The 103,138-nt window shown below is 68.4% G+C and carries 62 protein-coding genes, 1 tRNA gene and 1 pseudogene; 21 read left to right on the top strand and 43 right to left on the bottom strand.

Annotated elements, in window-relative coordinates:
* Positions 1-17,946, top strand: a 17,946-nt coding sequence (locus G4D83_RS42515; RefSeq protein WP_163870673.1) for a non-ribosomal peptide synthase/polyketide synthase, incomplete at its 5' end; no start/stop codon positions are given.
* 185 nt (positions 17,947-18,131) lie between these two features.
* Positions 18,132-18,353, top strand: coding sequence for an MbtH family protein (locus tag G4D83_RS42510; protein WP_141648541.1), 222 nt, complete (start codon positions 18,132-18,134; stop codon positions 18,351-18,353).
* A gap of 72 nt (positions 18,354-18,425) precedes the next feature.
* On the opposite strand, the gene fruA is transcribed toward G4D83_RS42510, so the two are convergent.
* Positions 18,426-19,115: a response regulator transcription factor FruA gene (gene fruA, locus G4D83_RS42505; RefSeq protein WP_163870672.1), complete on the bottom strand. Its 690-nt coding sequence runs from the start codon at positions 19,113-19,115 to the stop codon at positions 18,426-18,428.
* A gap of 520 nt (positions 19,116-19,635) precedes the next feature.
* Here fruA and G4D83_RS42500 point away from each other — a divergent pair.
* Positions 19,636-20,397: an RDD family protein gene (locus tag G4D83_RS42500; protein WP_163870671.1), complete on the top strand. Its 762-nt coding sequence runs from the start codon at positions 19,636-19,638 to the stop codon at positions 20,395-20,397.
* Between the two features lies 1 nt (position 20,398).
* A complete protein-coding gene (locus tag G4D83_RS42495; RefSeq protein WP_163870670.1) occupies positions 20,399-21,385 on the top strand; it encodes a stage II sporulation protein M in 987 nt (328 codons plus the stop codon).
* Here G4D83_RS42495 and G4D83_RS42490 read toward each other — a convergent pair.
* A complete protein-coding gene (locus tag G4D83_RS42490) occupies positions 21,325-21,828 on the bottom strand; it encodes a DnaJ domain-containing protein (RefSeq protein WP_163870669.1) in 504 nt (167 codons plus the stop codon). The two genes, G4D83_RS42495 and G4D83_RS42490, sit on opposite strands and share 61 nt — an antisense overlap.
* 133 nt (positions 21,829-21,961) lie before the next feature.
* Between G4D83_RS42490 and G4D83_RS42485 the strand changes: the two genes are divergently transcribed.
* From G4D83_RS42485 to G4D83_RS42465, 5 genes are all read left to right on the top strand, one after another.
* Complete coding sequence (locus tag G4D83_RS42485; protein WP_163870668.1) at positions 21,962-22,510, top strand: HEAT repeat domain-containing protein; 549 nt, start codon at positions 21,962-21,964, stop codon at positions 22,508-22,510.
* A gap of 114 nt (positions 22,511-22,624) precedes the next feature.
* Positions 22,625-23,152 (top strand): DivIVA domain-containing protein, encoded by a 528-nt coding sequence (locus G4D83_RS42480; RefSeq protein ID WP_163870667.1) that lies wholly within the window; start codon positions 22,625-22,627, stop codon positions 23,150-23,152.
* Between the two features lie 3 nt (positions 23,153-23,155).
* Positions 23,156-23,452, top strand: a complete 297-nt coding sequence (locus tag G4D83_RS42475; RefSeq protein ID WP_163870666.1) for a DUF167 domain-containing protein — start codon at positions 23,156-23,158, stop codon at positions 23,450-23,452.
* Positions 23,453-23,464: 12 nt separating this feature from the next.
* Entirely contained in the window at positions 23,465-24,703 is a 1,239-nt protein-coding gene (locus tag G4D83_RS42470; protein ID WP_163870665.1) for a peptidase MA family metallohydrolase, read from the top strand.
* Between the two features lie 186 nt (positions 24,704-24,889).
* Positions 24,890-25,435 (top strand): hypothetical protein, encoded by a 546-nt coding sequence (locus G4D83_RS42465; protein WP_163870664.1) that lies wholly within the window; start codon positions 24,890-24,892, stop codon positions 25,433-25,435.
* 294 nt (positions 25,436-25,729) lie between these two features.
* Here the strand turns inward: G4D83_RS42465 and polA are convergent, their stop codons facing one another.
* The 11 genes from polA to G4D83_RS42410 form a co-directional block, all read right to left on the bottom strand.
* Positions 25,730-28,459, bottom strand: coding sequence for a DNA polymerase I (polA, locus tag G4D83_RS42460; protein WP_163870663.1), 2,730 nt, complete (start codon positions 28,457-28,459; stop codon positions 25,730-25,732).
* A 45-nt stretch (positions 28,460-28,504) separates the two neighbouring features.
* Entirely contained in the window at positions 28,505-30,745 is a 2,241-nt protein-coding gene (locus G4D83_RS42455; protein ID WP_163870662.1) for an FHA domain-containing protein, read from the bottom strand.
* A 6-nt stretch (positions 30,746-30,751) separates the two neighbouring features.
* Entirely contained in the window at positions 30,752-32,542 is a 1,791-nt protein-coding gene (locus G4D83_RS42450; protein WP_163870661.1) for a TadA family conjugal transfer-associated ATPase, read from the bottom strand.
* A 164-nt stretch (positions 32,543-32,706) separates the two neighbouring features.
* On the bottom strand, positions 32,707-34,155 hold the full coding sequence (locus G4D83_RS42445; RefSeq protein ID WP_163870660.1) for a type II and III secretion system protein family protein: 1,449 nt from the start codon (positions 34,153-34,155) through the stop codon (positions 32,707-32,709).
* A gap of 30 nt (positions 34,156-34,185) precedes the next feature.
* The gene (locus G4D83_RS42440; protein WP_163870659.1) at positions 34,186-34,722 is read right to left on the bottom strand and encodes an A24 family peptidase; all 537 of its coding nucleotides are present in this window, start codon (positions 34,720-34,722) and stop codon (positions 34,186-34,188) included.
* Positions 34,723-34,825: 103 nt separating this feature from the next.
* The gene (locus G4D83_RS42435) at positions 34,826-35,698 is read right to left on the bottom strand and encodes an FHA domain-containing protein (protein WP_163870658.1); all 873 of its coding nucleotides are present in this window, start codon (positions 35,696-35,698) and stop codon (positions 34,826-34,828) included.
* A 63-nt stretch (positions 35,699-35,761) separates the two neighbouring features.
* The gene (locus G4D83_RS42430; RefSeq protein WP_240357126.1) at positions 35,762-37,933 is read right to left on the bottom strand and encodes a hypothetical protein; all 2,172 of its coding nucleotides are present in this window, start codon (positions 37,931-37,933) and stop codon (positions 35,762-35,764) included.
* Complete coding sequence (locus G4D83_RS42425; protein WP_176435630.1) at positions 37,930-39,396, bottom strand: YncE family protein; 1,467 nt, start codon at positions 39,394-39,396, stop codon at positions 37,930-37,932. The genes G4D83_RS42430 and G4D83_RS42425 overlap by 4 nt, the downstream gene beginning before the upstream one ends.
* A 145-nt stretch (positions 39,397-39,541) precedes the next feature.
* On the bottom strand, positions 39,542-41,647 hold the full coding sequence (glyS, locus tag G4D83_RS42420) for a glycine--tRNA ligase subunit beta (protein WP_163870656.1): 2,106 nt from the start codon (positions 41,645-41,647) through the stop codon (positions 39,542-39,544).
* Complete coding sequence (glyQ, locus tag G4D83_RS42415) at positions 41,637-42,629, bottom strand: glycine--tRNA ligase subunit alpha (protein WP_163870655.1); 993 nt, start codon at positions 42,627-42,629, stop codon at positions 41,637-41,639. Before glyQ ends, glyS begins: the two co-directional genes overlap by 11 nt.
* 84 nt (positions 42,630-42,713) lie before the next feature.
* Positions 42,714-45,119, bottom strand: coding sequence for a protein kinase domain-containing protein (locus G4D83_RS42410; RefSeq protein ID WP_240357125.1), 2,406 nt, complete (start codon positions 45,117-45,119; stop codon positions 42,714-42,716).
* A gap of 171 nt (positions 45,120-45,290) precedes the next feature.
* On the opposite strand from G4D83_RS42410, the gene G4D83_RS42405 reads away from it, so the two are divergent.
* The gene (locus G4D83_RS42405; RefSeq protein ID WP_163870654.1) at positions 45,291-45,707 is read left to right on the top strand and encodes a hypothetical protein; all 417 of its coding nucleotides are present in this window, start codon (positions 45,291-45,293) and stop codon (positions 45,705-45,707) included.
* 18 nt (positions 45,708-45,725) lie between these two features.
* Here the strand turns inward: G4D83_RS42405 and G4D83_RS42400 are convergent, their stop codons facing one another.
* The gene (locus G4D83_RS42400; protein WP_163870653.1) at positions 45,726-46,925 is read right to left on the bottom strand and encodes a cyclic nucleotide-binding domain-containing protein; all 1,200 of its coding nucleotides are present in this window, start codon (positions 46,923-46,925) and stop codon (positions 45,726-45,728) included.
* Between the two features lie 138 nt (positions 46,926-47,063).
* On the opposite strand from G4D83_RS42400, the pseudogene G4D83_RS47350 reads away from it, so the two are divergent.
* Both G4D83_RS47350 and G4D83_RS42390 read left to right on the top strand, forming a co-directional pair.
* Positions 47,064-47,498: pseudogene (locus tag G4D83_RS47350) on the top strand (AraC family ligand binding domain-containing protein); the annotation flags it as partial.
* Positions 47,499-47,625: 127 nt separating this feature from the next.
* Entirely contained in the window at positions 47,626-48,375 is a 750-nt protein-coding gene (locus tag G4D83_RS42390) for a metal-dependent hydrolase (protein ID WP_163870651.1), read from the top strand.
* Here G4D83_RS42390 and G4D83_RS42385 read toward each other — a convergent pair.
* Positions 48,312-49,046, bottom strand: a complete 735-nt coding sequence (locus G4D83_RS42385) for a TetR/AcrR family transcriptional regulator (RefSeq protein WP_163870650.1) — start codon at positions 49,044-49,046, stop codon at positions 48,312-48,314. The two genes, G4D83_RS42390 and G4D83_RS42385, sit on opposite strands and share 64 nt — an antisense overlap.
* A gap of 135 nt (positions 49,047-49,181) precedes the next feature.
* Between G4D83_RS42385 and G4D83_RS42380 the strand changes: the two genes are divergently transcribed.
* From G4D83_RS42380 to G4D83_RS42365, 4 genes are all read left to right on the top strand, one after another.
* The gene (locus G4D83_RS42380; protein ID WP_163870649.1) at positions 49,182-49,814 is read left to right on the top strand and encodes a hypothetical protein; all 633 of its coding nucleotides are present in this window, start codon (positions 49,182-49,184) and stop codon (positions 49,812-49,814) included.
* A 166-nt stretch (positions 49,815-49,980) separates the two neighbouring features.
* Positions 49,981-51,108, top strand: a complete 1,128-nt coding sequence (locus tag G4D83_RS42375; protein WP_163870648.1) for an efflux RND transporter periplasmic adaptor subunit — start codon at positions 49,981-49,983, stop codon at positions 51,106-51,108.
* Positions 51,105-54,758 (top strand): efflux RND transporter permease subunit, encoded by a 3,654-nt coding sequence (locus G4D83_RS42370; protein ID WP_163870647.1) that lies wholly within the window; start codon positions 51,105-51,107, stop codon positions 54,756-54,758. The genes G4D83_RS42375 and G4D83_RS42370 overlap by 4 nt, the downstream gene beginning before the upstream one ends.
* 78 nt (positions 54,759-54,836) lie before the next feature.
* Positions 54,837-57,740, top strand: coding sequence for a PAS domain-containing sensor histidine kinase (locus G4D83_RS42365; protein WP_163870646.1), 2,904 nt, complete (start codon positions 54,837-54,839; stop codon positions 57,738-57,740).
* A 9-nt stretch (positions 57,741-57,749) separates the two neighbouring features.
* Here the strand turns inward: G4D83_RS42365 and G4D83_RS42360 are convergent, their stop codons facing one another.
* The 3 genes from G4D83_RS42360 to G4D83_RS42350 form a co-directional block, all read right to left on the bottom strand.
* A complete protein-coding gene (locus tag G4D83_RS42360) occupies positions 57,750-58,103 on the bottom strand; it encodes a DUF3969 family protein (protein WP_240357123.1) in 354 nt (117 codons plus the stop codon).
* Positions 58,104-58,123: 20 nt separating this feature from the next.
* Positions 58,124-63,073: an ATP-binding protein gene (locus tag G4D83_RS42355; RefSeq protein WP_163870644.1), complete on the bottom strand. Its 4,950-nt coding sequence runs from the start codon at positions 63,071-63,073 to the stop codon at positions 58,124-58,126.
* Positions 63,074-63,657: 584 nt separating this feature from the next.
* A complete protein-coding gene (locus G4D83_RS42350) occupies positions 63,658-66,471 on the bottom strand; it encodes an aminotransferase class I/II-fold pyridoxal phosphate-dependent enzyme (protein ID WP_205522851.1) in 2,814 nt (937 codons plus the stop codon).
* Between the two features lie 261 nt (positions 66,472-66,732).
* On the opposite strand from G4D83_RS42350, the gene glsA reads away from it, so the two are divergent.
* The 3 genes from glsA to G4D83_RS42335 all read left to right on the top strand — a co-directional run bounded on the left by glsA (position 66,733) and on the right by G4D83_RS42335 (position 70,547).
* Complete coding sequence (gene glsA / locus G4D83_RS42345; protein WP_163870643.1) at positions 66,733-67,902, top strand: glutaminase A; 1,170 nt, start codon at positions 66,733-66,735, stop codon at positions 67,900-67,902.
* A gap of 279 nt (positions 67,903-68,181) precedes the next feature.
* Positions 68,182-69,417 carry a porin gene (locus tag G4D83_RS42340; protein WP_163870642.1) on the top strand — a complete coding sequence of 412 codons (1,236 nt, stop codon included), beginning with the start codon at positions 68,182-68,184 and terminating at the stop codon, positions 69,415-69,417.
* A 68-nt stretch (positions 69,418-69,485) separates the two neighbouring features.
* Entirely contained in the window at positions 69,486-70,547 is a 1,062-nt protein-coding gene (locus tag G4D83_RS42335; protein WP_163870641.1) for a LysR family transcriptional regulator, read from the top strand.
* Here G4D83_RS42335 and G4D83_RS42330 read toward each other — a convergent pair.
* Positions 70,466-71,473: a cyclase family protein gene (locus G4D83_RS42330; RefSeq protein WP_163870640.1), complete on the bottom strand. Its 1,008-nt coding sequence runs from the start codon at positions 71,471-71,473 to the stop codon at positions 70,466-70,468. The genes G4D83_RS42335 and G4D83_RS42330 overlap by 82 nt on opposite strands.
* A 476-nt stretch (positions 71,474-71,949) precedes the next feature.
* On the opposite strand from G4D83_RS42330, the gene G4D83_RS42325 reads away from it, so the two are divergent.
* The gene (locus tag G4D83_RS42325) at positions 71,950-73,371 is read left to right on the top strand and encodes a sigma 54-interacting transcriptional regulator (protein ID WP_163870639.1); all 1,422 of its coding nucleotides are present in this window, start codon (positions 71,950-71,952) and stop codon (positions 73,369-73,371) included.
* A gap of 3 nt (positions 73,372-73,374) precedes the next feature.
* Here G4D83_RS42325 and G4D83_RS42320 read toward each other — a convergent pair whose 3' ends face one another.
* From G4D83_RS42320 to G4D83_RS42305, 4 genes are all read right to left on the bottom strand, one after another.
* Positions 73,375-74,763, bottom strand: a complete 1,389-nt coding sequence (locus tag G4D83_RS42320; protein WP_163870638.1) for a serine/threonine-protein kinase — start codon at positions 74,761-74,763, stop codon at positions 73,375-73,377.
* Positions 74,764-74,766: 3 nt separating this feature from the next.
* Positions 74,767-76,290, bottom strand: coding sequence for a hypothetical protein (locus tag G4D83_RS42315; protein ID WP_176437660.1), 1,524 nt, complete (start codon positions 76,288-76,290; stop codon positions 74,767-74,769).
* 168 nt (positions 76,291-76,458) lie between these two features.
* Positions 76,459-80,337, bottom strand: coding sequence for a serine/threonine-protein kinase (locus G4D83_RS42310; protein ID WP_163870637.1), 3,879 nt, complete (start codon positions 80,335-80,337; stop codon positions 76,459-76,461).
* Between the two features lie 15 nt (positions 80,338-80,352).
* Complete coding sequence (locus tag G4D83_RS42305) at positions 80,353-82,224, bottom strand: OPT family oligopeptide transporter (protein WP_163870636.1); 1,872 nt, start codon at positions 82,222-82,224, stop codon at positions 80,353-80,355.
* A 114-nt stretch (positions 82,225-82,338) separates the two neighbouring features.
* Here G4D83_RS42305 and G4D83_RS42300 point away from each other — a divergent pair, with 114 nt between their 5' ends.
* Positions 82,339-83,709, top strand: coding sequence for a hypothetical protein (locus G4D83_RS42300; protein WP_163870635.1), 1,371 nt, complete (start codon positions 82,339-82,341; stop codon positions 83,707-83,709).
* Positions 83,710-83,736: 27 nt separating this feature from the next.
* Here the strand turns inward: G4D83_RS42300 and G4D83_RS42295 are convergent, their stop codons facing one another.
* The 20 genes from G4D83_RS42295 to G4D83_RS42200 form a co-directional block, all read right to left on the bottom strand.
* Positions 83,737-84,741, bottom strand: coding sequence for a carbohydrate kinase family protein (locus G4D83_RS42295; protein ID WP_163870634.1), 1,005 nt, complete (start codon positions 84,739-84,741; stop codon positions 83,737-83,739).
* A 41-nt stretch (positions 84,742-84,782) separates the two neighbouring features.
* Positions 84,783-85,517 carry a DNA repair protein RecO gene (recO, locus tag G4D83_RS42290; protein ID WP_163870633.1) on the bottom strand — a complete coding sequence of 245 codons (735 nt, stop codon included), beginning with the start codon at positions 85,515-85,517 and terminating at the stop codon, positions 84,783-84,785.
* Between the two features lie 8 nt (positions 85,518-85,525).
* Positions 85,526-85,912 carry a helix-turn-helix domain-containing protein gene (locus G4D83_RS42285; protein ID WP_163870632.1) on the bottom strand — a complete coding sequence of 129 codons (387 nt, stop codon included), beginning with the start codon at positions 85,910-85,912 and terminating at the stop codon, positions 85,526-85,528.
* Positions 85,913-85,931: 19 nt separating this feature from the next.
* Complete coding sequence (tgl, locus tag G4D83_RS42280) at positions 85,932-86,693, bottom strand: social motility TPR repeat lipoprotein Tgl (RefSeq protein WP_163870631.1); 762 nt, start codon at positions 86,691-86,693, stop codon at positions 85,932-85,934.
* A gap of 43 nt (positions 86,694-86,736) precedes the next feature.
* Positions 86,737-87,201, bottom strand: coding sequence for a social motility and stimulation tgl protein (locus G4D83_RS42275; RefSeq protein WP_163870630.1), 465 nt, complete (start codon positions 87,199-87,201; stop codon positions 86,737-86,739).
* A 28-nt stretch (positions 87,202-87,229) separates the two neighbouring features.
* On the bottom strand, positions 87,230-87,979 hold the full coding sequence (locus G4D83_RS42270; RefSeq protein WP_163870629.1) for a hypothetical protein: 750 nt from the start codon (positions 87,977-87,979) through the stop codon (positions 87,230-87,232).
* Between the two features lie 126 nt (positions 87,980-88,105).
* Entirely contained in the window at positions 88,106-88,849 is a 744-nt protein-coding gene (locus G4D83_RS42265; RefSeq protein WP_163870628.1) for a lytic transglycosylase domain-containing protein, read from the bottom strand.
* Positions 88,846-89,196 carry a phasin family protein gene (locus G4D83_RS42260; RefSeq protein WP_163870627.1) on the bottom strand — a complete coding sequence of 117 codons (351 nt, stop codon included), beginning with the start codon at positions 89,194-89,196 and terminating at the stop codon, positions 88,846-88,848. Before G4D83_RS42260 ends, G4D83_RS42265 begins: the two co-directional genes overlap by 4 nt.
* A gap of 170 nt (positions 89,197-89,366) precedes the next feature.
* Positions 89,367-89,858 carry a hypothetical protein gene (locus G4D83_RS42255; protein WP_163870626.1) on the bottom strand — a complete coding sequence of 164 codons (492 nt, stop codon included), beginning with the start codon at positions 89,856-89,858 and terminating at the stop codon, positions 89,367-89,369.
* A gap of 214 nt (positions 89,859-90,072) precedes the next feature.
* On the bottom strand, positions 90,073-94,287 hold the full coding sequence (rpoC, locus tag G4D83_RS42250) for a DNA-directed RNA polymerase subunit beta' (RefSeq protein ID WP_163870625.1): 4,215 nt from the start codon (positions 94,285-94,287) through the stop codon (positions 90,073-90,075).
* A gap of 130 nt (positions 94,288-94,417) precedes the next feature.
* On the bottom strand, positions 94,418-98,650 hold the full coding sequence (gene rpoB, locus G4D83_RS42245) for a DNA-directed RNA polymerase subunit beta (RefSeq protein ID WP_163870624.1): 4,233 nt from the start codon (positions 98,648-98,650) through the stop codon (positions 94,418-94,420).
* Positions 98,651-98,829: 179 nt separating this feature from the next.
* Positions 98,830-99,201, bottom strand: coding sequence for a 50S ribosomal protein L7/L12 (rplL, locus tag G4D83_RS42240; protein WP_163870623.1), 372 nt, complete (start codon positions 99,199-99,201; stop codon positions 98,830-98,832).
* A gap of 100 nt (positions 99,202-99,301) precedes the next feature.
* Positions 99,302-99,823: a 50S ribosomal protein L10 gene (rplJ, locus tag G4D83_RS42235; protein WP_163870622.1), complete on the bottom strand. Its 522-nt coding sequence runs from the start codon at positions 99,821-99,823 to the stop codon at positions 99,302-99,304.
* A gap of 391 nt (positions 99,824-100,214) precedes the next feature.
* Positions 100,215-100,928: a 50S ribosomal protein L1 gene (rplA, locus tag G4D83_RS42230; protein WP_163870621.1), complete on the bottom strand. Its 714-nt coding sequence runs from the start codon at positions 100,926-100,928 to the stop codon at positions 100,215-100,217.
* Between the two features lie 34 nt (positions 100,929-100,962).
* Positions 100,963-101,409 carry a 50S ribosomal protein L11 gene (rplK, locus tag G4D83_RS42225; RefSeq protein WP_163870620.1) on the bottom strand — a complete coding sequence of 149 codons (447 nt, stop codon included), beginning with the start codon at positions 101,407-101,409 and terminating at the stop codon, positions 100,963-100,965.
* 134 nt (positions 101,410-101,543) lie between these two features.
* Positions 101,544-102,086, bottom strand: coding sequence for a transcription termination/antitermination protein NusG (nusG, locus tag G4D83_RS42220; protein ID WP_011553122.1), 543 nt, complete (start codon positions 102,084-102,086; stop codon positions 101,544-101,546).
* Positions 102,086-102,529 (bottom strand): preprotein translocase subunit SecE, encoded by a 444-nt coding sequence (gene secE / locus G4D83_RS42215; protein WP_163870619.1) that lies wholly within the window; start codon positions 102,527-102,529, stop codon positions 102,086-102,088. The genes nusG and secE overlap by 1 nt, the downstream gene beginning before the upstream one ends.
* A 101-nt stretch (positions 102,530-102,630) precedes the next feature.
* Positions 102,631-102,706 (bottom strand) — tRNA-Trp (locus G4D83_RS42210).
* 23 nt (positions 102,707-102,729) lie between these two features.
* On the bottom strand, positions 102,730-102,894 hold the full coding sequence (rpmG, locus tag G4D83_RS42205) for a 50S ribosomal protein L33 (RefSeq protein ID WP_046713307.1): 165 nt from the start codon (positions 102,892-102,894) through the stop codon (positions 102,730-102,732).
* A 101-nt stretch (positions 102,895-102,995) separates the two neighbouring features.
* A partial coding sequence (locus G4D83_RS42200; RefSeq protein ID WP_476703756.1) for an EF-Tu C-terminal domain-related protein occupies positions 102,996-103,138 on the bottom strand: 143 nt, incomplete at its 5' end.

The following is a 103,138-nucleotide window of genomic DNA, read 5'->3' as shown; positions in this document are numbered from 1 at the left end:
TCCGTCGCCGAAATCTTCGGCGCTCTCCTCGCCGGCTCCACCCTCGTCCTCGCTCCTCGCGAGCGCCTCCTCCCGGGCGCTCCTCTGCGCGACTTGCTCCGCGACGAGTCCATCTCCGCCGTCACCCTCACTCCCTCCGTCCTCGCCCAGATGCGCCCCGAGGACCTCCCCTCTCTCCAAACCCTCATCTCCGCCGGTGAGGCCTGCTCTCCCGAGCTCATCCAGCGCTGGGGCTCCCGCCTCCGTCTCCTCAACGCCTACGGCCCCACCGAAGTCACCGTCTGCGCCTCCATCTCCGAGCCCCTCCTCCCAGGCCAGACTCCCTCCATCGGCAAGCCCTGGGACAACGTCCGCGTCTACGTCCTCGACTCCAATCTGCGCCCGCTGCCCGTCGGCATCCCCGGCCAGCTCTGCGTCGACAGCGTGGGCCTTGCTCGCGGCTACCTCTCCCAGCCCGCCCTCACCGCGGAGCGCTTCGTCCCCAACCCCTTCAGCTCCACTCCCGGCGCCCGCCTCTACCTCACCGGTGACAAGGCTCGCTGGCTGCCCAACGGCACCCTCGAATTCCTCGGTCGCATCGACGACCAGGTGAAGCTGCGTGGCTTCCGCATCGAGCTCGGTGAAGTCGAAGCCGCCCTCCTCCTCAACCCCTCCGTCCATCAGGCCGTCGCCACCGTCCGCACGGAGGCCATGGGCGACAAGCGCCTCGTCGCCTACGTCGTCGCCGACTCCGGCGACACCATCGACGTCCTCGCCCTGCGCGAGTCGCTGAAGCTGCGCCTGCCCGAGCACATGGTGCCGTCCGTCATCGCCGTGCTCGATGCGCTCCCCCTCACGCCCAACGGCAAGGTGGACCGCAACGCGCTGCCTTCGCCCGACGCGTCCCTCTCCACTCCAGTCCGCGAGTACATCGCGCCCAGGACCCGCGCCGAGGTCCAGATCGCCGCCCTCTGGGCCGAGCTGCTCCATGTCGAGCGCGTGGGTATCGACGACGACTTCTTCGAGCTGGGTGGCCACTCCCTGCTCGCCACGCAGTCGGTGTCTCGCCTCCAGGCCGCCTTCGGCGTGGACGTGCCGCTGAGGGAGTTGTTCGAGGCCCCCACGGTGGCGAAGCTGGCCGCGCGGCTCGAAGCGCTCGCTCAGGCGGGCGTGGGTGTGGCACGGGCGCCGGAGCTGGTGCCGGTGCCCCGCACGGGCGAGCTGCCGCTGTCCTTCGCGCAGCGGCGGCTGTGGTTCCTGGATCAGCTCGAGCCGGGCACCGCGCTCTACAACCTGCCCGCCGCCCTCCGGCTGGAAGGCCCGGTGGATGTCTCGGCCCTGGAGCAGTCCCTCGGTGCGCTGATGCGGCGTCACGAGGCCCTCCGGACCACGTTCCCCGCGAACGCCCACGGCAGCCCGAGGCAGGCCATCGCCGACGCGGTGGAGCTGAAGCTCGCGTGGGTGGACCTGTCCTCCCTGCCCAAGGAGCAGCGTGAGGACGAGGCGCGCCGGCTGTCGCTCGTGGAGGCGCAGCGACCCTTCGATCTGGCCCGAGGCCCGCTGCTGCGCGTGACGCTGCTCCATCTGGACGAGCGGCAGCATGTGCTGCTCTTGACGATGCACCACATCGTCTCCGACGGCTGGTCCACCGGGGTATTGGTGCGCGAGGCCGCGGAGCTGTACGCCGCCCTCCGCGAGGGACGTCCCGCGTCCCTGCCGGAGCTGCGCGTGCAGTACGCCGACTTCTCCGTCTGGCAGCATCAGTGGCTGGAGGCCGGTGAGCTGGAGCGTCAGCTCACGTACTGGAAGACCCAGCTCGCGGGCTCGAACCATGTGCTCGCGCTGCCGACGGACCGCCCTGTTCCGGCGATGCAGACCCAGGCCGGTTCGACGTACCCCGTGCGCCTGTCCCCGGCGGTGTCGTCCGCGGTGACGACCTTCGGTCAGCGCATGGGCGCCACGCCGTTCATGGTGCTGCTCGCCGCGTTCGAGGCGCTGATGTACCGCGCCACGGGTCAGGACGACGTGCTCGTCGGCTCGCCGGTGGCCGGTCGCACCCATCCGGAGACCGAGGGCCTCATCGGCGTGTTCATCAACACGCTCGTCCTCCGTGGACGCATGTCCGGGGACATGACGTTCCGCGCGCTCGTCGAGCAGGCGCGTGAGACGGCGCTCGGCGCGCTCACGAACCAGGACGTCTCGTTCGATCAACTGGTGGAGGAGCTGCAGCCCGCACGCAGCCTGAGCCACTCGCCGCTGTTCCAGGTGATGTTCGCGCTGCAGAACACGCCCGTGCCCTCGCTGTCGGTGTCGGAGCTGAGCTTCGCTTCGGCGGACGTGGACGCGGGCATCGCGAAGTACTCCCTGTCCCTCGTCCTCCAGGAGACTCCGGACGGGATCATGGGCGGATTCGAGTACAACACCGACCTGTTCGACCTGGAGACCATCCAGGCCATGACGGGTCACTTCACGCGCCTGCTCGAAGCGGCGGTGACCACGCCGGACCTCACACTCGCCGCGCTGCCCCTGCTCTCCTCCGAGGAGCGGCACCGGCTGGTGGTGGAGTGGAACGACACCCGCTCCGACCCTCCGCGCGACACGTCTGTCTTCGCGTGGTTCCAGTCGCGCGCGGCCCTGGCCCCCGAGGCCGTCGCCCTGGAGTGGAGCGACGGACAGCTCACGTATCGCGAGCTGGAGCGGAAGGCGCTCGCGCTGGCGGAGGTGCTGCGTCAGCGAGGCGTCGGGCCCGAGGTGCGCGTGGGACTGTTCGCGCGCCGCTCACCGGAGCTGGTCGCTGGCGTCCTCGGCATCCTCGCGTCGGGCGGCGTCTGGGTCCCGCTCGATCCTTCCTCGCCGTCCGAGCGACTGGCGATGATGCTCGACGACACCGCTCCCGCCGTCGTGCTGACGCAGCGCTCGCTGAGCGAGGCACTGCCCACGGGGACGACAGGGGTCCTGGTGCTCGAAGAGGTGTTGGCGTCCGAGCCGGTGGCGAGCAGCGCCTTCACTGCGCCGGTCGTGTCCTCCGAGAGCGCGGCGTACATCCTCTTCACGTCCGGCTCGACGGGACGCCCCAAGGGCGTGCTGGTACCGCACCGCGCCCTGGCCCGACACACGGCCTGGTTCAGCACGAACCTGGGCCTGGGCCCGAGTGATTCCGTGCTCCAGAAGACGGCCCCGGGCTTCGACGCCGTGGTGCCGGAGCTCATCTCCACGCTGGTCAGCGGTGCGCGGCTGGTGCTGCCGCCCGCGGCGGCGGACCTGGACATGGACGCGCTGCTGACGGTGCTCGCGCACCGGCGGGTGACGGTGCTCCAGCTCGTCCCCTCGCAGCTCAGCCTCTTCATCGAGGCCGAGCGGCTGGAGCGCGCCTCCGGTCTGCGCGTGCTGGTGTCCGGTGGTGAAGCGCTGTCGGCGGAGCTGGCGCGGCGCCTGCGCGCGCAGTGGCCGGCGACGCGGCTGGCCAACTGCTACGGACCCACGGAGACGGCGGTCGACGCCACGTCCTGGACGGTGAGCGGCCCCATCCACGGAGCCACCGCGCCCATCGGCGGACCGATTGGCGACACGCAGGTGTACGTGCTGGATGCGCATGGGCAGGTGGTGCCCGTGGGTGTCACCGGTGAGCTGTTCATCGGCGGCGAGGGCGTGGCACGCGGCTACGTCGGCCAGCCGGCGATGACGGCCGAGCGCTTCGTCCCGGATGCCTTCTCCTCCGTGCCAGGCGCCCGGCTCTATCGCACGGGTGACCAGGCCCGCTGGCGTCACGACGGCGTGCTGGAGTTCCTCGGCCGCGCGGACGACCAGGTGAAGGTGCGCGGCTACCGCATCGAGCTGGCCGAAATCGAGTCCGCCCTGCTCGCGCACCCCGAGGTGCGTGAGGCCGTGGTGCTCGTCCGCGAGGACCGCCCTGGCGACAAGCGCCTGGTGGGCTACGTCGTGGGTGCGGCTTCGCTGGAGGCCCCCGCGCTGCGAGCGTTCATCGCCCAGCGTCTGCCCGAGTACATGGTCCCGTCCGCGCTGCGGATGATGGACGCGCTGCCCCTCACCGCGAACGGCAAGGTGGACCGCAGGGCCCTGCCCATGCCGGAGCAGTCGTGGCTCACGGATGACGCGTCCCAGGCCACGCCGGGCACGCCCACCGAGGAGCTGCTCGCCGGGCTGTTCGCCCAGGTGCTCGGAGTTCCGAGTGTCAGCACCACCGTCAGCTTCTTCGAGCTGGGCGGACATTCGCTGCTCGCCACGCAGCTCGTCTCGCGCGTGCGGTCGGCGTTCCAGGTCGAGCTGCCGCTGCGCGAGCTGTTCGAGTCGCCGACGGTCCACCTGCTGGCCCAGCGCATCGACGCCGCCCTGAGCGCGGGTGCGAAGCTCCAGAGGCCGCCGCTCATCGCCCTGCCGCGCGAGGGTGATGCGCCCCAGGCGTTCGTGCAGTCCTTCGCGCAGCAGCGACTGTGGTTCCTGGACCAGTTGGAGCCGGGCAGCCCTTCGTACAACATGCCCATCGCGCTGCGGTTGGAAGGCGTGGTGGACACGAGCGCGCTGGAGCGAGCCTTCACCGAAGTGGTCCGTCGCCATGAGGTGCTGCGCACCACGTTCCGCGCGGGACCCAAGCAGCTCGTCCACGCGCCGATGCCCGTGTCGGTGCCCGTGGTGGAGCTGTCCGGACTCGACGAAGCGGAGCTCCAGCGGCGCGTGGATGAAGAGGCGCGTCGGCCCTTCAACCTCGCGCACGGCCCTCTGCTGCGCGTCACCCTGCTGCGGCTGGGTGAGCAGCGGCACGTGTTGCTGCTGACGATGCACCACATCATCTCGGACGGTTGGTCCATCGATGTGCTCGTGCGTGAGACGGCCGCGCTCTACGCGGCGTTCTCCGCGGGCCAGCCGTCGCCGCTGCCCGAGCTGCCCATCCAGTACGCGGACTACGCCACCTGGCAGCGGACCTGGCTCCAGGGCGAAGCGCTCGACACGCAGATCTCCTGGTGGAGGGAGCACCTCGCTGGCGTGGCTCCGCTGCTGGAGTTGCCCACCGACTTCCCGCGTCCGGCGGTGCAGGGATTCCGAGGCGCGAGCGTCTCGCGCATGTTGTCGCGTCAGCTCGTCGACTCACTCCACGCGCTGTGCCGTCGTGAGGGAACCACCCTGTTCATGGCCCTGATGGCGGGCCTCCAGGCCGTCCTGTCCCGCTACTCGGGCCAGGAGGACTTCGTCATCGGCACCGGTATCGCCAACCGGAACCAGGCGGAGACCGAGGGCCTCATCGGCTTCTTCATCAACCAGCTCGCCCTGCGCGCGCGGTTGGGCGGCAACCCGTCCTTCCGCGAGCTGCTCGGACGCGTGAGGAAGGACACGTTGGGCGCCTACGCGCACCAGGACCTGCCGTTCGAGGAGCTGGTCAAGGCGGTCAACCCCGAGCGAAGCCTCGCTCACGCGCCGCTCTTCCAGGTGGCGATGGTGTTCCAGAACCAGCCCGAGGCCGAGCTGAAGGTTCCGGGCCTCACGTTCCACCTCCAGCCGTCCAACACGGGCACGGCGCGGCTCGACCTCACCCTCGGCCTCCAGGAGACGGCGCAGGGCCTGGGTTGCAGCATCGAGTACCGCACCGACCTCTTCACGGCCGAGACTGTCGACAGGCTGCTGCTCCACCTCGGCGCGCTGCTCGAAAACGCGGCGGCTCGGCCCGAGGCTCCGCTCTCCACGCTGTCCCTGCTCTCGGAGGCCGAAGAGCGACAGGTCCTCGTGGAGTGGAACGACACGGCGCGGGACTTCCCTCGCGAGTCCACCGCGCACGCGCTCTTCGAAGCCCAGGCCGCGCGCACTCCGGACGCCACCGCACTGCGCTTCGAGGGCGACTCGCTGACCTACGCGCAGCTCGATGCTCGCGCCAACCGCCTCGCGAACCACCTGCGCTCGCTCGGCGTCAAGGCCGAGGTCCCCGTCGCGCTCTGCCTCGAACGCTCGTTGGACCTCGTCGTCTCCATCCTCGCCATCCTCAAGGCCGGTGGAGCCTGGGTCCCGCTCGATTCGTCGTACCCCGTCGAGCGCCTCTCCTTCATGCTCCGTGACTCCGCCGCTCCCGTGCTCGTCACGACGGCGAAGCTGGTGGAGACGCTGGGCCTGAAGGTCGCCAGCGTGGTCCGGTTGGATTCCGACGCGAGCCTCATCGCGGCGCAGCCCGAGTCCGCTCCGCTCTCCGGCACCTCCGCCGACAACCTCGCCTACGTCATCTACACCTCCGGCTCCACCGGCACTCCCAAGGGCACCCTCCTCCAGCACCGCGGCCTCTCCAACACCGCCCTCACCGCCGGCCGCGCCCACGGCTTCACGCCCTCGTCCCGCGTCCTCCAGTACGCCGCCTTCGGCTTCGACGCTTCCGTCGCCGAAATCTTCGGCGCTCTCCTCGCCGGCTCCACCCTCGTCCTCGCTCCTCGCGAGCGCCTCCTCCCGGGCGCTCCTCTGCGCGACTTGCTCCGCGACGAGTCCATCTCCGCCGTCACCCTCACTCCCTCCGTCCTCGCCCAGATGCGCCCCGAGGACCTCCCCTCTCTCCAAACCCTCATCTCCGCCGGTGAGGCCTGCTCTCCCGAGCTCATCCAGCGCTGGGGCTCCCGCCTCCGTCTCCTCAACGCCTACGGCCCCACCGAAGTCACCGTCTGCGCCTCCATCTCCGAGCCCCTCCTCCCAGGCCAGACTCCCTCCATCGGCAAGCCCTGGGACAACGTCCGCGTCTACGTCCTCGACTCCAATCTGCGCCCGCTGCCCGTCGGCATCCCCGGCCAGCTCTGCGTCGACAGCGTGGGCCTTGCTCGCGGCTACCTCTCCCAGCCCGCCCTCACCGCGGAGCGCTTCGTCCCCAACCCCTTCAGCTCCACTCCTGGCGCCCGCCTCTACCTCACCGGTGACAAGGCTCGCTGGCTGCCCAACGGCACCCTCGAGTTCCTCGGCCGCATCGACGACCAGGTGAAGCTGCGCGGATTCCGCATCGAGTTGGGCGAAGTCGAAGCAGCTCTCCTGCTCAACTCCGCCGTCCGCGAAGCGGTCGCTTCCGTCCGCACCGAGTCCTCTGGTGACAAGCGCCTCGTCGCCTACGTCGTCGCCGACGGGCTCGACGTCGTCGCCCTCCGCGAGTCGCTGAAGCTGCGCCTGCCCGAGCACATGGTGCCGTCCGCCATCGCCGTGCTCGATGCGCTCCCCCTCACACCCAACGGCAAGGTGGACCGCAACGCCCTGCCTTCGCCCGACGCGTCCCTCTCCGCGCCGGCCCGCGAGTACGTCGCGCCCAGGACCCACGTCGAAGTCCAGCTCGCCACCCTCTGGGCCGAGCTGCTCCATGTCGAGCGCATCGGCATGCACGATGACTTCTTCGAGCTGGGTGGCCACTCCCTGCTCGCCACGCAGGTCGTGTCGCGTGTCCGCGCGGCCTTCGGCGTGGAGCTCGCGCTGAGAGACTTGTTCGTGAAGCCCACGGTCGAAGCGCTCGCACAGCGCATCGACGCGGCCATCCTCGCGGGCGAAAGCGTCCAGCTCCCGCCGCTGCTCCCCGTGCCTCGCGACAGCGGCGCGATGCCGTTGTCCTTCGCGCAGCAGCGCCTCTGGTTCCTCGATCGCTTCCAGCCGGACAGCGCCTTCTACAACATCCCCTCCGCGCTCCGGCTCGACACCGCCGTGGATGTCGATGCGCTCACGCGGGCGCTCCAGGAGCTGGTGCGTCGCCACGAGGCGCTGCGCACCAGCTTCCACACCCGCGAGGACGGCGAGCCTTTCCAGCTCATCCACGCGCGAGTGGAGCTGTCCGTCCCCGTGGTGGACCTGAGTCACCTCCCGGAGTCCGAGCGCGAGGCCAAGGCCCTGGAGCTCGCCTCCGCCGAGGCGCAGAAGCCGTTCGACCTGACCCACGTCCCCCTGCTGCGCACCACGCTGCTCCGGCTCTCCGCGGAGCAGCACGTGTTGCTCGTCACGGTGCACCACATCGTCTCGGACGGCTGGTCCAGCGGCATCCTCACCCGCGAAGTCGGCGCGCTTTACACCGCCTTCCGCCAGGGCCTGCCCTCGCCGCTGACGCCGCTGACCCTCCAGTACGCGGACTACGCCGCCTGGCAGCGAGGCTGGCTGCGTGACGACGCGCTCGCCGCGCAGGTGAGCTGGTGGCGCAAGCACCTCGACGGCGTGCCTCACGCGCTGGAGTTGCCCACGGACCGGCCCCGGCCTCCCGTGCAGACCTCGCACGGCGCCAGCCTGCCGGTGAAGCTCGGCACCGAGCTGACGGCGGCGCTCCATGCGCTGTGCAAGCAGGAGGGTGTCACGCCCTTCATGGCCTTGCTGTCCGCCCTCCACATCCTCATGGCCCGCTACTCCGGCCAGGACGACATCGTGGTCGGCTCGCCCATCGCCAACCGCCGACAGTCCGAGCTGGAGAACATCGTCGGCTTCTTCGTCAACACGCTGGCCCTGCGCGCACGCCTCACGCCGGGGCTGACGTTCCGCACGCTGCTCGCCCAGGTGAAGGAGAACACGCTCGGCGCCTACGCCCACCAGGACGTGCCCTTCGAGAAGCTGGTGGAGGAGATGAAGCTGGAGCGCGACCTGAGCCGGTCGCCGCTGTTCCAGGTCATGCTCGCCCTCCAGAACACGCCGCGCCAGGACACGGCCCGGAGCGCTCGCGACGCCAACGCGCTGCACTCGATGGACGTCGACAGCGGAACCTCCAAGTACGACCTGTCCCTGCTGCTGGGGGATGGCGGAGACGAAATCGAGGGCCTGCTCGAGTTCAACACCGACCTGTTCGACACGAGCACGGCGCGGAGGATGGGCGCGCACTGGGTGCGGCTGCTCCAGTCCGCCGTCGCCAACCCGGACCAGTCGCCCTGGAAGCTGTCGCTCCTGAGCCCCGAGGAGGAGCGCCAGCTCCTCGTCGAGTGGAACGACACGTCCCGCAACGCGCACTCGGCCACGACGATGCACGGCCCCGTGGAGGCGCAGGTCTCCCGCACGCCCGACGCCATCGCCATCACCGACGGCCAGCGCGCGCTCACCTACGCGGAGCTGGACGGCCGCGCCAACCAGCTCGCGCACCACCTGGTCGAGCACGGCGTGCCCGCGGGAAGCGCCGTGGGCATCTGCGTGGACAAGAGCCTGGACATGGCCATCGCCGTCCTGGCGACGCTCAAGGTCGGCGCCTTCTACGTGGCGTTGGACCCCACGTATCCAGCGGACCGCCTCGCGTTCATGCTGGAGGACACCGCCGCTCCGGTCATCCTCACGCAGTCACACCTGAGCGGAAGCCTGCCCGCGGACAGCCGCGCGCGTCGCATCCAACTGGACACCGAGGCCGCCGCCGTGGCCCGGCAGCCCACGCGCTCCCTGGGACGCGACGTGTCGCCCGAGGCGAACGCGTACGTCATCTACACGTCCGGCAGCACGGGCATCCCCAAGGGCATCGTCATGCCCCACCGGGCCCTGAGCTTCATGCTGGCGTGGCAGATTCGTCAGTCGCCCCGCCCGCTCGCCACGACGCTCCAGTTCGCCTCGCTCAACTTCGACGTCTCCATCCAGGAGCTGTTCGCTTCGTGGTGGGTCGGCGCGAAGGTGGTGCTGCCCACGGACACGCTGCGGCGCGACATCCCCGCGCTGCTCGACTTCATGGACCGGCACGGCGTGGAGCGGTTGTTCCTGCCCTTCGTCGCGCTCCAGGCCATGGCGGACTCCGTCTCGCACGGCGCCACGCTGCCGCGCGCGCTGAACGAGGTCATCACCGCCGGTGAGCAACTCCAGGTGAACGCCACGCTGGTGTCGTTCTTCGAGAGGCTGCCGGGCTGCACGCTGGAGAACCAGTACGGTCCCTCCGAGGCCCACGTCGTCTCCGCGTACCGCATGCGCGGCGCCCCGACCTCGTGGCCGCGCCTGCCTCCCGTCGGCAGCCCGCTGGGCCACACGCAGCTCTTCGTGCTCGACGCGCTCGGCCAGCCCGTCCCCATCGGCGTGGCCGGCGAGGTCTTCGTCGGCGGCAGCCATCTGGCCCACGGCTACCTGGCCCGTCCCGCGCTCACCGCCGCCGCGTTCGTGCCGAACCCGTTCAGCGGCATTCCGGGTGACCGCCTCTACCGCACCGGCGACTCCGCGCGCTGGACGGCGGACGGCAACCTGGAGTTCCTCGGCCGCATCGACTTCCAGGTGAAGCTGCGAGGCTTCCGCATCGAGCTGGGCGAGGTCGAGTCCGTCCTCCGCGCGGCCCCGGGCGTGAGAGATGCCGCCGCCGCCGTGCGCGAGGATGTCCCGGGCGACAAGCGCCTGGTCGCCTACGTCGTCCCCGCCTCTCCGGACGAGGCTCCCGCTTCCGCCACGACGGCGGAGACGCTCCGCGCCTTCATGCTCAAGCGCGTGCCCGAGTACATGGTGCCCTCGGCGTTCCTCACGCTGGAGGCGCTGCCCCTGACGCCCAGTGGCAAGCTGGCCCGCAAGCTCCTGCCCGCGCCCGACGCGGAGAGCCTGCGCGGCGACACCGCGTTCACCGCGCCTCGCACGCCCGTGGAGGAGAAGCTGGCGGAGCTGTTCTCGACGGTGCTGAAGCTCGGCCGCGTCAGCGTCACCGACAACTTCTTCGAGATGGGCGGCCACTCGCTGCTGGCCACGCAGGTGACGTCGCGCATCCGCTCCAGCTTCTCGGTGGAGCTGCCGGTGAGAGACCTCTTCGAGGCCCCCACCGTCGCCGCGCTGGCCCAGCGGATTGAAACCGCCCTGCGCACCGGCGCGACGACGGCCGCTCCGCCCATCGAGCGCGCGCCGCGCGACGGCAAGCTGCCCCTGTCGTTCTCGCAGCAGCGCGTGTGGTTCCTGGACCAGCTCGAGCCCGGAAGCCCCGCGTTCAACATCCCGTCCTCGATGGTGCTCTCCGGCGAGCTGGACGTGGCGGTGCTGCGTCGCACGCTGGAGGCCGTCGTGCACCGTCACGAGGCCCTGCGCACCACGTTCCGTGCCGAGGCCGACGGCCCCGTGCAGGTCATCCACCCGCCTTCCCCGCTCGAGATGCCCGTCACGGACCTGCGGCACCTCGCGCCCGAGCAGCGGGAGCTGGAAGCCCGACGTCGCGCGGGCGAGCACTCGATGCGCTCGTTCGACCTGAGCACCGGGCCGCTGCTGCGCGCCGAGGTGCTGGTGCTGGAGGACCGGGAGCACCTGCTGCTCATCAACGTCCACCACATCGTCTCCGACGGCTGGTCCATCAGCGTGGTCGTCCGCGAGATGGCGCTCCTGTACGGCGACTTCCGGGCCGGCCGCGCGCCGAGCCTCCCCGAGCTGCCGCTCCAGTACGCGGACTTCTCATCCTGGCAGCGCAAGTGGCTGGATGGCGCGGAGCTGGACCGCCAGCTCGCCTGGTGGCAGCGCCAGTTGGATGGGGCTCCTCAGGACCTGGAGCTGCCCACCGACAGACCGCGCACGCACCTGTCACGGCCTCGCGGCGGCATGGTGCCCCTCGTCATTCCGACCGAGCTGGCGCAGGCCATCGAGACCTTCTGCAACCGTGAAGGCATCACCCCGTTCATGTTCTTCCTGGCGGCGTTCCAGCTCGTGCTGTCGCGCTACTCCGGTCAGGACGACATCTCCGTCGGCTCGCCGGTGGCCGGACGCAACCGCGCGGAGCTGGAGGGCCTGGTCGGCTTCTTCCTCAACACACTGGTCCTCCGCACGCGCCTGGATGGCGACCCGACGGTGCGCGAGCTGATGGCCCGCGTGCGGGAGACCTCGCTCGGCGCCTACTCGCACCAGCACCTGCCCTTCGAGCAGCTCCAGCCCCTGCGGGACCTCCAGCAGTCGCCGCTGTTCCGCGTGATGTTCATCCTCCAGAACACGCCGGAGGCGGCGGCCTCGCTGCCGGGCCTGACGATGCGTCAGGGCCCCGACGAGGGCCACGTCGCCAAGTTCGACATCACGCTCTCCATGGGCCGCACCTCCGCCGGCTTCATGGGTGAGTTCGACTACCAGGCGGACCTCTACGACGCGTCCACCATCGAGCGGATGACCCGGCACTTCCGGGCGCTCGTGGAGCTGCTCGTCGCCGCGCCCGAGCGTCGCCTCTCCTCGCTCACGCTGATGTCCGGCGAGGAGCGGCAGCGGCAGCTCGTGACGTGGAACGACACCCGCGCGGACTTCCCCGAGGCCTGCGTGCACACGCTCTTCGAGGCCCAGGTCCGCCGCGCCCCCGACGCGCTGGCGGCCTCCTTCGAGGGCACCCAGCTCACCTACGCCCAGTTGGACGCGCGGGCCAACCAGCTCGCCCACGTGCTGCGCCGTCACGGCGTCGGACCCGAGGTCCGCGTCGCGCTCAGCGTGGAGCGCTCACTGGATGTCGTGGTGGGCCTGCTCGGCATCCTCAAGGCGGGTGGCGCCTGGGTGCCCGTGGATCCGCTGCTGCCGCGCGAGCGTCTGGCCTTCCTGCTCGACGACAGCGGCGCCGCGCTGCTGCTCACGCAGTCCCCGCTCGTGGACCGGTTCCCCGAGCCGCACCGCGCCCGAGCCCTGTGCCTCGACACCGCGCACGAGGCCCTGTCGAGCGAGAGCACCGAGGCGCCCGTCACTGGCGTCACGCCTGGAAACCTCGCCTACCTGCTCTACACCTCCGGCAGCACGGGGCAGCCCAAGGGCACGGCCGTCGAGCACCGGAGCGTGGCCAACCTCGTCACCCACGAGGCCCCGGCCTACGGCATCGGTCCTGGCGAGCGCGTGCTCCAGTTCGCCAACCTCTCCTTCGACCTGTCGGTGGAGGAGATCTTCACCACGCTGACCTCGGGCGCCACGCTGGTGCTCGCGCCGCTGGAGAAGGTGATGCCGGGCGCGCCGCTGCACACGCTGCTGCGCGAGCAGGCGCTCACCGTCATCAGCCTCACGCCCGCGGCCCTGGCCGCCACGCCCGCCGAGGAGCTGCCCGCGCTGAAGACGGTCATCTCCGGCGGCGAGGCGCTGCCCTCGGATGTCGTCGCGCGGTGGGCCCCGGGTCGCCGGTTCCTCAACACCTACGGCCCCACGGAGGCCACCGTCGTGGCCACGCTCGCGCGGGTCGTCGCCGACGACACCCGGCTGCCCTCCATCGGCCGGCCCCTGGCGAACGTGCGCGCCTACGTGCTCGACGCGCGCGGCGAGCCGGTGCCCGTGGGCGTCAAGGGCGAGCTGTACCTGGGCGGCGTCGGCGTGGCCCGAGGCTACGCGGGCAGGCCCGCGCTCACCGCCGAGCGCTTCCTCCCGGACATGTACTCGGGAGTGCCCGGCGCACGGCTGTACCGCACGGGTGACGTGGTGCGCTTCCGCGACGACGGCACGCTGGAGTTCGTCGGCCGCGTGGACGCACAGGTGAAGGTGCGTGGCTTCCGCATCGAGCTGGGCGAAGTCGAGGCCGCGCTGGCCCGACACCCGGCGGTGCGCGAGGCCGTCGTGGTGGCCCGAGAGGATGGCCCTGGCGGCAAGCGCCTCATCGCCTACGCCGTGGCGCGTGAGGGTGTGCCCACCGATGGCGCCACGTTGCGCGGGGCGCTGAAGGACGCGCTGCCCGAGTACATGGTGCCCACGGTGGTGATGATGCTGGAGGCACTGCCACTGACCTCGAACGGCAAGGTGGACCGCAAGGCCCTGCCCGCGCCGGACATGAGCAACGTCAGCGGGCGGCCCGACTTCGTGGGGCCTCGCACGCCCACGGAGGCGCGGCTGGCGACCATCTGGTGCGCGGTGCTCGAAGTGGAGCGCGTGGGCATCCACGACAACTTCTTCGAGCTGGGCGGACACTCGCTGATGGCGACGCAGGCCATCAGCCGGATGCGCGCGGTGTTCGGCGTGGAGCTGCCGCTTCGCGACTTGTTCGACACGCCAGACCTGGCGGCGCTGGCGCAGCGCGTGGACCTGGCGGTGCAGCAGGGCCAGGGCCTGGAGATTCCGCCGCTCGTCCCCGTGCCGCGCACGGGCGAGCAGCCGGTGTCCTTCGCTCAGCAGCGCCTGTGGTTCCTCGACCAGCTCGAGCCGAACAGCGCCTTCTACAACATCCCCGCCACCGTGCGGCTGGAGGGCGCGCTGAACGTGGATGCGATGGGCCGGGCCGTCAACGAGCTGCTCCGTCGGCACGAGTCCCTGCGCACGTCCATCCTGAGCAACAACGGCCAGCCCATCCAGGTCATCCATCCGCACGAGCCGGCGCCCATCAACATGCTGGACTTGAGCGCGCTGGAGCCCGAGGCCCGCGAGGCCGAGGCCCTCCGCGCCGCCACCGAGGAGACACAGCGCCCGTTCAACCTGACGGACCGCTCGCTGTTGCGCGTCCGCCTGCTGAAGCTCGGCGCCGAGGACCATGTGCTGCTGATGTCCATGCACCACATCGTGTCGGACGGCTGGTCCATGGGCCTGCTCATCAACGAGCTGGCCTCCGCATACACGGCCTTCTCCAAGGGACTCCCGCTCACGCTGCCGGAGCTGCCGCTCCAGTACGCGGACTACTCCGCCTGGCAGCGCAGCTGGCTCAAGGGCGACGTGCTCGACAGGCAGGTGGCCTGGTGGCGCAAGCACCTGCAGGGCGCGCCCCCAGCACTGGAGCTGCCCACGGACTTCGCCCGTCCGGCCGTCAGCAGCTTCAAGGGCGACATGGTGGGCTTCACCATGCCGCGCGCGCTCCAGGACGCGGTCCAGACACTGGCGCGCCGCGAAGGCGCCACGACGTTCATGGTGCTGCTCGCCGCCTTCCAGACGATGCTGTCGCGCTACTCCGGTCAGGACGACATCAGCATCGGCTCGCCCATCGCCGGCCGTCGCCACTCCGACTTGGAGAAGCTCATCGGCTTCTTCGCCAACACGCTCGTGCTGCGCACGCAGCTGTCCGAGCACCAGACGTTCCGCGAGCTGCTCGGGCGCGTGCGTGAGGCGACGCTGGATGCGTACGCGCACCAGGACGTGCCGTTCGAGAAGCTGGTGGAGGAGCTGCAGCCCGAGCGCAGCCTGAACCGCACGCCGCTGTTCCAGGTCCTGTTCGTCCTCCAGAACGTCTACAAGGAGACCTACGAGACGTCGGACCTGCGCATGTCGCCGGTGGAGGCCACCAGCGGCACGGCCAAGTTCGACCTGACGCTCTCCGTGTTCGAGTCGTCGCACGGCCTCACCGGCTACCTGGAGTACGCCTCCGACCTCTTCTCCCGCCAGACGGCGGAGCGGATGGTGGGTGCGCTCCAGCGCCTGCTGGAAGGCGCCGTCGCCCAGCCGGACCAGACGTTGGGCCGGCTGCCGCTGCTGTCCGACGGCGAGCGTCAGCAGGTCGTCGAAGGCTTCAACTCCGCGGTGGACCCGACCTACGTGCCGGGGTTGATGCACCGCTGGGTCGAGGCCCAGGTCGCCCTCACGCCGGACCGCGTGGCGGTGACGGACGGAATCCAGTCCCTCACGTACGCGCAGCTCGACGCTCGCGCCAACCAGCTCGCGCATCACCTCTTGGCGCTCGGCGTGCCCGTGAATGGCACGGTGGGCCTGTGCCTGGAGCGCGCGAGCCTGGACATGCCCGTCGCCGTCCTGGCCACGCTCAAGGTCGGCGCCGCGTTCCTCCCGTTGGACCCGAGCTACCCGGCGGACCGCCTGGCGCTGATGCTGGAGGACACGGGTGCGCCCGTCGTCCTCGCGCACTCGGCGCTGGTCTCCGCGCTGCCCCCCGGTCTGACGGCGCGGGTCATCCGGCTGGAGGAGGAGACGGCCGTCGCCTCGCGGCCCACGCACTCGCCCGACGTGGACATGTCGCCGGAGACGAACTGCTACTTCGTCTACACCTCCGGCAGCACGGGCCGCCCCAAGGGCATCGTCATGTCCCACCGCGCGGTGGGCAACATGCTCTGGTGGCTGATGAAGCGCGCGGTGAAGCCGGACGCGACGACGCTCCAGTTCGCCTCGCTCAACTTCGACGTGTCCTTCCAGGAGCTCTTCGGCACCTGGTGCCTGGGCGGCAAGGTGCTGCTCATCAACGGCTCGCTGCGGCAGGACCCGCCCGCCATGCTGCGCTACATGCGCGAGCACCGCGTGGAGCGGCTGTTCCTGCCCTTCGTCGCCCTCCAGGCCATGTGCGACGCGGCGCTCACGGAGAAGGAGCTCCCGCCGCTGGGTGAAATCGTCACCGCCGGCGAGCAGCTCCAGGTGACGCCCGCGCTGCTGGCGCTCTTCGACCGGCTGCCGGAATGCACGCTGGAGAACCAGTACGGCCCGTCGGAGGCCCACGTCGTCACGGCGTGGCGCGCCCCCGCGGACCGCAAGCGCTGGCCGGCGCTGCCCCCCGTGGGCTCGCCGCTGGCCAACATGCAAATCTACGTGTTGGACCCGCACGGCGAGCCCTGCCCCATCGGCGTCGCGGGCGAGGTCTACGTGGGCGGCGCCAACGTGGCCCACGGCTACCATGGCCGCCCGGACCTCACGTCGGACCGGTTCCTGCCGAACTTCATGGGCGGCGCGGCCGGCTCACGGCTGTACCGCACGGGCGACAAGGCCCGGTGGCTCGTGGACGGCAACCTGGAGTTCCTCGGCCGCCTGGACAGCCAGGTGAAGCTGCGGGGCTTCCGCATCGAACTGGGCGAAGTGGAGGTGGCCCTGCGCGCGCTGCCCCAGGTGCGCGACGCGGTGGCCATCGTCCGCGAGGACGTCGCGGGAGACCGCCGCCTCGTCGGCTACGTGGTGCTGCCGGCCGACGCGCCGTGGAGCACCGAGGAGGCCCGCCAGGTCCTCCGCGAGAAGGTGCCCGAGTACATGGTGCCGTCCATCTTCGTGCGGCTGGAGGCGCTGCCGCTGATGCCCACCGGCAAGGTGGCGCGCGGCGCGCTGCCCGCTCCGGACGAGGAGAGCCTGCGTGGCACCGCGCCGTTCTCCGCGCCTCGCACGCCGCTGGAGGAGCTGCTGGCCGGTGCCTTCGCGGAGGTGCTGCGCACGCCTCGGGTGAGCATCACCGACAACTTCTTCTCGCTCGGTGGCCACTCGCTGCTGGCCACGCAGGTCGTCTCCCGCGTCCGGGTCGCCCTGGGCGTGGAGCTGCCGCTGCGCGCCCTCTTCGAGGCCCCCACCGTCGAGTCGCTCGCCCTGCTGCTCCAGCGCGCCCAGGAGGCGATGAAGGCCCAGGACGCCCGCCCCAAGGCGGCCCGTCCCGCCACGCCCACCTGGTCGCCGCTCGTCACGCTGCGCCCGGGCACCGATGCCGGCCGCGTGCTTCACGTCATCCATGGCATGGATGGACGGGTGGACGACTACGCCGAGCTGGCGACCCACGCCCCCGAGGGCTGGGGCATCGTCGGCATCCAGGCCCGTGGCCTGGAGGAAGGCCGCGCCCCGCTGGAGTCCGTGGAGGCCATGGCGACGCTCTACGTGGAGGCCTTGCGTGCCTCCGCGCCGAAGGGGCCGTACCGGCTGGCGGGCCCGGGCATGGGCGCGCTGGTGGCCTGGGAGATGGCGCAGCAGCTCCAGCGCGAGGGCCACGAGGCAGAGCTGCTCCTCATCGAGCCGCTCCCCGCGGAGCCGGATGCCAGCACGGCCGCCACCACGGCGGGTGCCCAGGGCGCGCTGTTCGCCAGGCACCTGGCGGCCCAGGCGGGAGTCGCGGCGCCAGCGCTGCCCTCGGCGCTCACCTCCAGCAAGGACGCGGAGCCGCTGCTCGCGCACCTGCACGCCGATGGCGCGAAGACGGGCCTGTTGCCGGAGGCGATGTCGCTGGCGGAGCTGAGGGTGCGCTTCAAGGTCTTCGCCAGCCACCTGCGCGCCGCGCGGCGCTACCTGCCAGAGCCCACCGAGGGCGCCGTGCGGCTGCTGCTCGCGACGGACGCTCCGGAGCGCGACGAGGACGCGCGCGACGGGGGCTGGGGCGAGCTGGCCGAGGGCGGCCTGGAGGTCCATGAGACCCCCGGAGACGCCGTCTCCGTGCTGCGCGCACCGCACGTCGCGGGGTGGTTGAAGCGGTTGCTCGACCTGGAAGGTCGGGAATGATGACGGGCCACCTTCACGACGGGGCTGGTGGCCCCTCGCGCACCAATACGCACGGTCGCGGGACAGTCGGCCTGTCGGAGCAGTGTCCCAGCGAAGGGGCCAGTAGGCATCCGCCTACTTTTGGCGGTATTGACCCCTTTTCCTGGGATGTGAACAAGATGCGGTCAATTTCAGGAGTCACTCACATGGCGGACGAGCGCGAGGACACGACGATCTACAAGGTCGTCGTCAACCACGAGGAGCAGTATTCCATCTGGCCGGCGGACCGGGAGAATGCGCCGGGCTGGAAGGATGCGGGCAAGCAGGGCCTGAAGGCCGAGTGCCTCGAGCACATCAAGCAGGTGTGGACGGACATGCGTCCGCTCAGCCTGCGCAAGAAGATGGAAGAGCAGGCGCTGAAGAACTGATGTGACGAGCGCCCCGCCCGACGGACCCTGGGGAATTCACTTAGGGTCCGAGGGCGGGGTCAGACGTCGTCATCAGAGGTCCGGCGGCGGACGAACCCCCAGATGGCAGGCGCGCAACGCCAGCTGGGTGCGGTTCTCGGCCCCAAGCTTCCGGTAGAGCTGGGTGACGTGCGACTTGACGGTGCGCTCGGCGATCTGCAGGTGCGCGGCGATCTTCAAGTTGTCCGCGCCACCCGCGACATATGCCAGCACCTCGCGCTCCCGCTGCGTGAGCGCCAGGAGCACGCTCGCGGTGGGCGACGTGACAGGCGGATGCTCGAAGTCATTGCGCAACAGCTGCACCGGGAAGAGCCGCTCACCTCGCACCAGCGAGTTGATGGCCGAGGACACGGCGGACGTGCCGAGCCCCTTCCGGAAGAGGTAGCCCGAGGCCCCCTCGTCGAAGCACTGGGAGATGACCTCCGGCGCACTCACGGCGGAGAGGAGCAACATGCGCACCTCCAGCCGACGCTTGCGTGCCTCGCGCAACAGGTTGATGCCTTCGGTCACCGAGCAGCCCACGGCCGCTTCGCTGTCTCCTTCCACATCCATCACCGCCACTTGAGGCGGATCGGTTCCCAGCCCATCGAGAAAGAGTCGCACGTCCCTGGTCACCGAGGTGACCGCGACACCCTCGCCGCGAAGACCATCGGCGAGGCTTTCCCACGCCGCCCATGGTCCTTCGAGAATGGATACACGAATCGCTGATTGATTAGTTGCCATGCGAAGGCCCCCCAGCCGCCATGGCGAAACAACTTGGACTGCAGTGTTGACTGCTTCCGACCTCCGGACAGCTCAGGCCAGCGGGAAGAGGCTTCCAGGTCGTGCGTGCACGTCCGCTGAACCACTCCGGGGTCGGTCCATCGATGTAAGACCCGACTCCAGGACTGCTTTCAAATACCTACGACTCGCGGCGTCCTTCCGGGCTCCACCTCCGCTGGAGCCAGCTCCAGGTTCAACGCCACGAATACCCTAACACCGGGAAAGCGCAGAGGCGAAGGCGCCCTTGGCGAGAGTGTCAAGTGTGCGCGAATCCGATTGGATTCAGCCACCGCGTCCGTTGGTTCGTCATCGCTGTCGCGTCCATGACAGCCATTTCCGTCCAGCACCCGATACCCGCCGTCCCCCCTCGCGGGTCCGGCTGTCCACCAAGCGACACCCGCTGGGACCTGATTAGCCAGACAATCCGGCCCCAACAGGTAGGAGATGGTACGGCGGGCGGCGTGTATGCTGGGTGGCGGACATGAGTACCGCATCGAGCCCGCACCTCGCAGTGGCCACGCCGGAGCGCGTGGCGCTCTCCCTCCCCGTGGCTGGCATCGGCTACCGGTGTCTGGCGTGGCTGGTGGACGCTGGCCTGCTCTTCTTCTTCTGGGTGGTGGCGTACTTCGTCTTCACGCTGCTGGTGTCGGACGTGCTGGGCGTCTTCCAGGGGCTGTCGGGCCTGGGCCAGACGCTGCTGGTGGTGGGCATCTTCGCCACGCAGTGGCTGTACTGGACGCTGGGCGAGGTCTTCTTCCATGGGCAGACACCGGGCAAGCGCGCGCTGCGCATCCGCGTGGTGCGCTTGGATGGCTCACCGGTGGGCCTCTACGAGAGCGCGGTGCGCAACCTGTGCCGCGCGGTGGACTTCCTGCCGGGGGTGTACGCCGCCGGCTGCATCAGCATGCTGCTGACGTCCAGGCACCAGCGTCTGGGAGACCTGCTGGCGGGGACGGTGCTGGTGCGCGAGGAGCGCATCGACCTGGACAAGTACACCGCGCGGACACCCGAGTCGGGTGTGCTCGGGCCGAAGGCCACGCGGGCGCTGACGCCGGACGAGGTGGAGCTGGTGCTGGCCTTCCTCTCGCGCGCGCCGGGCCTGGAGGCGGACATCCGACGGAAGATGGGGACGCGGCTGGTGGACAAGCTGGGCGGGCTGACGGACGAGGAGCGGACCCACGTCCTCGCGTCGGCCGAGTCCGCCGAGGCGTTCCTGCGGGCCCACGTCCAGGTGGAGCGCTGAGATGGCCGTCGCCCTGCCGGCCTTCGTCGCCAGTCACCGCGCGAACTGGGACTCCCTGGAGGCGCTGCTCACGCGTCAGCGCGAGGGCACCCTGTCGCTCGCGGAGCTGCGCGCGCTGGACACGCTGTACCGCCGCGCCGCCTCGGACCTGGCGCATGCCCAGACGTTCTATCCGGGCACCGACGCGCACCGCTTCCTCAACCAGCTCTGCGCGCGAGCCTACGCCGCCATCTACCAGCCCCCGCGCGAGCGCTGGGCCTCGGTGAAGGCCTTCTTCCGCCGCGAATTCCCCCAGACGCTGCGCCGGGAGCTGCGCTACGTGGGAGCCAGCGCCGCGCTGTTCATCCTGGGCCTGCTCCTGGGCGCGCTGGTGGTGCTGTGGGAGCCCCGGGGCGCGGAGCTGCTCGTGCCCGCCGGCGTCCGCCAGTACGTCTCCCAGGGCCGCATGTGGACGGATGACATCCTGTCGGTGGCCCCGCCCAACTCGGTGTCGTCGGGCATCGCCACCAACAACCTCACCGTCACCATCCTCACCTTCGCCATGGGCCTGTTCTACGGGCTGGGCACGGTGTTCATCCTGGTGAACAACGGGGTGCAGATTGGCGCCATCGCCGCGCTGTGCGCTCGCGAAGGGATGCTGGGGGGCCTGCTGGACTTCATCTCCGCGCACGGGCCGGTGGAGCTGTCCGTCATCGTCATCGCCGGTGGGGCCGGGCTGATGGTGGGACAGTCGCTCATCGACCCGGGGGAGCTGCCCCGGGGACAGGCGCTGGCCCTGCGCGGGCGGGAGGCGGTGAAGCTGGTGCTGGGGTGCGCGCCCTTCCTCGCCCTCATCGGCGTGGTGGAGGGCTACGTGTCCCCGGGCGACTTGTTCCCCACCTGGGCCAAGGCCGCGCTGGGCCTGGCCCTGGGGGGCCTGTTCTGGGGCTACCTGCTGCGGGCAGGCAGCGCGGTGGCGGAGACGGCGCCGGAGGTCAGCGCCTCCTGACGCTTGCGCTGCTGGTGCCGGAGGATGCGCTCGTAGGCCACGTTCAGCTCGCGCATCTGCTCCGCGGAGCCGCCCCGGTCCGGGTGCCGCTCCAGCGCCAGCGTGTGGTAGCGCGCGCGGACCTTCTCCGGAGAGTCCAGCGGCGACACGCCCAGGAGCTGGTACGGGTCCTGGTCCTCGATGGCGGACAGCCAGCGCTCCAGCCGGTCCTTCACCTCGATGTGGCGCTCATCCTGGGCACCGGTGTCCTTCACCGGGTGGGTGCGCACCTTCGCGTCCGCCTTGAGCACGTCCGTGTAGGTGCTGGAGACCCAACGGTGGCAGCCGGAACACCGGTAGTAGCGAACCCGGTTCCCCATCTGAAGGGTCATCCGGATGCCGCAGTGGGTGCACTCCACCTCTACGTTTTCCAGAGTCTGCCAGCTCGAAACCGCCGCGTTCATCAGCCCTTGCTCCCGTCAGCAACACGCCTGTAGCAGCGGCAAACTCCCATGTCGGGAGATCGCGTCAAGAAAATCTCCGCCAGCCCGGGCCCGGCTGCGCCAGACGCCCGGCTTTCGGGGTAGAACGCGGCCCATGAGCCCCCTGCTCGTCGCCGGACTGCTGCTCGTCGCCGCCGCCCCGGCCCGGACGCCCGCCGCCAGCCGCCCCGCCCCCACGGCCACCAAGGCCGCCCCGGAGCCGTCCCCCGCGGCCCCCGCGCCGGTGGCCTCGGCGGACGACACCGCGCTCCTGCGCGCCCTCCTGTGGGCCGCCCGCCCCGCGCCCGAGGAGGTCCGCGCCATCGCCGTGGAGGACCTGGCCCTCCTGGGAGACCCGCGCGCGCTGGACTCGCTGGCCACCCACCTGTGGGACCCCAATCCCCGCACCCAGCAGGCCGTGCTGCGCGCGGTGTCCCTCTTCCAGCACCCGCGCGCGGAGGAGATCCTGGGCAACGTGGTGCGCCACCCCCGCATGCCGGACGCGCTGAAGATCCAGGCCCTCAACGGCCTCGTCTTCCAGCGGACCTCCTCCGCCCGGCGCACCGTGCAGGACGCCGCCACCGACTCGCGCCTCACCTCGGTGGTGCAGAACGCCGCCCGCGCCGTCGCCGCGCAGTGGGACGCGCCGCCCGCGTCCCGCTGAAGTCCTCGCGCGCTGTCCCCCAAGCAGGCGGGCAGGCGAAGGCGCCCTCCAGGGTGAAGCCATCCTCCGGGCCGATTCCTGGAGAACGCGCCGCCCTGCGCTAGACTGGCGCGCATGAAGATCACTCCGCTCGACATCCGGCAGAAGCGGTTCGACACGGCGCTGCGAGGTTTCTCGCGTCGCGAAGTCGAAGCCTATCTCGAGCTGATCGCCGGTGAGTTCGAGGAAGTGGTGAAGGAGAACATCGCGCTCAAGGAGGAGCTGAAGCGCACGCAGCTCAAGCTCGAGCAGCACCAGGAGCGCGAGCGCACCCTCCAGGAGACGATGGTCACCGCCCAGCGCATCAGCGAGGACCTCCAGTCCGCCGCCAAGAAGGAGGCGGAGATCATCATCGCGGACGCCGAGCATCAGGCCGAGAAGATCGTCCACGGCGCGCACCAGCGACTGGTGCAGGTGGTGGAGGACATCAACGAGCTGAAGCGCCAGCGCACCCAGTTCGAGTCGCAGGTGCGCTCGGTGCTGGACGCGCACCAGAAGCTGCTGGAGACCTTCAAGGCCCCCACCTTCGCGGACCGCGACTACGCGCGCGTCGAGGACAACGTGGCCTACCTGTCCCAGAAGAAGGCCAACGGCAACGAGTAGCCCATGGCCGCGCCCTGGCTGAAGTCCCTGCCGGACGGCGTGGAGCTGGCCCTGCTCATCCAGCCCCGCGCCTCGCGCACCCGCGTCGTCGGCGAACACGACGGTCTGTTGAAAATCCAGCTCGCCGCGCCTCCCGTGGATGGGGAGGCCAACGCCGCCCTCCTCGAGTTTCTCGGCAAGCAGCTCGGAGTGCCCCGACGACAGGTGACGCTCGTCGCCGGTGACGCATCGCGACGAAAACGCGTTCACGTGGTGGGGGTTGATGCGGCGCGGGCCGAGGCTGTTATGTCTGGGGGATAGCGAGGCCCCCGCATGCGCCACCTGCTCGTCCTGCTCCTGTTGCTGCTGGCCATGCCTCGGGCGTGGGCCCAGGGTTTGGGTGAAGGCTCTGGTTCCCATCCCCACGGCGGTGAAGCCCTGGTGGACGACGTGGTGCTCGTCCCCCACTCGCGGCCCGCCATCGCCGCTGGAGAGGTGGCGACGAAGCGCTTCCGAATCCTCCACACGGCGGCGGCCACCGTGGCGGCGAAGGAGCTCGCGGGGCAGATTGAGTCCGTCCGGGACGGCTTCGGCAACATCCTGGGGCGCGACTGGCCCGGGGTGACGGAGATTCGCCTGGGCGTGGGCCGCGAGGAGTTCGAGGCCCTGGCGCTTCCCGGAGGCCGGCCTCCGGGCTGGGCCGTGGCGCTGGCCTACCCCTCGCATCAAATCATCCTGCTGGACGCGCTCAGCCTGCACGCGCCGGATGGTCAACAGACGCTGCGGCATGAGCTGGCACACGTGGCGCTCGGCCAGCTCGCCCGAGGCTGGCCCCGCTGGTTCCAGGAGGGCGTCGCGCAGAACGTGACGGGAGAGCGCTTCTCCATCACCCACTACTCCGCCCTCTTCCGCGCGGTGACGCAGGAGCGCGTCTTCCACTTCGAGGACCTGTCCTCGGACTGGCCGGACCTGCCCGCCGACGTGGAGATCGCCTACGCCCAGAGCGCCGCCTTCGTCGCGCACCTGTCCACCCGCTACGGCCCCCAGGCCATGGGCCTGCTCATCGACGGCGTGCGCGCTGGAGAGCCCTTCGAGACGGCGTTCGGCAAGGCCTTCCACACCTCGCTGGACGTGGAGGAGGCCGGCTGGCGCGACGGACTGGCGGCGCGCTACGGCTGGCTGCCGCTCACCACCAGCTCCGCCCTGCTGTGGCTGACGGCCTCCATCTTGTGCGTGGCCGCGTACGCGCGCCGTCGCCAGCAGAAGGCCGCGCGACTGGCGGAGATGACGGCCCAGGAGGCCGCGGACGAGGCCGCCCTGCGGCTGATGATGGTGGCCCAGCAGCAGGCGGCCGAGTCCGTCACGCCCATGGCGGGCCCGGCGCCGCACCAGGAACTGTACTGGCCCGGCCCCGCCCCTTCCGAGCCGGAGCCCGAGCACCCCGAGGCGCCGCCCCACGCGGAGTCGGCGTCGGGTGAGTTCTCCGTGGGTCCCGAGCACGAGAGCGAGCAGCCGCCCAGCGCCGACGACGACGCGCTGAAAGCCCGCACCGCCAAGCCCACGCTGCACTGAGACTCGGGCCGGCCCCGGAGTCCTGGGGGCCCCTGTCTGGACCTTCGGACAGGTCTACAAGCCGAACCCCGAAGTTTTTACCTTCCCCCGCCACGGCGCGCGCGAGTGCGTCCTCCAAGTGGCTGATTTCCCAGGGGACCCGGTTCCTCAGCCGCTGGCAGCAGCCTTGCTATAGCCCCCGATGCGATGCGGAAGGCACCGGAAATGACTGAGCGAGGACGTAAGGCAGCTGGGCTGGCGCGGTTCTTCCGCCAGCAGCCGGACCGTATCGCGGCGCTGTGGCGCCGGATGCGGATGACGGCTCACGACGCGGCGGACGGCGCCCAGACTCCCTTGAGTCAGTTGGACGGGCTGGTGGAGCCCTTCGTCAAGGAGCTGGGCGTGACGCTGGAGGGGGACGACACGAGCCCCTGGAGCCGTACGAAAGCGGTGCTGCGCCTGTCGCCGGAGCGTGGCGCGCGAGCCCTGCACGAAGAGTTCTCGGCGCTGCGGCGCTGCCTGGTGGACGCCGCGGAGGTGCTCGGCGGTGGGGATTGGGAGAAGGAGCAGATCAACCGCGCCGTGGACGAGGCAGTGGACTCGGCGGTGGCGCTGCTTCAACGACTGAGGGATTCGAGAGTCGAGGGGCCGCGAGTGCCCTTCGGAGGTTTGGTGGTCGAGTACTTCGAGCGCCCGTCACGCGTCACACACGTGCCGCCGGGCTCGAGGGATGGACGTACCGCGATGCATTGAGGGTGGTCGGTTTTGCCGACCCGTTCGGCTTGACGCTCCAATTCCTGGGGGCGTCCGAGGCCGGCGGGAGGGAGCGTGCCAGGGGTGGGGACCTCATGGCGCGCCTTTGGGGTGGCGTGCTCCCACTGGGGAGTGGTGAGCGCTCATCGCGAGCTGCTGGCAAGACGCGTGGATGGGGGTCCGCGCGACTCGCCGGTCGGACGGGTCGGCATTGTTTGTGGGGGTGGCAGCGAAAAACGAGCGGGTCCGCGGGGGGAGCGTCTACGGGGGTGGGCGCTCCTCCCGCGTTGTTTTTCAATGGGCGTCAGACCAGCTTCGCCCCGCGCCGACATCCACCTTGAGCGGCACCTTCAGCGTGGCCACGCCCGCCATGCCGCGCGACACCAACGCCTTCACCTGATCCACTTCCGCGTCCGGCGCCTCCAGCAGGAGTTCGTCGTGGACCTGAAGCAGCATCACCGTGCGCAGGCCCTGGGCACGCAGGTCCGCGTCCACCACCAGCATGGCCTTCTTGATGAGGTCGGCGGCGGTGCCTTGAATCGGCATGTTGATGGCGGCGCGCTCGGCGGCCTGTGCCACGCCCCGGTTCTTCGAGTTCAAGTCCGCCATGTACCGCCGGCGGCCATAGAGCGTCTCCACGTAGCCCGTCTTGCGCGCCGTGTTGACGGTCTCATCCAGGTAGCGGCGGATGCCGGCGTAGCGGATGAAGTAGCGCTCGATGATGTCGCGCGCCGTCTCCTGCGGAATGCCCAGCCGCGTGGCCAGGCCGTGCGGTGACAGGCCATAGGCGATGCCGAAGTTCACCATCTTCGCCACCCGGCGCTGCTCGCGGTCCACCTGGTCCGGCGCCACGCCAAAGACTTCGGCCGCGGTGCGGCTGTGGACGTCCTCGTCATTGCGGAACGCCTCCACGAGCACCGGGTCGTCCGCGATATGGGCCAGGAGGCGCAGCTCCACCTGGCTGTAGTCGGCGCTGACCAGTTGGTGGCCCGGGGCGGCCACGAAGGCGCGGCGAATCTCCCGGCCCAGCTCCGTGCGCACGGGGATGTTCTGGAGGTTGGGGTCGGTGGACGACAGGCGTCCGGTGGCCGTGGCCGCCTGGTGGTACGTGGTGTGGATGCGCCCGTCGGGGGCCACCAGCGTGGGCAGCGTGTCCAGGTAGGTGCTCTTGAGCTTGGACAGGCTGCGGTACTCGATGATGGCGCCCGGCAGCGGGTGGTCCTCGGCCAGCTTCTCCAGCACCTCCTGGTCCGCGGACGGGCCCGTCTTGCCACGCTTGATGATGGGCAGGTTCAGCTCGGTGAAGAGCACCTGGACGAGCTGCGGGTTGGAGCCGATGTTGAACTCGTGGCCCGCGTGCTTGTAGACCTCCTTCACCTGCGCCTCGACGGCCGCGTCCACCTTCACGGAGATGCGCGCCAGCTCCACCGTGTCCAGGCTCACGCCCTTCTGCTCCATCCGCGCGAGGATGGGCAGCAGCGGCAGCTCCAGCTCCTTCGCGAGCTGCGCCAGCTTCGCTTCGTCCAGCTCCTTCCACAGCTCCGGCGCCAGCCTGCGCGCCGCCTCCGCGCGCACCGCGAAGCCCGAGGCCACCTCCTCCGGCGAGTGGTCCGCCAGCGCCCTGTCCTTCTTGCCCCGCTTGCCCTCGGCCGCCGCGGGGAGCGCGGGCAGCTCCGTGGCCAGCCGCTCGCGCGCCAGGTCCGCCAGCGCGTGCTCGCGGCGTGACGGGTTGAGCAGGTAGCTCAACAGCTCCACGTCGTCGTGCGCGCCAGCCAGGGTGAGGCCCTCGTTGGCCAGCACCAGCGTGAGGGCCTTGAGGTCATGCCCGCCCTTCTTCACCGCCGGGTCCTCCAGCACGCCCTTGAACGCGGCGGTGAAGGCCTCGGGCTTCACCTGCGTGGCGCCCAGCACCGCGTGGCGCAGCGGCACGTAGCGGGTGCTCGCGTCCGGCAGCGCCACGCCCAGGCCCACCAGCTTCGACGCGAAGGGCATGCCCTCGTACGCCGGAATCAGGCTGACCGAGCCCGCCGCGCGCACCGCCTCCGCCAGCGCCAGCAGCTCCGCGTCGGTGCCCACCAGCGTGGTGGTGATGGCCAGGGGCGCGGGCCGCTCCTTCGCGGGCTCGGAGGAAGAGGACTCGGTCGGGCCCTGCTGGGGCAGGTCCTTGAGCAGCGCGTAGAACTCCAGCTCCGTGAAGAGCTCGCGCGCCTTCGCGGAGTCCACGTCCTTGCGCGTCAGCTCCGCCACTCGCACGTCGAGCGGCAGCTCCGTGTTGAACGTCACCAGCCGCCGGGCGAGCAGCAGGCTCTCCCGGTGCGAGGCGATGTTCTCCCGAATCTTGGGCTTCTTCACCTCGTCCAGCCGGGACAGGAGCGTGTCCACGTCACCGAACTGCTGGATGAGCTCCGTGGCCGTCTTGGGGCCGATGCCCGGCACCTTGGCCACGTTGTCCACCGCGTCGCCGATGAGCGCCAGGTAGTCGCGCATCTGCCGGGGCTCGATTCCCAGCCGCTCCTTCACGTCCTCGGGCCGGGTGTGCACGTCCTTCATCGGGTCGAAGAGGCGCACGTCCTCGTCGACAATCTGGATGAAGTCCTTGTCCCCGGTGACGACCTGGACGCAGAAGCCCTCGGCCTTCGCCTTGTGGGCCAGCGTGCCGATGACGTCGTCTGCCTCCCAGCCCGCGAACTCCAGCACCGGCAGGTTGAGCGCCTCCACCACGCGGCGGATGAGCGCGAACTGCGGCACCAGGTCCTCGGGCGGACCCTCGCGGTGGGCCTTGTAGTTGGGGTCTATCTTCTGGCGCTCCGTGCGGCTCTCCTTGTCGAAGGCGAGCGCCACGTGCGTGGGCTTCAAGTCCCGCAGGGCCTTGAGCACCATGCGCGTGAAGCCGAGCACGGCGTTGGTGGGAACGCCCTTGCTCGACGTGAGCGGCGGAATGGCGTGGTACGCGCGGAAGATGAAGCCGGACGCGTCGATGAGGACCAGGGTGGGCGCGGTGCGCGGGGGGCTGGTGTCGGCCATGCCCCCGTGCCTAGCGCGCCCGTCCCGCCCTGTCCAACTCGCTTGCTACGGGCAGCTCCACTCCTTCTTCTTCGCGATGACGAGTTCCTCCACGCCGTCACCCTTGACGGCGAAGTCCAGCACCGCCGCCATGTCCGGGCAGCCGCCCGCCTGACGGAACGTGGAGAGCGCCGTGGCGGAGCAGAAGCCCGCCGCCTTGTTCAGGTCCGGGTTGCCCGCGTAGAAGCCGAAGCCCAGCTTCCACATCCGGCACGCGCGGCGCTTGTCGTCGCGGTCCGCCCAGTGCTTGCCGCGCTGGTACGACTTGTCCGCCATGTCCGCGAGGATGGCGCGCCGGTAGAACGACGGCTTGGACTCCGCCAGGTCCAGCATCAGCGACTTGTCCACCTCCAGCGCCTCGCGCAGCGGCTCGGCGGCCTTCTCCGGGTCATCCGCGGCCAAGTAGCTCTGTCCACCCTTGAAGAGCTGATCCACCGTGGACATCGTCTTGAGCATCTCGTCCGCCGCGGCGTGGAACTGCGCGGACTCGTAGTTGGCGCGCAGCTTCTGCAACGTGGCCAGCGCCTCGCTGCCACGGCCGGCCCAGTAGTCCATCATCGCCGCCTGCATCAGCTTGTTCGAATAGCGGCCCTTCACCGCCTCGAACACCACCGTCTTCGGGTCCGTGGGCAGGTTGTCGCGGTTGAGGACCTCCGCTACCGGGCACGTCCAGGGAATCGCGTTCGGGTCCAGCTTGAGGCGCGAGATGAGGAACTTCACGAACAGCGGGTCCTTCGGCCGCCACTCGTTCTTCTTCAAGCGCCCTTCCAGCCTCACGTCGAAGCCGAGCGGCGGCTGCAGGTCGTCACGCGGCTGGTTCTGGCACCACACCGCCATGTACGTCTGGCACCGGGGCACGGCCGCGCTCCACTGCGAGTCGCGCAGGTAGCGCCTGCAGTCGTCCAGCGCGCGCTTCGTCACCTGCTCGGCGGCCTCGGCCGCCTTGGCGCGGGCGCGGCGGAAGTACTCGCTCTCCCTCGGAATCTTGCGGAAGGAGTCCAGCGCCTCCTCGGGCTTCAGGCGCTGCTGCAGCTTCTCACCCTGGGAGAAGTGCTCGAAGGCGTCCTTCTCCAGCTTGATGCGGCGGATGAGCGTGTTGGCGTCGGTGTTGATGGGGTCCAGGTCCAACACCTGCGAGCAGATCTGCTCGGCCTTGACCCAGTTGGGCGGGCCCAGCTCGCTGGAGGCGAAGGAGCGACACTCGCTGAGCAGCTCCGACACCTGCTGCGCGGGGTCCACGGGCACTCCCTGGCCCATGGGGCCTCCGGAGTCCACGGCCTGCGCGGGCATCAGCGCCTTGACCATCACCGCCAGCAGCAACACGCCCACCAGACCGCCGCCGGCGATGAACAGCTTCTTGCGCCGGGCCTCCGGGTCCGCGCCGCCGCCACCCTGCGCGACGCCCCCCCGCCGCGACGGAGGCCCCGAAGCCGCGCCCGCGCCCCGACGGGCCAGCGCGTCGGACTGGGACGCCTCGAAGGTCATCTCCACCACGCCGAACTGGAGCTGGTCCCCGGGCTGCAGGTCCACCGACTCCGGGCCCAGCGGGTCGCCGTTGAGCAACGTGCCGTTGGCGCTGCCCAGGTCGCGCACCGACACCACGCCACCGGCGGACTCCAGCTCCGCGTGCTTCCGGCTGACCGAGTCGTCTTCCAGGATGATGCCCGCGGGAGGCAGGCGCCCCACGAGCACCTTGCCCTTGAGCGGATAGGTCTTCCCCGCCCACGGCCCCACGGTGCCGCGCAAGAGCGGCCCGCCGCCACCTCCAGCGGGAGGACCGCCCGGGGCCTTGGGTCGCCTCGCCGGCGCCGCGCCCGCGGGGCCACTGCCTCCAGCGGGCTTCGCCTTGATGCTGGGCAGGGCCCGGGTGGCGCGAGCACCGCCGCCCTCCGCGCCCACGGGCATGGCGGATTCAGGGCCCGCCGGCTTGGCCGCCCGCCGCGAGCCGGTGGCCTTGCCAGCCGACGCCTTCAGGCTCAGCGTGTAGTCGCCGAGGATGACCTCGGACTGGGGCGTGAGCGCGGTGGGCTCGGCGATGCGCTCGCCGTCCACGAAGGTGCCGTTGGCGCTGCCGAGGTCCTCGATGAAGACCCCTCCCGCCTCGGTGAAGACGCGCGCGTGTGTCCGCGAGACGCCTCCCTCGGTGAGCAGGACTTCACAGCCCTGCTGGCGACCCAGCTTCAGCTCGCCAGCGACCTCGTGTTCGTTCTCCGTGCCATCAGGCAGACGGACGACCAGTGTAGGCATGGCGCGTCAGTCCTCCCGGAAGATGCTCATGTTGACGGGGATGCCCTTGCGCTGAAGCTCGTCGTAGAACTTCGGCACGAAGCCGGACGCCACGAAGCGACCCCGCACCTTGTGGTCCTCCGTGAAGCCGTCCTGCTTGTAATAGAAGATGTCCTGGAGCGTGACGATGTCGACCTCCATGCCGGACACCTCGGTGACGAAGCAGATCTTCCGGGTCCCGTCGGAGAAGCGCGTCTGCTGCACGATCATGTGAACCGCGCTGGCGATCTGCTCTCGGATGGCCTTCACCGGCAGGTCCATGCCGGACATCAGCACCATCGTCTCCAGCCGGGCGATGGCGTCACGCGGCGTGTTGGCGTGCAGCGTGGTGAGCGAGCCGTCGTGGCCCGTGTTCATGGCCTGGAGCATGTCCAGCGTCTCACCCGAGCGGCACTCACCCACGACGATGCGGTCCGGCCGCATGCGCAGGCAGTTCTTCACCAAATCCCGGATGGTGATGGCGCCCTTGCCTTCGAGGTTGGGCGGCCGGCTCTCCAACTGCACCCAGTGGTCCTGGGGGAGCTGCAGCTCCGCGGCGTCCTCCACCGTGACGATGCGCTCATTGTCCGGGATGAACGCGCTGATGATGTTGAGCGTCGTCGTCTTGCCGGAGCCCGTGCCGCCGGAGATGACGATGTTGCGCTTGGCCTTGACGCACATCTCCAGGAACTCGGCCATCTGCGCGGTGAGCGTCTTGTACTTCACCAGGTCCGAGATCTTCAGCGAGTCCTTCTTGAACTTGCGGATGGTGATGCAAGGACCCTTCAGCGCCAGCGGAGGGATGATGGCGTTGACGCGGCTGCCGTCCTTCAAGCGCGCATCCACCAGCGGGCTGGACTCGTCGATGCGCCGGCCGATGGGCGCCACGATTCGCTCGATGACGCCGAGCACCGCCTGGTTCGAGGAGAAGGTCTTCTCCGACAGCGTCAGTTGACCCTTGCGCTCGATGTAGATCTGGTTGGCGTGGTTCACCATGATCTCGCTGATCTCATCCGACGCGAGGAACGCCTCGAGGGGCCCCAGGCCCAGCGCCTCGTTGATGACGTCGGTGAGCAGCTCCTCGCGGTCCACGTCCTCCGGAAGCTCTCCGTCCGCTTCCATCTGGTCGATGATGTCGCGGATGGCCTTCTCGGTGCGGCGCCACAGCTCGTCATCGCCGAGCCGGTCCATGTCCATGCGACGCAGGTCGAGGTACTCGATGAGCCGGTCGTGGATCTCCTTCTGGAGGCGCGTGTAGCGCTCCATCCGGGGGTCCACCTTCTTCTTGTTCTTCGCCAGGGCGGAGGCCATGGACGCGGGCATGCGTCCAGCGACGGGAGCCTTCGCCGCGGGAGCCGGAGGTGGCGGCTCCTCCTCGTACGGCTCCTCCTCTTCGTACTGCTCCTCCTCCTCGTACGGCTCCTCCTCGCCACCGTCCTCGTAGGCCTCCTCGGCCTGGCCGGCGCGGGTCATCTGCGGACCCGCATCCTCCAGCGGCTCCACGTTGATGATGTAGTCACCGATGTAGATCTGGTCGGTGGGCTTGAGCACCTGTGGCGCGGCGATCTTCTTGCCGTTCACGAAGGTGCCGTTCGTGGACTTCATGTCCACGATGATGCACTTGCCATCCTTGGCGACGATGCGGGAGTGGTACTTCGAGACATTGCCCTTCGCGAGCATGATGTCATTGCCGGGCAGCCGACCGATGGTGATTTCCGGCTTGGTGTACTCACGCTGCTCGGTCCCGCCGCCCTTTTCCGCGAGGGTGATCAAAAACATGGGACGGATGCTAGCAAGCACCCCTTCCACCTCAAAGCGCCAGCCGCATCCGACGTGCCCGCCCGCAAGGCGACGGGCCGGCTCCCACCCCGGAAAAAGGGAGGAAACCGGCCCGTCCAGGGCCCTGGGGCCCGGCTCCAGGCGCCTTCAAGGCGCCCCGAGCGTCAGTCGAAGATGTTGAAGTTCACCTCGGACCGGGCCTGCTTGTAGCGGCTCTTCACGTCCTCGATGATGGTGCGGACCTTGTCCGAGTCCGGGTTGACGATGCGCGGAGTCACGAAGATGACCAGTTCGCGCTTGGTGGAGTCGAACCCGCGGCTCTTGAAGAGCTCACCGATGATGGGGATGTGACCCAGGCCGGGAATCTTCGAGATGGACTTCTGCTCGTCGTGGCTGAACACGCCGGACAGGACGATGGTCTCTCCGTGGCGCACGGTGACGTTCGTCTTCACCTTGCGGGTGCGGAAGCCGGGCACCGTGGAGGAACCACCGATGGACACGGCGACGGAGGTGTCGATTTCAGAGGCCTCGGCCTCGATCTCCGTCTGGATGTTGCCGTTGCGGTCCGCGGTGGGGCGCAGGTTCAGGATGACGCCGTACTTCTTGTACTCGATGGAGAACTGGTTGTTGGTGATGAGGGGGATGGGCACCTCGCCACCGGCCAGGAACTCCGCCTTCTCACCGCTGGCGCACACCAGCTTGGGCTGCGCGAGCAGGCGGCCGTAGCCGTCGTTACCCTGGAAGCCGATGGAGAAGTCCGCGCCCGCCGTCAGACCCAGGTTGGAGCCGCCCTGCCCGAAGGTTCCGGGGAACAGCTCCTGCGTCACCGTGGCCGCGGCCGTCGCCGAGCCCGTGATATCCAACGGGTAGCGGATGCCGTAGCGGTCTCGGCTGTTGCGGCGGATTTCGACGAACTGGACCTCGGAGAGGATCATCCGCTTGATGCCGACGACGAGCAGGTTCTCCACCTTCTCGCCAATGGCCTTCGTAATCAGCTCCGCCTTCTGGAGGTCCTGCTGGCTCTCCACGGAGCCCTCCAGGAAGATGGTCGCGCCGACGACGTTGGCCTGCACGTTCTTCAGGCCCGCCTTCTGGAACGCCGCGTTCAGGTTCTGCGCCACCAGCTTCTTGGCGTTGGGGGCGATCTTCACGAACGACTTCACGTTCGGATACAGGCCCACCACCTGGTCGATGCGGTCCGCGTCCTGCGTGGTGTACGCCTGACCGTCCAGGTAGATGCGGTCACCCACCATGCGCACGGAGACGCCTTCGATTTCGCCCAGGAGGCGCTTGATCTCGGAGATGACCTCGTTGGGGTCCTGCTTCCGGACGTTCACGAGGTAGCTGACGCGCTGCCCCGTGGACTTCCAGATGAGCAGGGTCGTCTTGCCCTCGGCCTGGCCGGTGATGAGGAGCTGACCGGAGCCGAGCGTCTTCACCTCGGCGATGGACGGATCGCCGAGGGCCACCTTGCTGAGGCCTGGAATGCTGAGAACCTTCTGGGCGCCTACCCCGAGGCTGACGCTGGTGCCATCCTGAGCCAGGGCGGAGCCACTGGCCACCATGGCAACGAGTGCGCCAAGCGCGGCGGCATGCGTGAAGCGTGTGAACATCGTGCGTGTCCCCTCTTCCAAGTCTCTGCGCTAACCCAAGCTTTCGTGCTGCCACCACAGCGCCCAGAAGGTTCCGAGCGCGATGGCCACCCCGTAGGGGATATGACGCCGCGCGGCAGGCTGCGCGTCCGAGCGCGCCAGGTGCAGTCGCACCGCCCATCGCCGCAACGCCGCCGACACCGTGTCCCAGACCGCCCCTTGCCACAGGAGCGAAACCACCGCCTGGGCCGCGCCCGCCAGGGAGATGAATGCGGCGGCCGCCATCGACGCCGGAAATCCCAGGACAGCGCCCACCCCACCCATCAACTTCACGTCACCCCACCCCATCTGCCCGCGCGCCGCCGCCGGCACCAGCAGCAGTGCCATGCCCACGCCCGACACCAGGCCGCTGAGCAGCCCGTCTCCCAACCCTCCCACCCCCTCGGTGGCGAGGCGCACTCCCAGCCCCACCGCCATCAGCGGGTAGGTGACCACGTCGAGGATCTCCCGGCGCATGACGTCCGTCACCACCGAGATCACCAGGGCCACTCCAAGGATCGTCCACAGCGCGATGTGTCCAGGCGTCATCCGTCGCCTGTCCCATTCGCGTCCAGGCGTCCGGTATCAAACCAGGGACGCCTGGAGGCCGTCAATTGGCGAACAGCGAGTCGCCCCGGAAGACGGGGTCGGCTCACCGGACCACGAGGCGGATCTTCTCGCTGCAGATGAAGTACTCGTCCCCGTCTTCGATCTTCCGGCGCTTGATTCGCTGCTTGTTGAACCAGGTGCCGTTGGAGGAGCCCAGGTCCTCGATGATCCAATCGTGGCCTTCCTGGGAGATGACGGCGTGCTCGCGGGACACCTTCCCGGAGTTGATGACGAAGTCGCAGTGCTTGCCGCGGCCGATGACGAAGCGCTCCTTGATGATGCGCTCCTGGTCTCCCGACTCGGTGACGAGGAACAGCGCGGAGCCCTCGTCCTCGTCGGGGAGCTCGTCGACCTGCTCCTCCTCCTCGGGCTCGGCCTGCTCGTCCTCGAGCCCCGGGTCGTCCTGATCGGGCAGGGGCTCCTCATCCTCCTCGACCATGTCGTCGTTGGGAGGGGGCGGCTCGTTGTTCTTGCCCTTGATGAGGCGCTCCAGCTCCGCGGCCGTCTCCAGGACGCGCTCGGCCACCTCGCGGCGCACCGGGTCATTGTCCAGGCCGTTGGCGGAAGCCCGCTCCTCCGCGGCGGCCGACGAACGGCCACCGGGGCGAGGCGGGGGAGGAGGCTCCGCCTTCGGAGCGGGCGCGGGCGCCAGCACCGGAGGAGCGGAGGCACGGGGAGCGGGAGCCGCGGAGACGGGGGCCGGACGCGCGGGCGCGGCCACGGCGGCGGGCGCGGCGTGCGCCTCCGCTCGGGAGCGTGCCTCGATGAAGCCGTTCAGACGCGCGAACATGAAGAGCGCCTGGTTGATCAGCGCATCGCGGTCCGAGCCCATCTGCTGGGCCATCTCTTCGTACGTGTCCCACAAGTGGTCGGCGATTCCGACCTTGCGGGCGGGGCGTGAGTTCTGATCGATCATCGGTCTTGACTCGGACGGTACAGGATGACCCGGACTCTATCAGACACCCCAGGCCACGCCCAATTAGTCGAGCCTCACCAGGGCCTGGGCGTTGAGGGCGTTGGGGAAGAGCAGCTCCAGGTTCACCTGTAGAATTCCATCAGCGGAGGGGTAGGCGATGTAGGCCAGCCCCGCGCCGCCCGCCTGGGAGGCCGCCACGGGCCCCGGCAGCGTGTAGAACTGCAGCGCCGCTCCTGAGTTGTTGGAGGTGTCCACTCCGGCGACGTAGGTGGCCACGCCCGAGCCCACCGTCACCACGTAGCGGTCGCCTCGGACGAGGCTCTGGACGGCTTCCGCGCGCAGGCGCAGGGGAGGCGGCGTCGTCGGATAGAGGGGCACCGTCAGCGCTCCGGAGTCGCAGCCCGAAAGCGACGTCGTCGCCAGGAAGTCCGCCGGGTGGAAGGTGTAGGCCGTCGGAATCTCATACCCGGGGACGGTCGCGCTCGTCCCGGTCACGTCTCGGGACAACAGGGTGCCGTTCTGGTCCACCAGCAGGAAGGATTGAGTTCCCGACGCACGCACCGTGAAGAGCGGGAGCTGCGAGCAGCTCTCTGGAATGGAGGTGAGCGTCTCCAACCGCACCCTCCCCGCTTCCGTCGCGGGCCGCACCGACGACACGATCAGATCCGTCGTGCAGATGATGTCCAGGCTGGCCAGGACAACGACGTCCCCTTCCCTCACCTGCTGGCTGGCCACGGCGGACTGGGGGACCTCGAAGGTCGTCGGCGTCGACAGGTCCCGCTGCAGGTCGATCATTCCTGGGAACGCACCCTGGTAGACGAAGCGGAAGATGCCGTCTGGCACCGAGCCCTCGAAGAGGCCCGTCTGGTCGGCGGTTCTCTGCCCGGTGGGGTTCGCCGGGTCACAGGGGTAGTTCAGGCTCTGCGACACGTTGACGAGCGTGTTCACGTTGGCGCCGATTTCGATCGCCTCTTCCGACGCGTTGCGGGCCACCGCGGTGAAAAACGCCTTGCGCGAATCCAGGTCGAAGTGACGCCTGTCGCCCGCGGAGAACGCGGTGATGGTGCCGTTGGACGAGGGCATCAGGCCGAGCAGCGGCACCGAGCCGACGTCATTCGTCACCACCGAGCCTCCCTCGCCGATGACGATGAACTGCAAGAGCGCGCTCGGCACGAGCGCCAGGCCCGTGGGCAGACCATCCGGGGGACGGATGGGGAACATGGGCGCGCCGCTCAGGTCCGTGGCGCGCAGGCCCGTGGTCGTGTCCACCGCGAGCACGCCGGTGCACTCCGGCGCCCCGCCGCAGGCGACCTCGTCCTTGATGCCATAGACGAACTGACCCGCGGGCATCTCGGAGAACTCGTTCACCGTCGGCGTCGACGGGTCGTCCTGCCGCAGCGTGACGCGGGGATGGGAGACCACGAAGCGCACGGGCGTGTTGTCGAAGCCCGCGGACAAATCCCGCGTCGCGGCGGAGGGCGTGAGGCAGTCCGCGCTCGCCGTCGGCCCCGTGTCGGTCACCACCAGCGTGCGCCCGGCCTGCCCGGACGCCTGCCGCGTGGCCACCACGAGCTGGTTGCCGGGCAGCACCGTCATCGCCTGGACGGACTCGCCCACCTGGAGGCAGAACAACGTCACCGAGGGCGGAGCGACCTCTCCGGCCTCGAGCGCCTCCGGACCGGGCACCAGCTGGCGCTCGATGCGCGCCCCGCCGGTGTCCATGTCCAGGAGCGCGTCGGGGTCCTGGATGGCGTAGTAGAGCACGCTCGGCGCGGGCGGCTCGCCCTCGGGGCGCACGTCCGGCGAGCGGGCCGCGAAGGCCGTCACCAGACTGCGCCCGGTGAATCGCTGCATCTGCACCAGCCGCGCACGGGCGGCGGCCACCACGGAGATCTGCGAGGCCCCGGCGCTGCGCGCGTAGACATACGGCCCCGGAAGCTCCGAGCCGTCCGCCTTGAAGCCCACGTCGTGCGTGAGCGAGTCCGGCCGGTCGAGCACTGGGATGGCCAGCGTCTGGAGCGGGTTGGGCGCGGAGATGAACTGCTTGGGGTTGGCCGCCAGGTCCAGCACCTGGAGCTCGTCGCGATCCGAGGACGTGACGAAGACCAGGTCGCCGACGAGGGTCAGGTCATAGGTGCCGGACAGTCCGGCGAAGCCCGTCGTGGCCTGGGTGTCGGAGCAACCGACGGTCAGCCCGGCGCACGCGGCGAGGACGGTGAGGGTTGCGCGCTTCACGGGGAGGACTCCTGGCACACACTGGTGCCCTGACGCGTGTCGCGGAGCTGCTGCACGCCGAGCAGGGCGACCCGCCGCGCGTCCTGCGGCCGGTCGAGGTTGGGAATGTCGATGACGGCGACACGGCCGTCGCCAAAGGTCGTCGCGAACAGGCGCGCCGCGTTGTTTCGCACGTCCACCGTCAGCCCGAAGGGCTGGCTGGGCTGCGCCGGGTCCTGGTCTCCCACGAGCACCTGCGCGACGAGCTGCCCCACCTCCTCGTCGTAGATGGAGACGGCCTCGTCGCCGCTGCCCGTCACCGCCACCAGGCTGCCCCGGCCCGGACCGCGCACGATGATCTCCAGCTCGCTGGCACCCTCCGGCAGCGACTGCGCGGACACCACCCGCAGCGTGGGGAGGTCCGACAGCGCGTTCTCGATGTCGAGCACGAGCAGCGTGTCGGGGCCGCGCGCCAGCAGGTAGACGCGCTCGCGGTTGGGGTCCACCTGCGTGGGGTTGTCGCGCATCATCAGCGGGGCCACCGCGATGCCGCGCGCCTCGCGGATGGAGTAGATGGCCCGCAGGTCCGACTCGAGCACCCGCTCGGTCGCCGTGCGGTCCACCAGCCTCAACACGTAGGTGGCGGCGAGCGCCCCCAACTGGTTCGTGGAGGAGTTGCGCCCGGAGGCATAGAGGTACCGGCCGCCGATGGCCACCGAGTGCGCCGCACCCGCCAGCAGGCCGTTGACACCCAGCGGGACGAAGCTGGACGTGCTCAGCTCCGCGCGGTCGGGCGCCGAGGCGGGAAGGTCGACCAGGTACGACTGGAGCTCGGTCTGGGACTGGGCGGCGGGCGGCCCCACCAGCTCCGTGTGCGTCACCCACACCCGGGAGTCCGGGTTGGAGCGCTCCACGGCGACACCCATGGGAGACGGGGCGCCGGGCACGCCGTCCTTCGACGACCCCGGGACTCCCACCAGCGACAGGGCATTCACCCGACAGTCGCGTCCGCCACCGCCCTGCTCGCAACTCAGGTTCGCGCCGTCAGCCGACACGTCGATGACCTGGAGGAAGCTGGCCTCGTCTCGCGTCGGGACGAACAGCCGGGGCGGGCGGCCGGGCGGACTCCACAGCGCCATCTCACCCGCGAAGCTGTCGATGAAGACGAAGGCCGGCTCCGTCACGTGCAGGTCGGTGATGCGCGCGGGGAAGGCGGCCACCTCCGCGGTGTCGGTGAAGTCCTTGCCGAAGGGCCGCAGGCCCAGGGCGTCGAGGTCCAGCGCCGTCACCGCGCCGGAGCCGTAGCACTTGTCGAAGTTCGCCCCCGCCACGTACAAAAATCCATTCGTGGAAGTGGTGGCCTCGGGGCGCCAGAAGGCGACACCGCTCGGATAGACGAGGCGAGTGGACGGCGGAGGCTTCGGCTCGGAGTCGACGGAACACGACACGAGCAGCAGCACGGAGGTGACGAGGTAGGCGCGCATCAGAGGGGGGCGGAGTGTAGGAAGGGGCCTCCCCCCGGGCAACCGGAAAGGGGCCCCTCCATTCCCGGGAGCCCGCAAACCGACGAACCAGCGCCCCCGGGGACATGCTTCATCCCCCGGGGGGCAGGCAGCCTCAAGACGGCCGTCAGGCTGCCGCTTCGGCCTGGATCTTCGAGAAGTCGGCCACCTGGTTGAACAGGGCGCCAATCTCCACGAGGAGCCGGATGCGGTTCTCCCGCAGCTCCTTGTCCTCGGCCATCACCATCACCTTGTCGAAGAAGGTGTCCACGGCGGGCTTCAAGCCGGTGATCTCCTTCAGGGCGCCGGAGAAGTCGTCCGACTGGACGAACCCCGCCACGGAGTTTCGGGCCTGGGTGAAGGCGGAGTGGAGTTGCCGCTCGGCGTCGTCCACCAGCTTCTGGGCCTGCGTCTGCCCGCCCGCCACGTCACGGCCCTGCTTCTCCACGATGTTGACCACGCGCTTGAAGGCCACGGCCAGGGGCTGGAAGTCCGCGCGCCCGACGAGGAGGCTCAGCGCCTCCAGGCGCTTGTGCGCGGCGACGAGGTCGTCGAACCCGGCCGCCAGCACCGCCTCCACCACGTCCGTGCGGTGCTGCTCGCCCCACAGGGACTTGAGGCGCCCCCGGAAGAACTCCAGCACCTGCTCACGGGGCGCGGCGTCACCGGCCTTGCGCTTGACGTTGGCCAGCTTGGGCGCGAGCAGCCGAAGCGCCTCGTCCACCGCCCCCGCCAGGCTGAAGCGGTAGCCCCGCCCCAGCACCAGCCGGATGATGGCGATGCACGCCCGGCGCAACCCGAACGGGTCCGCCGCGCCGCTGGGCGCCTTGCCGATGGCGAAGATGCCACACAGCGAGTCCAGCCGGTCCGCGATGCCGATGAGCGCGCCCGCGTCCTGCGTGGGCAGCGCGTCCTCGGCGCCGCGAGGAAGGTAGTGCTCGAAGATGGCCTGGGCCACCGCCTCCGGCTCGCCACTGGCGCGCGCGTACTCGCGGCCCATGACGCCCTGGAGCTCCGGGAACTCGCCCACCATGCCGGTGACGAGGTCCGCCTTGGCCAGCGTGGCGGCGCGCTCGATGGTCGCGCTCTCCCCCGCCCGCTTCGTCTGGACCGCCAGCCACACGCCCAGCGTGCGGAAGCGCTCCACCTTCTCCAGATACGTGCCCAGCTGCCCCTGCCACACCACGCGGCCCAGCTTCTCCACGCGGTCCATCAGCGGCGTCTTGCGGTCCTCGTCGTAGAAGAACCGGCCGTCCGCCAGACGCGCGCGCAGCACGCGCTGGTAGCCGCGCAGGCTCAGCTGCTCGTCACGCACGGGCGTGTTGGACACGGCGATGAACTTGGGCAGGAGCTTCCCCGCCCCGTCCACCAGCGAGAAGTAGCGCTGGTGGCTCTTCATCTCCTGCACCAGCACCTCCGGAGGAAGGTCCAGGTGCCGCTCCTCGAACGTCCCGACAACGGGGCTGGGCAGCTCCACCAGGTTCGTCACCTGGTCGACGAGTCCCTCGTCCTCCAGCAGCTTGCCGCCGGCCGCCTTCGCCGCCACCGCCAGCTTCTCCACCAGTTGCGCGCGACGCTTCGCGATGTCCGCGACGACGTTCGCCTTCGCCAGCGAGGCCTCGTAGTCCGCGGGCGCCTTCAGCTCGATGGCGCCGGGCGAGAGGAACCGGTGACCGTGGGTGGTACGGCCGCTCTTCACGTCGCCGAAGACGACGGGAATCACGTCCCCGCCCAGCAGCGCCACCAGCCACTGCACCGGGCGCGCGAAGGACGACTCCACGTCACCCCAGCGCATGGACTTGCGGAAGTTGATGGAGTGCACCGCGACGTGCAGCGCGTCCTTCAACGTGTCCGCCGCCGGGCGCCCCTTCTCCTCCACGCGCGCCGACAGGTACTCGCCCTTGGCCGTCTGCGAGCGCCCCAGGGCGTCCACCGACAGCTTGAGGCTCTCGGCGAACTTCTCGGCCGCCTTGGTGGGCTTGCCCTGCGCGTCGAACGCGGCCTTGGCGCTGGGCCCCAGCACCTCCTTCACCACGTCCTCGCCCGCGTCCGCCACGTCCCGCACCAGCACCGCCAGCCGCCGGGGCGTGCCGTAGACGCTCACCTCACCGTGCTTCAGGCGCGCCTCCGCCATGCGCTCCGTCAACACGCGACGCATGTCCTCCAGCGCGGGGCCGATGAACGACGCGGGAATCTCCTCCGCGCCGATTTCCAGCAGCAGATCACGCGCCACGAGTCACCTCCGCCTTCTCCTTCTTCTCCACCGGCTTGTTGAGCTGCACCGTCTTCCAGTACTCGCTGGCGGGCTTGCCCTCGAGGATGGCCGGCTGCTCTCCCACCGTCCACGGTGTCTTCAGGAGCGGGTAGCCCAGGCGCTCGCGCATCTGGAGGTAGCCCTCCGCGCACAGCCGCGCGTTGTCGCGCACGCGCTTGATGAACGCCGCGCGCTCCGTGACGGAGATGGCGCCGCGCGCATCCAACAGGTTGAACGTGTGCGAGCACTTCAGCGCGAAGTCATACGCCGGCAACGGCAACTGCCGCTCGATGAGGCGCTTGCACTCCTTCTCGTACGCGTCGAACAGCGCGAAGAGCATGGCCGCGTCCGACTCCTGGAGCGCGTACCGGCTCATCTCCACCTCGTTCGGGTGGAACACCTCGCGGTACTTCACGCCCTTGACCCACTCAATGTCGAAGACGTTCTCCACGTTCTGCAGGTACATGCAGATGCGCTCCAACCCGTAGGTCAGCTCCGCGGAGACAGGCTTGCAGTCGAAGCCGCCGCACTGCTGGAAGTAGGTGAACTGCGTCACCTCCATCCCGTCGCACCACACCTCCCAGCCCAGGCCCCAGGCGCCGAGCGTGGGAGACTCCCAGTCGTCCTCGACGAACCGGATGTCGTGCTCCAGGGGGTCGATGCGAATCTTCCGCAGTGACTCCAGATACAGCTCCTGCACGTTCTTCGGCGCGGGCTTGAGGATGACCTGGAACTGGTGGTGCTGGAACAGACGGTTCGGATTCTCACCGAAGCGTCCGTCCGCGGGGCGACGCGAGGGCTGCACGTAGGCCACGTTCCAGGGCTCCGGACCGAGGGCGCGAAGAAACGTGTACGGGGCCATGGTGCCGGCGCCGACCTCGAGGTCGTACGGCTGCGTGTTGATGCAGCCCTGGTCGGCCCAGTGCTTCTGGAGCGTGAAGATCAGATCCTGAAAATACATAGCTTTGGGTGTCCTTCTCGCGGTGCGTCGAAGGAGGAACCCGCGGACCCTAGTGAGGGGGTCCGGGAGCGTCAAGGATGGCGCTCACTCCTTGTACAGGGGGAGGTCCTCCAGTCGAATCTGCAGCTTCGTCACCTCACCGGGGCGGACGGGTGCAGACAACCGACGGCTCACCCCGTCCGCGTTCGTGGGGTCGACCAGCCGCAAGCTGTAGGTCCCCACCGGCAGCGGGAACTTCTGCAGCGGAGAGGTGCCCAACTGGGTGGCACCGTCGAACACGGCCGCCCGAGGCACCGTGTAGAGGGTGATCCACCCCATGCCCGCCTTCGCCGCGCCCTTGGGGGTGCTGGTGTCCATCACCTCCGCGACGTCCTCTTCCTGCGTCACGGTGGTGACCGGCTCGGGCACGTCCTTGGCCTTGCTATCGCCTCGCTTCGGGGTCGGCTTGCTGGAGGCCTCCGCCCCACCCTTCCCGGTCGTCGGTGACGTCGCGGCGTCCTTCCCCTTGCGCGGAGACGTGGCGGACGCGGTGCGCACGACGGGCGTACCGGACGGCTCCGGGGGTTGCTTCTCGACGGGCTCCGGCGCCTCGGGAGCGGGCTCGGTCGGCGCGGGCTCGGGTGCGGCGGCCTGCGCGCCCGGGCGCGGATCCGCCGGAGGCGTCGTGCCCGGGAAACCCGGCGGAGGACCCGGCTTCTGCTGCGGCGGCCAGGCCGCTGCCTCCGAGGGGTCCTTCGTGGCCTGCGGATCCATCTCCGCCTTCACCCAGGCCTTCGCGGAGTCGAGCGCGGGCGCGAACTGCGCTCGGACGGCGGGCAGCGTCGCCGCATAACCCAGGCCCCCCAGCACCAGGAGGAGCACCAGGCGCCCCATCCAGCGCGAGGGAGGCTTCGCCACGGGCGTCTGCCGGGGCGTGTCGGAGCGCTCGGCCCCATTGCGCGCGGCGCCTCGGGCCCCGCTCCGGGCCCCCGCCTGGGCCGCTCCGGGACGCGGAGGACGCGAGCGGAACTGCTGCGTCGACAGCTCACTCGGCTCGTCGAGCGACTCCGAATCCTCCACCGCCTCCTCGGGCTCCGAGGGACGGGGCCTGGGCGTGCGCGAGAGGCCCGACTCCAGGGCAAGCCGGGGCTTGCGCGGCGTCGCCGAGGCACCCTCCGAGGCGCTCCTGCGCTGCGGCACGGCCTTGGGCCCACTGCCAGCACCCACGCGCGTCGGAAGCTCCGCGTCCGTCGCCGTGGTCGGACGCCGCTGCGGCACGGGCTTGGGCGCGCTGCCAACTCCCACGCGCGTGGACACCTCCGCGTCCGAGGGCGCGGCCGGACGCCGCTGCGGCACGGGCTTGGGCGCGCTGCTCACATCCGTGCGGGACTGCACCGCCGTCGACGGAGCGGCCCTGGCGCGCGGCGTGGGGACCCGCGTCGCGGCCCCGGGCTCGGCCACTTCATCCTGTTGGAGCGCGCCGGCCGCCTCACTGACCCGGGCGTCCTCGGCGCTGCTGGCCAGCTCCAGGAGCGTGCGCGTCTTCTGGCGCTTCTCCTTGAACAGCTCGCCCATCACCTCGGTGATGCCGTCCTCGTCGAACAGCTCCGAGCCCAGCGCCGCCTCGATGGCGCGCGCCATCTCCCGGCCACTCGCGAAGCGCTGCGCCACGTCGCGCGACAGCGCGCGCATCACCACCGCGTCCATCGCCTCCGGGATGTCCGGGTTGCCCGCGCGGGGCGAGACGACGTTCGCCTCGACAATCTGCAACATCACCGCGGCCTCGTGCGGACCGTTGAACAGCCGCTGGCCGGTGAGCATCTCGTGCAGCATCACCCCCACGGAGAACAAGTCGCTGCGGCCGTCCATCCCCTGGCCGCGCACCTGCTCCGGGGACATGTACCCGCTGGTCCCCTTCACCGTGCCTACCTGGGTGCGCCCCAGCCGACCGCGCGCCTTGGCGATGCCGAAGTCGATCACCTTGACGACGCCGTCATAGGTGAGCATCACGTTCTTCGGAGACACGTCGCGGTGCACCACCGAGACGGGACGCCCGGAGGGGTCCGTGAAGTGGTGCGCGTAGTGCAGCCCCAGGCACGTATCGCGAATCACCCGGCCGATGAAGCCGAGCGGCAGCGCGTACTGCTGGCGCGCGGCGGCCTTGACCACCTGCTCCAGGTTCTGGCCGGGCAGGAACTCCATGGCCAGGTACAGCTCGCCGCCGTCCTCGCCCAGGTCGAACACCTGCCCGATGTTCGCGTGCGAGAACGCCGCCGTGATTCGCGCCTCATCCAGGAACATCTGGACGAACTGCTCGTCCTTCTTGATGTCCGGGAGGATCTGCTTGACGGCCACGAACTTGCGAAATCCGCCCGGCCCCGAGGTGAAGGCGAGGAACAGCTCCGCCATTCCTCCCATCGAGAGGCGGGTGAGGATTTCGTATTTTCCAATGCGCCGCCCCCGGTCGGGATCTTCGCTGGCGCCATCCTGCCTGGCCATGAGCGCCGGCATGTTATCCGCGCGAGCCACCTCCGTCGATGACAGTCGCGCGAAAAGGACCCACCCCCTTGGGTGGGGCAGGCCGCCGAGCACGCCTCCACCCCCACGCCCGGAAGGAGTCCTCTACACTGACCTGTTCAAACCACGGCGGGGCCACCGCGCTCCGCGCCGAAAGGACGGCAGATGCTTCGCCACGCGCAACGGCTGGGACTCGTCATGGGACTGGTGACGGCGGTGATGCTCGCCTGTGCTCCTCCCGCCAGTGCGGAGGGCCCCTCCTCCAACGACAAGACACAAAACAAGAAAACCCAGGCGAAACCCGCCGCGACACCGAGCGACGCGGAGGACGGAACGGCGAAGCAGCCGCCCGGGAAGGACGACGCGGCGAAGGCCGAGGACGACACGGCGCCGAGCGGAGGCGCGGGCAAGTGCACCGGCAAGGCGACCTTCTGCGGTGTGTACTCGAGCGTCTTCTGCAACAGCCAGCCGGGGTGTTCCTACTCGTATGCATCGAAGATGTGCATGGGCATCGCCATGGACTGCCAGAAGGCCACGAACGCGACCTTCTGCGGGAAGATCAAGGGCTGCGCCTGGAAGTGACGCCGGGATACTCCGGCGTCACGCGCTCAAGGCCCGCACCCGCTCCGCGAGGTTCTGGGTGAAGAGCCGGTAGATTCGCAGCGCCGCCGCCTCGTGGGTGTCCAGGTAGTGCTCGAAGGCGGCACGGCTGATGCGCAGCGCGCGCACGGCCGTGCGGGCCCGCACGTGGGCGGACACCGGCCCGTCCTGAACCAGGGAGATCTCCCCCAGATACGCGCCCGGCCCCAGCGAGTTGAGCTGGCGCGCATCCGCATCCGGCCCGCTGAACACGTCCACCGTCCCCTCCAGGAGCACGAGCAGTCCGACGCCGGGCTCGCCCTTCTCCAGCACCACGGCGCCCTGCGCGAGCACCACCTGCCGCGCCTGCCGGTAGAGGTCCTTCATGTCCTCCAGGCCCAGCTCGCTGAAGATGGGGATGGCCTTGAGGAAGCGATATCCGTTGGCCACCGGCGTGGCGATGGCCGCGTTGCGCCGCCCGAGCACCGCCTCCGCCTCCGCGTTCATCCCCATGCGCCGCAAGAGGCGCGCGCGCTCGGTCACCATCGCGGGCTCCGCGCGAGCCACCTCGGAGCTGGCCAGCGCGTCCACCAGCACGGCGAGCGCCCGGTGCGTGAATCCCTCCACGTCCAGCAGCCGGCACATCCGCAGCACGGCCTCGATGTAGCGAGGGTCCTCGGGCGTCACTCCGCCCAGCGCCTCGACCTCCGCGTGCGGCTGGCCCAGCTCCCGGTAGAGGTCCGCCGCGTCGAAGAGCCGCTTGAGCCGGACCAGGCACTGCGCCATGGACTCGCGCGCGCCCAGGCCGCGATAGACCTCCAGCGCTCGCTCCAGGGCTCCGCCGCGCTCGAAGGCCGCCGCCGCGCGCTCGGAGTCTCCCGCGCGCAGCCATGCCTCCGCCGCTTCCATGTACTGGCCGCTCTGGCCGTAGAGGTCCGCGGCCGCCGCGTCGTCGCCGCTGCCATCCATCAGTCGGGCGGCGCCCAGGAAATCCCGCGCGCGGCGCAGCACCTCCACCAGTCCGCGCCGCTCCTTCACCGGCCCTTGGGCCGCCTGCTTTCGAAGCCGCTCTCGTTGCGAGGCGCCCAGTTCCTCGTAGAGCTGTGCCGCCTCGTCCGTCTCGTCCAGCTCCACGAGCGACCGCACCGCGCGCAACGCGCCCTCTGCATCCGTCCCCATGCGTGCGCCCCCCACGCTCTGACCGCCTGTGGCTCCTGGCATGTCACATCCCTCCGGCCCGGTAGGCCGCCAGAAAAGGCCCGGTTCAGCGCTTTTACCGCGCCCCCCCGACTGTCACGACGCCCCTTACCTCGTGAAGCACCCTAAACGTGAGATAGAAAGCATCAAGGTCGAAACACCATGCCACACGCGCGCCCCGCCACCATCGTCGCCTGGCGCCCGCTCTCGGTTCCCGAAATGCAGGTGGTCCGAGTGGAGAATGACACCCGCCTGTGGACAGGCCACTCCACCAGCTACGGCCTCACCGTGACGTATGGAGGCGCGTTCGACTTCTGGTACCGCAAGCGCACCTGGACCCATGGGCCCGGCCGGAGGATCAAACTCAAGGAGCCGGGCGAGGTGCACCGCGACGAGCGGATCCACGCGCCCGTCACCGCGCAGTCCGTCACCTTCTCGCCAGTCCTTGTCGAGCGAGCGGCACACCTGCTCGGTCTCTCGCGGACACCCCACCTGAGCACCGCGCTGTCCCACGGACAGGGACGCCTGGAGCTCGCGGCCCTCGCGCTCCATGACGCGCTGGCCCTTCGGACACCGGACTCCCTGGAGTGTGAATCGCGGGTCGCGGAGACGCTCGAGGCCCTGCTCACCGAGTACGGCGAGACGCGCCGCGACGGACACCCCAGCGCCGGCCGCACCCACTGCTCGAGCGAATGCGGCGCCCGAGCCCTCCAGTGGCCTGCGCGTGACGTGGCTCGGTCACGCCGCGTTCGAGGTCATCTCTCCTGGAGGAACGCGCCTGCTCATCGACCCGTGGCTGACGGACAACCCGAGCACGCCCACCGCGTGGAAGTCCCTCGCGCGCTTCGCCGAGGAGAAACCCACCGCCATCCTCGTGACGCACGCCCATGGAGACCACGCGGGTGACGCCCCGGAGCTGGCCCGCGTGACGGGGGCGCTCATCGTCACCACGGGCGAGCACCTGCGGGCCATGAAGATTCCCGAAGCGCAGCAGCACAGCGTCAACGTGGGAGGTGGCTTCACGCTCGGCGACGTCCAGGTGCATGCCGTGCCCGCGATGCACTCGACGGAGCCGGGAGGAAGACCGCTGGGCTACGTGCGCACCTTCGCGGATGGACGCTCGCTCTACCACACGGGCGACACCTGGCTCTTCGGCGACACGTCGCTCATCCAGGAGCTGTTCCATCCGGACATCGTCCTGCTCGCCACGGGAGGTGGACGCTGGGCGATGGGGCCCGACACCGCGGCGCTGGCCATCCGGAAGTACTTCCGCCCATCCCTCATCGTCCCCATGCACTACGGCACCTTCGAGCCCCTCTCCACCGAGCCCCAGGTGCGCGCCGCGTTTCGAGGGGACCGCCGGGTGAGGTTCCTCACGCCAGGACAGCGGACCGCGCTAGCCAGCACGAGTCAGCGAGGCGTGCGACGAGACACCCGACGACGGCGCGCGGGAGGCGTGCCCCTGCGCGCCTGAGTCCGGGTGCTTTTGCGCGCCGGCTTTCCGCCCCCCGGCCCCTCCACGCTCGACAACACCAGGTGCTTCAAGAGCGCGTAGATGGGCGATGGGTCGAACTTCGAATCCAGCATCGCCTGGAGCGCGAGCCCGTCGAAGCACGCCTTGATGATGACCGCGTAGTGCAGGTCCAGGGGCTCAGGCTTCGCCGCGTCTCCACCCCGGTAGCGGGCCACCGTCCGCGCCACCTCCAGGTCCCCCTGGGCCTGAAGCTCGGCGACGGCGGACGTCAGCTCCGGATTGCGCAGCCCCAACGCGAACAGCTCATAGCGCAGGCGGAACTGCTCGGGTGACGCGCGCAGGTGACGCTCGCCCCACGCGAAGCTCGTGTCCGCCAGTTGCTCCAGCGGCGTCTCCTCGCGCAGCCGGCGCAGCTCCTCCGAGTACTGCTGACTGTGCTCGCGCGTGACGGCCAGCAGCAGCGCGTCCTTGCTGCCGAAGTAGTAGTGCACCAGGCCCTGGTTCACCCCGGCCACGCGCGCCACCTCCTTCACCGTCGTCGCGTCGTAGCCACGCTCCGCGAGCACGCGCGAGCTGGCGGCGATGAGGCGCTCGCGGGCATCCGGCTCGCCCGAAGCGGACGGCTCCGGAGGAGGACTCGACGGTGTCTTGCCGCTGCGTGGACGGGCCATCTGTCCCCCATAGGACGCCAGACACCCACCCGCAAGCGCGCCCCACCCCGGCTGCCCGGTCGCCTTGACATCACTCAGGCCCCGCCTTAGTTAGTCGTGTAACTAAATTAGTCGAACGACTAAATGGAGAGCACGATGCGAGTCCAGTCACGAGGAGCCCTGAAGGTGGTCCTGGCGTTGGTGGCATTGCTGGGGGCGCCGGCCCTGGCGGATGACGCCGGGGAGACGATTCCGCCGCGAGAGCGGGAGCGGCGAGGAGCGGTGCTGTTGGAGATTCAGCCGCCCGCGCTGGATGCGTCCATGTACGGCGTCCGCCTGGATATCTCTCCGTCGTTCGACGGGCCCTTCTCCTTCGGCCTGATGACGCGCGCGGGACAGTGGGGCAACACCGTGGGCGTGAGGACGCGCTTCGATGGGGCGGAGCTGGGCGAGGTGAAGCTCAACTACGCGGTGGGCGCCGACGCGCGCTACACGGTGGTGAAGCTCGCGAATGGAACGCTGCGGCCCTTCGTCGGGCTGACGGCGGGCTTCGAGGAGTTCGTCGCGCGCTCCGGCAAGGGCCCGTCTCAAGGCGCCAGCACCACGGCGTTCCTGGAGCCTGCGGTGGGCGTCATGTGGCGGCCGGGGTCCGGGCGACTGGGACTGACGGCGCGCGGTGGACCGGGGTTCACCTTCACGGACACCCGCGAGCTGCGCGTCACCGGAGGCGAGCTGACGCTGCGGCAGGTCTACCCGACGGCCTCGCTGGGACTGCTCGTCGTCCTCTGAGCATCCCCTTCGATTTCCCTGTCGAGCGCGTGACACGCGACGCCCGCCACACCGTGCCCACACCCGAGTCGTCTCTTCACCGTGGTGAGGTCTCCCACGGGATGGCCCCAATCCTCCGGGGCTGTCCTTCACGCAACACGCTTGCCGAATCGCAGGAGCCCGCGCCATGAGGACGTCGTTCCAGGCCTTCACTCTCATGGGGTGGGCCCTGCTCGGGCTCGCGTGCGGACAGAGTACCCCTCCCGCCGCGCCGCCCACCGCCGTGCGCATCGCCACCGTGGGCCGCTCCGGGACGACCGCTGACGCGCGCTTCTCCGCCGAGATTCAGCCCGCGACCCGCGTTGACCTGGCCTTCAAGGTCGGCGGCTACGTGGAGTCCATCGCCAAGGTGCGGGATGTCGACGGCCGCCCCCGCATCCTCCAGGAGGGCGACAACGTCCGCGAGGGCATGGAGCTGGCGGCGCTGCGCAAGACGGACTACTCGCAGAAGCTCACCGAGGCCCGCGCGGCGCTCGCCCAGGCCCGCGCCGCCGAGGAGCAGGCGCAGATCAACTTCGACCGCACGACGAAGCTCGTCACCGCCGAGGTCCAGACTCCCGCGCAGCTCGATGCCGCGCGCACGCAGCGGGACAGCGCCGCCGGAGCCGCCGCCGTTGCCCGGGCGCGCGTGGAGGAGGCCCGCACCGCGCTCGATGACACGCAATTGCGCTCGCCATTGACGGGCGTGGTGCTCAAGCGCGCGGTGGAGGTCGGCGCCCTCGCCGCGCCCGGCACCGTCGCATTCTCCGTCGCGGAGACTCAGAGCGTGCGCGTGGTGTTCGGCGTACCTGACACGCTGCTGCCCAGCGTCCGACTCGGCGCTCCTCAGGCCGTCATCACCCAGGCCTTTCCCGGTCAGCAGTTCGAGGGACGCATCTCCCGCATCGCTCCGTCCGCGGACCCGAAGAGTCGCGTCTTCGCCGTGGAGGTCTCCATCCCCAACGCTGACCAGCGGCTCAAGCCCGGCATGGTGGCCGCGCTGTCACTGCGCGACGGAGGCTCCGCGCGGCTCCAGCCCGAGCTGCTCGTGCCCCTGTCCGCCATCGTCCGCGCCCCCGGCAAACCCGACGGCTTCGCCGTGTTCATCCTCCAGGACCAGGACGGCAAGGCGTTGGTGCATGCCCGCGAGGTGACGCTCGGCGAATACCTGGGCAACGTCATCCCCGTGAAGCAGGGGCTCCAGGCCGGTGAGCGCATCGTCGTCACCGGAGCCAGCCTCCTGTCCGACGGCGAAGCGGTCGAGGTGATTCCTTGAGCGCTCCCACTGACGAGTCCGGCCCGCCTCCGAATCCCGAGCAGGCGGAGCGGGCGCGCGACGAAGCCCTGGTGCGCCACAAGCACAACACCGCGCGCTACTTCACGGAGAAGCGCCAGGTGGCGTGGGTCTTCCTCGCCTTCACCCTCGCGTGGGGCGTCTACGGATACTTCAAGATGCCCAAGGCGAAGGACCCCGTCATCGCCGTGCGTGTCGCCGTGGCCACCTGCCTGTGGCCCGGGGCCGAGGCGGAGAAGATCGAACAGCTCGTCACCCGCCGCATCGAACAGAAGATCTCCGAGAACGCCAGCGTCGAGAAGATTGAATCCATCAGTCGCACCAGCCTGTCCGTCGTCTACGTCACGCTGAAGGAGGACGTGACGGACCGGGCCAAGGAGTTCGACGACATCCAGGGGCGGCTCGACACCATTCGAGACCTGCCCTCGGGCGCAGGCCCCGTGCAGTTCCTGAAGGACTTCGGAGACACCGCCACGCTGATGCTCACGGTGGCCAGTCCGCAGGCGAACGACGTGGAGCTGGAGCTGCGCGCTCGCGCCATCGCCCGCGCCATCGAGGACGTCCGCGCCTCCGCGAAGTCCCATCACTCCCGCGCGACGGTGGTCGTGAGCTTCCCCCCCGCCATCAACGCGACATCCATGCAGCGGCTGGGAGACCAGGCGCGCCAGTTCTTCGACACCCTGGCCGAGACGGACGACGCCCGGCTCATCCAGAGCCCCGGCTTCATCGGCGTGGACATGGCCACGTCACTGGACGACGCCGAGCTGCTGGCACACCTGCGCGCGTTCGCCCAGGACCACCTGAGCCTCTCCGAGCTGCATCCCGACGTGTGGCGGCCCATCGTCGTGCGCTCGCCCAAGGATGCGCTGGCGCGCCTGACGGAGAACGCCGGGGACCGCTACAGCCACCGGCAGCTCGACGACTTCACCGACACCCTCCAGCGGCACCTCCAGCGCCTGCCCGTCGTCTCCAAGGTGACCCGCACCGGAGTCCTGCCGGAGAAGATCTATCTCGAGTACTCCCAGGAGCGCCTCGCCTCCTACGGCGTCAACCAGTCGGGGCTGGCCAACCTCATCTCCGCGCGCAACATCACCGCGCCCGGCGGAATCCTGGAGATTGGCGGCAAGAGCATCACCATCGACCCGTCCGGCGAGCTCACCAGCGAGACGCAACTGGGTGACATCCTCGCCACGCCCAGCGGTGGCACGCCGGTGTACCTGCGAGACCTGGTGGACGTGCGCCGCGACTACCAGAGTCCGCCCCGCTTCCTGAACTACCTGGATGCACGCAACGCCCAGGGCCACTTCGTCCGCAACCGCGCCATCACCCTGGCCGTCAACATGCGGCCCGGAGAGCAGATCGACTCCTTCGGAAAGGCGGTCGACGCGGAGCTGGCCCACGTCAAGCGGCTGCTCCCCGAGGACCTCGTCATCCGCCGCACGTCGGACCAGCCGCTCCAGGTGAAGGAGAACGTCGACCTGTTCATGTCGTCGCTCTACGAGGCCATCATCCTCGTCGTCCTCGTCGCGCTCATCGGCTTCTGGGAGTGGCGCACCGCCCTGCTCCTGGCCCTGTCGATTCCCATCACCCTGGCGATGACCTTCGGGTTGATGCACGTGTTCGGCGTGGACCTCCAGCAGATCTCCATCGCGTCGCTCATCATCGCGCTGGGCCTGCTGGTGGACGACCCTGTCGTCGCGAGCGACGCCATCAAACGCTCGCTGGCCATGGGCTGGAAGCCGCGCATCGCCGCGTGGCTCGGGCCGACGAAGCTGGCCACCGCCATCCTCTTCGCCACCCTCACCAACATCGCCGCCTACCTGCCCTTCCTCTCGCTGCCCGGGGACACCGGCCGGTTCATCCGCACGCTGCCCATCGTCCTCACCCTGTCCCTGGTGGCCTCCCGCATCGTCTCCATGACGTTCATCCCGCTGTTGGGCTCCACCATCCTCCGCGCGCCCGAGCACGCGGAGGTGCCCATTGAACAGCAGAGCCCGCGGAGCTTCGCCCGGCGCTACCAACAGGTCGTCGGCTGGGCCATCGACCACCGGATCCTCGTCGTCGGCGTCTCGCTGGTCATCCTCGTCGCGGGGGCGCTGGTGGGCACCCGCGTCAGATCCGCCTTCTTCCCCAAGGACTTGTCCTATCTGTCCTATGTGGACGTCTGGCTGCCCGAGGACGCCACCCTCACCGCGACGCGAGACACGGCCCGCGAAGCCACGCGCATCCTCCAGGAGGTGGCGGCGGACTACGGCGAGGTGCACGCGAAGGACGGCGGCAGGCCCCACGAGATTCTCGAATCGGTGACGGAGTTCATTGGAGGAGGCGGCCCGCGCTTCTGGTTCTCCGTGGCGCCGGAGCTCCAGCAATTCAACTACGCGCAGCTCGTTGTCCAGGTTCGCAACAAGGAAGACACCCGCCTGCTGGTGCCGCGCTTCCAGGAGGCCTTGTCCCGGCGAATCGCGGGGGCGCGCATCGACGTGCGCGAGCTGGAGACGGGCAAGCCGGTGGGCATCCCCGTGTCCATCCGCATCTCCGGCGAGGACATCTCCCAGCTCCGAGCCATCGCCGAGCGCGCCAAGGCCATCTTCCGCGCGGTCCCCGGGACGGCGCGCACGCGGGATGACTGGGGCAGCGACACGTTCTCCGTGAAGCTGGAGGTGGACCCGGACCGCGCCAACCTCGCTGGCGTCACCAACCTGGACGTCGCCACGTCCTCCGCCGTCGCCATGAATGGCATGACGGTGGGCCAGCTTCGCGAGGGAATCCATCAAATCGACATCGTGGCCCGGCTCCGCGCGGAGGAGCGCGCCCGGCTCGGCGACATCGAGAACCTCTACGTCAGCTCTCGCACCGGGCCCCAGAAGGTACCGCTGCGACAGGTGTCCCGCGTCACCTACTCGCTCCAGACGGAGAAGATCCGACGCCGCAACCAGTTCCGCACCATCACCGTCGCGACCTTCCCCCAGCCGGGGGTCCTCCCGTCGGAGGTGATGAAGGAGGCGCGCCCCGGACTCGACGCGCTCCAGAAGAGCCTGCCCATCGGCTACACGCTGGAGATTGGCGGCGAGGCCGAGGAGCAGAAGAAGAGCTTCGCCAGCATGGTCGTCGTGCTGGGCATGCTCATCGTCGCCATCTACGTAATGCTCGTCATCCAGTTCAAGAACGCCGTCAAGCCGCTGGTCGTCTTCGCGGCCCTGCCCTTCGGCGCGGCGGCGGCGCTCGTCTCGCTGGTCATCATGGGCGCGCCGTTCAGCTTCATGGCCTTCCTGGGCATCATCAGCCTGATGGGCGTCATCGTCAGTCACATCATCGTCCTCTTCGACTACATCGAAGAGGCGCACGAGCGCGGCGAGTCCCTGCGCGAGTCGCTGCTCGATGCCGGCGTGCACCGGCTGCGGCCCGTGTTGGTGACGGTGGCAGCCACCGTGCTGGGGCTCATCCCGCTCGCACTGCATGGCGGGCCGCTGTGGCAACCCCTGTGCTACGCGCAGATTGGCGGACTCACCGTGGCCACGGTGTTGACGCTGCTGCTCGTCCCGGTGCTCTACACCCTCTTCGTGAGGGACCTGCGCTGGATTCGCTGGGACGCTCACCCCCAGGAGAAGCCTCCCGAGGCGAGCACTCGGTGAGACAGGCGGTGGATTGAACGGGGACGTGCCCCTGGCCCTCATCGGAGGGGGTCTCCAGTTTCCTGGATGGAAGCCCCCATGACGGCCGCACGCTCCAGTGCCACCCTGCGCCCACTCGAAAAGGTGCTCGACTGGCTGGTTCCCGCCGTGTGTCTGCTGGCCGTCCTGGTGACGACCGCCGCACTCGTTGGCTGGGCGCTCGGCAGCGTGCGGCTCACCCGCGTGCTCGACCTACCGGGTGCCGGGCCGATGATGCCCATCACCGCGATGGGCCTGCTCGCCACGAGCGTGTCGCTCTGGCTCTTGCACAAACAGCCGATGAGCCCACGCAGGCGGCTGGCCGGACAAGCCCTGGCGCTGCTCGTCCTCCTCGTCGGTGGACTGATTCTCTTCGAGTACCTGGCGCGCGAGGACCTGGGCCTCGACCTGCTCTTCTTCGAACGGACAGTGCTCAGGATGGCGCCGGACCTGCCAGGCCGTCCGTCTCCCCTGACGGCGTTGAGCCTGTGCTTCCTGGGGCTGGCCTTGCTGCTGCTTCACATCAGGACACCCAGGGGAGGACACCCCGCCCGGCTCCTCGCGCTGTTCGTCTCCGTCATCGCCGCGCAGGCGCTCATCGGCTACGCGTACCTGGAAGAAGCCCCCCGCGCACCTCCGCCAGGGCTCGCGACGTTCGGGCCCTATCAGCCCATGGCCCTGCACACGGCGCTGGTGTGCCTGGTGCTGTCGCTCGGCGTGCTCTGCGTCCATCCCAGGCGCGGACTGGTGGGCGTGCTGCTGCGGAACGATGCGGGTGGGCTCATGGCGCGCAGGTTGCTGCCGGCGACCATCCTCATCCCGCTGGTCGTCTGGGGGCTTCGTTTGCTCAGCGAGCGGCTGGGGTTTCGCGACGCTCCCTTCGGGACCTCCGTGTTCGCGCTCGTCACGGTGGTCGCGTTCCTGGCCATCCTGGCGCGCAACGCCCATGCCCTGTCACGGCTGGACGCGAGCCAACGCGAGGTGGAGCGCTCCCTGCGCGACTCGGAGGCCCGCTTCTCCGGCATCGTCAACAACGCGGCCGACGCCATCATCACCATCGACGCGCGCCAGCACATCACCCTCTTCAACACCGGCGCGGAGCAGATCTTCGGCTACGCCTCGGACGAAGCCCTGGGGCAGCCCATGAGCCTTCTCCTGAAGGAGCCGCTGGGCACGAGCATGGGCACCCGCGAGGAGCACCGTCGGCTGCTCGGGCTTCGCAAGGGGGGTGAGGTGTTCTCGGCGGAGGCCACCCTCGCCGACGTCTGGGTGGAGGGGACCTGGCAGCGCGTGGTCATCCTCCGGGACATCAGTGCTCGCGAGCGCGAGGAGGAGGCCCGGCGGAATCGCGAGGAACTGTTCCGCACCGCCTTCGAGCACGCGCCCATCGGCATGGCCCTGGTGGGGCTGGAGGGGCAGTTCTTGAACGTGAATGGAGCGCTGTGCCACATGCTCGGATATTCGCGCGAGGCCTTGGGAGGGCTGTCGTTCCAGGACCTCACCCATCCCGAGGATTTGGAGAAGGACCTGCTCGAGGTGAAGCGGTTGCTCGACGGGGAACAGGCGACCTACCAGTTGGAGAAGCGCTACATCCACAAGCAGGGCTCCCTGGTCGACGTCCTGCTGACGGCCTCGCTCGTCCACGACTCGTGGGGCAGGCCAATCCATTTCATCTCGCAGATTCAAGACATCTCCGAGCGCAAGCGGCTGGAGAGCGACTGGTTGTTGCTCGCGGAGGCCGGCCCCCGGCTGGCCAGCTCGCTGGACCCGCGGACGACGCTCTCCACGGTGTCGCGGCTCATCGTTCCGGCGCTCGGGGACCTCTGCCTCATCGCCATGCTCGACGAGAGCGGGCGCGTCCTGCGCAGGGAGTGCCTGGCGGCCTCGCCGGAGAAGTCGAGGCTCCTGGAGGCGCTGTTCGACATGTATCCCCAGGCGGCCTTCCGGCGCGGGAACGGCCTCGCGGAGGTCTTCCAGACGGGTCAGTCCCTCCTGTTGGAAGAGGTGCCATTGAGCTTGCTGGAGACCACGGCGGAGGAGCCACGGCACCTGGACATGTTGACGCGGCTGGCGCCGCAGTCGTGCATCGTCGTCCCGCTGAGCGCGCGGGGGCACATGCTCGGCGTCGTCGCGCTGGCCACGTCCGAGTCGGGGCGTCACTACGGGCCCAGGGACCTGGCGCTGGTGGAGGAGGTGGCGCGCCGTGCCGCGCTCGCCATCGACAACGCCAGCCTGCATGCCCAGTCCGAGGAGGCCACGCATCTGCGGGACGAGGTGCTGCGAATCGTGGCGCATGACCTCCGCTCGCCGCTGAACGTCATCGCGTTGAGCGCGGGGACGTTGATGAAGCGCTCGCCCGCGGAGCGGGCCTCGGACTCCCGGCCACTGAACTCCATCCAGAAGGCGGTCATCCGTGCCACCACGCTCATCGAGGACCTGCTGGACGTGGCGCGGATGCAGGGTGGCGGGCTCAGGGTGGACCGACGGCCGGAGTCGACGGAGACCTTGTTCCAGGAGGCGTTGGATCAGCACCGCGCGCTCGCGGACGCGCGTTCCGTCCACCTCCAGGTTGAACTCGCGCCCGACGTTCCGCCCATGTTCGTCGACCGTGATCGGGTGCTGCAGCTCTTCTCGAACCTGATTGGCAATGCACTCAAGTTCACCCCCATGGGTGGGATTGTCACGCTGTGCGCGGAGCCGTGGGGGGACATGGTGCGGTGCTCGGTGAAGGACACCGGCTCGGGAATCCCGGCCGAGGACCTGCCCCACCTCTTCGAGCCCTTCTGGCAGGCGGGGAGCCGGCACAAGGACGGCGCGGGACTGGGGCTCACCATCGTGAGGGGAATCACCGAGGCCCATGGGGGCCACGTCTGGGTGGAGAGCCACCCGGGCCTCGGCACGACGTTCTACTTCTCGCTCCCCGCCGTGAAACGAGCGGACACCTCGCTCACACGGCACGCCTGAGCCAGCGGCTCAGTGCGGCGCGGGCACGGTCCGCTTCACGAGCCACTTTTCGGCTGTGACTTCGGCGGAGGCGAGGCTCGACAGCACGGCCAGCAGTTTGTCCTCAATCTCAGTGATGGAGGAGCGCATCTTGTCGGGCACGAGGTCGGCGACGTCCTCGAGTTCGGTCGCCAGGTGGATGGCGTGGCGGAGCTCCGGATGGACACCGGGAGTCTCCAGCCGGGCCAGGAGCGCGGGGCCGAAGAGCTGACGACATGCATAGGCCGCGGTGACCGCACCCGAATTCAACGCGCGACACATACCCAGGGCCGAAATCGCCACCAGTCGCTGCGCATCATCGCCGCCTTCCGCGCGCAGCGACACGTCAAGTTCGCTCAGATTACTCATCGCAGGATATCCGGCAGTTCGTAGAGGAGATTCATGGCTTCAGGCCAACCCGCACGCGAGAAGACATCGAGAACCTCCACCAGCCGATTGCGGCGAGCCGAACCTTCGAAGATGGCTCGATGATCCGCGAGGTTTCGCCTCACGAGGCTGACGAGCACGTCAGACGCCATACGCTCAAGATGATAGCCCTCTCGGATAGCCGGACCGACCAAGATGTCAGCAAGCCGGTCGAACACCTCTCCAGGCGAGGCATCAGAGAGATAGTCGTACAGCTCAACAAGGTAATGAAGCGTGCGGGGCGTTCCGGCCTGACCGATCCTTTTTAGCGTCGGCCCGAAATCACGTAGAAAGAGACGCATTGCCTTAGCGTTCGTCAGTCCGGGCTGCTCCTCCTGCCCCTCCGTTCTAACTGCGCCAGAACCGAAGTAGAGTTGACTACATGCGTGTTCAAGAATACGCGCGCCTGCGCGACAACACTGCTCATGAGCCGCCTTCTCATTCCCAGCAACGTCGTCAGATTGCAACTCGCGCCTAGCCAACTCAATGACCTCTACCGCCGTCGCGGCCACACTCTCCAGGACGCCTTTTGCCCTCTCAAAAAGCACGTTTCCGTCGGGTGTTAGGCTAGGCTGGTAGCTGAGAAACAAGGCACTTCGCAGCGACGAAAGCATGGACAGAAGATAACTCTCTCCTGCCACAAGGTTGGCCATCCAGCCAAAAACCCAAGCTTGAGCACGCTCACGACCACGGGCAACATACAACCACGTAACTAGACGACCAACAGCTTTTTTCAGACCATCGCTTCGCGTACCGCGACCCTCGGCTGCGTGCAGCTCAACGCGTCGCTGAACAGAGGCCAGCATGTCCTCGCAACGGCCAGGATCAACCGTAGCCAATTGATTAAGCGACCCAGCGACGTAGAAGCCAAGCAAAGGAAGGTTAGGTTCCTCGTTGGCAACGCGAGCCACCATGGCCCACATAGGTTCGCGGGCGACGTCCCATAGGACGTTGAGCTGCCGAGCAACTTGGAGTCGTACAGTCGCGCGTGGATCGCCTAGAAATGTGTGCAAAGCACCAAGGATGGACGGGCGTTGAGGCACAACGAGCGGTGCGAGCGCCATGAAACTTGATGCCGCGTAAACACGAACATCCCAATTACCCCACCCTATATCATCGTCACGTTCGTCACCCTCGCCGCGCGACTCAGGGTAAGGACTAGCAGCAAGACGAGAGGCCAGTTCAAGAACGGCGTCGAGCCCCGGCTGGCCATACTCGGTGGGGTTGAAATGCTCGCTTTGAACAATGCGATCAAGCGCATTGCTGATCGTTCCCCAGCTTGAGTGCAAAGTCTCCTTGTGAGGCAGCGGATCAACGGAAGCGTCAACAGCAACAACCGCTGCCATGACGGCAGACCAGATACTCTGAATCTCGGAGTTATCCGGCTCTTTGGCCGACGCTTCAAGCATCCGGCCGAGAGACTGACTTGCCGCGAATATCTCTCGATCTGGCGAACGGCCAAGCTCAACACCCATATTTGCAAGCAGTTCCTCGGCGATATCATCTGATCCACTAAATCGCATTTCGAAGGACGCCGAGGGCTGGTTGCCGGTAAGTTGTCCTTCACGCTCGAATTCCGCTCTCAACTCCCCCATCGACTCGGTTACTAGCGCGTCGGGCAACACGACAGATAGAAAGCGTCTCAGCAATCTGCGCCACGAGTTGCGCTCATTCTCGACTTTAAAGTGGTCCGCAGTTAGCGCAACGGTTTCAAACACGCGCCGATCGCCCTCAGATTTTGATGGGTAGACCGCAGACAAGTAGTTGACAGCACCAGGGGCGATGGCTGCGATGCAAACGAGTGCCGGAGTCGTAACAATAGGCCAGAGGAGATCGTCAGCGACTCCGATGCGCTCCACTGCACATTCGAAGATTTGCGCCCAAACTGCCGAACTGGTCGGGCATTCGAGAACTGCGCCTACCGCATCACGAAATGCTTCGGGCGTGCAGTTTCGTAGGAATCCAGCAAAGACAGCAAGCAGTTCATTTGCGGGATCCCCTGGCCGCCGCCAGTCCCCGGGTGAGAACGGATCATGGAGGATGGTAACCTCCATCTCTCCTGCATATTCCGTAACACGCACAAGCTGATTGGCACGGTAGGACATCTGCTCGGCGAGCCCATTCGCAGCGCCAATGAGTGCCCTCGTTCCTGAACCAGGGACTGCAGCAAGAAATCGTGGGAGTGATTGAGTTAGCTGCCACCTAGCGTGTTCATAATCCTGCTTGCGGGTCGACGTAACCGGGAGAATGCGGCTTACCCCTGCTCCCATTACGGTTGTCCCGTCCTGCGGAACAGGTCGACTGAAGAGCGTGACATAAATCCGAACTGCGAAGGCAGGGTCAACAGGCGCAATATGCAGAATACCCTCCGCGAGCTCAAAAGCCTCTTCATGCACGTGTTGCGAAAAGCGAGGCTCCTGTATTATCTGTTCAAGAAGGCGAACGGATGCCGCCGGATCGGCAGCAAAGGCTCTAGCAGCGAAGCGGATTGCATTCGTTGCCAAGTTCGGCCTCAATGGATCCGCCGCCCATGCAAAAGCAAGAAGGTCGCGAGCGGCACCACCGAATACATGCATATAGCCACTGACGCCAAAGTCTCCCCGCTCAAGCAGCGTCCAGAGCAGAATGTTCACACCGTCGGTGAATTCTCTCTTGCCTGTTCTAATCGCACGTTGAGCAAGGGTGGCCCAAGCGATCGCGATACTGGCATTGTCCGGTTCCCTTCCGGAAAAACTCATGCCAAAGAAGCGCACAAGCCGCGACAGCATTGTCCCTAATGTTGCATGATCTGCCTGCTGATTTTCAAGAAGAACGGCAAGTGCCTCAACATCTGCCGTGTGCTCCACGCGGCCAGAAACGGTACGTAGCGCGACGCTTGCGACCACTGGGTCTAGGTTGTCTATTTTCGCAAGCTCCGCGATAAATCGCCACGACCGAGGTCGGCCATTTTCGTCATCACGCCACATGCGTTCCATAGCAAAACGCAAGGACGGGCCAAGAATGAAACCAACGGCAGGCGTGTCCCTAATTCGCGCCCACAGGCGGTCGGGCTCATCCCATTCCAGAAAGTACCGACCAGCAATGTGATCAAAGAGAACGTGATGGGCAAACTCAAGCCTGTCTCCGGTTCTCACCAAGACCCCTGACGCGAGGACTTCGTCCATGGCCTCGTGCTGTATATCCAGCCATCGCACTGACAGTCGGCGTCGTTCGACCATGACTGTAATCGTGTTTGTTACGGCAGCGAGCATGCGTCTGTTCGGTAGGCGCTCGTCTTCGTAACGTTCAAGCAAGTCCGACTGAGTGGTTATGCGCCGGATACTCGCCGCAGGGATACCGCCCGCGATGAGATTGACTGCAATCGAAAGACTAAAAAGATTGCCGAGAAGATCGCTGAGCCCCCGGGGCGAATTTCCCAGGAGTGCAGCCAGTTCGTCATTCGCCCGTGCAACGGTGGACAGTTCACTTGCAGAGAGACGAGGGACTTTGAAGTGCCGGACTTGCTCAAGACCTGCCTCGGAATACGCACGGTCGGGAGGAGTGCCGCGCATAGCCTCGCGGAAGCGACGGCCACTCTTGAGGTCGAACGTTCGGACTGATGCCACAACTGACCACCGCTCACCAAGGCGCACTACTGCTTCCTCAATTAGCGAGGAAAATACGGCCTCTGCTGGGCCTCCACGGGATGCATCGAGAGCATCGATGACGAGCAGGCCTGCATTTCGTCCGGGCCAATGAGCAAGGACCTCAAGTAAATCGTTCTCCAACCCGAATTCAGAACGGAGAGCATGGCGCGTTGCTATTCCGGACAGTCGATCAACAGAGATGACGACTACAGGGGCATTACTGCAACTCCAATTGCTCGCCAAAGCTACAAGGAGTCCAGTTTTCCCTGCCCCTGGCTCGCCGCAAAGGAGGATGCTTCCCTCTTTTACTGCCGCGTCGAGCGGCGTGAGACACTCACGTGAAATGAGGACGCCGCCTCCTATTTCTAGGCGTTGGTGGCGTTCGAGCCGTTGCAACTCGTGACGCGTGCTCTCTCTTATACGATCGATGTCCTCTTCGTAGCGGGGAGCTCGAGTGTCCTCGTGGCCAGCAGTACGCAATGCTCGCAGAAGGCCACGCTGATCTGCAGGAGCCCCGCTCTGAACAAGTCCTCGGACAGTGCCGAGTAGGCTAGAAAGAGGCGTGTCACCTGCACCTTCGCGCTCGAATAGGCTTGAACCAAGCACGCGAGAAGCGTCTCGCCAATCAGCCGAACCTGAATCAATGTCGAAGCGCTCAATCCGAAAGAGACGCGCCAATTCGACCAGATCTGCGCATGTAGGACCTGAGTTTGTCTCTGTCTGCCAAGCTGATCGAACGTGCTGCTCGAACAACTCCATCGCTACTCGTCGCTGCGCGTTGAGCTGAGCTAGAATTGTCGGCCAGTCTCCGCCGAAGTCGAAGGCGCGACAGGACGCGTGAAGATGATCCAGCGTACGTGGAGCATCTGCAGCGACCGCGAGAACAGCTGAGCACTGCGTCGAATCCTGAACCGTCCACGTTCCACGGCTCACTCCCGATCTCAGAGCAAGCAGCAAGCGGACAAGTTGATGCAGTGTCGTCCCGAGGTCCGAAGCGGGATCGGCAGAAAGAGATAGTCCAGTCTTGCACTGGACAAAGATAGCGTTGCCGTCAGACAACTTCAGAAGTATGTCGTCGAGGCCTATACCCGTTTCAAACTGAAGCTCGATCGGACGAACTGCATCTGAAAGCCCGAACCGCCGACCGATCGACCTATCACTGACGATGTAGGCGGCGAACCACAGTCCGACACCAGCCTGGAACGACATGCCAGCTTCGGTCGCGCGGCCTGCAGCGGGGATCGTTCGGGGGGAGCTAGGCATGATGAAACGAATCCTAGCATGGTGATCAGGGAGGCTGAGCTAGGCGGCCGCAGCAGGTGGACCAAGCGCCTACGTCCTATGTCTGCACGGCAGGGAATGCTTCCCGCCTTGCTTCAATGATAGAACGTGTGTTGGTACGCCGATGGCCAGCAGGAGCATCCTTACCTTCAGCAGCACGACTCCTCTGGGGTTGAGGTCGGAACTATGGGGCGGCAGGAACGGCAGGAGGATCTTGCGACTGCGAACGAGCGTCTCGACTGAGGGCCGCTATAGAGAACTGCGATTGACGAAGACGACGAAGTCGTCGTTCCTGAGTCGGGAAGGCGCCCCTCGCAGAGACAGGGCTCGAAACATTCGCCAATGGTGGCCCCCTCGGAGATCAGCCGAGAGGAGTGGAGCGACGAAGTGCGTTACCAGCGACCGACGAGCCTGACAACCGTCGCGCCCTACCTGAAGCCGCGCTGCGAGTTCCTCCCGAACTTCCTCGTGCGCCAGGAACATATCGAGGGTTCGTTACACGAAGATGAAGCTCCCTCCGCGAGGAAGGAGCTCACTCGGGGCCGCGCGACGTTGGTGCCAGCAACTCAGTGCGGCGCAGGCACGGGGCCGTTGCTCGCCGGCCGCTGTCCACGCGTCCTCGGCTCTGGCACCTCACGCGAGCCCTGGCTCGCCGCGCGCTCCAGCGTCGACTCCGTGAAGATGCTCAAGCCCAGCTCCGGCCTGTAGCCGTGCACCTCCTTCACGTCGAGCTTCCTCATGAACTCCACGATGCCGGGACTCACCTCCTGCCCCGGCACCAGGATGGGGAACCCTGGCGGATACGGCACCACGAAACGCGTGGACACCAGCGGACGCCCTGACTCCAGCGCCTTGCCTGCTTCCGCCAACGTCACGTACTCGCAGTTCTCCTCGCGGTAGGCCATGAAGAACGCGCTCCGGATATCACCCTCCCCCACTCCCCCCGACGGCTGGAACGCGGGATGGAAGCCACTGAAGTCCGGCAGCGGCGGCAGCTCCTCGGTGATGGCCCGCACCTTCCCATCGAACAGCCGCCGCTCCGCCTCCGTCGCCTGCGACAGCATCGACTCCAGCCGCTCCACCTCGTGCCGCAGCCCATCCAACAGGAACGACAGCGAACCCCACGTGACGCCAATCGTCGCGTTCATCAACACCGTGTTGATGGACGTGTGGTTCACCTGGATGCCCAGACGCTCCATCAGCACCTTGCTCCGGAACTCGAAGCCGTTGCGCCCCGTCAGCGCCGTGAAGAGCGTCAGACGCGTCGGGTCCAGCACGAACTCGTCCTGGCTCCACGCCCGCGTCATGTCGTCCACCCCCGCCGAGCCCGGCCCCACGTAGCGATTCAGCCCCGATTTGCGGAAGACCTCCGGAACCATCTGCTCCGCGTCCAGGATTCGCAAATAACGGTGCAGCAACGGGTCTTCCCGCACGCGCTCCCGCATCCGCATCGCGAGTTGGTACGCCTCCTTCACCATCGCGAAGCCCTCCAGGTCCACCTGCCGCCGCGCCAGGTCCAACGACGCCACGATTTGATGGTTCGGAGACGTGGTGAGGTGCGTGAAGTACGCCTCCGTGAGCGGCGCCGCCGCGCGCCGCTCGAAATCCTCGTCCCAGACATGCAACATGGACCCCTGCCGGAACGCCGACAGCGACTTGTGCGTGGACTGCGTCGAATACACCCGCACCCGCACCTTGTCCGGGTCCGCCATCAACCGGTCCTCGAGCGCTCGCCCTCCCGACGCCGGGTCCGCATCCCCCCGGCGCGCCCGCCACGCGCGGTACTCCTCGCGGTATTCCCGGCTGCGCAGCCGCTCCGCCAGTCGCTTCGCCGCGGTCATCGCCGTGCGCTGCCGAGCCAACGGCATGAACGTGGCGTAAGCGAACCACGCCTCATCCCAGAGGAACGACAGGTCCGGCTTGATGGCCAGCAGTTCCTCCATCACCCGCTCCGGGTGATACACGAGCCCGTCGAACGTGCAGTTGGTCAGCACCACCAGCTTCACCTTGTCCAACCGCCCCGACGACTTCAGCTCCAGCAGCTTCGCCTTCAGCGTGCTGAGCGCCACGCCGCCGTACATCGCGTACTCGCGCACCGGATACGCATCCAGGTACACCGGATGCGCCCCCGCCAGTACCAGCCCGTAGTGGTGGGACTTGTGGCAGTTGCGGTCGATGAGCACCACGTCGCCCGGCTCGAGCAACGTCTGGTGGACGATCTTGTTCGCCGTCGACGTGCCGTTGGTGATGAAGAAGGTGCGCTGCGCGCCGAACGTCCGCGCCGCCTTCTCCTGCGCTTCCTTGATGGAGCCCGTCGGCTCCAGCAGCGAGTCCAGCCCACCCGCCGTGGAAGACGACTCCGCCATGAAGAGGTTGGGGCCGTAGAACTCCCCCATGTCCCGCAGCCAGCGCGAGTTGAAGACGGAGTGGCCCCGCGCAATCGGCAGCGCGTGGAAGTTGCCGATGGGCCGCGAGGCATAGTGTTTGAGCGCATCGAAGAACGGCGTCCGGTACCGCTCACGCACGCCATCCACCACGGTGACGTTCAGCTCGTGCGCGGACTCGTACCGGTAGAAGACGCGGTCGAAGAGGCGATCGGTTTGCAACTCCCGCCCCACCAGCGACTCGTCCGTGACGAGATAGAGATTGAGATGCGGGCGCAGCCTCCGCACCCAGCGCGCCACCACGACGCTCGCCGCCTCGCCCCGCTGCTCCGCCTCCGCGAGCATGGGCTCCAACGTGGAGCGCAGCTGCTTCACCGGCGAGCGCGAGCGCAGCGGCAGGTCCTGCCGCACCACGCAGACCTGCACGTCGTCATTGACGAGCACCGCCACCAGCGCGTCCTCCACCGAGCGGACCTGGAGCAGCTCGTAGATGAACTGCTTCTCCCCGCGCTGCGCCTCCACCATCCCTTGATGGACCCGCGCGAAGTCCTCCGGCGCCATGTCATCCACCACCAGCGTGGTGAAGTAGTGCGAGCCCTCCGGCCCCACCTCCCCCATCGCCCCAGAGCGCACGCCATCCACTTCCGGCAGCAGACAGGCGCGGTCCCTGTGCAGACTCAACAGCCCCGCCAGGCGGCGCACCTCGTCGGCCAGCGCCTCCACGTCGTGCCGGCGAGCCATCTCCGCCAGGCGCAGCAGCCGCGCCTCGCCCGGAAATACGAAGAGCCGTTCAATGGGGTGCACCTCCGCGAAGAGCGACAGCAACTGCTCCACGTGCTCGGGCGCGACCTTCCCCTCCGCATGACGCGCCTCCAGCCGGCTCATCTCCTCCCGCAGCCGGTTCCACACGTCCAGACGGACCTGCTCCGGATTCAAGACCGCGGACAGCAGATGTGCTTGGACACTGGACTCCAGCGAGGTCATGGGCTCCGCCATGGCTCTCCACCCTTTCGTCGACGAGCACTGGCGGAGCGCCGTGCGACACGACGTCGGACAAGGTAGCCGTCACACTTCCACGGCCAAGCCTGCACGGCGGGGAGGGGCCGCATCCCCATGCATGGCTTCATGGGCGCGGGGGCTCTCCTGCTCGGGCGCCCTCGTCATTGCAACGGAGCCTCCGAGTCCTCACTCCTCAACCACCGAAGCCGGGCGCCTTGTGTCCGCTCGTGAGCGCCCTCGTCCTTGGGAGGAGATGACATGAAGCTCGCACGCCATGGTCGCAGAAGCTGGTTGCTCTCCACGTGGCTCCTGGCACTCGCTGGCCCCGGCCTCGCATTCGGCGCGAGCCCCAAGACGGCCACGAAGCCGTCGACCGCCGCGACCTCGGCCGCTCGCCCCTCCCCGGGAGACGAGGCCATGCCCACGGAGACGGAGATTCAACAGGCGCTCCAGAAAGCCCACCAGGCATTCCGAGGCACCAAGGAAGGCAAGAACGCGGACTACATCCCGTACCTCGCCACGGTGAACCCCAACCTCTTCGGGCTCGCGCTCGTCACGGTGGAGGGGAAGGTCTACACGGTGGGCGACGCCACCTCCACCTTCCCCATCGAATCCCTCTCCAAGCCCTTCACCCTGGCGCGGCTGATGGAAGAGGTGGGCGCCAAGCGGGTCGAGGACAAGATTGGCGTGGATGCCACCGGGCAACCCTTCAACTCCATCGTCGCGATTGAGATGAACAAGGACCACCGCGCCGGCAATCCGCTGGTCAACGCGGGCGCCATCACCTCGGTGAGCATGATTCCGGCGGCTTCGTCCGAGGACCGCTGGAAGAAGATCAGCGACAACTTCAACGACTTCGCGGGCGCGGACCTCCCGGTGAATGAAGAGGTCTACAAGTCGGAGACGGCGACCAACACGCGCAACCAGTCCATCTCCGCGCTGCTGGACTCCTACAAGGTGCTGGGCTCCCCCCGGGAACAGGCGCTCGACCTCTACACGCGCCAGTGCTCGGTCAGCGTCACGGCCACGCAGCTGGCCACCATGGGCGCCACGCTGGCCAACGGCGGCGTCAATCCCATCACCGGCAAGAAGGTCATCAGCCCGGATACGGCGCGCCGCACGCTCGCGCTGATGGCGACCAACGGCCTCTACGAGAACACGGGCGAGTGGCTTTATCAGGCGGGCGTCCCCGCCAAGAGCGGCGTGGGCGGTGGCATCGTCGCCGTCGTGCCCGGTCGCTATGCCATCGCCGCCTTCTCTCCGCCGCTCGACAAGGCGGGCAACAGCGTGCGCTCGCAGCGCGCCATCAGCCAGGTCGTCAACTCGCTGGGAGACAATCTCTACGCCGCCACTCCTGGCACGGGCAGCCAGCAGGGCACCGGCGGCGCGGGGCGCGACATGAAGCAGAAGAATCCCCCGTCGCCGTAGACAGGTACCTCGGCCGCTCCACACCAAGGGCCCCTCCACCCCGGTTCGGAGGGGCCCGCGACCAGGCTCCAAAGCAAGGCTTCAGCCCCCCGCGGATTCACGGCCTCCCTCCCGCGAGAACGAGGCCGCTGTCCGTCAATCATCGCCGACGTGTCCCACGCGTCCGCTCCGAGATAGCCCGCGAGCCGGGAGGCTGGCACCCCACTTCAGCATGCCCAGAGTGCCGCACGGGTCCGTGTGCGAGCACACGCGGGCAGCGCTCGTTCGGGGGAGCAGGGTATGCGTTGGATGCGAGTGGCGGCGGTCATCGCCGCGATGGGCAGCGGACTTCTCATGCCGGCCGTGGGCCACGCGCAGGACGACGACAAGGACGACAAGGACGACGACAAGGGCGACAAGGACGACGACAAGAAGCCCACGCTCACGGGCGGCTTCGACGAGAAGAACGGCTTCCATCTCCAGTCGGAGGATGGGAACTACCTGCTCGGCATCGGGCTGCAGGCCGGCTACAAGTTCGAGCCTGTCTTCCTGGATGGCGAGGCGGAGTCGCGCACGGCCTTCTCGTTCCTCCGGCCCATCCTCCGCGGAAACATCTACCGGCCGTGGATCCGCTTCTGGACGTCGCTGGAGCTGGCGGACCCACCGCTGTACCTGCTCGACTCGCTGGTGGAGATCCAACCCATCGACGCGGTGGGCATCCGCGCGGGTCAGCAGTACACACCCTTGAGCCGGCACGAGTCCTGGGGACCGCAGCAGATCCTCTTCCCCGAGTTCGCCACCGTCGCCAACTACTACTGGACCGGCCGTGACAAGGGCGCGACGATTTTCGGGACGATGGAGCACCTGGAGTACTACGCGGGCATCTACGGCGGCTCGCCGCTGCGCTCCATCCGCTCCGAGCCCGGCAAGTTCCAGTTCAACGCGCGGGCGACGTTCTCCCCCATGGGCAAGCCCGGCTACGGCGAGCTGCCCTACATCATGTCGGGGGACAAGGAGCCGCCTCCGCTCAACGTCTCGTTCACCTTGCAGGGCGCGGGGGGCGACGTGATGCAGGTGAAGGAGAACTTCAACCCGGAGGCCGGCGTCTTCCAAATCCTGAGGACCGGCGAACGGCGCTTCATCACCGGCGGCGTGGACCTCTTCATCCAGGCGCGCAGGTTCAGCTTCTTCGGCGAGGCGTACCTCAGCCGGATGGACCCGCGGGACTCCCCCGCGCGCAACTTCTCCAGCTTCGGCGCGTGGGTTCAGGCCGACTATGTCTTCTACAAGAAGGTTCTCGATGCGGGCGTGCGTCTGAGCTACCTCAACCCGAGCTTCGACCTGGATGATGACCTGCTCTACATCGCGGAGGCGCAGCTCGCCTGGTTCGTCAACGCGCCGCACCTGGCCTTCAAGCTGCGCTACCAGATTGCCCACCAGCAGACCGCCGCGGGCGCGGAGGCCGCCTCCGTCGTCATCGCCAAGGACGCGGGCACCTCGCAGCTCATCACCCTGCAGCTCAACCTGGCGTTCTAGCGCCTCCCACGCTGGGCATGGACACCTGCTTTGCGTTATCCCTGCGACTGGCAAGGAGACGCGAAGCCATGCAGCCCATCGACCACGCGCAGCTCTCGCGGCTGGACCTGAATCTACTGGTGGCGTTCGACGCCCTCATGCGCGAGCGCCATGTCACCCGGGCCGCCCACCGCATCGGCCTGGGCCAGCCCGCGATGAGCCACCACCTGGCCCGGCTGCGCGAGTTGCTCGGCGATGAGCTCTTCACGCGCGCCCCCACGGGAATCACCCCCACGCCTCACGCCCAGGCGCTCGCGGAGCCCGTGCGCACCGCGCTCGCGTGTCTCCAAGGCGTGCTCACCCAGCGCCCCTTCAACCCCGCCACGCAGGAGCGCCACTTCCGCGTGAGCCTGTCGGACGGGCTGGAGTCCGCGCTGATGCCGCCATTCCTCGCGCTCATCGCCGAGGAGGCGCCCGGCGTCACCCTCTCCCTCTCGCCGCTCCAGGAAGCCCAGGGCCTGGCGATGCTGGATGACGGCTCGCTCGACTTGCTGGTGGGCCCGCCCCTGGAGCAGGCCCCGCATCACAAGCTGCGGCTGTTCTGCGCCGGGGGATACCTCGTGGTGTTCGACCCGAGCGCCGTGCGAGTGGATACGCCGCTGTCCCTGGAGGATTTCCTCTCCATTCCCCATGTCCGCGTGTCGCGACGCGCGGATTCCAGCGACGCGGTGGATGACGCGCTCGCGCGGCTTCGTCTGCGCCGCCGCGTGGCCGTGCAGACGACCCATGCGCTCAGCGTGCCGCACCTCTTGCGCGGCGCTCGGCTGCTCGGCCTGCTTCCCCGGCGCTCGGCCCTGGCGAGCGCGAAGGCCTTTGGCTTGAGCGTGAGTCCTCCGCCCCTGGCCTTGAGCGCGGACAGCATCGCGATGCGCTGGCATGCCTCGCGAGACTCCGACCCGGGCCACATCTGGCTGCGCGAGGCGATGTTCCAGGCGGCGGCGTCGAGCGGCGAGGACGGAGCATTCACCCGCGTGGCGGCGAGGACGCCCCCGCCGCCCAAGCGCTCCCGTCAGAAGGTCGCGATGGGGTTGACGGGCGAGCCCGTCCCGCCCTCGACGGCCAGGGGCGCGATGCTCAGGAGGAAGTCGTAGCGTCCACGGGCCGTGGCCACCTTCGCCAGGGCCTCCAGGTCCGCGTTGTCGATGACGTGGACGCCCAGCGTGTTGATGAGCAGCAGGTGCACGGGAATCAGGAGGCCCTCCACGCCCGAGGGCAACACGTCCAGCCCGACATCCGTCGCGACGACGGCGACACCGCGCGCGGCGAGCCACTCCACGCTGGACACATGCAGCCCCGGTGAGTGCGAGGACACGTCCCACGCGCCCACCGCCGCGCGGCGGGCCCAACGCCCCGTGCGGACGATGACGGCATCTCCGCTCGTCACCTTCACCTTCGTCTTGCGCTCCCACGCCTCCAGGTCCGCCGCGTGGATGGGCGCCCCCGGCTCCAGGTAGGGCACGCCCTTGAACGCCGCCATGTCGATGAGCACCCCGCGCGTGGTGAGCCCGTCGCGCACCGTGTTCACCGACAGCACCGAGCAGCCCTTCGCGTCGACCTTCGACTGCGCGTAGCCGTTGTACGTCCGGCCCTCGTCGAAGACGTGGCAGAGCGCGTCCAGGTGCGTGTGGGACCAGCCGTGGAAGCCGAGGGCCAGCCGGTCCGCGCTGTACGTGGACTCGGGCGCCTCTCCATGGAAGAGCATCTGGTGCTCCAGCGGTGACGGGACGTCCGCGGCCTGTCGCGTCTCCAGCGTGTGCGCCAGTGAGACGGACACGCCCTCGCGCACCAGCCTCGCGGCCTCCTTGCGCTTGGCCGGAGTGATGAGGTTCGCGGTGCCGAGCTGATCCTCCGGGCCCCAGCGTCCCCAGTTGCGATGTTGCGTCTTCCACGTCTGGATGGCCTCGGGGCTCGACAGTCCCCGCGAGACGGGCGTGCTCGGCGGCGGCGTGGCGACCGCGACACCGGTCCACCCCACGCTCGCGAGGAGGACCAGGACCTGGATGGATTTCTGGAACATGACGCTCTCCGTTGCGGGCCTCCCCGAGGGCGGGAAGGCAGCCTCGCCCTCCTCGCGGTGCGGGAGCGGCGGCGCCACGTACGTAGCGACGGGGGGCGCGAGGGCCCAATCGAGCCCGTCGATGACGGTCATCGACGCACGTGCCGGGCGGGCTGTAACCCTCCGCGCTACAGGCCGACGGGATTTGTAGCCTTCCAGACCACGCCTTGTGTCCGTGGGCGGTGATGACCCTGGGACCGGGTGTGGCGGCACACCCACTGCATTGTGAGAAATCGCCACACGGCCGGGAGCAACCCACCACGACCGTGCGCTCCGTTGAGCGGGGGGGCCCGGGGGGGACGGAGTGGGGGGACGCGGGGCCCGGCCGGTCAACTTCCAGGCCGGGCCTCCGCGGCGGCTTTTCCCGCATGCCTGGCGGGCAGGCGGAGATGGATGAGCGGAACGTCGTGTCGCGCGGCCATGGTATCTTGAGGCTCATGTCTGCTTCCGACCGGGCCCGCAACACCACCCCCTTGCCTCCAGACGTGCAGAACGATTCGCTCTGGAAGGTCGACGCCCGGGACTCAGGAGACGAAGCGCTGCACGTGACGCTGCCCTATGAGCAGGGCCGCCGCGCGTATGACGCCTCCACCGTGCGCCGCTTCCGCCTGACGGTGGTGGAGGGCACCAACTCCGGCAGCACGTGGGAGTCCACGGCGGACACCTGCTCGGTGGGCTCGCATCCGCTCAACGACTTCGCGGTGGATGACTCCACCGTGTCCCGCTTCCACTGCGAGATTCGAATCGGCGCCAAGGGACCTCAGGTGAGGGACTTGGACAGCCTCAACGGCGTCATCCTGGATGGAGTCCAGGTGATGGAGGGCGTGCTGCGCAGCGGCTCGCTCTTGCGGTTGGGCCGCGTGGTGCTGCGCTTCGACTTCAGCGCGGAGAACAACCGGCTGCCCGTGTCGGAGAGCACGCGCTTCGGCACGCTGGTGGGTGCCTCGGTGGCCATGCGCGTGTGCTTCGCGATGATGGAGCGCGCGGCCTCTCGCGACGTCACCGTGCTGCTGGAGGGCGAGACGGGCACGGGCAAGAGCCAGGCGGCGCAGGCCATCCACGACGCGGGCCGCCGCAAGGACGGGCCCTTCCTCGTCGTGGACTGCGGCGCCATCCCCGCGCACCTGTTGGAGAGCGAGCTGTTCGGCCACGAGAAGGGCGCCTTCACCGGCGCCGTCCAGCGTCGCGCCGGCGTCTTCGAGGAGGCCATTGGCGGCACCGTCTTCCTCGACGAGATTGGCGAGCTGCCCGCGGAGCTGCAGCCCAAGCTCTTGCGCGTGCTGGAGAACCGCGAGATTCGCCGCGTCGGCAGCAACACGTACCAGCCGGTGGACGTGCGGCTGATGGCGGCCACGCACCGTGACTTGCGCGCGGAGGTCAACGCGGGGCGATTCCGCTCGGACCTCTTCTTCCGGCTCGCGGTGCTGCGCATTCCCCTGCCCCCGCTGCGCCAGCGTCCGGAGGACCTGCCCCTGTTGGTGGAGGGCATCCTCGGCTCGCTGGGCGCGGAGCGGGAGCGCACCGCGTCCTTGCGCACGCCGGACTTCCTGGCGCGCCTGCGCTACGCGGCGTGGCCGGGCAACGTGCGCGAGCTGCGCAACTACCTGGAGCGGTGCCTCGTCTTCGAGGAGGCCGTGGAGCTGACCGAGGACGAGTCTCGCTCGGGCAACCCCATGGAGGTGGACCCCAGCCTCCCCTACGCGGACCAGCGCCGCCGCGCGGTGGACGACTTCGAGCGGCGCTACCTGCGCGCGCTGCTGGAGAAGCACCAGGGCAAGGTGGCCCAGGCCGCCGTCACCGCGGGCATGGACCGCGTCCACCTCTACCGACTGCTGCGCCGCCACGGCATCAAGCCGTGAAGGTCAGCGTCGACCGGTGACGCGGGACCAGATGGCTCCGCCGCCCGGCAACGGCGCGGCGTGAAAGCCCGACTCCAAACCCCTCAGCGCGGCCGCGGTGGCCACCAGCCCCGTGTCCAGGGAGTCCGCCACCCAGCCGGGAAGGTGCAGCAGGCTGCCCCCGGCGCTCGCCCGTCCCTCGGAGGCGGGCAGCCGGTCCACGTGCACGGTGATGGCCAGCTCCACGGGCCCATCCGCCGCGTCACGAGCGCCCTCCAGCAGTGACAGCGCCGCGGCCAGCACCCGCTCGCGCACCGCGCGCTCGGAGACGGCGTCGTCGGGAAGGAGCGCCAGCGCCATGAGGCAGCCGCTCCCCTCCAGCCGCACCTCCAGCCCCGCCTCCCGAGCCACCGCGCCGGTCCGCTCCAGCAGGCCATCCATGCGCTCCAGGAGCGACGCATCGGCGGCACCCGACAGCCGCGCCTCCGCGTAGAGCGCCACCGCGTGGCCCTGGGCCTCGCGCGGCTTCACGCCCCCCACCGCGCGACGAAGGTCCTCCAGCAGCACGACGACGTCCGGGTAGCGGTCCTCGCGATTCTTGGCGAGGCAGCGCAGCACCACGTCATCCAGCGCCGCGGGCACGGGGGCTCGCTCACCGGGCCGGGGCGGCGGCGCGTGCAGGTGCTGCTCTTCTACTTCGTGCCGCGTGGCGCCCTGGAAGGGAGGCTGTCCGGTGACGAGCTGGAACAGCAGCACACCCAGCGCGTACAGGTCGGTGCGGGCATCGGGCGCCTCGCCTCGAATCTGCTCCGGCGCCATGGACAGTGGAGTGCCCAGCGCGACGCCGGTATGGGTGAGTGACGAGGCGCCCGGCGAGTCCGGCGTCAGTCCCTTCGCCACGCCGAAGTCCACCAGCTTCACCAGGAGGGCCTCGCTGCTCCCGGACAGCTTCATCACGTTCTGCGCCTTCAAGTCCCGGTGCACCACGCCCGCGGCATGGGCCACCCGCAGCGCGGCGCCCACCTGCTCCAGCACCTCCAGCGCCTCGCGTGAGGACAGCGGGCCCCGCGCCACCAGCTCCGCCGCCAGGTCCCTGCCCTCCAGCCACTCCATGGCGATGAAGGGCCTGCCATCCGGAAGCTCGCCGTAGTCGTGCACGCCGACGATGTGTGGATGACTCAGCCGCTGGAGCGTGGCCGCCTCACGTCGGAAGCGGCGCAGCGCGGTGTCCGTCGTCAACGCCGACGACTGGAGGACCTTCAGCGCGGAGGCGCCTCCGCCTCCGACGTCACGAGCACGGTAGAGGGTGGAGACGGGGCCGCGGTAGTGGACACGCTCCACCACCCAACGGCCCACCAGGGCTCCTGGCCGCAGCTCCTCGCCATAGAGCGACTCCACGCCTCCCGTCGTCATCGACTAGCGCTCCTTGCCCGGTCGAATCGTGCGAGTGCACAGCCCGTCCGGGCTCTGCGCGGCCATCCCGTCCTTCTTGGCCCGGGTCCGCGAGCTCACCGGACCGCAGGGGTCATGCAGGAACGTCGTCACGGGCTCCGTCCAGAGCAGGCCATGGATGTCCTCGCACTCCTCGTAGTCACCATCGCCGCGCACCATGGGGCCGTCGTCCACGGCGCACTTGCCCGCCTCGTTCGCGGTGTCCCAGCACGGCCCCGCCACGGTGGCCGCGCAGTTGGCGCCGGAGCCAGGCAGCGCGCAGACGCGGTACGTGGAGTAGGCCGAGCCGTTGCCCCAGGACGGGTCATAACAGGAGTACATCTTCCGGTAGATGGCGCCCTTGATGACGGCGTCGTCGCCCTTCACGACGAAGCGAGAGGGCTCACCATTTCCCCCGCGGATCTCCTCCACGTACACCTTGGTGGCCAGCGCCTCCGGTTCGAAGATGTTGCCGTAGAAGGCGCCCTCGCGAACCGCGAAGACCTGCTTCTCCGACAGCGCGTACCTCGACCTCAAGGTGTCCAACACCGCCACGGTCGCCACCCCGACCTCGTCGGAGTCCCACGCCGCGGTCATCACGCTGTAGTAGCCCCCTGCCGGGCACGTGAAGGAGACGATGGGGTCCGAGCCAGAGCAGCTTCCGTCACCCTCGCCCAGGTTGGTGGAACCGCTCGAATCGCAGCCGACGACGCCCGAGCAGACGCGCAGCACCATCTGCGCACCCGAGCTGGACCCCACCGAGGGTCCGGGGCATGAAGCGGCGCCGCCCGCCCCCACCGACACCGGAGTGCCGGGAACACAGGTGCCGATGCCGTCGGCCGTCCATCCACAGTCGCGCTGCGCGCCGGTGGTCTGCTCGGAACAGGGGCCGAAGCTGACGAGCTTGCTGGCCGTGCTCGGCTCGTACTCGGCGGGCTTCGTCACGGGCTCCAGGTAGAAGATGCTCGCGTCGCCCGGCACCTCACCGCGGATGGACAGCTCCACGCGACGGCCCAGCGCGTTGTTGCGCGACAGGAGACACCCCGAGACGCGGTTGAGGCACGCCTCCGAGGGCGCCGAGTTGAGCCAGCTCGTGCACAGTCCCGCCTTGCCACCCCAGACTCGGGGGCCGGGAGTAGGACCTCGCGGGTTGTAGTACCAGAGCACCTGGTTGGGCCCCAGCGCACAGCTCACCAGGTACTCCATGAACTTCTGCGCGTCGGGGTCATGCAGTTGCTTGAGGATGCGCGGGTCTCCACCCGCCGCGCTGAAGAGGGCCGTCAGCCTCGACGTCGCCAACAACCCGTTCGCCACGGGGTTGGTGCCAATGGCGTTGAGGACGAGCGCGTCCGTGGACAGGGAGTTGGCGATGCGAATCTCCGCCTGGCTCTCGCCCACCTCGGCCTCCGGAAGGCTGGAGGGCACACCTTCGCCCCCAACACAGCCGGCCAGGACCACGAACAGCACGGACACGATTCCCGACGGGGGGCGACGGACAGTGACACCCATGGACGCTCCTCCAGTGAACAACACGCAATCAGCGAAATACCCCCTCACAGAAGCACGCCCCAGGCCAGCCCGCCGCCGGTCACCTTGCCGCCCTGAGAGCCCGCCCTGACGGGTCGTCCGCTGTGGCGGGGAGAGTCACACGGCGGAGCGTTTTTGTAGCGCCACGCGCTACACCCGCCGCGCCACGTCCTGGAGGACCGTCAGGCGGGGGCGCCACAGGGGAGCGGCCGACACGGCGCTCTCCGCCTGGGCCAGCCAGGCGAGCCCCTCGGCCAACCTGCGGGCGGCGAAGGCCGAGTGCGCGGCCTGGAGCAGCAGCTCCGCCTTCTCGTCGGGGGAGGCCAGCTCCCGCGCCTCGGCTTCCAGGGCGTGCCAGGCCTTGGCCTCGTGCTCGCCCGCACCGGCCTTGGCCTCGCGCACCTGGAGCTCCACGAGCCGGCGCATGACGGCGGTGGGAGGCAGGGAGGCCGGGGGGCAGTGGGACTCAATCCAGCGAAGCTGCCGGGACGCTTCGTCCAAATCTCCGAGCGCGGCGCCGATGCGCGCGAGCAGCAAGGCATCCAGGGGCACCGGATGATCCAGGAAGAAGCGCACTCCCAGCTCGTGCGCGCGACGCGCCAGGGGCAGCGCCTCTTCCAGCCGCCCCTGCATGTAGAGCACCTCCGCGAGGTTGAAGGTGGACCAGCGCTCCACCTGGGCATGGCCCAGCTCGCGCCCCAGTCCCATGGCGCGACGCAGGTCTTCCTCCATCCGCGCCACGTCCCCCTGCCCCAGCCACAGCAGCACGCGATTGATGAGGGTGGCGGCCAGGTGCAGCGAGTCGCCAGCGGCCTCGCAGCGACTCACGGCCTCCTCGAAGCGAGCGGAGGCCTCCTCCGTGCGCTGAAGGAAGGTCAACGCGGAGCCCAGCATCGCCAGGGCCACCACCAGCGTCTCGTGCTCGCGAGCCCCTTCAGCGCCCTCGACGACGGAGGCGAGGATGCGCGCCGCCGAGCCCCACTCTCCCTGGCGCACGTGCAGCCGCCCCCGAGCCAGCGAGCAGCGCAGCGACAGGCGCGGGTCGTCAAGCCGCTCGATTCGCTCCAGCGCCTCGCGCGCGCACGCCGTCGAGCCGTCCACGTCCTCCATCCAATCGCGCGCGGTGGCCTCCTCCAGCAGCAGGTCCACGGGCAGGGACTTGTCGCCACGGCCTTCGGCCAGGGCGCGCGCGGCGGTCAGGTCTCCAATGCCTTCATGGAAGCGCTGGAGCCGGTGCCGCACGCGTCCGCGGCCCGCCAGCGCGAGCGCCCGTCGCGCGCTGTCCTCCTCCGGCAGCAGCGAGAGCGCGCGGGTGTAGTGCTGCTCCGCTTCCACGGATTGATGGGCGCGGCGTGCCTCCTCGGCCAGCACGAAGAAGGCGATGGCGGCCTCCTCGTGCGCGCCACAAGCGGCGGCATGGTGGGCGCGACGGCGGCGCTCGGCGGGTGACGTGCCTGGAGTGGCCAGACGCGCGGCGGCATGCAGCGTGCGGCGCGTCGCGGGAGGGAGGAGCGCCTCGAGCGCCTCGCGCAGCAACGGATGGCGGAAGGCGAAGCGGCCCAGGCCCATGGGGCGCAGCAGGCCCGCGCGCACCAGTCGCTGCAGCCCGGCGCCCGCGTCCAGCGCGGTGGCCACGCCGACCAACTCCTCGCGAGGCTCCAGGTGTCGCAGGGCCGCGTCCACGCGAGCGACATCCAGCTCGGAGCCCAGCACCGCGCACAGGCGCGCCAGCACGCCGTGGGCATCGGGCAGTCCCGCGAGCACGCGCGTGGCGAGCCGCTGGAAGAGAGGCGTCACCGAGACGTCCAGCAGCGCATCCGGGGCGATGTACCAACCTCCGCCGGGCGAGGCGCGCAGCGCGCCGGCGGTCCGCAGCGCCACGGCCAGTTCCACCAGCGACAGGGGCACGCCCTGGGCCAGTTGCTCCAGACGCGCCAACACGGGCTCGGGGATGTGCTCGGCGGGACGAAGCAGGTGCTGAAGCAGCGCGCGGCTCGCGTCGGGAGGCAGTGGAGGAAGGACGTGTCGCGACGCGTGTTCGCTGCGCTCGCCCAGGTGGGGACGCAAGCCCAAGAGCGCGGGACGCGCCACCACGCAGACCCATAGCGGAGCGCCCGCGCCCGCCAGCGTGGCCACCTCCAGCGCGTCCAGGCTGGTGGGGTCGGCCAGGTGGGCGTCATCCAGCAACAGCACGCGAGGCGTCTCCCGCGCGCGATGTCGGAGCGCCTCCGCGAGCCACCGCGCGGCGGCGTGGCGCGCGTCGGCGAGGGGAATGGGCCCGGAGCGCGGAATCTCGGGGAGCGGCGACGCGCCCTCGCCGACGGAGGCTCGCAGCGCGTCCAGCAGGGCCTCCGGCGCGGAGACATCCGGAGCCGCCGCGCGCAGGCGGAAGACCTGGGCACGCCCCGCGGCCTCCAGTCGCATCGCGAGCGCCTCGATGACTCGCGACTTGCCCTGACCCACGTCACCGGTGAGGACCGAGAAGCCGGGCACGCCCTGCGCGAGACAGCGCGTGGCCTCGTGCTCCAGCAGGTCGACCAGCGACTCGCGCCCCACCAGCGGAGGCGGCTCCGACACGGAGCTGGACATGCCCCGGTCCAACAGCCGGAGTCGTCCACCCGTGGACAGTGAAGCGACGGGCGGCGCGGGGGCACTCACGGCCTCGGTGGCACCGGGCTCCAGTCGCGCCGCCGCGGAGGCGGTGACCCGCGTCTCGCCTGGCACCCACTCCACGGGCCACCAGTCGCCCGGCGCATCGAGAGCGGGGCCCGCGAGGCGCAGCGTGGACGTCCCCGCGAAGACATGCAGCTCCGCGAGGTGGAGGACGGCCGAGGACTCCCCCGCTTCCACCAGTCGGCGCGCGGAGAGCGCACCCGCGCGAACGTTCGCCTCGGCGGTGAGCGACTCGGCGAAGGCGAGGACATAGCCGCCGCGCCTCACGCGCGCGACGACGCCTCCTTGGGGCTCGATGGCGGCCAGCACCGCGTCGACGGACAGCGAGGACTCGAGCCCCAGCAGGGCCACGTGTCGCGGACCCGAGCTCGTGAGAGGAGTCGCCGCGACGCTGGGGACGTCGACGGGCGGGACGATGCTCGTGGAGACGGCGACGTGGCACGCGGCATCGAAGGCGGCGAGCACGTCGGGTGCGCGGGCGAAGCGCTCCGTGGGGGCCTTGGCCAGACAGGTGCGGAGCACCTCATCGAGCGCGGGCGGCACCGCGAAACGCTCGGAGACCCGGGGCGGCCGCAGGCTGACGTGGCCGTGGCGGATCTGCTCGGGACTCCCGACGAAGGGCGGCGCGCCGGTGAGCAACTCGAAGAGGAGGACGCCGAGCGAGTAGATGTCGGCCGACGTGCTGGCGAGCCGGGCGTCGAGACATTGCTCCGGAGACATGTAGAGCGGCGTGCCCAACCGCTGCCCCGCGGGCGTCACGCCTGGAGGCAGGTCGTCCTCTGCGTCATCCCCCTCGACGTCATAGAAACGCGCGAGGCCCAGGTCGAGGAGGCTGAGCGTGCCTCCCTCGCGCAAGAAGACATTCTCCGGCTTGAGGTCGCGATGCGCGACGCCCACCGAATGCGTCCGCTCCAGCGCCGCGCACAGGCCTCGGAGCATCTCCCGGACGTGGGGCAGCGACGCCGCGCCCGCGCCAGGCAGCGCCGCCATCCACGCGGCGAGCGTCTGCCCGTGCAGGTGCTCCATCACCAGGAAGGGACGTCCGCGCACCACGCCATGCTCGAGCAGCTCCGGCACGGTGGGAGGCCCCACGCGGCGAAGCGCGGTGGCCTCGCGCGCGAAGCGCTCTTGATGCGGCCCATGTCCCAGCTTCAGGGCCACCTCGCGCCCGTCCGAGTCCCGATACGCGGTGAAGACCTGCGAGAAGCCTCCGCTGCCCAGCGGCGCGGCGACGCGCACGCCAGGAATGTCCGCGAGTGACAGGCCTTCGCTGGAAGGACCGCCAGGGGCTCGCGAACCGTGCACGGGACAGGCCGCGCCCGGCGAAAGGCGGCGGTGGCAGTTCGGACAGCGCATCGGTGGAACGTGACGCTACCAGAGCGCCTGAACCAGGACGATGCCGACGCCCACCAGCCCTTCGCCCGCGATGACTCCCGCGGCCAACGTCACCATGCGGCCCTCCGCTGTCGTGGATTTCACGTATCCCACCAGCGCGGCGACAAGCCCGCCGAGAAACAGACTCAGCGAGGAGGAGGGTGCGAGCAGGCACGCCAGCCCCATGCCCAGCGGCGAGGGAACCCACCGTCGCGCACGAGGAGGGAGCAGCCGCTCCGCGAGGACGAGGACCACGGCTGCGAGCGCGGCCCAACCCACGGCGGCGCGAGTCGCGGGTGCCAGCGTGCCCAGCCCCGACGACAAGACACGCGCGACGCTCGCGGTGACGAAGGCGGCGGGCGCGGGGAGGCGCTCGCCCCCCAGTGCCTCGCGGTCCGGCACGAGCAGGAAGAACAGCGGCACCACCGCGAGCGCGCCCACCCCCGAGCCGATCAACTGCGCGAGGAACAGCCGGCGGGGATTCGCACCCAGCAGGTGTCCCGTCTTCAGGTCGGTGAGCAGGTCCGCCGACGACGAGGCCGAGTTGACGGTGATGCCCGCGGTGGCGAGGTTGGCATTCACCTGGTGGGGCAGCAGGACGCCATAGGTGATTTGCGTCACCTGGCTGAGCGCGCCCACGGGAGTGGCATCCGTCTCGCCCGTGACACGACACGAGATGAGACACAGGACGAAGGACATCGCGATGGCGAGCGCCGCGTGCGCGAGGGGAACCCCAAAGCCGCGATTCGCGACGACCAGGGTCGCAGGCACCACCACGACGAGGCCCGCGAGGAGCCAGGTGCGCGGCACCTGCAAGGCATCCACGGGATGCGGCGGCGAGGCGCGACGGGAGAACATCCCCCACCAGGCGCGTCGCAGGATGCGAGCTTCGAGCAGGAACTGGAGCAACGACGCCGTGACGAGCATGGCCGCGCCAGGCCACAGGCACCACTCGAAGAAGTCCCCCTTCTCCACGGAGACAAGGCCGGAGCCGAACACGCGAGGAGCCACGAGCCCGTGGATGATGAGCGCTCCCAGCATCAGCGACGTCGTGATGCGCGGCCCGAGCAGCGCCCCCGCGCCCACGGACAACAGGCTCATGTCCAGGCCGAAGCCCAGCCGCTCCAGGGGTACGCCCCCCCACGAGCCCGGGAAGGGAATCGATGCGGGAAGCCGTCCCCACCCGTCACGGGCCGCGGTGATGAGCCCGGACAACAGGGTTCCCAATCCCAGCAGCCGGACCCGAGGCGCGGCTTCAGCCCCCGTCGAGTGCAGCGTGCGAATGGTGGTGGCGGCGGCGGCGCCGGAGGCGAAGGGAAGCTGCTCGCGGTCCACGAGCTGTCGCTTGAAGGGAACCGCGAAGAGGACTCCGAGCGCGGAGAGGAAGAAGGTCCATGCGAGGAGCATCGGCCCGGAGGGATGCTGGCCGGTGACAATCAGCCAGGCGCCTTGCACGGAGACGAGCGCGCCGCCCGTGGCATAGCCCGCGGCAGAGGCGACTGCCTGTGCATTGCAGGTCTCCAGTGGAGACAGGGGCGCGCCGGCGAGTCCTGGAGTGAGCCGACGCAGGAGTCCATGCGAGGTATGGGCGAGCAACGCGGCGGTGACGGCGACGCCGAAGGCGAGCCCCGTCTTGAGGCCCATGTAGAGATTGGTGGCGCAGGTGATGACGCCGATGCCCGCGCCCAGCAGCACCGAGCGGAGGGTGAACTGCGGGAGTCGGTCCCCCTGGTAGACGTGGGTCAGCCAATAGGTATCCGTGGCCTCGGGTGTGTCTCCCGGAATGCTCAGCAGCGACAGGGACGCAGCGGATGGCGCCAGCGGCGGCGCCTCCTCGGCGGGCAAGTCATGCGGTGAGGGAAAGGCCATGGGCCACCCCATCTTTTCATCCCGCCCCCTCCAGCACGAGCCCCTCACCCCGCCTCCGACACGAGGGCCGGGTACGCCTTGCATCACGCGGATCGGCCTTCCTAGCCTGTCCGCATGAACTCGATATTCAGACTTTCATCCTCCCTGTGGCTCTCGGTCCTGGTGGCGGCCTGTGGCGTCAGCACCGAGGCGGAGGTGGCGACGGCGGCGGAGTCGAGCGAGCGACCTCGGGCGCTGGAGTCCCCGAGTCGTGACTGGACCTCGACGTACGGCGGGGTCGACGGGTTTGGAGACCTGGCGGTTCAACCGGACGGACACACCGCGATTGTCGGCACCTCGCGCTCGGACATCGTCGTGGCGAGGTTCGACCCACGAGGACAGGTGCTCTGGAGCCGGCGCTACGGAGACGAGAGCTACCAACAGGCGACGGGCATCGCCGTCGACAGCGTGGGCAACGTGGTCATCACGGGCGACTATTGGGGCCTGCTCGACTTTGGCGGAGGGCCCCTGCCCTGCCGTGGCGAGCCCGGTTTTCCGCGCGCCTTCGTGGCGAAGCTCGACGCCTCGGGTGGACATGTCTGGAGCCGCTGCTTCGGCGATGGAGGACAGCAACAGACGGGCACGCTCGCCGTCGCGTCCGATGGAGACGTGCTCGTGAGCGGCTACTTCGATGGAGCCATCGACTACGGCGACGGGCCGATTCCAACGAAGGGCCCGTTGAATCAGTTCGTCGTGCGGCTGGCGGGACGTACGGGCGCACGCGTGTGGAACCTCCACTACGAGGCGGGTCCCGAGAGCACCCTCGCCTCGCTGGCGGTGGACTCGGACGACAACCTGTTCATCAGCAGCGGCTACATGAACACGCTGTCGTTCGACGGCGAGCCCTGGCTCTCCGAGCCTGGCTTCAACGTGTACGTGCTGAAGCTGGATGCCCATGGCAAGCCCCTCTGGGCGCGGGGCTTCGGCGCGCTGCGGACGCAGACCTTCTGGCGACTGGCGGCGGACCCGTCTGGCAACGTCGTGGCGACGGGCGCGTTCATCGGCACGGTGGACCATGGCGGCGGTCCCCTCTCGAGCGGCGATGGCGACGTGTTCGTCACCTCGCTGGATGGCGCGGGGCAGCACCGCTGGAGCCGGAGCTTCGGTGGCCCGGGCTTCGACTGGGGCTACGACGTGGACGTCGACTTCGAGGGGAACGCGGTGGTGACGGGCGCGTTCAGTACGTCCATCGACTTCGGAGAAGGCCGACTGACGAGCGCGGGCGGTGATGACATCTTCGTGGCGAAGCTGGGCGGCGACGGCGTGACGCGCTGGGGACGTGCCTTCGGTGACGTCGGCAACCAGTCCGCGCTGCGCGTCGCGAGCGCGGGCCTGCGCGATGTCGTCCTCTGGGGACGGCTCGTCGGTACCCTCGACTTCGGCTCGGGTCCGGTGACGGGGATGTCTTCGACGGACAGCTTCGTGACGCGAATCACGCCCCAGTAGGCCGCGAGACTCCGCCGCGGCGGTACGTCAACGCGCGGCGGGGCGCGTGGGCCAGACCTCGGAGAGCTCTTCCGCGCGAGGCAGCCCCTCCACCGCGCCTGGCTTCTCGACGACGCGAGCGGCGACCGCGCAAGCGAAGGTCGTCAGCGCCACCAGCTCTTCGCGCGTGGCGGACTCCAGGGCATGCGCGCCGCCGTACCACCGCACGAGGCCATGGAGCAGCGCCGCGACGAAACCGTCCCCTGCTCCCGTCGTGTCCACCACGTGGGCCCGTGGCGCCGGGACATGGATTCGCTCTCCTCGCCACAGGAACAGCGCGCCCCGCTCGCCCAGCGTCACCACGGGCAGCCGCACGCCGAGCGCCGACAGCCGCAGCAGGGCCTGCTCGGGAGACTCCGTGCCGGTGACGAAGCCAATCTCCTCCTCGGACAGCTTCACCACGGTGCACAAGGGCAGCATCCGCGTGAGCAGTCCCTTGAGCTGCTCCGGGTCCTCCCACGCATGCAGGCGCAGGTTGGGGTCACAACTCACGATGCGGCCCGCGTCGCGCGCCAGCCCGAGCATCCGCACGGTGGCCGCGCGGGCCTCGTCGCGTTGCAGGGAGTTGGAGCCGCAGTGCACGGCCTTCGCCTGGAGCAGGAAGTCCGCGTCCACGTCGGCCTCGCCCAGGAGGAACTCCGCGGAGCGCGTCCGGAAGAAGGTGAAGCTGCGCTCCCCCTTCGCATCCAGGGAGATGAACACCAGCCCGGTGCGAGCGTCCGGCGTCTGGCGCAGGTGGCTGACATTCACGCCCTCCTGGGCCAGTCGCTCGCGCAGGAAGTGACCGAACTCGTCAGCGCCCACGACGCCGAGCATGGCCGGCCGCAGCCCCAGTCGAGCCACGCCCACCGCGACGTTGGCCGGCGAGCCTCCGGGACAGGGATGCCATGCGGCGACTTCGCGCACGCGCTTGCCCTGTTGCGAGGGAAGGAAGTCCACCAGCGTCTCACCGAAGCACACCACGTCCAGCGGCGACTCCTGTCCCTCGCTCATGGTTCCTCCCCCGCGGCGCGGACCGCGCGCCCTTTTTTCCGTCAGTCCAGGCCCACCTGGGCCATGAAGTCCACGCTCTTGAGACGTCGCCCCAGGTGGTGGGCGATGAAGATGTTGAGCAGACTCCGAGCCCGGGCGCGCAGGTCCGCGGGGAGTGGCGTGCGCTCGCCCTCCTGGAGCGCGCGCAGTCCGGAGAGCAGCTCCACGGGAATGGGGACGGCCTCGCGGACGCGCAGGCTGCAGGCCTCGCAGACAGCGCCTCCGTGGGCCTGGTCGAACCGGGGACGCTCACCCGGCTCCTTCCCGCACAGCGAGCACGCGTCGAAGCGAGGCATCAGGCCCGCGTGGGCCAGGGCCGACAGCTCGAAGGCCAGGAGCGACGTGGGGCCCGCCTCCTTCGCGTCCAGGCGGCGCAGGTAGGCCTCGAGCAGGAAGAAGAGCTCCGGCTGCGGCTCGTGGTCTCGAGTCAGCTCCCGGCACAGCTCCACGGCGTAGAGCGCGCGGGCGATGAGCGACAGGTCCTCTCGCGCGGCGTAGTAGCCGGCGACGATGTCCGTGGAGTCCAGCCGCACGGTGGAGCCGCGTGTCTCGACGATGTGGACGCGCAGCCGCATGAACGGCTCCAGCGCGCCAGCGAAGCGTCGCTTGCTCTTGCGAGCCCCCGAGGCGAAGGCCGTCAGCTTCCCGTGCTCGCGCGTCAGCAGCGTGACGAGGCGATCCGCCTCGCCGTAGTCCATGGTGGACAGCACGAGCGCATCGTCGTCGTAGCGCTCCATGACGTCATTCAACGCGCGAGCGGAGAAGGAAGCTTCCCGCTCAGCACGAGGAACAGGTAGACGCCCAACGCCAGGGCCACCAGGAGGACGGACAGTCCCACGTAGGCGCGCTTGCGTCGTTCCTTCTCCAGTTGGGCGGGAGACGGAGATGGCACCGAGCGGTCCACCTCTTCGTAGCGCAGCACGGCCTCTTCCGGGGCCAGGCCGATGACCTGCGCGTACGCCTTGATGTAGTTCACCACGAAGATGCGCGAGGGCAGCCGCTCCACCTGGCCCGCTTCCAGGGCGGCGATGAGCGTCGGGGGAATCTTGGTCTCCCGCGCGACATCCTCCAGGGACATGCCCCGGAGGTCGCGCTGCTGGCTCAGGTACTTGCCGAAGTCGACGTGGTCCACGATACGCCCAGATAGCAGACTAGAGCTTTTCGAGCAGCCTTCGGCAGTCGTCCTTCATCTCCTGCTCGCCCGCCTTGGCCTTGGCCTCGCAGAACTGGAAGGCCTGCTTGGCGGCATCCGCCTGCCCCAGCTTCGCCAGGCAGACGCCTTCGCGCATGTGCGCTTCGGCCGCTTCCGGACAGTTCTCGCGGAAGCGGGAGAACTGGCGGCACGACTCATCCAGCTTGCCCGTCTCGTCGTAGATGATGCCCAGGTTGCGGTAGCCCAGGCAGAAGCCGGGGTTGGTCGTCACGGAGGCCTTGAGGCTGCTCACCCCGCGCGTCGTGTCGCCCTTCTTGTAGAGTGCCCAGCCCATGTTCGCCTGGGCGATGTAGGGCGTCAGGTAGAGCATGTCGTTGAGGACCTGCTCATAGAGCTTGATGGCCTCTGCGTAGCGGGACTGGTCCAGGTGCACGTTGGCCAGGTTGGTGCGCGCCTCGGAGAAGCCCGGCCGCACCTTCAGCGCGTGCTCGTAGTGCTTCACCGCCTCGGCCGGCCGGCTGAAGACCATGTGCAGCAGGATGCCGATGGCGTTGTGGGCCTCCGGGTAGTCCGGGTCATTCTCCAGGGACACCTGCAGCTCGCGCAGCGCGTCCTGGAGGTGTCCCTGCTGCTGGGCCTGGAGCGCCAGGTCGTAGTGGATCTCCGCGCTGCGGCGCTCCTTCTCCGTGGGGGTATGGACGCAGCCGGAGAGCGCGAGCACGAGCGCGAGGGAGCAGGTTGCTGGGACGAGGCGGAGCATGGGGGCGGTTCTCGACGACGGAAAGGGAGTGGGGGGCAGGGAGTCAGAAGGCCGCGAGGAACCGGCCCAGGGTGGTGGTGACGTTCTTCTTCTCCTCCGCGCGCGCCTTCACCGCCGGCACGAGCGTGGGGTCCTTGAAGAAGACCGGCAGCGTCTTGAGCATCTCGTCCTGCAACTCCGCGGGCTGCGCGCGCCAGTTGGCGTCATCCATCATGAAGCCGAGCGACTCGACGAAGGCCAGCGCCTCCCCCTCGTCGTCGCGGTACTCGTCCGCCGTCATGTTGCGGCGGCCGGACAGGTACACGGCGCAGTCCCCCGCCTCGGCGAGGTAGAGGTAGACGAAGACGGCCGCCCCCTGCCCTCCCCGGAGGCCCACGACGAACGCCTGGGCCGGCCCGGCCTGCTTGCCGGGGATGGCCACATGTGGCGTGTTGAGCGAGGTGTGCAGCGCGAGGATCTGCTCACGCGTCGCGGGAAGCCCGCGGTAGCGCTCATCCAGGTTGAACACGACGTGTCTCTCCGTGAACCCTCCCCCGTCAGCGCGTGGTGAGGGTGAACTCCTGTGTGACGTCCTTCGACTCCGCCGCCGTCGTCTGGAAGCGGATGAGGGGGTTGTCGATCATCACGTTCCCACCGCCCTCGTTGCCTTCCCCGATGATGACCCGGAACACGTGCTTGGGCGAATCGCTGCGCCGCGAGCCCGTGCCGACCTTCTTCGCCATCAACATCACCTGGTTGGTGCCCGGCTGCAGGTGCCTGGTGACGTCGACGACGACCTGGTCCTCGTTGCCGCGCAGCTTCCGCAGCCACCGCGAGTTGACGTACACGTCGATGTCGTACTCGGTCATCCCCGGCACCGTCTGCTCCGTCACCAGCCAGTAGCGCTGGGTGACACGCCCCGGCGTCGTGGCCACGGCGGGGGCGGCGACAGCAGCGGGAGCGCCCTGTCCGGAGGCCGGCACGGCCATGGCCTGGGGGGTAGCGGCCTGGGCCACGGCGGGAGTCGCCCCGGAGGGCGCCGCGGGCGTCGCCGCCCCGGGCGCCATGGCGGCCTGCGCTGGAACCGTCGGCGGAGGCGCCACCGTCGTCGTCGACGCGCGGTAGCCCGGTGCATCGATGTGGATGTTGCCGGCCTCGTCGATGCGGACGGTGGCCTTCTCGAACTTCGTGTTGGTGACGCCGTCGATCAACACACCGTTGAGGTAGACGGAGCCGGCGAGGGCACCCAGCGGCGACAGCACCACCAGGGCGGCGGTGAGCGCCGCGCTCGAAAACGGGCGATTCATGTAGTCACTCCTCGGAAACTCCAACAGTCCCGGGCACTTGCAACGCTTAGCGCACCCTGGGGAACGGGACAAGGCGCACATGCACGTGCTTGGAGCGGCCGGGCGGCCGGGAGATTCACGGACGCGTCAGGGCGTCGGCTCGGGGCTGGGGGCCTCGCGCTGGGCCAGGGCCCAGTCTCCGCCCAGGCCATGGCCCTCGCGGAAGCGGCGGAAGTCGCGCCTCACCGCCCGTGGATAGCGCCGGAAGCGCTCCAGCTCGCCCTGCTTGATGGCGTTGCGGATGCGGGTGGGACCGGCGTTGTAGGCCATCAGCGCCAGCTCCAAATCTCCCCCGAAGCGGTCCTGGAGCGAGCGCAGGTAGCGGATGCCCAGCCGGACGCAGAGGGCGGTGTCGGCCGTCACCTCTTCCCGGGACAGCCGCAGGCCTTCCTTCTCCGCCAGGAAGTGGAGGGTGCTGGGCTTTATCTGCATCAGCCCGCGCGCGCCCTTCTCGGAGATGGCCTCCTCCGCGAAGTCGGACTCCACGTCGATGAGGGCCAGCACGAGCAGCGGATCATACCCCGCCGTCCGAGCCTCCTCCGCGATGGCCTGCCCCAGCTGCCGCCGCAGGGTGAGCCCCAGGTCCGGCGCGCGACGGGACAGCACCGCGTCGATGAGGGTGGCTTCCGGAGAAGCACTCTCCGCGCCCACCCGCTCGGGGACGACGGGCTGCACGGGACGCTCCTCCAGCAGCGGCACCACCCGCGCGGACATGACGAGCATCACCCCCGCCAGCAGGGGGACTCGGGAGCAGCCTGAACTGAGGGCGTGGAGAGATTCGAAGAACCGCGTACCGAAAGACCTCCCGCCCGTAGGGGCGGGGGCCTTCACTTACGTTGCTCCAGGGCCTGGATGCGCTCGGCCAGGCGCTCCAGACGGGTGCCGAAAGCCTGGAGCTCCTCGCGACGCGGCAGCTTCATCCGGGTCACGGCGGTGCGGACCTTGTCTTCCACGTTGTGCTCCAGGTCCTTGCGGTGCCCCGCCAGTCGGTCCGAGAAGGCCTGGGCCTGACGCTTCACCTCGTCCTGGCTCCAGCCGGCCACGGCCGCCACCCGCTGTACGGCTCGGGAGGCTTCCTCTTCGGCGGTGTTCACCGCCAGCAGCGCCTGACTCCAGATGCGCTCAAAGGTTTCCGCGACGGGGTTCTTCTCTCGGGCGGCCTCGGGCTTGTTGTCCAATGGGTCTCTCCGGGAGGGGGTGTACCAGGCAGGCAAGCCCGGAACAGTCGAACGGACCTGCCACGTAATCACACCCCCAGGGTGAAGGAAACGAGAACGAGCCCCCTGCCCTGCGCCATGTCCACTCGTGGGACAGGAAGGGGGCACCAACCGTCAACCACGCGGCGCTCTCAGGCGCGCGGCGTGGTCTCCGAACCCTTCGCCGCGCCGTTGCGGCGGATGGGCTTGAGCAGCGCGTCCACCTTGCGCGACAGCTTGGACAGCTCCTTGTTGATTTCCTGAAGCTGGGACTGGCTGGCCACGCCCACCGTCTCCACCACCCGGGCCTGCAGCCCGTCCAGGCGCTTGCGCAGCTCCGAGCCGGCCGCGTTCACCTTCGTCCCCAGCTCCTTCACGCGAGGGTCCGTCAGCAGCTCACCCGCCTGGAACTTCGTCCACAGCGACTGCGCCTCCTTGGTGGCCTCCACGCGGCGGGCGTCCAGCGCCTTCACCACCTTGCCGGCCTCGCCCTCCAGCTCCTCGATGCGCTTTTGCGCATGCGCGAGCTGCGCCTTCAGGAATACTTCCACGTTCGACAGACTGCTCTTCACCGCCTCGGCGCTCGCCTCGGTCGTGGTCGCCGTCGCCTCGTGCTTCGTCGCCGCCTGCTTCGTCGTGGCCATGTCGTCCTCCCCTTTTTGTCCCGGCGTCGCCGGGGACTAACCCAGTGTGTCAATACTCAACGCGCGAAACTTAACGCAGCGCGCCATGGGCGTCAAGGCCAGGTTCCAGCAAATCCGGATTTCCGGGCCACAAAAATGAAACCGCCGCCCCGATGCGAGCACCGGGGCGGCGGAGGGAAGCAAGCCGGCACGCCAGACAGGCGGCCGGAGGAGGCTAGGCGGCGCCCGTCGTCTGGGTGCCTTCCGGACGCTGGGACGGCGAGCCCAGCGGGCCACCGTCGCCATGAGCGCCGGCGAGCGCGGCCTCCATCTCGTTGACCTCGTCGGTCGGGCTCTCCACCTCGATGTCGAGGTGCTTGTAGTTCGGCAGGCCCGTGCCGGCGGGGATGAGCCGGCCCATGATGACGTTCTCCTTGAGGCCGCGCAGGTAGTCCACCTTGCCGTTGATGGCGGCCTCGGTGAGCACCTTGGTGGTCTCCTGGAAGGAGGACGCCGAGATGAACGACTCGGTGGAGAGCGAGGCCTTGGTGATGCCGAGCAGCAGCGGCTCACCCACGGCCGGGCGCTTGCCCTCGGCCATGATCTTCTCGTTCTCCTCCTCGAACACCCACTTCTCGACCTGCTCGTCGACGAGGAAGTTGGTGTCGCCCACGTCGGTGACGCGCACGCGGCGGAGCATCTGCCGCACGATCGTCTCGATGTGCTTGTCGTTGATCTTCACGCCCTGGAGTCGGTAGACCTCCTGCACTTCGTCCACCAGGTAGCGCGCGAGTTCCTTCTCGCCCAGCACCTTGAGGATGTCGTGCGGGTTGGCCGCGCCGTCCATCATCGCCTCGCCGGCCTTCACGCGGTCGCCGGAGTGGACGCTGATGTTCTTGCCCTTGGAGATCAAATACTCCTTGGCCAGGTCCGTGCGCTGCTCGCCATTCACCTCGGGGGTGATGATGAGCTTGCGCTTGCCCTTGGTGTCCTTGCCGAACGACACCACGCCGTCGATCTCCGCGATGGCCGCGGCGTCCTTCGGCTTGCGCGCCTCGAAGAGCTCGGCCACGCGGGGCAGACCGCCCGTGATGTCCTTGGTCTTCGTCGTCTCGCGGGGCACCTTGGCGAGCACTTCGCCCGGGTGGATCTCATCGCCGTCGTTGACGGTGATGATGGAGCCCTGCGGCAGGAAGTAGCTCGCCGGGTTGCGGGACGAGGGCAGGTCCTTCGTGTTGCCCTGGGCGTCGCGGATGGAGACGCGCGGACGGGCCTCCGGGTCCTTGGACTCGATGATGGTCTTCCGGGACAGACCGGTGACCTCGTCGAGCGTCTCGGACATCGTCACGCCTTCGATGATGTCCTCGTACCGGACGGTGCCGCCGACCTCGGTGAGCAGCGGAATCGCGAACGGGTCCCACTCGGCCACGAGCGTGCCCGGCTCGATGCGCTGCCCTTCCTTGATGAGGATGCGGGCGCCGTAGATGATCTGGTAGCGCTCGCGCTCACGGCCCGAGTCGTCGATGACGACGAGCTCGCCGTTGCGGTTCATCGCGACCAGGGTGCCATCCACCTTCTGCACCGTGGTGAGACCCGCGAACTTCACCTTGCCGGCGTAGCGGTTCTCCAGGCTGGACTGTTCCGCGCGCCGCGTCGCCGCGCCACCGATGTGGAAGGTGCGCATCGTCAACTGCGTACCCGGCTCACCGATGGACTGCGCCGCGATGACGCCGACGGCCTCACCGACGGACACCTTCCGGCCGCGGGCCAGGTCACGGCCGTAGCACTCCACGCAGATGCCGCGCTTGGCCTGGCACGTGAGCACCGAGCGGATCTTCACCTTGTCCAGACCGCTGTTCTCGATGCGGCGGACGCGCTCCTCGTCGATCTCCTCGTTGGCGCGCACCAGCACCTCGCCCGTGACGGGGTCGAGGATGTCATCGAGGGCCACGCGGCCCAGGATGCGCTCGCCGAGCGGCTCGATGATCTCTCCGCCTTCGACCAGGGCGCCGATGAACAGACCGTCCATGGTGCCGCAGTCGTACTCGTTGATGATGGCGTCCTGCGCCACGTCGACGAGACGGCGGGTGAGGTAACCGGAGTTGGCCGTCTTGAGCGCCGTGTCCGCCAGGCCCTTGCGAGCGCCGTGCGTGGAGATGAAGTACTGCAGCACGGAGAGACCCTCGCGGAAGTTCGCGGTGATGGGCGTCTCGATGATTTCGCCGGAGGGCTTCGCCATCAGGCCGCGCATACCGGCGAGCTGACGGATCTGCTGGGCGCTACCACGCGCGCCCGAGTCGGCCATGATGTAGATGGGGTTGAACGAGGGCTGCTTGCGCGACTCGCGCTTGCCGTCCTTGTCCCCGGAGGCCTCCTCCTGGGAGATCTGCTGCATCATCTCCTGGGCCACCTTCTCGGTGACCTCGGCCCAGATATCGATGACCTTGTTGTAGCGCTCACCGTCGGTGATGAGGCCCTCGAGGTACTGGTTCTCGATCTCCGCCACTTCCTTGCGCGCGTAGTCCAGGAACTCCTGCTTCTTCGCAGGGATGATCATGTCCTTGAGCGCGATGGAGATGCCGGCGCGGGTCGCGTTGTAGTAGCCGAGGCTGCGGATGCGGTCCGCGAGCAGCACCGTCTCCTTCTCGCCGGTGAGGCGGTAGCAGAGGTCGATGAGGCCGCCGAGCGACTTCTTGTCGAGCACCTTGTTGATGGCGTCGAAGCCCACGCGGCGCGGAACGACTTCCCACAGGAGGACGCGGCCGACGGTGGTCTCCTTGCGGACGCCGTCGATGCGGCAGACCACCTTCGCCTGCAGGTGCACCTCGCCGTGGTCGTGCGCGGCGCGCACCTCGTCGGGCGAGCTGAACACGCGACCCTCGCCGTTGGCGAACTCGCGGGCGCGGGTCATGTAGTAGATGCCGAGCACCATGTCCTGCGTCGGGACGATGATGGGCTTGCCGTTCGCGGGGCTGAGGATGTTGTTGGTCGACATCATCAGCACGCGGGCCTCCATCTGAGCTTCGATGGAGAGCGGCACGTGCACGGCCATCTGGTCACCGTCGAAGTCGGCGTTGAACGCCGCGCAGACGAGCGGGTGCAGCTGGATGGCCTTGCCCTCGATGAGGACGGGCTCGAAGGCCTGCATGCCCAGGCGGTGCAGCGTGGGGGCGCGGTTGAGGAGCACCGGGTGCTCGCGGATGACGTCCTCGAGGATGTCCCAGACCTCGGGACGCTCCTTCTCCACCATCTTCTTCGCCGACTTGATGGTGGTGACGTAGCCCTTCTCTTCCAGCTTGTTGTAGATGAACGGCTTGAACAGCTCGAGCGCCATGATCTTCGGCAGGCCGCACTGGTGCAGGCGCAGCTCGGGACCGACGACGATGACGGAGCGGCCCGAGTAGTCCACGCGCTTGCCGAGCAGGTTCTGACGGAACCGGCCCTGCTTGCCCTTGAGCATGTCGGACAGCGACTTGAGCGGCCGCTTGTTCGGGCCGGTGATGGTCTTGCCGCGGCGACCGTTGTCGAACAGCGCGTCCACCGCCTCCTGCAGCATCCGCTTCTCGTTGCGGATGATGATGTCGGGAGCGTTGAGCTCCTGGAGGCGCTTGAGGCGGTTGTTGCGGTTGATGACGCGACGGTACAGGTCGTTCAGGTCGGAGGTCGCGAAGCGGCCACCGTCGAGGGGAACGAGCGGGCGCAGGTCCGGCGGAATCACCGGAATCACGTCCAGCATCATCCACTCGGGCTTGTTGCCGGAGACGCGGAACGCCTCGGCCACCTTCAGGCGCTTGGCGTACTTCTTCCGCTTCGCCTCGCTGGTGGTCTCGCGCATGTCCTTGCGCAGGTCCTCGGACAGCCGCTCCACGTCCAGCGCCTTGAGCATCTCGCGGACGGCCTCGCCGCCCATGCCCGTGGTGAAGGAGTCCTCACCGTGCTCCTGGTAGAGCCGGTGCATCTTCTCTTCGCTGATGAGCTCGCCCTTGGTCAGCGGCGTCGACTTGGGGTCGAGGACGATGTAGCTCTCGCAGTAGAGGACCTTCTCCAGCTCCTTGAGCGTGATGTCGAGCAGGTTGCCGATGCGGCTCGGCAGCGACTTGAGGAACCAGATGTGGGCCACCGGCGTGGCCAGGGTGATGTGACCCAGGCGCTCGCGGCGGACCTTCGACTGGATGACCTCCACGCCACACTTCTCACACACGACACCGCGGTGCTTCATGCGCTTGTACTTGCCGCAGTTGCACTCGTAGTCCTTCACCGGCCCGAAGATGCGGGCGCAGAACAGGCCGTCACGCTCCGGCTTGAACGTGCGGTAGTTGATGGTCTCCGGCTTCTTCACCTCGCCATGGGACCACTGGCGGATCTTGTCGGGCGACGCCAGCGCGATGCGGATGGCGTTGAACGACAGCGGGTCCTTCGGCTTCTCGAAGAAGTTGAAAATGTCCTTCACGTTGCCTCCGAAATCTCGTGAGGCGTCCCCCGTGGGGAACGCCAGCTGATTCGGGCCCCCGCCCCGGACCCGGCCGCGCCCACCCTTTTCAGGGTGGCGGGCGGCCGGTCAGGCGGGCGCTCCGGCTCTCTCAGGCGTCGGTACCGGTCTTCCGGTCTTCGCCGTCACCACCACCACCCAGGAAGTCACCGCCGAAGCTGCGCTGCCGCTCCGGGGGGGCGTGCTCCAGCAGCTCGACGTCGAGCGCGAGTGACTGGAGCTCCTTGAGAAGCACGTTGAACGACTCGGGCAGGCCGCTCTCCAGGACGTTGTCGCCCTTGACGATGGCCTCGTACATGCGCGTGCGGCCCACCACGTCGTCCGACTTGACGGTGAGGAACTCCTGCAGCGTGTACGCCGCGCCGTAGGCCTCCATCGCCCAGACTTCCATCTCTCCCAGTCGCTGACCGCCGAACTGGGCCTTGCCGCCCAGCGGCTGCTGGGTGACGAGGGAGTAGGGACCAATGGACCGGGCGTGGATCTTCTCGTCCACCAGGTGGTGCAGCTTCAGCATGTACATGACGCCGACGGTGACGTTCTGGTCGAACGGCTCACCCGTGCGCCCGTCGAAGAGCACCATCTGGCCGGTGCGAGGCAGCTTCCCCTCGTCCAGCAGTTGGTGGATCTCCAGTTCGTGCGCGCCGTCGAACACCGGCGTGGCCACGTGGATACCCCGCCTGGAGCGACGGCAGAGCTGCTTGATCTCCTCCTCGTCCAGCTTGTCGAGGAACTCGCCGAACGCGGTCTCCTCGCCGTAGATGGCCTTGAGGCGGACCTTGATGGCGTCCGCGCTCCAGTTGTCCTCCACGTAGCGCTGCAGCGCCTCGCCGGTGCCCTTGGCGGCCCAGCCCAGGTGCGTCTCGAGGATCTGCCCGATGTTCATGCGGCTGGGAACGCCGAGCGGGTTGAGGACGATGTCCACCGGACGGCCATCCTCCAGGTACGGCATGTCCTCCTCGGGGAGGATGCGGGACACGACGCCCTTGTTTCCGTGGCGGCCGGCCATCTTGTCGCCCACGGCCAGCTTGCGCTTGATGGCGACGTACACCTTCACCATCTTGATGACGCCGGGGGGCAGCTCGTCGCCCTTCTTGATGCGGGCGATCTTCTCGCCGAAGGCCAGCTTCACGGCCTCCTTCGTCTCCTCCAGGTTGCGGAGGATGTCGCGCACGCGGGAGTCGAGCGGGTCGCCGACGGAGATCTCGCCCCAGTACTTGTAGGGCACGGTGGCCAGCAGCGCGTCGTCGAGGATGTCCCCCTTCTTCAGGAGGATCTTCCCCTTGTCGTCCACGAGCTTGCCCTGGACCTCCTTGCCACGCACCAGCGCGCGGATGCGGCCGATGGCGCTGTCCTGGAGGACCTTGATCTCGTCGTTCTGGTCCTTGAGGAGCTTCGCCTCCTCCATGGACTCGATCTGCTTGGCGCGCTCGTCCTTCTCCACGCCCTTGCGGCTGAACACCTTGGCGTTGATGACGGTGCCCACCACGCCCGGAGGCACGCGCAGGGAGCTGTCGCGCACGTCGCCGGCCTTCTCGCCGAAGATGGCGCGCAGCAGCTTCTCTTCGGGAGACAGCTGCGTCTCGCCCTTCGGGGTGATCTTGCCCACCAGCACGTCGCCGGGCTTCACCTCGGCGCCGATGCGGATGATGCCGCTCTCGTCGAGGTCCTTGAGGGCCTCCTCACCCACGTTCGGGATGTCGCGGGTGATCTCTTCCTTGCCCAGCTTGGTGTCTCGCGCGATGCACTCGAACTCTTCGATGTGGATCGACGTGAAGACGTCATCCTTCTGGATGCGCTCGCTGATGAGGATGGAGTCCTCGAAGTTGTAGCCCTGCCACGGCATGAACGCGACGACCACGTTCTGCCCCAGCGCCAGCTCACCCGTCTCGGTGGCCGGGCCGTCGGCGATGACGTCACCCTTCCGCACCTTGTCGCCCTTGCTGATGATGGGCTTCTGGTTGAGGCAGGTGTTCTGGTTGGAGCGCTGGTACTTGAGCAGGTTGTAGATGTCGACCTCGCTCGAGACGTCGCTGAGCGAAGCCGGCACGTCCGCCTTCACCACAATGCGGCCCGCGTCCACGCTCTCCACCGTGCCGTCGCGCTTGGCCACGCACGTCACGCCGGAGTCGCGCGCGACGATGGCCTCGATGCCCGTGCCCACCAGCGGAGCGCTGGTGCGAAGCAGGGGAACCGCCTGGCGCTGCATGTTGGAGCCCATGAGGGCGCGGTTGGCGTCGTCGTTCTCCAGGAACGGGATGAGCGACGCGGCCACCGACACCAGCTGGTTCGGAGACACGTCCATCAGGTCCACGTCCTCCGCGCGAGCCTGGACGAACTCACCGCCGCGGCGGCTGGACACGAGCGCGTTGACGAACTTGCCCTTCTTGTCCGTCTCCGCGTTCGCCTGACCGATGGTGTGCTTCTCCTCCTCGAGCGCCGAGTAGAAGGCCACGTCCGTCGTCACGATGCCCGCTTCGACCTTCCGGTACGGCGTCTCCACGAAGCCGAACTCGTTGACGCGCGCATACGTCGACAGCGACGCGATGAGGCCGATGTTCGGACCTTCCGGCGTCTCGATGGGGCAGATGCGGCCGTAGTGCGTCGGGTGCACGTCGCGCACCTCGAAGCCGGCGCGCTCGCGGGTCAGACCGCCGGGCCCGAGCGCGGACAGACGACGCTTGTGCGTCACCTCGGACAGGGGGTTCGTCTGGTCCATGAACTGCGACAGCTGGCTGGACCCGAAGAACTCCTTGATGACCGCCGTGACGGGCTTGGCGTTGATGAGATCGTGCGGCATGAGCGTCTCGATCTCCTGGAGGCTCATGCGCTCCTTGATCGCCCGCTCCATGCGAACCAGACCGATGCGGTACTGGTTCTCCAGCAGCTCACCCACCGCGCGCACCCGGCGGTTGCCGAGGTGGTCGATGTCGTCGATGGTGCCCTTGCCGTTCTTCAGATCGATCAGGTAGCGGATCACCTCGAGGATGTCGCGCTTGGTGAGGATCTGCCCGTCGAGAGGCTCCTCGAGGCCGAACTTGAAGTTCAACTTGAGGCGACCCACCTTGGACAGGTCGTAGCGCTCGGGGTTGAAGAACAGGTTGGTGAACAGGTTGATCGCCGTCTCCGGCGTCGGCGGATCGCCAGGGCGCAGGCGGCGGTAGATCTCCATAATGGACTGCTCGGGCGTCTCGAGCTTGTCCAGCATCAACGTCTCACGCAGGTACGGACCCACGTTGAGGTTGTCGATGAAGAGGACCTTGAACTCCTTGATGTTGCGCTTGAGGAGCTCGTCGACCTTGTCCTGCGAGACTTCCTCGTTGCACTCGAGGATGACCTCACCGGGGTTCTCGTCCACCACGTCGTAGGCGGACACCTTCGTGAAGAGCTCGTCCGCGTCGATGGGCAGCGTCTTCATCTTCGCCGCTTCGAGCTTCTTGATGGCGGCGCGGGTGAACTTGCGGTTCTTCTTGACGATGAGCTCGCCCGTCTTCGTCTTGATATCGCGGGTGGCTCGCTGGCCCGGGAGCAGCTCCAGCTCGACGCTCTTCTCGAAGTCCGTCGCGCTCTGGAGGTAGATGGTCTCCGTGGCGTAGTAGTAGTTGAGGATCTCCTCGGTGGAGCCCTTGAACTCCAGCGGGTTCTTCTTCGCGGTGTCGCTGACGGCGCCCAGGGCGCGGATGAGCACCGTCGCGGGCAGCTTGCGCCGGCGGTCGATGCGCACGTACAGCAGGTCCTTGTGGTCGAACTCGAAGTCGATCCACGAACCGCGGTAGGGGATGATGCGGGCGTTGTAGAGCAGCTTGCCAGACGAGTGGCTCTTGCCCTTGTCGTGGTCGAAGAAGGCACCCGGGCTGCGGTGCAGCTGGCTGACCACCACGCGCTCGGTTCCGTTGATGATGAAGGTGCCGTTCTGGGTCATCAGCGGGATTTCCCCGAAGTAGACCTCCTGCTCCTTCACGTCACGGATGGACTGGGCGCCAGTCTCCTCATCCTTGTCCCACACCACCAGGCGGACCACGACCTTGATGGGGGCGGAATAGGTCATCCCGCGCTGGTGGCACTCATCGACATCGTACTTCGGCTTCTCCAGGTGGTAGCTGACGAACTCCAGCGACGACGTCTCGTTGAAATCCCGAATCGGGAAAACCGAGTTGAAGACACCCTGAAGTCCGACGTCCTCACGCTTCTCCGGCGCGATATCGGCCTGGAGGAACTTCTCGTAGGACTGCTTCTGGATGTTGATAAGATTGGGAATGTCGATGATCTTCGCGATCTTCGCGAAGGTCTTCCGCACGCGGAAATTGTTCTGGATCTGCGTCGGCATTCTGGCTCCGGGGACGGCTGCTCGGGCGGGGCAAACATCGATAACGCGCGGCGGCGCCGGGAAATTTGCAACTGTCAAATGGGCAAAGCCGGCAGCTCCCCTCACTGGGAGCGCCGGCCTGCTCATTCGGTCAGGAAGCTGCTTGGGAATTCCCGGAAACCAAGCAGCTCCTGTTCGACCTACTTGACGTCGACGGTGGCGCCAGCAGCGACGAGCTGGTCCTTGAACTTCTTGGCGTCGTCCTTGTTGATGCCTTCCTTGACGTTCTTGGGCGCGCCCTCGACCAGGTCCTTGGCCTCCTTCAGGCCCAGGCCGGTGATGGCGCGGATCTCCTTGATGACGTTGATCTTGTTGGCGCCGGCGTTCGTCAGCACCACCGTGAACTCCGTCTGCTCCTCCTTGGGAGCGGCGGCGGCCGCCGCGGGGCCGGCAACGACGGCGGCGGCGGCGGCGGAGACGCCCCACTTCTCCTCGAGGGCCTTCACCAGGTTGGCGGCCTCGATGATGGTCAGGGAGGAAAGCGAATCAACGATTGCGTTCAGGTCAGCCATGGAACTGTGTCCTTCTTGGATTGACTAACGGCCTTACTCCCAAAGGGAGGAACGGCCGAAAAGGTGGGTGTAGAAAAACTTCTCGGATAGATGAGGGGAACTACCCCTCCGCCTTGTCCGCGTGGGCCTGAATGACCCGCGCGAGCTGCGTCCCTGGGGCGGCGATCGTCCGAACCAGCTTGGTCGCCGGCTGGGTGATCATCCCGAGCAACTGCGCTCGGAGCTCGTTGAGACCCGGCAGCTTCGCCAACTGCTTGACGCCGGCGACGTCGACCTTGCGGCCGTCGACCACGCCACTGCGGATCTTGATCTTGTCCTCGAGGTCCTTCGTGAACTCGGTCAGGATCTTCGCCGGGGCCACCACATCGCCGTAGCTGAGACACAGAGCCACGGGACCCGTGAAGTCATCAGCGATGACCGCCACGTCCGTGCCCTGCGCCGCACGACGCGCCAGCGTGTTCTTGATGACCTTGTACTCGACGCCGCCCTCGCGGAACTTCTTGCGCAGCTTCGTCACCGTCTCCACATCCACCTTGGAGAACTCAGCGACAACGGCTGACTTGGTCCGCGAGAACTTCTCGTGGAGTTCCTTGATCATCTCCTCCTTCTCGCTCTTCAGCACTTTGACTCACCTCCTTACTGGCCCGTCTTCCGACGGGCGTGATGCCTGGGCCAAAGTGGCAGAGCGAGAGGAGTCTCCGAGAGACACCACAACGCACCTCCAGTCTCGGCAGGGCTGGCCTTGCGGCCGTTTGAACCCGACAGGGGAAGCCATGACCCGACCGGTTGTTGTCCGGTTCCCAACGGGGCACTTCTCCTCTGACCGGGTCCCTGCTGTCATGAACCAGGTCGGAACACCCGTCTCACGACGTGGCGCTCCAATTGCAAAAGCCGGGGGCCTATACCCCCGGCTTCAGCAAAGATCCAGAACTTTCGAACCTGAGACGTCAGGCAAGCGGCACCTCTGACACCCCCTGTGCGGGGATGGGGGCGCCGCCCTGCCTGCTGTCCGCCTAGCGGTGGCGGGCCAGAATCTCCTGGGTATCGATCTTGATGCCCGGGCCCATCGTCGTGGAGATGGCGATGCCCTTCAGGTACACGCCCTTGGCGGTGGCCGGCTTGAGCTTCATCACCAGGTCCACCAGCGCGTTGAAGTTGCCCTCGAGCTTGTCCACCGAGAAGGAGGCCTTGCCCATCTTCGCATGGACGATGCCGGCCTTCTCCGCGCGGAAGTCGACCTTACCGCCCTTGGCATCGCGGATGGCCTTGGCGACATCCATCGTCACCGTGCCGACCTTCGGGTTCGGCATGAGGCCACGAGGACCGAGCACCTTACCGAGGCGACCGACGATACCCATCATGTCGGGCGTCGCGATGACGGTGTCGAAGTCGAGGAAGCCCTCCTCGATGCGCTTCTGGAGATCCTCCGCGCCGACGATGTCCGCACCCGCGTTGCCGGCCTCGGTGGCGCGCTCGCCCTTCGCGAACACGGCCACGCGCACGGTGGCACCCGTGCCGTTGGGCAGAACCACGGCGCCACGGACCATCTGGTCCGCGTGCTTGGGGTCCACACCCAGGTTGATGGCGACATCGACCGTCTGGTCGTACTTCGACGCCCGCGCATCCACCGTCTTCTTCAGGAGCTGAAAGCCCTCGGCGATGCTGTAGCGCTTCTCGCGGTCCACCAGCGTGGAGGCCGCGCGGAACTTCTTCCCATTCTGAGCCATGACAGAAATCCTCGTCCGTGAGTGGGGCGGCGGCTTAGCCGACGACGTCGATGCCCATGGAGCGCGCGGTGCCAGCAATGGTGTTCATGCAGGCCTCAAGCGACGCGGCGGTGGTGTCCTGAATCTTCTTCGTGGCGATCTCCTCGAGCTGCTTCCGGGTGATCTGCCCCACCTTCTCCTTGCCAGGCTTCTTCGCTCCCGACCCCTTCTTCTTGTCGGTGTGCAGGCCCGCCGCCTTCTTGATGAGGACGGCCGCCGGAGGCGTCTTGAGGATGAAGGTGAAGGAGCGGTCCTGATAGACGGTGATGATCACCGGGATGATCAGTCCCTCCTTGGCCTCCGCCTGCGTCTTCGCGTTGAACTGCTTGCAGAACTCCATGATGTTCACGCCCTGCTGACCGAGCGCGGGGCCGATCGGCGGAGCGGGGTTCGCCTTGCCGGCGGGAATCTGCAGCTTGACCTGACCTGTGACCTTCTTCATCGGCTGACGACTGCCTTTCGAGGGGGTGGTCCTGACGGGCCTCCAGACGGGGAGGTCCTCCCACCCATGGAACCGCGCCCCGGAGGGCGCGGAAGGTGTGCGAAGCGCGCTCTATCCGAGCCACCCGCGGAAAACTAGCCGGTGGTCTTCTCCACCTGCATGAAGTCCAGCTCCACGGGCGTGGCGCGGCCGAAGATGCTCACGAGCACCTTCACGCGACCCTTCTCCGCGTTGACCTCTTCCACCGTGCCGTTGAAGTTGGCGAAGGGCCCGTCAATGACGCGCACCGTGTCACCATCGTCGAACTGCACCTTGGGCTTGGGCTTGAGCGTGCCCTCGGAGATCTGCGACGTGAGCCGCGCGACCTCCTGGTCCGAGATGGGCAGGGGGTTCTGGTTCTGCACCGTCCCGGGGAAGCCGGTGATCTTCGGCGTGTTCTTCACCAGGTGGAGCGTCCGGTCGTTCAGCTCCATCTGCACGAAGATGTAGCCCGGGAAGAACTTGCGGCGAGACGTCTTCTTCTCGCCCTTCACCATCTCCACGACCTGCTCCATGGGGATGAGGATTTCACCGAACTGGTCCTGCAACCCCTCGAGACGCACCTTCTCCTCCAGGCTCTTCTTGGCCTGGTTTTCGAAGTTCGAGTAGGTGTGGACCACGTACCATTTCATGGCCATTACAGCTTCCCCCACAGGACCGGGAGCCACTCCACCATCAAGTTGTACGCGACGGTGTCGATGCAGAAGAGCAGCACCGCGGCGACAAGCGAGGCGACGACCACGGCCATGGTCGACGTCCGGGTCTCCGACCAGGTAGGCCAGGAGACCTTCATCAACTCGCTTGCCACTTCCATGGAGAGCGTATGGGTCTTTGGATGGAAGAATCCCACCAGCGCGACCCCCACGGCCACCAGGTAGCCCACGAGGGTGGAGACCTTCCAGTCCAACCCCTCGATGAGAACCGCGTCAGGCCATCCGAAGCTGGCCCACAGCGCTCCGAAGAGGCGCTCCAGGAACAGCGCCAGGATGATGCCGGCGAGGAGGTAGAAGATGACCACGAGCCGCTTCGGATCCATCGCCGAGCGGTTAGCCTGCTGGCTGGCCTCTGATGCCGTCGCCATGGTGCCTCACGAGGTACTGCGAATGCGAAATTTCAAGAACCGTGGAAACACAGGAACCCCCGGTACCTCCAGGTACCGGGGGCCCCGCTCCCACTGAGACTTGGCAGGCCAGGAGGGATTCGAACCCCCAACACGCGGATTTGGAGACCGCTGCTCTACCGTTGGAGCTACTGGCCTAGAATCTCTCAGGAACTACCGACCTAGACCTTACCTTCCTTGTGGTCCGTATGCTTGCGGCACTTCGAGCAGAACTTGCTCAACTCGAGCTTGTCCTGGCTCTTCCGCTTGTTCTTCGTGGTCGTGTAGTTCCGCTCTTTGCACACCGTGCACTCGAGCGAAATAATGGAACGATTGCCCTTCGGCATGACCTACCTCATCAGACACGAGAGGGGAAGGCTACCAGAAGGTGCCCTCCCCTCTAAATCCGGAAAGTGGAGCCAGGAAGCCCTGCGGCCTCCCGGGCGTATTACTCGATGACCTCGGCCACGACGCCGGCGCCCACCGTGCGGCCACCCTCGCGAACAGCGAAGCGCAGCTCCTTGTCCATCGCCACCGGGGTGATGAGCTCCACCTCGATCGCGATGTTGTCGCCCGGCATCACCATTTCCA

Origin of the sequence: Myxococcus eversor, from assembly GCF_010894455.1 — a bacterium.
Taxonomy (GTDB): domain Bacteria; phylum Myxococcota; class Myxococcia; order Myxococcales; family Myxococcaceae; genus Myxococcus; species Myxococcus eversor.
This window is presented reverse-complemented; position numbering and strand designations above follow the sequence as displayed.

What these genes read in the sequence shown, in the direction of transcription:
- rpmG (WP_046713307.1), bottom strand. Translation starts at nt 102,894, where the DNA reads ATGCCGAAGGGCAATCGTTCCATTATTTCGCTCGAGTGCACGGTGTGC.
- G4D83_RS42310 (WP_163870637.1), bottom strand. Translation starts at nt 80,337, where the DNA reads ATGCGCTGTCCGAACTGCCACCGCCGCCTTTCGCCGGGCGCGGCCTGT.
- glsA (WP_163870643.1), top strand. Translation starts at nt 66,733, where the DNA reads ATGAAGCTCGCACGCCATGGTCGCAGAAGCTGGTTGCTCTCCACGTGG.
- G4D83_RS42255 (WP_163870626.1), bottom strand. Translation starts at nt 89,858, where the DNA reads ATGGCCACGACGAAGCAGGCGGCGACGAAGCACGAGGCGACGGCGACC.
- G4D83_RS42385 (WP_163870650.1), bottom strand. Translation starts at nt 49,046, where the DNA reads ATGGCCCGTCCACGCAGCGGCAAGACACCGTCGAGTCCTCCTCCGGAG.
- G4D83_RS42485 (WP_163870668.1), top strand. Translation starts at nt 21,962, where the DNA reads ATGAGCCCCCTGCTCGTCGCCGGACTGCTGCTCGTCGCCGCCGCCCCG.
- G4D83_RS42490 (WP_163870669.1), bottom strand. Translation starts at nt 21,828, where the DNA reads ATGAACGCGGCGGTTTCGAGCTGGCAGACTCTGGAAAACGTAGAGGTG.
- tgl (WP_163870631.1), bottom strand. Translation starts at nt 86,693, where the DNA reads ATGCTCCGCCTCGTCCCAGCAACCTGCTCCCTCGCGCTCGTGCTCGCG.
- polA (WP_163870663.1), bottom strand. Translation starts at nt 28,459, where the DNA reads ATGGCCGACACCAGCCCCCCGCGCACCGCGCCCACCCTGGTCCTCATC.
- G4D83_RS42440 (WP_163870659.1), bottom strand. Translation starts at nt 34,722, where the DNA reads ATGACGCCTGGACACATCGCGCTGTGGACGATCCTTGGAGTGGCCCTG.
- G4D83_RS42435 (WP_163870658.1), bottom strand. Translation starts at nt 35,698, where the DNA reads ATGATCGATCAGAACTCACGCCCCGCCCGCAAGGTCGGAATCGCCGAC.
- rplL (WP_163870623.1), bottom strand. Translation starts at nt 99,201, where the DNA reads ATGGCTGACCTGAACGCAATCGTTGATTCGCTTTCCTCCCTGACCATC.
- G4D83_RS42350 (WP_205522851.1), bottom strand. Translation starts at nt 66,471, where the DNA reads ATGGCGGAGCCCATGACCTCGCTGGAGTCCAGTGTCCAAGCACATCTG.
- G4D83_RS42305 (WP_163870636.1), bottom strand. Translation starts at nt 82,224, where the DNA reads ATGGCCTTTCCCTCACCGCATGACTTGCCCGCCGAGGAGGCGCCGCCG.
- G4D83_RS42425 (WP_176435630.1), bottom strand. Translation starts at nt 39,396, where the DNA reads ATGCGCGCCTACCTCGTCACCTCCGTGCTGCTGCTCGTGTCGTGTTCC.
- G4D83_RS42470 (WP_163870665.1), top strand. Translation starts at nt 23,465, where the DNA reads ATGCGCCACCTGCTCGTCCTGCTCCTGTTGCTGCTGGCCATGCCTCGG.
- G4D83_RS42410 (WP_240357125.1), bottom strand. Translation starts at nt 45,119, where the DNA reads ATGCCGGCGCTCATGGCCAGGCAGGATGGCGCCAGCGAAGATCCCGAC.
- G4D83_RS42365 (WP_163870646.1), top strand. Translation starts at nt 54,837, where the DNA reads ATGACGGCCGCACGCTCCAGTGCCACCCTGCGCCCACTCGAAAAGGTG.
- G4D83_RS42335 (WP_163870641.1), top strand. Translation starts at nt 69,486, where the DNA reads ATGCAGCCCATCGACCACGCGCAGCTCTCGCGGCTGGACCTGAATCTA.
- G4D83_RS42380 (WP_163870649.1), top strand. Translation starts at nt 49,182, where the DNA reads ATGCGAGTCCAGTCACGAGGAGCCCTGAAGGTGGTCCTGGCGTTGGTG.
- G4D83_RS42475 (WP_163870666.1), top strand. Translation starts at nt 23,156, where the DNA reads ATGGCCGCGCCCTGGCTGAAGTCCCTGCCGGACGGCGTGGAGCTGGCC.
- G4D83_RS42400 (WP_163870653.1), bottom strand. Translation starts at nt 46,925, where the DNA reads ATGCCAGGAGCCACAGGCGGTCAGAGCGTGGGGGGCGCACGCATGGGG.
- G4D83_RS42500 (WP_163870671.1), top strand. Translation starts at nt 19,636, where the DNA reads ATGAGTACCGCATCGAGCCCGCACCTCGCAGTGGCCACGCCGGAGCGC.
- G4D83_RS42495 (WP_163870670.1), top strand. Translation starts at nt 20,399, where the DNA reads ATGGCCGTCGCCCTGCCGGCCTTCGTCGCCAGTCACCGCGCGAACTGG.
- G4D83_RS42330 (WP_163870640.1), bottom strand. Translation starts at nt 71,473, where the DNA reads ATGTTCCAGAAATCCATCCAGGTCCTGGTCCTCCTCGCGAGCGTGGGG.
- G4D83_RS42480 (WP_163870667.1), top strand. Translation starts at nt 22,625, where the DNA reads ATGAAGATCACTCCGCTCGACATCCGGCAGAAGCGGTTCGACACGGCG.
- G4D83_RS42405 (WP_163870654.1), top strand. Translation starts at nt 45,291, where the DNA reads ATGCTTCGCCACGCGCAACGGCTGGGACTCGTCATGGGACTGGTGACG.
- G4D83_RS42340 (WP_163870642.1), top strand. Translation starts at nt 68,182, where the DNA reads ATGCGTTGGATGCGAGTGGCGGCGGTCATCGCCGCGATGGGCAGCGGA.
- rplA (WP_163870621.1), bottom strand. Translation starts at nt 100,928, where the DNA reads ATGGCTCAGAATGGGAAGAAGTTCCGCGCGGCCTCCACGCTGGTGGAC.
- G4D83_RS42315 (WP_176437660.1), bottom strand. Translation starts at nt 76,290, where the DNA reads ATGGGTGTCACTGTCCGTCGCCCCCCGTCGGGAATCGTGTCCGTGCTG.
- G4D83_RS42355 (WP_163870644.1), bottom strand. Translation starts at nt 63,073, where the DNA reads ATGCCTAGCTCCCCCCGAACGATCCCCGCTGCAGGCCGCGCGACCGAA.
- G4D83_RS42450 (WP_163870661.1), bottom strand. Translation starts at nt 32,542, where the DNA reads ATGTTTTTGATCACCCTCGCGGAAAAGGGCGGCGGGACCGAGCAGCGT.
- G4D83_RS42510 (WP_141648541.1), top strand. Translation starts at nt 18,132, where the DNA reads ATGGCGGACGAGCGCGAGGACACGACGATCTACAAGGTCGTCGTCAAC.
- G4D83_RS42375 (WP_163870648.1), top strand. Translation starts at nt 49,981, where the DNA reads ATGAGGACGTCGTTCCAGGCCTTCACTCTCATGGGGTGGGCCCTGCTC.
- G4D83_RS42295 (WP_163870634.1), bottom strand. Translation starts at nt 84,741, where the DNA reads ATGAGCGAGGGACAGGAGTCGCCGCTGGACGTGGTGTGCTTCGGTGAG.
- secE (WP_163870619.1), bottom strand. Translation starts at nt 102,529, where the DNA reads ATGGCGACGGCATCAGAGGCCAGCCAGCAGGCTAACCGCTCGGCGATG.
- G4D83_RS42270 (WP_163870629.1), bottom strand. Translation starts at nt 87,979, where the DNA reads ATGAATCGCCCGTTTTCGAGCGCGGCGCTCACCGCCGCCCTGGTGGTG.
- recO (WP_163870633.1), bottom strand. Translation starts at nt 85,517, where the DNA reads ATGGAGCGCTACGACGACGATGCGCTCGTGCTGTCCACCATGGACTAC.
- G4D83_RS42300 (WP_163870635.1), top strand. Translation starts at nt 82,339, where the DNA reads ATGAACTCGATATTCAGACTTTCATCCTCCCTGTGGCTCTCGGTCCTG.
- G4D83_RS42325 (WP_163870639.1), top strand. Translation starts at nt 71,950, where the DNA reads ATGTCTGCTTCCGACCGGGCCCGCAACACCACCCCCTTGCCTCCAGAC.
- G4D83_RS42465 (WP_163870664.1), top strand. Translation starts at nt 24,890, where the DNA reads ATGCGGAAGGCACCGGAAATGACTGAGCGAGGACGTAAGGCAGCTGGG.
- nusG (WP_011553122.1), bottom strand. Translation starts at nt 102,086, where the DNA reads ATGGCCATGAAATGGTACGTGGTCCACACCTACTCGAACTTCGAAAAC.
- G4D83_RS42455 (WP_163870662.1), bottom strand. Translation starts at nt 30,745, where the DNA reads ATGCCTACACTGGTCGTCCGTCTGCCTGATGGCACGGAGAACGAACAC.
- G4D83_RS42445 (WP_163870660.1), bottom strand. Translation starts at nt 34,155, where the DNA reads ATGTTCACACGCTTCACGCATGCCGCCGCGCTTGGCGCACTCGTTGCC.
- G4D83_RS42320 (WP_163870638.1), bottom strand. Translation starts at nt 74,763, where the DNA reads ATGACGACGGGAGGCGTGGAGTCGCTCTATGGCGAGGAGCTGCGGCCA.
- rplK (WP_163870620.1), bottom strand. Translation starts at nt 101,409, where the DNA reads ATGAAGAAGGTCACAGGTCAGGTCAAGCTGCAGATTCCCGCCGGCAAG.
- rpoB (WP_163870624.1), bottom strand. Translation starts at nt 98,650, where the DNA reads ATGCCGACGCAGATCCAGAACAATTTCCGCGTGCGGAAGACCTTCGCG.
- glyQ (WP_163870655.1), bottom strand. Translation starts at nt 42,629, where the DNA reads ATGTATTTTCAGGATCTGATCTTCACGCTCCAGAAGCACTGGGCCGAC.
- fruA (WP_163870672.1), bottom strand. Translation starts at nt 19,115, where the DNA reads ATGGCAACTAATCAATCAGCGATTCGTGTATCCATTCTCGAAGGACCA.